General features: G+C 73.2%; 82 protein-coding genes (1 of these 82 only partly in view). 22 read left to right on the top strand and 60 right to left on the bottom strand.

What is annotated here, in order from left to right; genetic code table 11:
- Positions 1-16: 16 nt before the first annotated feature.
- From ftsZ to WMF33_RS10365, 23 genes are all read right to left on the bottom strand, one after another.
- A complete protein-coding gene (ftsZ, locus tag WMF33_RS10475) occupies positions 17-1279 on the bottom strand; it encodes a cell division protein FtsZ (protein WP_437337014.1) in 1263 nt (420 codons plus the stop codon).
- Between the two features lie 245 nt (positions 1280-1524).
- Complete coding sequence (gene ftsA, locus WMF33_RS10470) at positions 1525-2847, bottom strand: cell division protein FtsA (protein WP_437337013.1); 1323 nt, start codon at positions 2845-2847, stop codon at positions 1525-1527.
- A gap of 129 nt (positions 2848-2976) precedes the next feature.
- Positions 2977-3996, bottom strand: a complete 1020-nt coding sequence (locus WMF33_RS10465) for a cell division protein FtsQ/DivIB (RefSeq protein WP_437337012.1) — start codon at positions 3994-3996, stop codon at positions 2977-2979.
- Complete coding sequence (murC, locus tag WMF33_RS10460) at positions 3993-5399, bottom strand: UDP-N-acetylmuramate--L-alanine ligase (RefSeq protein WP_437337011.1); 1407 nt, start codon at positions 5397-5399, stop codon at positions 3993-3995. The genes WMF33_RS10465 and murC overlap by 4 nt, the downstream gene beginning before the upstream one ends.
- The gene (gene murG, locus WMF33_RS10455; RefSeq protein WP_437337010.1) at positions 5399-6610 is read right to left on the bottom strand and encodes an undecaprenyldiphospho-muramoylpentapeptide beta-N-acetylglucosaminyltransferase; all 1212 of its coding nucleotides are present in this window, start codon (positions 6608-6610) and stop codon (positions 5399-5401) included. Before murG ends, murC begins: the two co-directional genes overlap by 1 nt.
- Positions 6604-7920: a putative lipid II flippase FtsW gene (gene ftsW, locus WMF33_RS10450; protein WP_437339464.1), complete on the bottom strand. Its 1317-nt coding sequence runs from the start codon at positions 7918-7920 to the stop codon at positions 6604-6606. Before ftsW ends, murG begins: the two co-directional genes overlap by 7 nt.
- Positions 7920-9278 (bottom strand): UDP-N-acetylmuramoyl-L-alanine--D-glutamate ligase, encoded by a 1359-nt coding sequence (gene murD / locus WMF33_RS10445; RefSeq protein ID WP_437337009.1) that lies wholly within the window; start codon positions 9276-9278, stop codon positions 7920-7922. The genes ftsW and murD overlap by 1 nt, the downstream gene beginning before the upstream one ends.
- 4 nt (positions 9279-9282) lie before the next feature.
- The gene (mraY, locus tag WMF33_RS10440; protein WP_020734079.1) at positions 9283-10413 is read right to left on the bottom strand and encodes a phospho-N-acetylmuramoyl-pentapeptide-transferase; all 1131 of its coding nucleotides are present in this window, start codon (positions 10411-10413) and stop codon (positions 9283-9285) included.
- Positions 10410-12014 carry a UDP-N-acetylmuramoyl-L-alanyl-D-glutamate--2,6-diaminopimelate ligase gene (locus WMF33_RS10435; protein ID WP_437337008.1) on the bottom strand — a complete coding sequence of 535 codons (1605 nt, stop codon included), beginning with the start codon at positions 12012-12014 and terminating at the stop codon, positions 10410-10412. Before WMF33_RS10435 ends, mraY begins: the two co-directional genes overlap by 4 nt.
- On the bottom strand, positions 12011-14098 hold the full coding sequence (locus WMF33_RS10430) for a penicillin-binding protein (RefSeq protein WP_437337007.1): 2088 nt from the start codon (positions 14096-14098) through the stop codon (positions 12011-12013). Before WMF33_RS10430 ends, WMF33_RS10435 begins: the two co-directional genes overlap by 4 nt.
- The gene (locus tag WMF33_RS10425; RefSeq protein ID WP_061622442.1) at positions 14095-14448 is read right to left on the bottom strand and encodes a cell division protein FtsL; all 354 of its coding nucleotides are present in this window, start codon (positions 14446-14448) and stop codon (positions 14095-14097) included. The genes WMF33_RS10430 and WMF33_RS10425 overlap by 4 nt, the downstream gene beginning before the upstream one ends.
- Positions 14445-15368 carry a 16S rRNA (cytosine(1402)-N(4))-methyltransferase RsmH gene (rsmH, locus tag WMF33_RS10420; RefSeq protein ID WP_437339463.1) on the bottom strand — a complete coding sequence of 308 codons (924 nt, stop codon included), beginning with the start codon at positions 15366-15368 and terminating at the stop codon, positions 14445-14447. The genes WMF33_RS10425 and rsmH overlap by 4 nt, the downstream gene beginning before the upstream one ends.
- A gap of 20 nt (positions 15369-15388) precedes the next feature.
- Positions 15389-15847 carry a division/cell wall cluster transcriptional repressor MraZ gene (mraZ, locus tag WMF33_RS10415; protein ID WP_020734074.1) on the bottom strand — a complete coding sequence of 153 codons (459 nt, stop codon included), beginning with the start codon at positions 15845-15847 and terminating at the stop codon, positions 15389-15391.
- A gap of 522 nt (positions 15848-16369) precedes the next feature.
- Entirely contained in the window at positions 16370-16774 is a 405-nt protein-coding gene (locus tag WMF33_RS10410) for a cobalamin B12-binding domain-containing protein (RefSeq protein ID WP_044987939.1), read from the bottom strand.
- A gap of 79 nt (positions 16775-16853) precedes the next feature.
- Positions 16854-19025, bottom strand: coding sequence for a GYF domain-containing protein (locus WMF33_RS10405; RefSeq protein ID WP_437337006.1), 2172 nt, complete (start codon positions 19023-19025; stop codon positions 16854-16856).
- 72 nt (positions 19026-19097) lie between these two features.
- Entirely contained in the window at positions 19098-20789 is a 1692-nt protein-coding gene (locus WMF33_RS10400; protein ID WP_437337005.1) for a response regulator, read from the bottom strand.
- A 369-nt stretch (positions 20790-21158) separates the two neighbouring features.
- Positions 21159-22280: a tRNA guanosine(34) transglycosylase Tgt gene (gene tgt, locus WMF33_RS10395; protein ID WP_437337004.1), complete on the bottom strand. Its 1122-nt coding sequence runs from the start codon at positions 22278-22280 to the stop codon at positions 21159-21161.
- Positions 22277-23401: a tRNA preQ1(34) S-adenosylmethionine ribosyltransferase-isomerase QueA gene (gene queA, locus WMF33_RS10390; RefSeq protein ID WP_437337003.1), complete on the bottom strand. Its 1125-nt coding sequence runs from the start codon at positions 23399-23401 to the stop codon at positions 22277-22279. The genes tgt and queA overlap by 4 nt, the downstream gene beginning before the upstream one ends.
- Positions 23402-23410: 9 nt before the next feature.
- A complete protein-coding gene (locus WMF33_RS10385) occupies positions 23411-23788 on the bottom strand; it encodes a response regulator (protein WP_437337002.1) in 378 nt (125 codons plus the stop codon).
- 433 nt (positions 23789-24221) lie between these two features.
- On the bottom strand, positions 24222-25577 hold the full coding sequence (locus WMF33_RS10380; RefSeq protein ID WP_437337001.1) for a sigma-54-dependent transcriptional regulator: 1356 nt from the start codon (positions 25575-25577) through the stop codon (positions 24222-24224).
- A 210-nt stretch (positions 25578-25787) separates the two neighbouring features.
- The gene (gene bfr, locus WMF33_RS10375) at positions 25788-26258 is read right to left on the bottom strand and encodes a bacterioferritin (protein WP_020734067.1); all 471 of its coding nucleotides are present in this window, start codon (positions 26256-26258) and stop codon (positions 25788-25790) included.
- 180 nt (positions 26259-26438) lie between these two features.
- The gene (locus WMF33_RS10370) at positions 26439-26651 is read right to left on the bottom strand and encodes a (2Fe-2S)-binding protein (RefSeq protein WP_044985703.1); all 213 of its coding nucleotides are present in this window, start codon (positions 26649-26651) and stop codon (positions 26439-26441) included.
- 335 nt (positions 26652-26986) lie between these two features.
- A complete protein-coding gene (locus WMF33_RS10365) occupies positions 26987-27751 on the bottom strand; it encodes an SDR family oxidoreductase (protein WP_437337000.1) in 765 nt (254 codons plus the stop codon).
- A gap of 160 nt (positions 27752-27911) precedes the next feature.
- On the opposite strand from WMF33_RS10365, the gene WMF33_RS10360 reads away from it, so the two are divergent.
- On the top strand, positions 27912-28334 hold the full coding sequence (locus WMF33_RS10360; RefSeq protein ID WP_061627581.1) for a hypothetical protein: 423 nt from the start codon (positions 27912-27914) through the stop codon (positions 28332-28334).
- Between the two features lie 64 nt (positions 28335-28398).
- Here WMF33_RS10360 and WMF33_RS10355 read toward each other — a convergent pair whose 3' ends face one another.
- The 3 genes from WMF33_RS10355 to WMF33_RS10345 form a co-directional block, all read right to left on the bottom strand.
- The gene (locus WMF33_RS10355; RefSeq protein ID WP_437336999.1) at positions 28399-29067 is read right to left on the bottom strand and encodes a sigma-70 family RNA polymerase sigma factor; all 669 of its coding nucleotides are present in this window, start codon (positions 29065-29067) and stop codon (positions 28399-28401) included.
- A 2-nt stretch (positions 29068-29069) separates the two neighbouring features.
- Positions 29070-29312 carry a hypothetical protein gene (locus tag WMF33_RS10350; RefSeq protein WP_020734062.1) on the bottom strand — a complete coding sequence of 81 codons (243 nt, stop codon included), beginning with the start codon at positions 29310-29312 and terminating at the stop codon, positions 29070-29072.
- A gap of 61 nt (positions 29313-29373) precedes the next feature.
- Positions 29374-29880 (bottom strand): hypothetical protein, encoded by a 507-nt coding sequence (locus WMF33_RS10345; RefSeq protein ID WP_437336998.1) that lies wholly within the window; start codon positions 29878-29880, stop codon positions 29374-29376.
- 224 nt (positions 29881-30104) lie between these two features.
- On the opposite strand from WMF33_RS10345, the gene ftsH reads away from it, so the two are divergent.
- A complete protein-coding gene (gene ftsH / locus WMF33_RS10340; RefSeq protein WP_437336997.1) occupies positions 30105-31925 on the top strand; it encodes an ATP-dependent zinc metalloprotease FtsH in 1821 nt (606 codons plus the stop codon).
- 9 nt (positions 31926-31934) lie between these two features.
- On the opposite strand, the gene lepB is transcribed toward ftsH, so the two are convergent.
- A complete protein-coding gene (gene lepB, locus WMF33_RS10335) occupies positions 31935-32669 on the bottom strand; it encodes a signal peptidase I (protein WP_437336996.1) in 735 nt (244 codons plus the stop codon).
- Positions 32670-32716: 47 nt separating this feature from the next.
- Between lepB and WMF33_RS10330 the strand changes: the two genes are divergently transcribed.
- The 3 genes from WMF33_RS10330 (at position 32717) to WMF33_RS10320 (ending at position 36953) form a co-directional block, all read left to right on the top strand.
- Complete coding sequence (locus tag WMF33_RS10330) at positions 32717-33562, top strand: shikimate dehydrogenase (RefSeq protein ID WP_437336995.1); 846 nt, start codon at positions 32717-32719, stop codon at positions 33560-33562.
- 140 nt (positions 33563-33702) lie between these two features.
- The gene (locus WMF33_RS10325) at positions 33703-34746 is read left to right on the top strand and encodes an arginine N-succinyltransferase (RefSeq protein ID WP_061627586.1); all 1044 of its coding nucleotides are present in this window, start codon (positions 33703-33705) and stop codon (positions 34744-34746) included.
- Between the two features lie 119 nt (positions 34747-34865).
- On the top strand, positions 34866-36953 hold the full coding sequence (locus tag WMF33_RS10320) for an FAD-dependent oxidoreductase (protein ID WP_437336994.1): 2088 nt from the start codon (positions 34866-34868) through the stop codon (positions 36951-36953).
- Here the strand turns inward: WMF33_RS10320 and WMF33_RS10315 are convergent.
- The 7 genes from WMF33_RS10315 to WMF33_RS10285 form a co-directional block, all read right to left on the bottom strand.
- The gene (locus WMF33_RS10315) at positions 36942-37676 is read right to left on the bottom strand and encodes an ABC transporter ATP-binding protein (protein WP_129574106.1); all 735 of its coding nucleotides are present in this window, start codon (positions 37674-37676) and stop codon (positions 36942-36944) included. The genes WMF33_RS10320 and WMF33_RS10315 overlap by 12 nt on opposite strands.
- A gap of 8 nt (positions 37677-37684) precedes the next feature.
- The gene (locus WMF33_RS10310) at positions 37685-39841 is read right to left on the bottom strand and encodes an FtsX-like permease family protein (RefSeq protein WP_437336993.1); all 2157 of its coding nucleotides are present in this window, start codon (positions 39839-39841) and stop codon (positions 37685-37687) included.
- On the bottom strand, positions 39838-41559 hold the full coding sequence (lysS, locus tag WMF33_RS10305; RefSeq protein ID WP_437336992.1) for a lysine--tRNA ligase: 1722 nt from the start codon (positions 41557-41559) through the stop codon (positions 39838-39840). Before lysS ends, WMF33_RS10310 begins: the two co-directional genes overlap by 4 nt.
- A protein-coding gene (gene prfB, locus WMF33_RS10300; protein WP_437336991.1) for a peptide chain release factor 2 occupies positions 41556-42699 on the bottom strand; the annotation gives its coding sequence in 2 pieces (ribosomal slippage) (positions 41556-42629 and positions 42631-42699; 1143 coding nt in all). The genes lysS and prfB overlap by 4 nt, the downstream gene beginning before the upstream one ends.
- 99 nt (positions 42700-42798) lie before the next feature.
- Positions 42799-43302: a hypothetical protein gene (locus WMF33_RS10295; protein ID WP_437336990.1), complete on the bottom strand. Its 504-nt coding sequence runs from the start codon at positions 43300-43302 to the stop codon at positions 42799-42801.
- Between the two features lie 249 nt (positions 43303-43551).
- A complete protein-coding gene (locus WMF33_RS10290) occupies positions 43552-44079 on the bottom strand; it encodes a hypothetical protein (protein ID WP_437336989.1) in 528 nt (175 codons plus the stop codon).
- Positions 44080-44145: 66 nt separating this feature from the next.
- On the bottom strand, positions 44146-45870 hold the full coding sequence (locus WMF33_RS10285) for a DUF885 domain-containing protein (RefSeq protein WP_437336988.1): 1725 nt from the start codon (positions 45868-45870) through the stop codon (positions 44146-44148).
- A gap of 114 nt (positions 45871-45984) precedes the next feature.
- On the opposite strand from WMF33_RS10285, the gene WMF33_RS10280 reads away from it, so the two are divergent.
- Positions 45985-47136 (top strand): S1C family serine protease, encoded by a 1152-nt coding sequence (locus WMF33_RS10280; protein WP_061622367.1) that lies wholly within the window; start codon positions 45985-45987, stop codon positions 47134-47136.
- Between the two features lie 107 nt (positions 47137-47243).
- On the opposite strand, the gene WMF33_RS10275 is transcribed toward WMF33_RS10280, so the two are convergent.
- The 13 genes from WMF33_RS10275 to WMF33_RS10215 form a co-directional block, all read right to left on the bottom strand.
- On the bottom strand, positions 47244-50471 hold the full coding sequence (locus WMF33_RS10275) for an efflux RND transporter permease subunit (protein WP_437336987.1): 3228 nt from the start codon (positions 50469-50471) through the stop codon (positions 47244-47246).
- Between the two features lie 44 nt (positions 50472-50515).
- Positions 50516-51607, bottom strand: a complete 1092-nt coding sequence (locus WMF33_RS10270) for an efflux RND transporter periplasmic adaptor subunit (protein WP_437336986.1) — start codon at positions 51605-51607, stop codon at positions 50516-50518.
- A gap of 701 nt (positions 51608-52308) precedes the next feature.
- Positions 52309-53907, bottom strand: coding sequence for a glycoside hydrolase family 57 protein (locus tag WMF33_RS10265; RefSeq protein WP_437336985.1), 1599 nt, complete (start codon positions 53905-53907; stop codon positions 52309-52311).
- Positions 53908-54015: 108 nt separating this feature from the next.
- On the bottom strand, positions 54016-54912 hold the full coding sequence (gene hemC / locus WMF33_RS10260) for a hydroxymethylbilane synthase (protein WP_061621267.1): 897 nt from the start codon (positions 54910-54912) through the stop codon (positions 54016-54018).
- Positions 54913-54916: 4 nt separating this feature from the next.
- Entirely contained in the window at positions 54917-56506 is a 1590-nt protein-coding gene (hemA, locus tag WMF33_RS10255) for a glutamyl-tRNA reductase (RefSeq protein ID WP_437336984.1), read from the bottom strand.
- A gap of 5 nt (positions 56507-56511) precedes the next feature.
- Positions 56512-57423 (bottom strand): cytochrome c biogenesis protein CcsA, encoded by a 912-nt coding sequence (gene ccsA, locus WMF33_RS10250; protein ID WP_437336983.1) that lies wholly within the window; start codon positions 57421-57423, stop codon positions 56512-56514.
- Positions 57424-57689: 266 nt separating this feature from the next.
- The gene (locus WMF33_RS10245; protein WP_020734041.1) at positions 57690-58091 is read right to left on the bottom strand and encodes a hypothetical protein; all 402 of its coding nucleotides are present in this window, start codon (positions 58089-58091) and stop codon (positions 57690-57692) included.
- Between the two features lie 84 nt (positions 58092-58175).
- Positions 58176-58994, bottom strand: a complete 819-nt coding sequence (gene pssA / locus WMF33_RS10240; RefSeq protein WP_044985697.1) for a CDP-diacylglycerol--serine O-phosphatidyltransferase — start codon at positions 58992-58994, stop codon at positions 58176-58178.
- Positions 58995-59170: 176 nt separating this feature from the next.
- On the bottom strand, positions 59171-62725 hold the full coding sequence (locus WMF33_RS10235; protein ID WP_437336982.1) for a hypothetical protein: 3555 nt from the start codon (positions 62723-62725) through the stop codon (positions 59171-59173).
- Positions 62722-63894, bottom strand: a complete 1173-nt coding sequence (locus WMF33_RS10230; protein ID WP_437336981.1) for a hypothetical protein — start codon at positions 63892-63894, stop codon at positions 62722-62724. The genes WMF33_RS10235 and WMF33_RS10230 overlap by 4 nt, the downstream gene beginning before the upstream one ends.
- A 136-nt stretch (positions 63895-64030) precedes the next feature.
- A complete protein-coding gene (locus WMF33_RS10225) occupies positions 64031-64759 on the bottom strand; it encodes a hypothetical protein (protein ID WP_437336980.1) in 729 nt (242 codons plus the stop codon).
- 282 nt (positions 64760-65041) lie between these two features.
- Complete coding sequence (locus WMF33_RS10220; protein WP_437336979.1) at positions 65042-69040, bottom strand: serine/threonine-protein kinase; 3999 nt, start codon at positions 69038-69040, stop codon at positions 65042-65044.
- Between the two features lie 227 nt (positions 69041-69267).
- Positions 69268-71025, bottom strand: coding sequence for an AAA family ATPase (locus WMF33_RS10215; RefSeq protein WP_437336978.1), 1758 nt, complete (start codon positions 71023-71025; stop codon positions 69268-69270).
- Between the two features lie 233 nt (positions 71026-71258).
- On the opposite strand from WMF33_RS10215, the gene WMF33_RS10210 reads away from it, so the two are divergent.
- From WMF33_RS10210 to WMF33_RS10145, 14 genes are all read left to right on the top strand, one after another.
- On the top strand, positions 71259-75542 hold the full coding sequence (locus WMF33_RS10210; protein WP_437336977.1) for a HEAT repeat domain-containing protein: 4284 nt from the start codon (positions 71259-71261) through the stop codon (positions 75540-75542).
- Entirely contained in the window at positions 75539-76129 is a 591-nt protein-coding gene (locus WMF33_RS10205; protein ID WP_437336976.1) for a hypothetical protein, read from the top strand. The genes WMF33_RS10210 and WMF33_RS10205 overlap by 4 nt, the downstream gene beginning before the upstream one ends.
- Complete coding sequence (gene tsaD, locus WMF33_RS10200; RefSeq protein ID WP_437336975.1) at positions 76117-77181, top strand: tRNA (adenosine(37)-N6)-threonylcarbamoyltransferase complex transferase subunit TsaD; 1065 nt, start codon at positions 76117-76119, stop codon at positions 77179-77181. The genes WMF33_RS10205 and tsaD overlap by 13 nt, the downstream gene beginning before the upstream one ends.
- Positions 77182-77446: 265 nt before the next feature.
- Positions 77447-78469: a hypothetical protein gene (locus WMF33_RS10195; protein ID WP_437336974.1), complete on the top strand. Its 1023-nt coding sequence runs from the start codon at positions 77447-77449 to the stop codon at positions 78467-78469.
- Positions 78459-80285 carry a hypothetical protein gene (locus WMF33_RS10190; protein WP_437336973.1) on the top strand — a complete coding sequence of 609 codons (1827 nt, stop codon included), beginning with the start codon at positions 78459-78461 and terminating at the stop codon, positions 80283-80285. Before WMF33_RS10195 ends, WMF33_RS10190 begins: the two co-directional genes overlap by 11 nt.
- Before the next feature lie 2 nt (positions 80286-80287).
- On the top strand, positions 80288-81397 hold the full coding sequence (locus tag WMF33_RS10185; RefSeq protein ID WP_437336972.1) for a PEGA domain-containing protein: 1110 nt from the start codon (positions 80288-80290) through the stop codon (positions 81395-81397).
- 269 nt (positions 81398-81666) lie between these two features.
- A complete protein-coding gene (locus WMF33_RS10180; RefSeq protein ID WP_437336971.1) occupies positions 81667-83016 on the top strand; it encodes a PGRS family protein in 1350 nt (449 codons plus the stop codon).
- Between the two features lie 23 nt (positions 83017-83039).
- Positions 83040-84065 (top strand): tetratricopeptide repeat protein, encoded by a 1026-nt coding sequence (locus tag WMF33_RS10175; RefSeq protein WP_437336970.1) that lies wholly within the window; start codon positions 83040-83042, stop codon positions 84063-84065.
- An 11-nt stretch (positions 84066-84076) separates the two neighbouring features.
- Complete coding sequence (locus tag WMF33_RS10170; protein WP_437336969.1) at positions 84077-85678, top strand: hypothetical protein; 1602 nt, start codon at positions 84077-84079, stop codon at positions 85676-85678.
- A 287-nt stretch (positions 85679-85965) separates the two neighbouring features.
- A complete protein-coding gene (locus WMF33_RS10165; protein WP_437336968.1) occupies positions 85966-87069 on the top strand; it encodes a PEGA domain-containing protein in 1104 nt (367 codons plus the stop codon).
- A 36-nt stretch (positions 87070-87105) separates the two neighbouring features.
- On the top strand, positions 87106-88791 hold the full coding sequence (locus WMF33_RS10160) for a PGRS family protein (protein WP_437336967.1): 1686 nt from the start codon (positions 87106-87108) through the stop codon (positions 88789-88791).
- An 88-nt stretch (positions 88792-88879) separates the two neighbouring features.
- Positions 88880-89869, top strand: coding sequence for a hypothetical protein (locus WMF33_RS10155; RefSeq protein WP_437336966.1), 990 nt, complete (start codon positions 88880-88882; stop codon positions 89867-89869).
- Between the two features lie 12 nt (positions 89870-89881).
- A complete protein-coding gene (locus tag WMF33_RS10150; protein WP_437336965.1) occupies positions 89882-91588 on the top strand; it encodes a hypothetical protein in 1707 nt (568 codons plus the stop codon).
- A gap of 152 nt (positions 91589-91740) precedes the next feature.
- Positions 91741-91977 carry a hypothetical protein gene (locus tag WMF33_RS10145; RefSeq protein ID WP_437336964.1) on the top strand — a complete coding sequence of 79 codons (237 nt, stop codon included), beginning with the start codon at positions 91741-91743 and terminating at the stop codon, positions 91975-91977.
- Here WMF33_RS10145 and WMF33_RS10140 read toward each other — a convergent pair.
- From WMF33_RS10140 to WMF33_RS10120, 5 genes are all read right to left on the bottom strand, one after another.
- Positions 91938-93581, bottom strand: a complete 1644-nt coding sequence (locus WMF33_RS10140) for a protein kinase domain-containing protein (RefSeq protein ID WP_437336963.1) — start codon at positions 93579-93581, stop codon at positions 91938-91940. The genes WMF33_RS10145 and WMF33_RS10140 overlap by 40 nt on opposite strands.
- Positions 93582-93749: 168 nt before the next feature.
- Positions 93750-95645 (bottom strand): serine/threonine-protein kinase, encoded by a 1896-nt coding sequence (locus WMF33_RS10135; RefSeq protein WP_437336962.1) that lies wholly within the window; start codon positions 95643-95645, stop codon positions 93750-93752.
- A gap of 96 nt (positions 95646-95741) precedes the next feature.
- Entirely contained in the window at positions 95742-97853 is a 2112-nt protein-coding gene (locus WMF33_RS10130) for a protein kinase domain-containing protein (protein ID WP_437336961.1), read from the bottom strand.
- A 76-nt stretch (positions 97854-97929) separates the two neighbouring features.
- Positions 97930-99477, bottom strand: a complete 1548-nt coding sequence (locus WMF33_RS10125) for a protein kinase domain-containing protein (RefSeq protein WP_437336960.1) — start codon at positions 99475-99477, stop codon at positions 97930-97932.
- Between the two features lie 155 nt (positions 99478-99632).
- Positions 99633-102086: a protein kinase domain-containing protein gene (locus tag WMF33_RS10120; protein WP_437336959.1), complete on the bottom strand. Its 2454-nt coding sequence runs from the start codon at positions 102084-102086 to the stop codon at positions 99633-99635.
- 372 nt (positions 102087-102458) lie between these two features.
- On the opposite strand from WMF33_RS10120, the gene WMF33_RS10115 reads away from it, so the two are divergent.
- Positions 102459-102800, top strand: a complete 342-nt coding sequence (locus WMF33_RS10115; RefSeq protein WP_437336958.1) for a cupin domain-containing protein — start codon at positions 102459-102461, stop codon at positions 102798-102800.
- Between the two features lie 81 nt (positions 102801-102881).
- On the opposite strand, the gene WMF33_RS10110 is transcribed toward WMF33_RS10115, so the two are convergent.
- The 8 genes from WMF33_RS10110 to WMF33_RS10075 all read right to left on the bottom strand — a co-directional run bounded on the left by WMF33_RS10110 (position 102882) and on the right by WMF33_RS10075 (position 114102).
- Complete coding sequence (locus WMF33_RS10110) at positions 102882-105680, bottom strand: transglycosylase SLT domain-containing protein (protein WP_437336957.1); 2799 nt, start codon at positions 105678-105680, stop codon at positions 102882-102884.
- Between the two features lie 255 nt (positions 105681-105935).
- Positions 105936-107018: a chemotaxis-specific protein-glutamate methyltransferase CheB gene (gene cheB / locus WMF33_RS10105; protein ID WP_020734014.1), complete on the bottom strand. Its 1083-nt coding sequence runs from the start codon at positions 107016-107018 to the stop codon at positions 105936-105938.
- A 121-nt stretch (positions 107019-107139) separates the two neighbouring features.
- A complete protein-coding gene (locus WMF33_RS10100) occupies positions 107140-108129 on the bottom strand; it encodes a CheR family methyltransferase (RefSeq protein WP_437336956.1) in 990 nt (329 codons plus the stop codon).
- Positions 108126-110243, bottom strand: a complete 2118-nt coding sequence (locus WMF33_RS10095; RefSeq protein WP_437336955.1) for a HEAT repeat domain-containing protein — start codon at positions 110241-110243, stop codon at positions 108126-108128. The genes WMF33_RS10100 and WMF33_RS10095 overlap by 4 nt, the downstream gene beginning before the upstream one ends.
- Positions 110240-110731: a chemotaxis protein CheW gene (locus WMF33_RS10090; RefSeq protein WP_061621309.1), complete on the bottom strand. Its 492-nt coding sequence runs from the start codon at positions 110729-110731 to the stop codon at positions 110240-110242. Before WMF33_RS10090 ends, WMF33_RS10095 begins: the two co-directional genes overlap by 4 nt.
- A 56-nt stretch (positions 110732-110787) precedes the next feature.
- Positions 110788-111324: a chemotaxis protein CheW gene (locus tag WMF33_RS10085; RefSeq protein WP_020734010.1), complete on the bottom strand. Its 537-nt coding sequence runs from the start codon at positions 111322-111324 to the stop codon at positions 110788-110790.
- Positions 111317-113575 (bottom strand): chemotaxis protein CheA, encoded by a 2259-nt coding sequence (locus WMF33_RS10080; protein WP_020734009.1) that lies wholly within the window; start codon positions 113573-113575, stop codon positions 111317-111319. Before WMF33_RS10080 ends, WMF33_RS10085 begins: the two co-directional genes overlap by 8 nt.
- Positions 113575-114102 carry a response regulator gene (locus WMF33_RS10075; RefSeq protein WP_437336954.1) on the bottom strand — a complete coding sequence of 176 codons (528 nt, stop codon included), beginning with the start codon at positions 114100-114102 and terminating at the stop codon, positions 113575-113577. The genes WMF33_RS10080 and WMF33_RS10075 overlap by 1 nt, the downstream gene beginning before the upstream one ends.
- A gap of 308 nt (positions 114103-114410) precedes the next feature.
- On the opposite strand from WMF33_RS10075, the gene WMF33_RS10070 reads away from it, so the two are divergent.
- Positions 114411-115343, top strand: partial view of a VWA domain-containing protein gene (locus WMF33_RS10070; RefSeq protein WP_437336953.1) — the 5' portion only. The gene runs 174 nt beyond the window's last position; 933 of the gene's 1107 nt are visible here — the first part of the coding sequence; it begins with the start codon at positions 114411-114413; its stop codon lies beyond the right edge, outside the window.

Raw genomic sequence — 115343 nt, 5'->3', positions numbered from 1 at the left:
GCGGGCCGCGGCGCAGCTACTGGCCGCGGCGCTGGAACGCGGGCGTGTCCCAGTCGGAGTCGAGCGGCGGGACGAAGCTCGCGCGGTCGCGCGGGCCGCCGCCCGCCGACTGCACCTGCGGCGCCGGACGGCGGGTGGCCGGGTACGCGACCTCCTCGTGACGGTGCGGCTGGCGCTGCGTCATGGGAGGAACGCTCGGGGCAGAGCGGGCCGACATCGGCCCGGTCGCGGCGGAGAGCGACGCGCCGATGGAGTGCGCGGAGCCGCGGGGCTGCGCGGCGCTCGCGAGCTGCTGGGGCACCTCGGCGACGAGGTGATCGAAGCCGGTGGCGATGACCGTGACCTTGATCATCTCGCCCATGTTCTCGTCGATCGTCGCGCCGAAGATGATGTTCGCGTCCTCGTGCGCCTGCTCCTGCACGAGCGTCGCGGCCTCCTCGATCTCGCGCATCCGCATGTCGGGGCCGCCGACGATGTTGATGAGCACGCCCGTCGCGCCCTCGACGGAGATGTCGTCGAGCAGCGGCGAGCTGACGGCCATCTCGGCGGCGAGGCGAGCGCGGCCCTGCCCCTTCGCGCAGCCGGTGCCCATGAGCGCGCGACCCATGTTCGACATCACCGTCTTCACGTCCGCGAAGTCGACGTTCACGATCCCGTTCTGCGTGATGAGATCGCTGATGCCCTTGATCGCCTGGTAGAGGACCTCGTCCGCCTTGCGGAACGCCTCGACGAACGAGAGGTCCTCGTCGCCGAGCGTGAGGAGCTTCTGGTTCGGGATCGTGATCAGCGTGTCGACGTGCTCGGCGAGCATGGCGAGGCCGAGCTCGGCGCGGCGCGAGCGCTGCTTGCCCTCGAAGAAGAACGGCTTCGTCACGACGCCGACGGTCAGGCACCCCTCCTCGCGCGCGAGCTGCGCGATGACCGGCGCGGCGCCGGTGCCGGTGCCGCCGCCCATCCCCGCGGTGACGAACACCATGTCCGCGCCCTGGATGCACTCCTTCACCCGGGTCACGTCCTCGAGCGCCGCCTTGCGGCCCTTCTCGGGATCGGCGCCCGCGCCGAGACCGCGCGTGACGCTCGCCCCGATGTGGAGCTTGGTCGGCGCGAGGCTCGCTCCGAGCGCCTGGGCGTCGGTGTTGACGACGATGAACTCCACGCCCTCGAGGCCGAAGTTGATCATCGTGTTGACTGCATTGCCGCCAGAACCGCCACAACCGATGACCTTGATCCGGGCGTCGTACCCGGTGTGCTCGTCGGCAAACTCGATGGAGAAACTCATGAACTCCTCCCGGGGATGTACAGCTAGCCGCTCGGCCCGGCGCCGACCCTCGCGGAGGTCGAGCGGCACGGAACCCTAAGTATGCGAGGACGTCCTCGCTCCGGACGGCGTTCAGAGGGGCGCCTCTTCCCCTTCGAACACCGCTTTTCAGACCCTCTTGACTTTGCGTTCAAGAGGGCTCGCCAGCGCGTTCTCCGGCCCTCTCAAACCCAATTGTCTAACAACTTTCTCTTGCTACGTCATGCCTAGAATGCTGCTCGCAGCCAGTTCCAGAACCTCCCGCTCGACCTCTTTTCAATCTGCATTTCTTCGATGACTTCCCGGCGCGGCTCGCGCTCTCGGAGCCTCTCGCGGCGGCCCTCCGCGCGGCCGGCGTGAGCGGCCTCGTGCGTCACCGGCGTGAGCGCGCGCGCCTGCGCGAGAGCGTTGGCGCCGTACTGAACGAGGCCAACCCCGGTCGCGTACTGCGGGCCAGCCACGAGCTGCGTGATGCCTCGCACGCCGACCGGCACGCCGAGGCGCACCGGCATACCGAGGATCTCCTCGGCGAACTCGGTCATCCCCTCCATCAGGACGCCCCCGCCGGTGACCACCGCGCCGGCCGAGAGCTGCTCCAGCATGCCGGTGTCCTCGATCCGCTTGCGGATGACCGCGAAGATCTCCTCGACGCGCGGCTCGATGATGTCCGACAGGACGCGGCGCGCCGCCTTGCGCGGCAGGTGCCCGCCCACGCCGGGGACCTCGATCTCCTCCTCGTCGCCGACCATGCGGCCGAGGGCGCAGCCGGCGTTGCGCTTCAGGCGCTCGGCCTCGCCCATCGGCGTGCGCAGCCCGGCCGCGATGTCCGCGGTCACGTTGTTTCCGCCCGCCGGGATCACGCTGGCGTGCGCGATGCCGCCGTCCACGTAGAGGAGCAGGTCGGTCGTGCCGCCGCCGATGTCGATGATGGCGACGCCGATCTCCTTCTCGTCCTCGGAGAGCACCGCCTCGGCGCTGGCGAGCGGCTCCAGCACGACGTCGGCCACGGTGAGGCCGCAGCGCTCGGCGCAGCGGACGACGTTCTGGACGCACGAGGTCGCGGCGGTGATGAGGTTCACCTTCACCCCGAGCCGGACGCCGCTCATGCCGACCGGGTCGCGGATGCCGTCCTGGTTGTCGACCGTGAACTCGCGCGGCAGGACGTGCAGGATCTGGCGATCGGCGTCGACCGGGATGGCCCGCGCGCCCTCGAGGACGCGCTCGACGTCGAGCCGGGTGACCTCGCCGCCCGAGACCGCGGCGACGCCGTCGGACTGCTGGCAGCGGATGTGGCTGCCCGCGACGCCGGCGTAGACGGTGCGGATCTCGACGCCCGCCATCGTCTGCGCGGCCTCGATCGCCTCGGCGATCGAGCGCACCGTCCAGTCGATGTTGCTCACCACGCCCTTCCTCAGGCCGCGGCACGGGACGTTGCCCACCCCGAGGATGGTGATCCCATCAGCGTCGATCTCGCCAACGACCGCCGAGACCTTGGTCGTCCCGATGTCGAGGCCGACGACGATCTCAGTAGTCTCCATCCGGCTCTTCATTGCGTGCACCACCTCATGCGGGGACGAGCCCCATGCGCGTGTCAGGCGGGCACGACGCTGCCACGAGCCGAGAGAACCGGCCAAGTTTTGCTCGGCGATCGCCGGCGCGGAGAGCGGGCGCGACGGCGGTCATCTCATCCTCACGACGACGCGCTCGGGGTGCGCGTCGTTGTCCAGGAAGATCACCGACGCGCTCGCCTTCCGCTGGGCGAGCTCGGTGAGCACCCGCGCCGCCTGGCCGACCTTGTCGCGGTAGGGCGGCTGCCCGAGGTGGAGCGCGATCCCCTCCTTGCCGATGGTGATGACGACCGACCCGTCCCGCTCGACGTGGAGCTCCTGGATCGGATAGCGGCGGGCGACGCCGGCGCGCTCCATGTCCTCGACGACGTCGAGCAGGCGCCGGACCGCGATGACGACGCCGGCGCGATCGCGCGCCACCTGCTCGCCCGTGATCCCCGTGACGATCGGGAGATCGAACGGGTCGTCCTCGGCGAGCTCCTTGAAGAGCTCGCCGTCGCGCGTCGCGAGGTAGAGATCGCCGCCGATCGCGACGAGGGCCTGCGCCTCCCGCTCGACGACGCTGACGTGGACCGTCGAGGGGAGCTTTCGGGTGACCGTCGCCTTCTCGATCCAGGGATCGGTGGAGATCGAGGCGCTGGCGAGCTCGAGGTCGAGCGTGAAGATGTTCTTGCCGACCTCGATGCCGCCGGAGCTCGCGACCTGCTCGGCGGAGCGGCGCACCGCGCCGTCGACGAGCACCGTGCGCACGGCGAAGCGGGGGCTCGACACGATGTAGCGGCGCGCGCCCCACGCGACCGCGGTCGACGCGATGAGCACGACGGCGGCGCCCGCGAGCAGCTGGAGCGCGCGGAGGTGGCGCGAGATCGGCCGCGCCGGGCGCGCCCCCGCGGGCGAGCCGCTCGAAGGCGGCGGGCGCGGCGGGCGCACGGAGACGCTCGTCGCGGGCGGGGGCGGCGACTCGTGCGACGACGGGGTCGGCGGCCGGACGCGCTCGTTCTTCGGCGCCGGCGCGGCGGCCACGGGCTCCGGCTTCGAGCCGCGCGCGGGCGCCGCCCGGCCAGGCGGCGCGGGGGGCGCCGTCGACGCGCGACGGCGGTTCGGCGGCGGGGCGCTCGGGCGCTCGGTCATGGGCTGCCCTCCTGCGGCGCCCTCGCCTCGAGGCGCGCCTTGAGCTCCCGCACGCAGGCGTTCACGTCGCCGGCGCCGAGCGCGATGACCACGTCGCCCGGCCGGACGATCTGCTCGAGCGCCTCCGCGAGGTCGGCCTTGTCCGCGACGTAGCGCGCGTCGTGGTGGCCGTGCTCCCGGATCGACTGGACGAGGCGCTCGGCGGTGACGCCGGGGATCGGCGCCTCGCCCGCGGGGTAGATGTCCGTGACGAGCAGCACGTCGGCCTGGTTGAAGGCGCGCGTGAACTCGTCGAAGAGGTCGCGCGTGCGGGTGTGCCGGTGCGGCTGGAAGGCCACGACGACGCGGTGGTCCTCGCCGGGGAACGCGCGCCGTGCCGCGTCGACGGTGGCGCGGATCTCGGCCGGGTGGTGGCCGTAGTCGTCGATCAGCGTGACGCCGCCGATCGACCCGACGACGGTGAAGCGGCGCGCGACGCCGCCGAACGTGGCGAGCGCCTGCTTGGTAACGTCGAGCGGCACCTCGAGCTCGTCCGCGACCGCGATCGTGGCGAGGCAGTTCAGGACGTTGTGCGCGCCGGGCATCTTCACCGTGAACCCGCCGAGCGGCTCGCCCCGGCGGTACGCGTTGAAGCTCGTCTCCAGGCCGCGGAACTGGATGCCGCGCGCCGAGTAGTCCGACTGCGGCGAGACGCCGTACGTGACGTGGCGGCGCGGGATGCGCGGGAGCAGATCCTGGACGTGCGGGTGGTCGAGGCAGAGCACGGCCAGCCCGTAGAACGGCACGCGCGCGGCGAACTCGACGAAGGCGTCCTTGATGCGCTCGTGCGTGCCGTAGTGATCGAGGTGCTCGGGGTCGATGTTGGTGACGACCGCGATCGTCGGGGTGAGCCGCAGGAACGAGCCGTCGCTCTCGTCGGCCTCGGCGACGAGCAGGTCGCCGGCGCCGAGCCGCGCGTTCGTGCCGAGCGCCGCCATCTTGCCGCCGACGACGACAGTGGGATCGAGGCCGGCGGCGCGCAGGACCGTGGCGACGAGGGAGGTCGTGGTGGTCTTGCCGTGCGAGCCCGCGATGGCGACGCCGTACTTCACGCGCATCAGCTCGGCGAGCATCTCCGCGCGGCCGATCGCCGGGATCCCGAGCGCGCGCGCCTCGGTGAGCTCGGGGTTGTCGGGCCGGATGGCGCTCGAGTACACGACGACGTCGACGCCGCGGACGTTCTCGGCGCGGTGGCCGATGTCGATCCGGACGCCGAGCGACGTGAGCCGCCGCGTGGTCGAGCTCTCCTTGAGGTCCGAGCCGGAGACCTCGAACTCGAGCGAGCGCAGGATCTCGGCGAGGCCGCTCATCCCGACGCCCCCGATGCCGACGAAGTGAACGTGGCGAACCCGACCGCGGAACATCAGCCTGCCTCCTCCCGACCGAGGGCAGCACCGAGCGGCGCGGCCTCTTCCATCACGGCGCCGCGCTGCGCCTCCCCGCCGCGCGCCGCGCGGCCGAAGAGGGCCGGGAGGCGCAGCGCGCGGTGGCGCGGAGCTCGCGCGAGCTCGAGCAGATCGGCGGCGACGCGCGCCGCGGCGTCCGGCGTGGCGAAGGCCGCCGCGGCGTCCGCCATGCGGGCGCGGAGCGCGGGCGCGGCCGCGAGCCGGGCGATCTCGCCGGCGAGGCGCGCCTCGGTGGCGTCGGCCTGGGCGATCGCCACCGCGGCGGAGGCCCGCTCGAGGGACTGCGCGTTCTTCAGCTGGTGATCGTCGGCCGCGAACGGGTACGGGATCAGGATCGACGGGCGCCCGACGGCGCAGAGCTCGGCCAGCGTCGAGGCGCCGGCGCGGGCGATCACGACGTCGGCCGCGGCGAGCGCCTCGGCCACGTCGTCGATGAACGGGACGACGCGGGCGCGCTCCGCGAGGCCGAGCTCGGCGTAGAGCGACCGGACCGCGGCCTCGCGGTCCCTGCCCGTCTGGTGCACGACCTCGAGGTCGACGCCGCGCTCGCGGCCCTGCGCGATCGCGCGCGGGACGACGTCGTTCAGGGCGAGCGCGCCCTGGCTGCCGCCGAGCACGAGCAGGCGGAGCTTGCCCTCGCGCGGCGCGTACGGCGCGCGGGCGAAGGCGCGCCGGAGCGGGACGCCGAAGAGGCGCACGGTGCTCGGGCGCAGCGCGCGCGCCGCCTCCGGGAAGGCGACGTACGCGCGATCGACGATGGGCGAGAGGAGCCGGTTCGAGAGCCCGAGGACGCTGTTCGGCTCCAGGATCGCGACCGGCACGCCGAGCGAGCGCGCCGCGAGGGAGACCGGGCCGCCGGCGTACCCGCCGAGCGAGAGGACGACGCGGGCGTCGAGCCGCTCGACGAGGCGCCTCGCCTCCGGGAGGACGCGGCCCGCGCGGGCGGCGCCGCGCACGAAGCCGGAGAGCCCGCCCCCGCGGAGCGGCAGGACGTGGAGCAGCTCGAGGGTGTCGCCGCGCTCGCCCATGACGCGCACCTCGATGCCGCGCGCGGTGCCGACGTAGACGACGCGCGCGTCGCGCGCCGCGGCGCGGACCGCGTCGCCGACGGCGACCATCGGGAAGACGTGGCCGCCGGTGCCGCCTCCGGCGATCAGGACGGTCACCACGCGCCGCCCCCTTCGGCCGAGGTGGCGATCACGGCGGACGCGCTCGGCGCGTTCGGGACGGGCGAAGCGCCCGCCGCGCCGCCCCGAGCGGCGGCCACCGGGGTCCGCGCGCGGCTGATGCTGAGCAGGATGCCCGCGGCCGCGGCGTTCACGAGCAGCGACGAGCCGCCGTAGCTGAGGAACGGCAGCGTGAGCCCCTTCGTCGGGAGGATCGCCATCGCGACGGCGAGGTTCGTCATCGCCTGCACGCCGAAGAGCGTCGCGATGCCGAACGCCATGAAGCTGCCGTAGTCGTCGTCGGCCTCGAGGGCGATCTTCACGCCCCGCGAGACGATGACGAGGTACGCCGCGCAGAGGCCGACGATGCCGACGAAGCCGAGCTCCTCGCCCACGATCGCGGACACGAAATCGGTGTGCGCCTCCGGCAGGTAGAGCACCTGCAGCCCCCGCCCGAGCCCGAGGCCGAAGACCCCGCCGGAGCCGAAGCTCATGACCGACTGGAACGGCTGGTACGCCAGGTCGGCGCGGTTGTTGTCCATGTCGATCCACGCGAGGTAGCGCGCGTAGCGGTAGCCGCTGAAGCGCACGAGCGCGGCGGCGGCGAGCGCCATCAGCATGGAGAACGCGGCGATGTACGGGACGCGCGCGCCCGCGACGAACAGCAGCGTGAAGGTCAGGAAGAGCAGCACGACCGCGCTGCCGAAGTCGGGCTGCTTGAGGCAGAGGAGCATCAGGAGCCCGACCACGATGAGGTGCGGGAGGAAGCCGACGGAGAACGACTTGATGCGGTCGGCCTTCTTGGAGAGCGAGTAGGCGAGCCAGACGACGATCCCGAGCTTCGCCACCTCGGCCGGCTGCACGTTGATCGGGCCGAGCGCGAGCCACCGGTACGCGTTGCCCGCCTTGTGGCCGAGCCCCGCCACGCAGGCGACGAGCATCGCGGTCACGGCGATGAGCACCGGGTACGTGAGGACCTTGATCCGGCGGTAATCGATGCGGCTCGTGATCCACATCGTGGCGATCGCGAGGACCGCGTAGACGGCCTGGCGCTTGAGGAAGAACTGCGCGTCCTTGTAGCGCACGGTCGCCTCGACGGCGCTCGCGCTGTAGACCATCACCACGCCGAACCCGATGAGCGCGGTGACGACGGCCGCGAGCAGGGCGTCGACCGGCCCCGAGGGGCTCGACCCCTTCCAGAAAGCCTCGGCGGCCGCGAGGGCCGCGCCGGGCGCCGCCTTGTCCTGCTCCGAGGGACCGATGTGCCGGTTCTTGGGCGCGCCTTCGCCCGCGCCGAGCTTGCCGCTCCACATCACGACGCCACCTCCCCGGCGGCTCGCTCCAGCGCGCGGACCGCGCGGACGAAGGCGTCGCCGCGGTCCTTGTAGTCGCGGAACATGTCGAAGCTGGAGCACGCGGGGCTGAGCAGCACCGCGTCGCCCGGCCGGGCGAGCGAGCGCGCGGCGCGGACCGCCTCGTCCATCGAGCCCGCCCGCGCGATCGGCAGGGCGCCCTCCGCCGCGGCGGCGATGCGGTCGGCGGCCTCGCCGAGGACGACGAGGGCGCGCCCCCGCTCGCGCAGCGCGGCCACGAGCGGCGCGTAGTCGCCGAGCTTGTCGCGCCCGCCCGCGATCAGCACCGCCTTCGCCTCGCGCAGTCCGGAGAGCGCCGCGACCGAGGCCCCGACGTTCGTCCCCTTCGAGTCGTCGTAGTAGCGGACCCCGTCGACGTCGGCGACGAGCACGGTCCGGTGCGGGAGCCCCTCGAAGCGCGCGAGCGCGTCGGCGATCGCCGCCGGAGGGGCGCCGAGCGCGGCCGCCAGCGCGACGGAGGCGCAGGCGTTCGCGAGGTTGTGCGCGCCCGTGAGGCGGACGCGCTCCAGCGGGTAGCTCGCGCCGGCGACGCGATCGACGATCGCGCCGCCCGAGGCGCTCACGTCGGCGCGGGCGTCGCGCGCGCTGAACGTCACCGCGCGGGCGCGCCCGCGCGCCGCCTGGCGGGCGACGAGGTCGTCGCCGAAGGGCACGACCGCGACGTCCTCTGGCGTCATCCGCTCGAACGGGTTGCCCTTCGCGTCCGCGTACGCCGCGAAGCTCGGGTAGCGATCGAGGTGATCGTCCGTGATGTTCAGCAGGGCGTGCGCGCGGGCGTGCAGGGTCGGGACGCGCTCCGCCTGGAAGCTCGAGATCTCGAGGACGAGGGCGTCCCACGCCTCCCCGACGGCCTCGGCGAGCGGGGTCCCGAAGTTGCCGCCGACGAAGGTGCGGAGGCCGGCGCTCTCGAGCATCGCGCCCGTGAGCGCCGTCGTCGTGCTCTTGCCGTTGGTCCCGCCGACGAGCACGATCGGCGCCGACACGAAGCGCGACGCGAGCTCGAGCTCGCCGATGACCTCGCGCCCGGAGCGCTCGACGGCGTCGAGCGCGGGGAACGACGGCACGCCCGGCGAGACGACCACGAGGTCGGCGCCGTCGAACAGCGCCGGATCGTGCCCGCCCGGCGCGAGGACGGCGCCCTCCGCCTCGAGGGACGCGGCCGCGGCGGAGAGCCGCTCGCGCGGCGCCCCGTCGTTCGCGATCACGCGCGCGCCGCGCGCAAGGAGGAGGCGCGCGGCCGCGACGCCGCTCCGCCCGAGCCCGACGACGATCACTGTTCGCCCGCGGACGTCCATCATGCCCTCACCGCAGCTTCATCGACGCCAGGGAGACCAGCGCCAGGAGGATGGAGATGATCCAGAAGCGCACGATGATCTTGGGCTCCGCCCACCCCTTCTTCTCGTAGTGGTGGTGGATCGGCGCCATCAAGAAGACGCGCTTGCCGGTGAGCTTGAACGAGAGGACCTGCGTGATGACGCTGACCGTCTCGATGAAGAAGATCCCCCCGAGGATGATCGAGAGGAGCTCGTTCTTGGTGAAGACGGCGAGCATCCCGAGCCCGCCCCCGAGGGCGAGCGACCCGACGTCTCCCATGAAGACCTGCGCGGGGTACGTGTTGTACCAGAGGAAGCCGATCCCCGCGCCGATGACCGAGCCGCAGTACACCGACAGCTCGCCGGCCGACGCGATCGCCGGGATGTCGAGGTAGGCCGCGAGCGAGAAGTTCGCGATGGAGGCGCCGACGATGTACGCGAGGATGAGGTACGTCCCCGCGTTGATGATCACCGGGCCGATCGCGAGCCCGTCGAGGCCGTCGGTGAGGTTCACGGCGTTCGACGTCGCGACCACGACGAAGACGGCGAACGGGACGTAGGCGTAGAGCGGCAGCTCGATGTGGTACTTCGAGAACGCGAGGAACGGGATCGCGAGGCGCGTCCTGATCTCCGCCCAGTCCGGCGGGAGCTTGGACGCGAGCAGGAACGTGTAGGCCACGGCCGCGCCGCCGATGAGCACCTGGCCGATGAGCTTGTAGCGGCCCGGCAGGCCGCCGCTGTTCCGCCGCTTGATCTTGAGGAAGTCGTCCAGGTAGCCGATGACGCCGTAGCCCGCGGTCACCGCCGTCGTCGCGAGGACGAACGGGTTCCGGAGGTCGGCCCACAGCACGGTGGGGAGCAGCAGCGACAGCAGGATGAGCGCGCCGCCCATCGTCGGCGTGCCCGCCTTGATCTTGTGCGTCTCCGGCCCCTCGGCGCGGACCACCTGCCCGATCTGCTTGCGCCGCAGCTCGCGGATGAACCACGGCGCGAGCAGGAACGTCAGCACCATGGCGGTGATCGTCGCCATGATCGTGCGGAACGGGATGTAGCGGAGGACGTTGAGCCAGCTCAGCCAGCTGTAGTGGAACTTGAGCGGGTAGAAGAGCTCGTAGATCATCCCGCACCTCCGCGCGGCTGCCGCTCGGCCCCGGCCCGGGCGCGGCGGGCGGCGAGCGCGCGGCGCGCCTCGTCGCGATCGTCGAACGGCAGCGTGACGCCGCCGATGATCTGGTACGGCTCGTGGCCCTTGCCCGCGATGAGGACCAGGTCCCCGGGCTCGGCGTCTCGCACCGCGCGCTCGATGGCGCGCGCGCGATCGAGCTCCACGACGACGCGCGCGCGGCCGGCGGCGAGGCCCGGCAGGATGGCGTCGGCGATCGCGCGCGGATCCTCGCTCCGCGGGTTGTCGTTGGTCACGATGGCGACGTCGGCGCCGAGGCCGACCGCCTCGCCCATCCGCGGCCGCTTCAGCGGATCGCGGTCGCCGCCGCACCCGAACACGCAGTGGATTCGCCCGCCGCCGAGGGCGCGGACGCTCGCGAGCACGCGGGCGAGCGCGTCCGGCGTGTGGGCGTAGTCGACGAGCACGATCACGTCGTCGACGCCCGGCGTATCGCAGCGCTCCAGGCGGCCGGCGACCTGGATCGGCGACGAGAGCGCAGCCGCGGCGTCGCCGACGTCGAACCCGAGCAGGTACGCCACGGCGAGGGCGGCCAGCAGGTTCGACGCGTTGTGCGCGCCGAGCAGGTGGGACCGGATGGTGACCTCGCCGGCGGGCGTGCGGGCGCGGAGGAAGATGCCGCGCGCCTCGTGGACGAGCTCGACGGGCGCGATCTCCGCCGCGTCCGGGCCGGCGCCCACCTCGGTCGAGTAGCGCGCGAGCGTCGACGCGACCGGGCGCGAGAGCCCGCCCGGGGCGATCCGCTGGACGAGCTCTCGCCCGAAGGGATCGTCGACGTTGATCGCCGCGGCGCCGGGGCCGAGATCCACGAACAGGCGCGCCTTCGCCTCCGCGTATGCCTCCATCGTGCCGTGGTAATCGAGGTGATCCTGGGTGAGGTTCGTGAAGACGGCGGTCCGGAAGCGGACCGCGTCGACGCGCTTCGCGGCGAGCGCGATCGACGAGACCTCCATCACGAGGTGCGTCGCGCCGCGGCCGACCATCGCCGCGGCGACGCGCGCGAGCTCGTCCGCCTCCGGGCTCGTGTGCGAGGCGTGGACGTCGAGATCGCCGAAGCGGTAGCCGAGCGTCCCCACGATCCCGGCCCGGCCGCCGCACCGATCGATGCAGGCCTGCACGAGGTGGGCCGTCGTCGTCTTGCCGTTCGTGCCGGTGATGCCGACGACGTCGAGCGTGAAGGTCGGGTGCCGGTAGACCGCCGCGGCGGCCAGGGCGAGCGCGAGCGGCACGTCGGGCACCTCGACGCGGGCGGCCCCGAGCGTGTCGGCGGCGCTCCCGCGCCCGAGGATGACCGCCCGCGCGCCGCGCGCGACGGCCTCGGGGATGAAGCGCTCGCCGTGCGCCCGCGCGCCCGCGCGCGCGACGAAGATGTCCCCCGGCTCCACCTTGCGCGAGTCGAGGTGCACGCCGGTCACGAGCAGCTCCGCGGCGTCCGCGGGGGACAGCGCGGCGCCCGGGATCTCGCGCAGCACGTCGCCGAGGCGGAGCGCGAGCTCGACCTCGGCCACGCCGGTCTCCTTGTGGTCGCGCGCCGTCATGTGGGGGGCTCGAAGATCAGCTTCAGCGGCGATCCCTTGGGCAGCACGGTCCCGGCCGGGGGCTCCTGGCGCGTGAGCTTCCCCGTGCCCTCGACGCTCGGATCGAGCCCGAGCGCCGCGGCGCTCCTCACCGCCTCGCGCTGCGGCAGGCCCGTGAGATCGGGCACGCGCAGCTCCCCCGTCTTGAGCGGCGCGGACGGCGTGACCACCTCCGTCGCGATCGGCGCCGCCGCGGCGCGCGCCTCGTTCAGGACCTGGTAGGTGTTCGCCGCGATGTCCTCGCCCGACTGCTCGGCGACCTCCGACAGCTTCATCGGCACGCTCCCGCGCGGGGTAACGCCGAGGTAGCGCAGCGCCATCTCGCCGATGCGCCGGAAGACGGGCGCCGCGACCGAGCCGCCGCCGTACGTGCCGCCGAGCGGCTCATCGAGCACCACGGCGATGGCGAGCCGCGGCCGCTCGGCCGGGACGAACCCGACGAACGACGCCACGTAGTGGGTGTCGGTGTACCTGCCCGTCGCCGGATCGATCTTCTGCGCCGTGCCCGTCTTCCCCGCGACGCGGAAGCCCGGGATGCTCGCCTCCACGCCGGTCCCGTCGCCCTCCGTCACCGCGACGAGCATCTCCGACATCATCCGCGCGATCGACGCGGGCACCGCGTCGCGGCGCACGCGCGGCGACGTCTCGGACAGCGTGACGCCGGTGCCGTCGGTGATCCGCTTGATCAGGATGGGCTCGAGCAGCCGCCCGCGGTTGGCGACCGACGCCATGGCCATGGCGAGCTGGAGCGTCGTCACGCTGATCCCCTGCCCGAACGAGGCCGACGCCGTCTCGACCTGGACCCAGGGGCGGCCGCGCGGGCGCAGCACGCCCACGGACTCGCCCGGCAGCGGCACGCCGGTGAGGTCGCCGAAGCCGAACCGGCGGAGGCCCTCGTAGAGCCGCTGCTCGCCGAGCCCGAGCGCGATCTTCGCCGTGCCGATGTTCGACGACTGGCCGAGGATCTGCGGCAGCGTCAGCCACTTGTGCACGTGCGTGTCGTGGATCACGACGTTGTCGATCGCCATGTTCCCCTCCTCGCAGTAGATGGTCGCGCTCGGGGAGACGCTCTTCGCCGCGAGCGCGCTCGCGATGGCGAACACCTTCATCGTGGAGCCGGGCTCGAAGCGATCGACCACGCAGCGGTTGCGCCGGGATCCCGGATCGCTCTGCGAGTAATCGTTCGGGTTGAACCCCGGGGCGCTCGCCATCGCGAGGATCTCGCCGTTCTCGGGGTCGACGACCACGATCGCCCCGCCGATCGCCTCGTAGGTCTTCATCGCCGCCTCGAGCTCGCGCTCGGCGGTGAACTGGATGCCCTTGTCGATCGTGAGGTGGACGTTGTGCCCGGCGAGCGCCTGCTCGTCCTCGATCCCCTCCGAGAAGATGAGCCGGCCCGATCGATCGCGGAGCCCGCGCACCTCCGCCGCGTTGCCGCGGAGCTCGTGCTCCATGCTGAGCTCGAGCCCCTCCTTGCCCTCGCCGTCGGTGGCGACGAAGCCGAGCAGCGGGCCGGCGAGCTCGCGGTTCGGGTAGAAGCGGCGCCCCTCGCCCTCGATCACGAGCCCGCGCACCGGGTAGCGCTGCGTCCGGTCGCCGAGCGCGCGGACGTTCTCGACCTCCTGCTCGGAGATGCGGCGCTTGAGCCAGGCGAAGCGGCGCCGCCGGCCGAGCTTCTCCACGACGTCCTCGACCGGCAGCGAGAGCGCCTGCGCGATGCGCTCGGCGTACTGCTGGATCCGCATCGGGATGTACTGCTCGTCGACGCCGCGGAGCATCTCGACCGCGTCCACGGAGACGCTGGGCACCTCCACGCTCTCCGCGAGCGGCGCGCCGTTCCGGTCGTAGATGGTGCCGCGCTTCGGCGTGATGTGGAGCCGCCGCTGGCGCTGCCGCTCGGCGAGGTCGTACCAGGCGTCGCCGTCCTCGACCTCGATCCGGTAGGCGCCGGACACGACGCCGCCCAGGCCGAGCGCCATCAGGCCGCAGAGCAGCCCCATGCGGATGCGGATCCACCGCGCGCGCCGCGGATCGAGGTTCTTCATTCCGGCTGACCCCCGCTCGGCGGCGCGCTGCCGGCCTCGCCGCTCGCCGGATCGCGCTCCGGCGGCGCGGTGTAGCCCCGCACCGGGATGACCCGCTCGGGCGGGGGCGGCGTCATGCCGAGCAGCGAGCGGGCGACCATCTCCACGCGCTGCGGCGTCTCGTAGCTGGCCGCCTCGAGCGACAGCACCCGCTTGACCTCGCGCAGCCGCGCCTGCTCGGCGCGCGCCCGGCCGAGCCGGTAGCCGAGGTCGACCGTGCGCCCGCGCAGGGCGAGGTGCACGACGAACGCGGCCACGGTCGCGGCCACCGCCAGCGTCCAGAGCACGAGGAACGGGCGCTGCTGCGTCACGCGAGCGCCTCCGGGCCGGAGACGCGCCGCGCGGCGCGGAGCTTCGCGCTGCGGGCCCGCGGGTTGCTTTCGATCTCCTCGTCGCCCGCGGTCACCGGCTTTTTAGTGAGCGGCTGCCAGACCTCGGGCTCGCGCAGCGCGCGCTTGGCGATGCGGTCCTCGAGCGAGTGGAACGAGATCACCGCGATCACGCCGCCGGGCGCGACGATCCTGGGCGCCGCCTCGAGCAGCGCCTCGAGCTCGTCGAGCTCTCCGTTCACGGCGATGCGCAGCGCCTGGAACGTGCGCGTCGCCGGGTCGACACCGCCGATGCGCGCCGGCCCGACCGCGCGCACCACGGCGCGCCTGAGGTCGAGCGTCGTCGCGAGCTCGCCGCTCTCGGCCGCCTGCTTGATACAGCGGGCGACCCGCCGGCTGCGGCGCTCCTCGCCGTAGCGGTAGATGAGGTCGGCGAGCTCCTCGTCGCTGAGCCGATCGATGAGCTCGAGCGCCGTCTCGCCGCGGCTCCGGTCCATCCGCATGTCGAGCGGCCCCTCGGCGCGGAAGCTCATGCCGCGGGCCGGGTCGTCGAGCTGCATGGAGCTCACGCCGATGTCGGCCACGAGCCCGTCCACCTGCGGGACGCCGAGGGCGGCGAGGTGCCGCTCGATCTCGGAGAACTCGCCGTGAACGTAGGTCACCCGGTCTCCCATCCGGGCGAGCCGGGCGCGCGCGATGGAGAGGGCGCGCTCGTCGCGATCGATCCCGATGACCCGGGTGCCGGGCGTCTCGAGGATCGCCTCGGTGTGGCCGCCGGCGCCGAGCGTCGCGTCGACGTAGACGCCCTGGCTGAAGGGCGCGAGGGCGGCGAGCACCTCGCGGCCGAGGACGGAGACGTGCTGCTCGCCGCGCGGCCGCGGTGGCGGAGGGGGCAGGTGCATGGGGACTACATTGACGACGTTCATAGGCGGAACTGCTCCGCGATTGCTGTCTTGAAGCTCTGAAGCTCGACCTCGCTCATCTGCTGGGCGGCCTTCCACCGCTCCTTCGCCCAGAGCTCGATCGTCTGTCCCATCCCCGCCCAGAGGACGTCCTTCGTGAGGCTCGCGTGCTCGCGGAGCGACGGCGGGATGAGGATCCGGCCCTGCTTGTCGAGGTCGCACTCGACGGCCGCGGACAGGTAGCGGCGCCGGAACGCGACCACGTTGGAATCGAATTGCGGCAGCGCTGCAATTTTAGCCTCCAGCTCCTCCCAGGCCTTCATCGGGTACGCGTGCAGGCAGGGGTCGAAGAGGGCGGGGGTGATGACCATGCGCAGGTCGTTCGCGGCCGCGAGCACGTCCCGAAAGCGCGAAGGGAGGCTCGTGCGCCCCTTCGCGTCGATCGCGTGCTCGAAGTGACCGCGAAACATCGTGCTCATCGACCCCAGCTCCGGCTCGCCTGTCCTGCCGAGGGCTTGGCGACGCGTTGCCCCAACGAGCGCTCACCGCGTCGTGACATTCTCTGCCACTTCTTCCCACGAAGCTCCGCCACGCTACGGAGGGAGGTGCCGAGTGTCAACAGTTTGGGAGATTTCTGGACCTCAACCGGCACCTATGTAGGACACTCCTCCACAAGGTGTTCTTTCACAAAACAGCGCGTTTTCTCGCGATCGGGCGGCGGATCCAGGACCGTGGGAGGAAGTGGGGGGGCCGCTCGAAGGTGAGCGCGACCGCTTCTGGCGGACGCTGGCAAGGCGGAAAGGAAGCGAGGCGGATCGCCGCCCTGGACGCCCGATCTCGCGGGCCGGCGGGCGGGACCATGGACGGCGACGGACGGGCTCAGCGAGCCGGGTGCCGGTGCCGGTGGGGAGGCGTTCGGTGGGGGAGCGTGGGGGCGCGCGGTGGGGGAGAGTGGGGACCCGCGCGGTGGGGGAGAGTGGGGAGCCGCGCCGCCGGGGCGGTCAGCTGTGGGGGGTCACGTGGGTCTGGACCCACTCCACGATGCTCTTCAGGGTGGTCCCGGGGGTGAAGACGCCCTTCACCCCGGCGTCCTGGAGGCGCGCGATGTCCTCGTCCGGGATGATGCCCCCGCCGAACACCACGATGTCCTCGGCGCCGTGCTTGCGGAGGGCCTCGATGACGGCGGGGAAGAGGGTGTTGTGCGCTCCGGACATGATCGACAGCCCCACGGCGTCGACGTCCTCCTGCACGGCGGCGGACGCGATCATGTCGGGGGTCTGGTGCAGGCCCGTGTAGACCACCTCGAAGCCCGCGTCGCGGAGTGCCCGGGCGACCACCTTCGCGCCGCGGTCGTGGCCGTCCAGGCCGGGCTTGGCCACGAGGATTCGGACTTTGCGCTCTGCCATGATCGCGTCGATTACCGCCTGCCCGGGCATGCGTAAAGCGCTGCGCCCCGGCGGAGCCGCCTCCCCTCCCCGCGTGCGCTCACTGGGCCGCGAAGACGAACGGGATGGTCACGGGCGTGGAGCCCGAGGAGGGCGGAAAGCGCCAGGACTTGATCCGCGAGGCGATGCAGCTCGCCAGGCCGGGGTAGTCCTTCTCCGAGCCGCCGGCCGAGACGGACTGGACGGCGCCCGAGGCGCCGATGACCACGGAGGCCGAGACGCGGGCGGTGGTGGACGCGTTGCGGTCGCGCGCGTCGAGGGCAGGCTGCCAGCAGTGGCGCCGGACGCTCGGCCGGTTCGCCTCGACGACGCCGGAGATCTCCCCCTGGGAGAGCGGGGTCAGGCTGGAGCCGGCGCCCTGGCTGCCCGGCCCCGACGTCGGGCCGGGAACCCCGGCGCCGAACCCGGACCGGTCGAGCTGCGCCCCGGTCGCGGAGGCGACCGGCTTCTCCGGCGCAGGCCGCTGGCTCGCCACGGCGCCCGGCTTGCCGGGCGAGGCGGGCTCCGGCCTGACAGAGGGCACCTCGGCGGGGGGCGGCGCCTCCGGCTCGACGCTGGGCGGCGGCGGCGGGGCGGCCGTGGGGAGATCGACCGGGTTGCTCGGCGGCGCGGTCACGACCTGCACGGTGGTCTGCGGCTTGGGCGACAGCAGGACGTAGGCGGAGACGCCGCCGAACGCCGCCGCCATGGCGATGAAGGCGTAGGCGAGCGGGCTCATGCCCGAGCGCCGCCGCGGCGCGACCGTCTCCACCAGGCTGGCGGGCGTGGCCACGAGGGGCGCGGGCTCCGCGGAGGAGAGCGCGCCGGCCGGCGCCGCCGTCGGGCGCGGCGAGCCGCCCACGGCCACGCCGCCCGCCGCCACCGTCGCGGACGGCGAACCGCCCAGGGCCAGGCCGCCCGCGGCGCGAGCGACGTCGGCGGAGGCGGGCGGCGCCAGGTCGGACCTCGGCGCGGCGGCGGCCGCCGGCCCGGCCGCGAACGGATCGGCCAGCACCTCGACCGGCGCGGGGCCCGCAGTGTGGGCCCGCGCGGCGCCGCCCGAGACGTCGGGCCACGCGGCCGGCGCGCTCGCGGCGGACGTCGCCGGCGCGCTCGCGGCCGGCGTCCCCGCCGCGGTGAAGGCGGCGACCGCGCCGGCGACCGCGGGGGATCTCTCGCTCAGGCCGGGGGCCTCCGGCTCGAGCGCCGCCGAGCGCGCGGGCGCGGCCGCAGCGAGCGGGGGGACCCTCGACGACGAGGGCGCCTTCGCCGAGGGAGGGACCTGCGGCTGAACGGCGGCGAAGCCCGTGCTGCTGGTGCGGCGCGCGGGCGCGGACACGCGGGTCGTCTGGGCCTGCGTGACGATCTCGAGCAGCTCCGGGAAGTTCTTGAGGGGCAGCCACTCGTCGAAGCCCTCGCGCCAGACGAGGGAGTCGCCGTCCACCGCGCCGGCGAGCGCCTTCTCGCGGATGACGGCGAGCCGCACCGGGCCGAGCGGGACCCCGCCGACCCCGACGTACCAGTCCTCGCTCGCCGTGGCGCGCACGGCCGGCGCCTTCCCGAGCGGCCGGTCGTTGGACATCGATCGCGTGAACGCGCTGGCGGCCGCTGCGGCCGGCGCAGGCTCCGCCCGCGCGGCGGGCGCGGCCGGACCGGCAGGCGCGGCGGGCGCGGGCTGGGCGGCCCGCGGCGCGGCGGCCGCAGGCTGGGCGGCCCGCGGCGCGGCGGCCGCGGGCTGGGCGACCCGCGGCGCGGCGGGCGCGGGCTGGGCGGCTCGCGGCGCGGCGGGCGCGGGCGTCCCGGGCGTCGGCGCCCCCGGCGCAGGGCGCGGGCCCGACACCGGCCCGGGCGCGGCGCGCGGCGCTGCCGGAGGTCGAGGCGCGCCACCAGGGCGCGGGAGGGCCTGCGACGCCGGCCGGGGCGGCGCCGGCGCAGCGCCCTGGCCCCGCGACGACGCGGGCGGCGGTCTCGGCGCGCTCGCGGCACCGGCGTCGGCCACCGTCGCGCCGAGCCCGGCGGCCGGAGCCTCGTCGCTCGGGGGGGCGAGCTGCGCGTCGTCGGTCGCGCGCGGCGGCTCGACCGGGAGAGCCCGCGCCACGGAGCTCTCGGTGACGCTCGCGCTCACCTGAATGAGGTGCCCGCATCGCCGGCACTGCATCCGCACCATCTTGCCGGCGACCTTCTCGTCGCCGATCTGGTACTTGGCCTTGCAGTTATCGCAGATGAATTTCATCCAGGGACGCGCCTGCCGGTGGAATCGGCGCAGTCTACGACAGCTTGGCCGTGGGCGACATGGGCTAGACGGTCAGAGCAATCCGAGCAGGTGCTCCTTGATGGATTGCCGCGTCGGGTCATCGGGCGCGACGCCCAGCGCGCGCTCCCACGTCTCGATGGCTTTGTTGCGGAACCCGGCCTTCTGGTAGAGCACCGCGAGGTTCTTCAGGGCCGGGAAGTGCTTGCCGTTGATGTGCAGCGCCGTCTCCAGCTCCTGGATGGCGTCGTAGAGCTGTCCCTGCTTGCCGTAGAGCAGGCCGAGGTGGAAGTGCAGCCGGTACGCGAGCGGATCGATGGCCGTGCCCTCGCGCAGGTGCCGCACGGCCTTGTCGAAATCGCCCGCGCGGTACGCCGCGATCCCCGCGGCGAGGAGGCGCTCTGCCTCGGCCGAAATCCGGTCCTGATCGCCGCGGATCGAGCGCGCCTGGAGCGCGTTCTCCACGGCGGCGACGACGTCGGCCACGCGGAAGGGCTTCTCGATGTACGCCTCCACGCCGTAGCTCGACTTGAGGTCCTCCGCGAACCGCCACCCGCGGTAGACGGCCGAGATCATGATGATCGGGATGTGGCCGTAGCGCTGGGTGCCCTTCATGCGGCGGGCGATGTCGAAGCCGTGCACCTCGGGCAGCATGGCGTCGAGGATCATCACGTCGGGCGGATTCTCCTTGACCATGCGCAGCGCGAGGAGCCCGCGGTCGGCCTCCTCGACGCGGTACCCGCGCTCCTCGAAGATGCGGCGGAGCAGCTTCCGGATCTCCGGCTCGTCGTCGACCACGAGGATCGTGGTCTGATCGCCCTGCGGCGCCTTGCCTGCGCCCGGGAGCGACTCGACCACGGACAGATCGCGGTCGGCGGTGCCGAAATCGGTGTCCGTCAGCTCGTCGGCGGCCGCCGCCCTCCGCATGGCGTCGTCGACGACGAGCGGGGGCCCCGCCGAGGAGATGCGGGCCGGCGACGGGGCAGCGGGCGGGCTCGGTTCGTCGGTCAGATCGGCGAACGAGATCTCGGCGTCGTCGCGCGGGCGCTCCGGCGCGGGCTTCGCCGGCGGGGCGGCGCTGGGCGCGGGCGCGGGCGCAGGAGCGGCAGGGGCCTGGGCGACCGTCGACGGCGGCACGGCGGACGCAGGCCGGCGCGGCGGCGGCGGCGGCTGCGCAGGAGAGGGCGCGGGCGCGGGCGCGGGCGGCGCCTCCGGCGCGGACGACGCCGACGTGGCGCCGAGCCCGGCTCGCTTCAGCACCTCGGGCGGGCACTTGGCGCCGACGAAGAACGGCTCGCCCTGCTCCTTCATGTCGTAAGCGGCCGCGATGGTCCGCACGAGGGGGCCCGCGAGCGCGATGTACGGGAAGACGCGCTTGCCCGTCACGAACTCGAGCTCGTCGATCACCTTCTTGTCGGCGGGCGCGGCCATGGCCACGAGGATGCGATCCTCGCGGACGAGCACGGGCAGGAGCTTGTGCTTGGCGGCGATCTCGCGCGGCAGGATCGAGAGGTCGCTGAGCTTGATGCAGACCTGGTTGAGGTCGATGCCGGGAACGCCGCTCTGCTCGGAGAGGGCCTTCAGCGCAGCGACCTCGGAGACGGTGCCGCTCTCGATCAGGTTCGTGGCGAGGGGGACCCCCTTCGCGCGCGCCTCGAGGAGCGCTTGTTCGAGCTGGGGCTGGGTGACCGCCCTTTGCTGGAGGAGGATGCGTCCGAGCGGCTTCTTGTTGGCGTCTTGCGTCATTCCGCGGGCCGAGTTCGAAGGCTAATGGACGAGGAATGCGCGGGCAAGCACGCGGTCCGCGCGCGACGGCGGCCGTTCGGCGGGTGCGGCCGGCTGGGGCTCGTGCGCCGGCGCCTCGGGCCTACAGGCTGGTCGAGCGCGGCCGAGGCGTGGCCCCGCGCGCGCGGCTGCGGGCGCGCGACGCCACGCCGGAGGCGAGGGCTCACCATCCGCCCATGGTAGCTCGGAACCCTCCCGGGCAGCGCGGACGTTGCGCCCTCCGCGCGATCCCCCGCGGCCGCTCCAGGAGCGCCTCCAGAGACCATGGAGACGATGTAGGCGGCTTTCGATCCCGCGGTCGCTCGGCCACCGGGTTGCTCGGTTGCCCGGTTACTCGGTGGCATCGCGCGCGCCGAGCCACGCGCGGGCGAACGCCGTGTACCGCCCCTCGGCGATGGCCGCACGCGCCTCGCGCATCAGGCGGCCATACAGGTGGAGGTTGTGCTCGGTCAGCAGGCGCAGCACCAGGATCTCGCCCGCCATGTAGAGGTGCCGGAGGTACGCGCGGCTGTACCCCCCGGCGCAGGTCGGGCAGGCGCAGGTCGGGTCGAGCGGCGATCGGTCGTCCTTGTAGCGCGCCTGCTTGATGACGATCTTGCCGTGCTGCGTGAGCGCTTGCCCGTTTCGGGCGTTCCGGGTGGGGAGCACGCAATCGAACATGTCGACCCCGGCGCCGATGGCGTGAACGAGATCGAGCGGCGTCCCCACGCCCATGAGATAGCGGGGGCGCGACGGATCGAGGCGCGGCGCGATCTGCGCGACGGCCTCGTGCATCAGCGCGATCGGCTCGCCCACGGAGAAGCCGCCCAGGGCGAGCCCATCGAACGGCAGGGCCGCGAGCTCGTCCGCGTGCGCCGTGCGCAGGGCGACCGAGGTGCCGCCCTGAACGATGCCGAAGAGCGCCTGGGTGGGGCGCTTGGCGGCGAGGCAGCGCTTCCCCCAGCGCGTCGTCAGGCGGCACGCCTCCTCGACCTCCGCCAGCGGCGCGCCGCCGGGCGGGCATACGTCGAGCTGCATCGCGATGTCGGCCCCGAGCAGCCCCTGCACCTCCATCGCGACCTCGGGCGTGAGCGCCTTGCGGGCGCCGTCGAGGTGCGAGCGGAACACGAAGCCGTCCTCCACGAGGGTGCGCCGCTCGGCGAGCGAGAAGGCCTGGAAACCGCCGGAGTCCGTGAGCATCGCGTGCGGCCAGCGCGTGAACGCGTGCAGCCCGCCGAGCTGCGCGACGAGCTCGGGCCCGGGGCGGAGCCACAGGTGGTACGTGTTGCCGAGGACGATCCTCGCGCCGGTCGCGGCCACCTCGGCGGGGGTCAACGTCTTCACGCTGCCCTGCGTGCCGACCGGCATGAACGTCGGGGTCGGCACGTCGCCGTGCGGCGTGGAGAGCACGCCCGTGCGGGCGTGACCGTCCCGCGCGAGCTCGGAGAAGGCGAAGCCGGGCGTCCGGCTCATGGCGCGCTCGCGCCGCGGATCAGCATGGCGTCTCCATAAGAATAGAAGCGGTAGCGGGCCTCGATCGCCGCGCGGTACGCGAGGAGCGCGCGCTCGCGGCCGGCGAAGGCGAACACCAGCGCGAGCAGCGTCGAGCGCGGCAGGTGGAAGTTCGTCAGCAGGCCGTCGACGACGCGGAACCGGTAGCCGGGCTGGATCAGGAGGCGCGTCTCCCCGGACTGCGCCCGTACGAGGCCCTCGCGCGCCGGGTCGGCCGCGCTCTCCAGCGCGCGCACCACGGTGGTGCCGATCGCGACCACCGGCGCGCCGCGCTCGCGCGCCGCCGCGACCGCGCCGGCGGTCGCCTCGGGGACCGAGTAGATCTCGGCGTGCATCGGGTGCTGGTCGAGGTCGTCGACCGTGACCGGCTGGAACGTACCGAGGCCGACGTGCAGCGTGACGCTCGCGATCTCGACCCCGTTCGCGCGGAGCCGCTCGACGAGCCCGGGCGAGAGGTGGAGGCCCGCGGTGGGCGCGGCGACCGCGCCCGGGACGCGGGCGAAGATGGTCTGGTACCGCTCGCGATCGGACGCGTCGTCGCCGCGGCCGAGGTAGGGCGGGAGCGGGACGTGGCCGTACGCGTCGATCGCGGCCGCGACGGACAGCCCTGCCGGCGACGAGAGCCGCACCGTGAGCACGCCGTCGTCCGCGCGCTCCAGCACCTCCGCGACCAGCGCCCCGTCGCGCTCGAGATCGAGCAACGCGCCCGGCCGGATCGGCTTGGACGCGCGCCCCATCGCTCGCCAGCGCTCGGGGCGCGCCGCGCCGTCGCACGGCTGGCCGGCGGTCCCCTCCCCGCCGTCGGGCGCCTCGTCCAGCCGGTGCAGCAGGAAGAGCTCGACCTGCCCTCCGGTGCCGCGCTTCTTGCCGAACAGCCGGGCGGGTACGACCTTCGTGTCGTTGACGACGACGAGCGCGCCGCGCTCGATGTACCGGTCGAGATCGCGGATTGCGGCATGCTCGACCTCGCCGGCCTCGCGGCCGCGGTCGACCAGGAGGAGCCTGGCGCCGTCGCGCTCCTCGGGGGGCCGCGACGCGATGAGCGCTTCAGGGAGTTCGTAGTCGAGCAGCTCGCAGCGCACGCCGCGCTACTAGCACGACGCGGGCGTGAGCACGTTCGTCTTGGCGCGCAGGAAGCGACAGATCTCGCCCACCTTGTAAGGCTTCGGGACGAACGCCACGGCGCCGCAGTCGGCGCGCTCGACCTGGCGCGCGGAGAGGTGATACGGGCTGGAGAGCACGACCCGCACCCTCGGGAAGGCATGCCGGATGTGACGGGCGAGCTCGAGCCCGTTCAGGTCCGGCATCATCAGGTCGATCATCGCCACGTCGACCGGGGAGGCGCCGAGGATGCGCAGCGCATCCTGGAACGAGGCGGCGAAGACGACCTCGAACCCCTCGACGCTTAGCCCAGCTGAAAGAGCGCGACGCTGGGAATTCTCACCGTCCACGATCAGCATGCGGGCCATTAAGCGTCCTCCTGCGGCGAGCGCCGCCAACCATGACTACGCCTATCGGTTCAGGGGTTAGCAATTGCCGGGCCAAGCTGCCGAATCACCGCGTTGCGGTTGCCGACGCCGAAGTGAAACAGATGCGCACAGTCTACATCGGCTGCCTCATTGCACTAAGGCAAATCCCGACCCTGCGCCATTGCAAAGATGCAAGCCAACGTGAGCTAGCTGCCCTGATTTGCTGGCGAGTCAGGTCTGTTGCTCAGCCTGGTCGTACGTGCCGGTCGAACCGCGGACAGGCACACGCTGGCTGAGCCCGGTGGGCAGAACGTTGCTCAGCCGGGTGAGCACTGGCCTGCTCAGTCGGGTCCACGGAGTTCCGCTGTACCCTGAGGGAACGTGCTGCCGAGCCTGGTCGTCGGGAACGGCAGAACGGCTGCGGAGGGGCAGCTCAGCCCGGCGGGTACGTGATCGTCAGGCGGGTCATCTTGCGCCAGAGGGTGGTCGCGCTGATCCCGAGCACCTCGGCGGCGCGCTCCCGGCTGCCGTCGCACTCCCGCAGCGCGGCCTCGATCGCCTGGCGCTCGGCGCAGTCGACAACGTCGGCGAGCAGCCGGCTGCCGCCCTCGGGCGCCCGCTTCGGCTGCACCGCGGCGGGCAGCACGTCGTCGACGCTGATGACGCCGCCGCCCGAGAGGGCCACCGCCTGCTCCACCATGTTCTCGAGCTCGCGGATGTTGCCGGGGAAGTCGTACTGCGTCAGCGCCTCGATGACGCCGTCAGCGGCGCGCGCCCGACAGGCCATCTTCCGGTTGTACTTCTCCAAGAAGAACTCCCAGAGGATCGGGATGTCCTCGCGCCGCGAGCGCAGCGGCGGGAGCACGAAGCGCGCGACGTTCAGGCGGTAGTAGAGATCCTGGCGGAACCGCTTCTCCGCCACCGCGGTCAGGAGCTCCTGGTTCGTCGCGGCGATGATGCGCACGTCGACGTGGATGGGCTTGTTCTCGCCCACGCGGCGGATCTCGTTCTCCTGGATCGCGCGGAGCAGCTTCGCCTGGAAGGTGAGCGGGGTCTCGGCGATCTCGTCGAAGAAGAACGTGCCCCCGTCGGCCTCCTCGAACAGGCCCTTCCTCGCCGAGATCGCGCCCGTGAACGAGCCGCGCGCGTGGCCGAACAGCTCGCTCTCGAGGAGCGTCTCGCTGATGGCGGCGCAGTTCACCGGCACGAAGGGGCGATCGGCGCGCTTGCTGTTGGCGTGGATGGCCTTGGCGACCAGCTCCTTGCCGGTGCCGCTCTCGCCGGTGATGAGCACCGTCGCGTCGGTCGGCGCGACCTTCACGATCCGGCCCAGCACCTCGCGGACCGCCTGCGAGCGGCCCACGATGTTCTCGAACCGGTAGCGCTCCTTGAACTCGCTGGCGAGCAGCTGCACCTCGCCGGTGAGCTTCCGGTTCTGGATCGCGCGCTCCACCTTCACGAGGAGCTCCTGCTCCGAGAACGGCTTCTGGATGTAGTCGAACGCGCCGAGCCGCATCGCCTCGACCGCGCTCTCGATGGTGCCGTACGCGGTCATCACGATGACCTCGGTGTTCGCGTTCGACTCCTTCACCGCGCGCAGGACGCCGATGCCGTCGAAGCCGCCCATCCGCAGGTCGGTGAGCACGACGTCGTACGCACCCTTGGCGCCCAGGTCGGCGCCCTGGCTGCCGTCGCCCGCTTCATCGACCTCGTACCCGGCGCCACGCAGCATCATCGCGAGCGTGGTCCGCATGTTCCGCTGGTCATCGACGACAAGAATCTTCGACATGGATTTCCCCCGCCGCGCTCATCCTCCTCGAGGGACGAGCGCGGCGCGACGATCACGACCGACGCACCGAGCCGGCGCGTAACCGCGCGAGCGCGGTCGTCCGCGGCGCCTTGGACATGCGTCCAGAGTATCGTACGTCAAGCGCGGCCTCCGCCGCCAGAACGCGCGCGGGGTGCGCCGTCGGTGCGGGGGGCCGAGCCCCACCCTACCCTACTCGCGGATCTGCTGGGACAGGTAGGCGGTCTCGCCAAGCTTCTCGATTAGGCCGATTTGCGTCTCGAGCCAGTCGATGTGCTCCTCCTCGGACTCGAGGATCTTGGCCAGGAGCTCCTCGGAGGTGCGATCCCCCTTGTCGCGGCAGAGGGCGATCGCCGTGTTGAGCCGCTTGACCGCGTTGTACTCGAGCTCGAGGTCGCTCTTGAGCTGCTCCGGCACGGTCTGCCCGATGTGAAGGGTGTCCAGGCGCTGCAGGTTGGGCAGCCCTTCCAGGAAGAGGATGCGATCGATGATCGCGTCGGCGTGCTTCATCTCGTCGATCGACTCGGCGCGGCCGCGCGCGGCGAGCGTGACGAAGCCCCAGTGCGCGCACATCTTCGCGTGCAGGAAGTACTGGTTGATCGCGACGAGCTCCGCCGCGAGCACCTCGTTCAACGCGTCGACGACATCTTTCGCACCCTTCATCGGACCCTCTCGCGCTCGTGCCTGTCGTGCTCGCCCCGCCTGCCACGGCGAGGAGGCGCCGGCGGGAGCGCCAGCGCCCAGGTCAAATGCGCAAGGTCCACGGAAGTGCGCAAGAAATTTCTAAGGAAAGGTCGCCGATCTCCCGCCAGAGAGACCGGAGCGCACCGTCGATCCAGAGAATCAGGCTGCGCTGGAGACCGGCGCCATCGTCAGGCGGCGCGGGGCGGCGACGGGCTCGCCCGCGCCGACGAGCTTGGCGATCGTCGGCTGGCAGGAGCCGCACCGCGTACCGGCCCCCGTGCACTCCATCACCTCGGCCACGGAGCAGGCCCCCTCGTTCACCGCTTCGCGAATCTCTCGATCACAGACGCCCATGCAGAGGCACACGTACATGCAGAACCCCCGGCTACGTTTAACGGGTAGGTTGATATTGAACATAGCTTTCAATATCGACGCGTCAAGCGCGAATGTTTCGTGGGCGGATCGCCGAGCCGGCTCGGGGCTCGGCCTCCCGGGGTTCGGGCGCCCCCGGCGCCGGACGGCGGCGCCGGTGGAGCGAGACGTGGGGCCGCCGGACGGGGCAGGCCGACGACGGACGCCGCCGGGCAGCGCCCTGGGTGTCCAGGAGGCGAGGCGCGAAGCGAGGGAGCGTGGTGAGTGAGGACGCGGTGAGGATGCGACGAGGGCGCGCGGGGACGCGGCGGGATGCCGGAGCCGCCGCTCCGGGGTCACATCGTGAGACCGCCGTCGACGTCGATGCAGCGGCCGTTGAAGTACTCGCACTCGATCACGAAGCGCACGGCCTGCCAGATGTCCTCGGGCACGCCGATGCGGCCGACCGGGATCATGGCGACCAGGGCGTCGCGCGCCTTCTGGTGCATGCCCTGCGTCATCGGCGTCTCGATCATGCCGGGCGCGACCGCGCCCACGCGGATGCCGAACGGCGCGAACTCGAGCGCCCAGGTCTTCGTGTTCGCCGCGAGCGCGCTCTTCGCGGCGGTGTAGTTCGACTGGCCGCGGTTGCCGTGGCGCGCGATGGAGCTGATGTTGACGATGACGCCCTTCTGCTCGGTCTCGACCATCTTCGCGACGACCTCGCGGACCATCAGCGTGGCGCCCGTCAGGTTGACGTCGATGACGGCCTGCCACTGCGCCGCGCTCAGCTTGACGACCGCGCCGGTCTGGCGGTCCTTCTTGACCAGGAGGCCGTCCCGCAGGATGCCGGCGTTGTTCACGAGGCCGTTCAGGCCGCCCATGGCCCCGTGCGCGAACCGGACGAACGCCTCGACCTCCGCCTCCACCGCCACGTTGAAGGGCCGCGCGTGGATCTTCCCGGGGAGACCCTGGCTCGCCTCGACCAGCGACGCGAGCCCCTCCTCGTTCACGTCGCCCGCGGCGACCTGGCCCCCGGACTCCGCGAGCCGCAGCGCATAGTGGCGACCCAGCCCCTGGGCGGCGCCTGTGACGACAAACTTCGTGTCCTCGAGTCGCATGATCGCATTCCTCCGAGGGATCGCTCCCGGCCAGTGTCTCGAAGGCGCGTCTACCACAGCGCCGCCCCCCGGCGGCGGACGACGTCGCGGCGCGCCGCGCTCCCCCGCGCCGAGCGCGGTAGCCGCTTGCGCCGGGTCGCATCGATGTTATTCAGCGCCCATGAGGTCGATCGCGCTCGCCGCCGCCGTGTGCGCCGGCATCCTGACCCTCGCGCCGGCCTGTGACCGCGCGCCCCCCGTGCCCGAAACCTCCGATCCGACCGGCAAGGATCTGGTCGTCGGCGCCGTGGTCGCGGCCACCGAGAAGAGCGGAGGGATCCGCATCTACAAGATCGTCGAGGTCGAAGACCTGCCCGAGCCGTTCGGAAGGGACCTGCACATGATCGCCTACGATCCCAAGGTGCAGACCTTCCAGGAGGCCGCGGAGCTCCGCCGCAAGGGGAAGCTGACCGTCGTGAAGGACCACATGATGGTCCGCCTCGTTCACTTCATGCCCCGCGATCACCGCGTGATCAGCAACGAGCCGGTCACCGACGAGGAGCGCGCCCCGTATCTCCGCTCCGTGCAGAGCCGGCAGCGATAACCGCCATCCGTCGAGGAGGGAACGACGCGCCGGCGCGCCCGTGGGAGAGCGGCGCGCACGCGCGTCAGCGCATCGCGCGGAGCAGCTCGCCCAGCCGCGCGATCGCCTGGCTGTGCAGGCGGCTCGCCCAGCTCTTGCTGATCCCGAGATCCTGCGCGATCTGATCGAAGCGCTCGTCGTCGAAGTAGTGGCGCTCGACCAGGGCGCGCTCGCGCTCGGGGAGCTCGCGCACGGCGTGCCGCACGGCCTGCGCGAGCTCGGCGGCGGAGGCGCGCTCCTCGGGGCTGTCGGCGGCGTCGGCGACCGCAGCGACGTCGCCCTGGTTCGAGAGCAGGCCGAGCGCCATCGCGGCCGCGTGCCCGGCGAGCAGGCCGCCGAGCCGCGCGGCGTAGTCCTCCTGCGTGGCCGGCGCGTCGGCGTCGTCCTCCGCCCCCCGCCCCTCCGCGAACCGCGCCGACGCAGCCAGCGCGCTGGCCCGCGCCGCCGCGGATCGCCAGCGCGTCTCCCGCCGGATGCCGTCGAAGATCGCCCAGCGGATCTTCCGCTTGGCGTACGCCTCGAACGACGATCGACCTGGATCGTACGTCCGCACCACCTCGAGCAGCGCCGGGTGCCCGAGCGCGACGAGGTCCTCGACCGGGATGCGGCGGCCCAGGCGGCGCGCGACGCGCTTCGCGACCAGCTGGAGCAGAGCGAGCCCCTCGGCGAGCAGCCGGTCTTCCGGAGTGCGCACCGCTAGCCCGCCTTGGCGCGCCCCGCTGCGCCGAGCACCCCGAACGCCCGCTCGCCGCTCTCGTCGACCTCGCGCGGGTGCGCGCGCCGGAGGAGGCGGATCGCCTCCTCGTCGTGCAGCAAGACCTCCGCGAGCTGCTCGCGCATCCACGCGACCTCGTGCGCCGGCAGGCGACCCACGTAAGGCGCCACGGCGGCGTCGACCTGAGCGGCGATCCAGGGGTCGTCGAGGAGCGAAGCGTCCATGCGGGGCCGCATTATATCCGCATCGCGCGCGCCGTCATCCGGCGCACGCGACGCGGCGGCGTCACTTGGCCGCCGGCGGCGCGTTGAGGCAGGCCTCGAACGCCCTGACGCTCCGCGCGTCGAACGCGCACTTGAGCGACCTCGGATCCACGTGCTTGCCGACGTTCTGCTCGCACGACTGCGCGTACTGCTCCCCGAGGGTGGCCGCGACGGCGTCGATCCGCTTCTCGGTCTCGCCCCGCTGCTCCGGCGTCAGCTTGGCGCTCAGCGCCGCGACCTGCTCCGAGCGCGTGAGCACCGTGAGCTGCTTGCCGAGCTCGACGCAGTCGCCGTGCATGAGCGCGTAGTCGTCGGGCACCGAGTCGTCGCGCCGCGGCGCCGCCGGCGCGGCGGACGGCGTCGCCGGAGCGGGCTCCGCCTCCTGCGCCTCGGCGCCCAGGGCGGCCTCGGGCGCGGGCTCGGCGGCCTTCGCGGGCTCCTCCAGCCGCGCGGGCTCGGGCTGCTCGGCCGGAGGTGGCGGAGCCCCGCCGCACGCGAGCAAAGACATCGTCAGCGGACCCGTGATCAAGAAAAGAGCTCTCCCCATGCGATCAGGGTTGATCGGTTCGCGCCGTGCGTCCACGTCGCGCCGGGCGTGCTCGGCGCTGTTACGCCTGTAACGCAACTTCATCGGTCGAGCGGTCCGCCTTGCCTCGAGGGTGCACGACCCGCCTTGGCAGACTCCGTGCAGGGCGCACCGTGGCGACTGGCCGGGCTTGCCGGTGACGTCGCCTGTCCGCGCGGAGGCGCGCCATGCGGTCGCTCTGGATTGTTCTCGTCCTGGTGCTCGGCTCGGCGCTGCTCCTTCAGGTGGTGGTGGCGTCCGACAGCCGCATCCCGTACGCGCGGTTCCGCTCGCTCGCGGAGAGCGGAGAGCTCGCCGAGGTCGAGATCCGGGACGGCGTGTACATCGGGCGAGCGGCGCCCGGCCTCAGCGCGACAGCGCCGCGGAGCTACCGCACGGGGCGCATCGAGCAGACCGAGAAGGATCTGCTCGCCGCCCTCGACCGGCGCGGAATCCCGTACACGCGCGCCGCGGACGAGCGAGGGCTGCTGCCGTACCTCTGGCTGGCGCTGCCCCTCACGGCGCTGGTCGCGATGGTCCACCTCGCGTCGCGCCGGTCGGCGGCGGCGGGGAACGTCTCGGGCGCCGCGACCGCCTTCGGCAAGAACAAGGCGCGGCTCTACGAGGAGCGCGGGTCGACGGCGACGTTCCGCGACGTCGCGGGCAGCGCCGAGGCGAAGGCCGAGCTCGGCGAGATCGTCGACTTCCTCAAGGCGCCCGAGCGCTACGAGAAGCTCGGCGGCCGGATGCCCAGGGGGGTGCTCCTCGTGGGGCCGCCCGGCACGGGCAAGACGCTGCTGGCCCGGGCGATCGCGGGAGAGGCGAGCGTCCCCTTCTTCAGCGCGTGCGGGTCGGAGTTCGTGGAGATGTTCGTCGGCGTGGGCGCCGCGCGCGTGCGCGATCTCTTCTCGCAGGCGCGCGAGAAGGGGACCTGCCTCGTGTTCATCGACGAGCTCGACGCGGTCGGCAAGGCGCGCGGCATCGGCGGCTCGGTCGGCGGCCACGACGAGCGCGAGCAGACGCTCAACCAGCTCCTGACCGAGATGGACGGGTTCGACGCGCGCGCGGCCATCGTCGTGATCGCCGCGACGAACCGCCCCGAGATCCTCGATCCGGCGCTCCTCCGGGCGGGGCGGTTCGATCGCCGGGTGCACGTCGATCGGCCGGATCTCGCCGAGCGGCGCGAGATCCTCGCGGTGCACGGGAGGAAGGTGACGCTCGACGCGGACGTGGATCTCGACGCCGTGGCCGCGCAGACCGCGGGGCTCGTCGGGGCCGACCTCGCGAACATCGTCAACGAGGCGGCGCTGCTCGCGGCGCGGCGCAGGGCCACCGCGGTGGGGCAGATCGACCTGGAGGCCGCGATCGAGCGCGGGCTCGCGGGGCTCGAGCGGCGGGGCCGGCGGCTCGGCGCGCGCGAGAGGCTCGTGGTCGCCTACCACGAGGTGGGGCACGCGCTGACGGCGACGCTGCTGCCGACGCAGGACCCGGTGCGCAAGGTGTCCATCGTGCCGCGCGGGCCAGGGGCGCTCGGGTACACGATGCAGCTGCCGCGGGAGGACCGTTACCTGTGGAGCCGGCAGGAGATCCTCGACCGGCTGGTCGTGCTGCTCGGCGGGCGCGCCGCCGAGGCGGAGGCCGTCGGGGACCTGTCGACCGGCGCGCAGGACGACCTGCTCAACGCGACGGAGCTGGCGCGCCGCATGGTGCGCGAGCTCGGCATGGGCCAGGGGGTCGGGCTCTCGGCGCTGGAGCCGCGCCGGCCGCTGTCGTTCCTCGGCGAGCCGCGGGGCGCGCCCCCGTCCGGGGCGGGGCGGGAGTGCAGCGACGCGACCGCGCGCGAAATCGACGCGGAGGTCGCGCGGATCCTCTCGGACGCGGAGGCGCGGGCGCGCGCGCTGATCCACGGGCGCCGCGCGACGCTCGAGCGCATCGCCGCGAGGCTCTACGAGGTCGAGACCCTGAGCGGCGACGAGCTCAGGGCGATGATGGCGCGAGGCGACGCGTGACCCGGGCGCTCAGTCGACGCTCCGCAGGGCGCGGGACAGATCGAAGCCCTCGGCGTCGTGGTGATAGACGACGCGGAGCACGCGGCCGCGGACGAGCTCCCGCGGCACCGCGCCCATCGCCCGGCTGTCGAGCGACGCGGCGCGGTTGTCGCCCATCACGAAGAGGTGGCCCGGCGGCACGACGACCGGCCCGAACGCCTCGAGATCGGGCTCGCCCGCGGCGTGCGTGACCGGGCCGAGGTGCTCGACCCGCGTGCCGTCCCCGAGCTCCTCGATCGCCTGCGCCGCGCCGTCGACGTACAGCACGCCTCGCCGGAGCATCACCGATTGCCCGGGGAGCGCGATCACGCGCTTGACGAGGAGGGTCGAGCCGCCGCGCGGATCCGCGAAGAGCACCACGTCGCCGGCGCTCGGCCCGCTGCGCTCGAACACGTAGCCGTCCGTGAGCGGGACGCGGAGCCCGTAGGCGACCTTGTCGACGAGGATGCGATCGCCGGGGGCGATCGTCGGCCACATCGAGCCGGTGGGCACGTGGTACTGGTCCGCGAGCGTCGAGCGGCCCAGCGTGAGGACCGCGAGGACCGCGAGGACCTTGAGGAGGCTGCGACCGAGCGGCGCGACGGTCCGGTAGGCGCGCCGCGCGAACGCGCGATCGGATCGGGGCATGAACAGGCCGGCCTTGGCGGGCTCGAGGCACGCTGTCGCCGCCTCCGCCGCCGGCCCGGGGGAGCTCTGCTCGCTCATCGCTGGCGGGGCTAGCATCCGCGCTGGAGACAGGCCAGCTTCGCTGCATGCACGGCTGTACTTCGTCGACTGCATCATTCTCCCAAGCTCTGGGCCGCCTCACACTCTGCGGATCAATGTCGCTTCATCCGGTATCGACAGGCGCCGCCATGCACCTCGCCGGCTACCGCGCGCTGGGGCTCGATTTTACCTATATCCCTTTTGCGGTGACCGATGTTGAGGGAGCGACGCGCGGGATGCGGGCGCTCGGGATCCGCGGCCTCGGTGTGTCGATGCCCTACAAGCAGGCGGTAATTCCGTTGCTGGACGAGATCGACCCCATCGCCGCGCGCATCGGCGCGGTGAACACGATCGTCAACGAGGGCGGGCGACTCCGGGGGTACAACACCGACTGGATCGGCGCGGCGCGGGCGCTGGAGGAGGCGACGCAGCTCGGGGGCGCGCGGGTGCTGCTCCTCGGCGCGGGGGGCGCGGCGCGCGCGGTCGCGTTCGGGCTCGCGGAGCGCGGCGCCCGCGTCACGATCGCGAACCGGGATCTCGAGAAGGCGCGGCAGCTCGCGGCGGCGGTCGGCGGGACGGCGGTGCCCCTCGACGGGGGGGCGCTCACGCGCGACCACGACGTCCTCGTCAACGCGACCTCGCGCGGCATGGCCGAGGTCGACCCGCGGAGCCCCGTCCCGGAGGAGGCGTTGCGGGAGGGTCTCCTGGTGATGGATATCGTGTACAAGCCGATGATCACGGAGCTCGTGGAGGCGGCGCGGCGGCGCGGGGCCACCGCCGTTCACGGCGGGAGGATGCTCCTTCACCAGGCGGCGGAGCAGTTCCGGCTGTACACCGGGCGCGAGCCGCCGCTCGACGCCATGGACGAAGCGCTCCGCGCTCAGCTCGGCTGACGCGCGCCGCCGCGCGGGGCCGGCTCGCGCCGTCCGCGCGCCGGCGAGGACGGGCGGCGCGCGGCGAGCTCTGTTGTACGCCCCGCGCGCGGCATCCGTAGCAATGGCCAAGCGCGAGCGCCACGCGTAGGCTTCTCCCGATGATCTCGTTTGAAATACGCGCAGCCGTGACCGGCGACGAGGAGCAGCTCCTCTATGTCGCGCGCCACCTGAACTCGGTCAACCTGCCGAACAACCGTGACGCAATCCACGAGATCGTCGCCGAGAGCCACCGGAGCTTCAGCGGGGCCATCCAGGACCCCCGCCTGCGCCAATACGTCTTCGTGCTCGTCGACCTGACGAAGGGCGACAAGGGCATGATCGTCGGCACCTCGATGATCATCGCGCAGCTCGGCCGGCGCGGCGTCCCGTACATCTATTTCGACGTGCTCGACGAGGAGAAGTACTCGGCCACGATCGACAAGCATTTCCATCATACCGTGCTGCGCATCGGCTACTCGTACAATGGACCGACGGAGATCGGCGGACTCGTGCTCATGCCGGACTACCGGCAGGGGCCCGAGCGGCTCGGCACGATGATCTCGTATGTTCGCTTCCTCTACATGGCCGCGCGGCCCGACCTGTTCCAGGAGGAGATCCTCGCGGAGCTGATGCCCCCGCTCGAGCCGGATGGGACAAGCCACCTCTGGGAGGCGCTGGGGCGCAAGTTCACCGACATGAGCTATGCCGAGGCAGACCTCCTCTCCAAGAAGAACAAGGAATTCATCAAGGGGCTGTTCCCCGAGGGGACCATCTACGCCTCGCTGCTGCCCGAGGACGCCCAGCGCGTGATCGGGAAGGTCGGGTCGCAGACCCGGGGCGTGGAGAAGCTCCTGCGCCGCATCGGCTTCCGCTACGCCCACAGGGTCGATCCGTTCGACGGCGGACCGCACTTCACCGCCCGCATGGACGAGATCTCCCTCGTGAGCGACACCCGCCGGGCCAAGGCAGGCCGCCCGTTCGCGCCGAGCCCGTCGGACCCGAAGGGCATCGTCGCGCTCGAGCGCCCCGACGCCCCCTATTTCCGCGCGGTCGCCGCGCACTTCCGCGACGAGGGAGAGCGCGGCCTGGCGATCGCCGAGGACGCCTGGCACCACCTCGCGCTGGAGCCCCGCGCGCCCATCTGCGTCCTGCCCATGCCGTGAGCGACGCCGCCGCGCGCTCCGACCGGAACGCGCAGACCGAGCGGACCGGGCCGCCTTGCATTTCGATGATTCTGTTGCTACAGAATTAACAGAAGCTTTCACGAGGGGCTCGGAGGACCATGACCCTGGGATTGGACTTCGATTTCAGGCGCTGGCCCGCGCTGGAGCGGCTGGAGCGGAAGGAGCGCTGGCCCGGGGCGGCGCAGCGGGCGGAGGGCGGCGCGGAGAGCGCGCCCGCGACAGGGGGACGGCCTGGCGCGGAGCCGGCGCTCTCGGAGCGGGAGCTGCGCATCGCCGCCGCGCTCGCCGAGGCGGCGATGCCGCCCGGCCGCTTCCTCGAGGGCGCCGGCGCGGCGACCGCCGCCCGCCTCGCGGCCTTTCTGTCGACGATCCCGCCGCACCTGGCGCAGGGGCTGCGCGCGGCGCTGTGGGCGATCGAGCTCGCGCCGGTGGCGACGCGGCTCAGGCCGCTGTCGGCGCTGCCGCTCGAGGAGCGGATGGAGGTGCTCCGCGGCTTCGAGCAGAGCCGGGCGCTGGCGCTGCGCTCGCTGCTCCGCGCCGTGCTCACGCCGCTCCGGTTCCTCCACTACGACCGGCCCGAGATGTTCGAGCACGTGGGCTGCCGCTACGAGCTGCCCACGGTGCGCGACGAGAGCCCCCGCTGGCTGTCGCAGGTGACGAACGGGCGCGAGGTCGAGGAGGACCTGGAGCTCGAGTGCGAGGTGCTCGTGATCGGCACCGGGGCCGGCGGCGCGGCCGCCGCCTACGAGCTCGCGTCGCGGGGGCACGCGGTCCTGATGCTCGAGGAGGGCGACTACCACCGCCGCTCGAGCTTCACCGGCCGGCCGGCGCGCGCGTACCGGGAGATGTACCGCGACCACGGGCTCGACATGGCGATCGGCAACGTGGGGATCCCGGTGTTCGCGGGGCGCGCCGTCGGAGGGAGCACCGTGATCAACTCCGGGACCTGCTACCGGGCGCCGGAGAGCACCTTCGCGTCGTGGCGGGACGGCATGGGGCTGCCCGCGGAGCTCTCGTCCGAAGGGCTCGCGCCCTACTACGAGCGCGTCGAGCGGATGCTCCAGGTCGCCCCGGCCGATCCGCTGCACCTCGGGGCGATCGGGCCGATCATCCGGCGCGGCGCGGAGCGGCTCGGCCTGCAGCACGGGCCGCTCCAGCGCAACGCGCCGGACTGCGACGGACAGGGGATCTGCTGCTTCGGCTGCCCGACCGGGGCCAAGCGCTCGACCGACGTGAGCTACGTGCCCGAGGCGCTGAAGCGGGGCGCGCAGCTCATCACGGCGGCGCGCGTGAGGACGATCGACGTCGTGGCGGGCCGCGCGCGCGGGGCGACGGCCGTGCTCGGCGGCGACACGAGGGCCGGCGGAGGCGGCGGCGCGAGGCGGCGGCGGCCGCGGCTCGTGGTCAAGGCAGAGGCCGTCGTGGTGGCCGGCGGCGCGCTGATGACGCCGCTCTTGCTGCGCCGGAGCGGGGCGTGCCTCTCGAGCGGCATGCTGGGGAAGAACCTGTCGATCCACCCGGCGTCGAAGGTGATGGCGCTCTTCGACGAGCGGGTCGACCAGTGGCGAGGCATCCCGCAGGGCTACCAGATCGACCACTTCGCCGACGAAGGGCTGATGTTCGAGGGCGGCTCGCTCCCGTTCGACGTCGCCGCGCTGGCCGTGCCGTGGACGGGGCGGCGCTACACCGAGCTCATGGAGCGGTACCCGCACCTCGCGACGTTCGGGTTCATGATCAAGGACACGAGCCGCGGCGAGGTGCGGCCCGGGCTCGGCGGCACGCCGCTCGTGCTCTACACGATGAACCCGGAGGACGTCGCGAGGATGCAGCGCGGGATCGAGCTGCTCTGCGAGGTGTTCCTGGCCGCGGGGGCGCGGCGCGTGCTGCCGCTCGTCGCCGGCTGCGACGAGGTGAACGGCCCGGAGGACCTCGCGCGGCTCAAGGGGCGGCAGATCAAGGCCGGCGACATCGACGTGGCCGCGTTCCACCCGCTCGGGACGTGCCGCATCGGCGTCGATCCGCGGTCGTCGTGCCTCGGGCCGGACCACCAGGCGCACGACGTCGCCGGGCTCTACGTGTGCGACGGGAGCGCGATCCCCTCGTCGCTCGGCGTGAACCCGCAGATGACCATCATGGCCATGTCGCTGCGCGCGGCCGAGCTCCTGAGCGAGCGGCTATCCGGCTGAGCCGCCGCGGTACCCGGCGGCTGCGGCGCGCTCGCTGCCGATGCGGTCGCTCTCGATGGCCCCGTCGCGCATCGTCACCACGCGCGGCATCGACTCGGCGAAGCTGAGGTTGTGCGTCACCACGACGACCGTGGTGCCGTGCTTGCGGTTCATCTCGAAGAACAGCTGGTGGATCGAGTCGCTCGTCGCGGTGTCTAGGTTGCCGGTCGGCTCGTCGGCGAGGAGCAGCTTCGGCGACAGGACGAGCGCGCGCGCCAGGGCCACCCGCTGCTGCTCGCCGCCCGACAGCTCGCCCGGCCGGTGCGTCGCGCGCGCGGCGAGCCCGACCTCGGCGAGCAGCGCGCGCGCGAGCGGCTCCATCTCGCGGCGGGTCTTCCCCTGGATGAGGCCCGGCATCATCACGTTCTCGACCGCGTTGAACTCGGGGAGCAGGTGGTGGAACTGAAAGACGAAGCCGATCATCCGGTTCCGGATCGCCGCGAGCCGCGAGCTCGGCATGCCGGTGAGCTCGTCGCTGCCGAGTCGGATGCGGCCGCTCGTCGGGAGGTCCAGGGTGCCGATGCAGTGGAGGAACGTGCTCTTGCCGGCCCCGGAGGGGCCCACGAACGCCACGACCTCGCCCTGGTTGATCACGATATCGATGCCGCAGAGCACGTGGAGCTCGCGCCCCATGTGAACGAACGTCTTGCGGAGATCTTCGACGACGACGAGCGGAGTGGACATGGAGGGGTTTACTCGTAACGGAGCCCGTCGACCGGAGAGAGCTTCGAGGCGGCGCGGGCCGGGTAGAGGGTGGCGATCGTGCAGATGAGCAGCGCCGCCACGGCGACTATCGCATAGTCGGAGCCGTTCACGTTCACGGGCAGCCGGTCGATGTAATAGACGTCCGGATCGAGCCGGACGCCAAACCAGGACAGCCCCGTGCAGACCGCCAGCGCGGTGCCGACACCGTAGACGGTGCCGATGGCGCCGATGATGACGCCCTCGAGCATGAACACGCGCATCACCGCGCTGTCCGAGGCCCCGAGCGCCTTCAGGACGGCGATCTCCTTGCCCTTCTCCGTCACCATGAGGAGCAGCGTGCAGACGATGCAGAAGCTCGCGACCGCGATGGCGATGGACAGGATGATGAACGTCGCGATCTTCTCCAGCTTGAGCGCGCTGAAGAGGCTCTTGTTGCTCTCGACCCAGTCGCGGACGCGGAGCTGCGGGGGCGGCTTGCCGCCCTCCGGCGCCTCGTCGAGCGCGGCGCTCGCGGCGACCGCCGCCTCGACGGCCGGGCGGACGTCCTGCACCCGCTCGGGATCCGGGATCCGGATGTCGATGTGGGTGATCCTGTCCTCCAGGCCGAAGAACTTCTGCGCCTCGTCCAGCAAGACGTACGCGTGCGAGACGTCGTACTCGTACATGCCGCTGTAGAAGATCGCCGCGACGCGGAACCTGCGGGAGCGCGGCATCACGCCGGTGGGGCCGAGCTCGCCCACCGGCGAGAGGAGCGTCACCTCGTCCCCGACGAGCACGTGGAGCGACTTCGCGAGCTCGCGGCCGATGACGACGCCCGGGTACACGCGCGTCTGCCGCTTCAGGTACTCGCGCACCGACGGGTCGACGTCCGACGGCTGGCGGAAATCCGGCCCCTTGAAGTACGGCTCCCCGCCCGGGCCCCGGCCGATGATCTCCTCCGGCGGCAGGCTCGTCAGCTTCTCGGGATCGCGCAGGTAGTCGAAGCTGCCGACCTCGATGTTCTTCTTGAGATCGATGACCTGCCCGATCGTGTCCGGATCGATGCCGCGGACGATGGCGCCGGCGGTGTTCGAGGCGCTGGAGCCCATCGCCTCGCCGGCCGCGACCGGCGTCGCCGCGCCCCCGTAAGGCGCGAGCGCGACGCGCACCTTGGTGAGCTTGTCGTCCCAGTTGCCGAAGCCGCCGGGGCGGGTGGCGTCGACGACCATGTGCGCGTTGTTGCCGAGGATCTTGCGCTTCAGGTCGGCGCCGAAGCCGCCCATGATGCTCGTCACCGAGCACAGCGAGCACGAGCTGACGGCGACCCCGGCCATCGACAGGACCGAGATGACCGTGAGAAAGCCGCTCTTCGAGGCGCGTACGTGGCGCGCGCCCACGTGGGGCACGAAGCTCCGGCGCTCCAGCGCGTCGAGGGCGAGCGGCAGGAGCGCCGACAGCACGAAGAACAGGAAGACCGTGCTGGAGACGAGCGCGGCGAAGCGGATGATCTGATCGGTGGGGTTGTGCGCCGCGAACCGCCCGACGGGCATCCTGGCCGTGAGCGCCGCGGTGACGCCGAACGTCACGCCCACGAGCGCGCCCCACCACCAGCCGAGCGCGCGGTAGAGCCCCTTGCGGACCAGGCGGGTCCCGGCGATCGCGTAGCCCACGCCCGCGGCGATCAGGACCCCGGCGAGGAGCCACTTCAGCGTCGGATGGAACGGCAGGACCGCGAGCCAGACGACGGCCACCGCGAGCGCGGCCACGAGGCAGATCACGCCCAGCGCCCTGACGAACGCGCGGACCTTGGGCCCTCGCGCGCCGAACACCCGCCAGCCGAGGCCCGTCGCGGTCACGAGCAGCAAGCCGACGCCCGCCCCGGCCAGCGCGCCGAGGGCGCCGCCGATCATCTCGGGGTTGCTGGCGACGACCACGCCGACGAGCCCGAGGGCCTTCGCTCCCCCGCCGGCCGTGAGGAGCGCGAGCGCGAGCAGGCCGCCGCCCGCGAGCGCGAGCACGAGCCCGACGCGCGCGACGACGGGGCGCCGCGGCTCCAGCTCGCCCTTCTTGTCGAAGCGGGTGTAACCGCGCCAGGCGAGCAGGAGGACACCCAGCGCGACGGCGCCGAGCAGCGCGGCCTGCAGCGGTCGGGAGAGCTCGATCACGCGTCGGTCTCGGGGCGGAGGAGGGGGAACAGGATGACGTCGCGGATCGATGTCGCGCCGGTGAGGAGCATCGTCAGGCGATCGATCCCCATGCCGAAGCCCGCCGTCGGCGGTAGGCCGTGCTCCAAGGCGCGGACGTAGTCGGCGTCGTAATCCATCGCCTCCTCCTCGCCCCGCGACTTCTTGGCGACCTGCGCGCGGAACCGCGCGTCCTGGTCCTCGGGGTCGTTGAGCTCGCTGAAGGCGTTGCAGAGCTCGCGGCCCTCGATGAAGAGCTCGAAGCGGTCGACCAGCGAGGGATCGCTGTCCTTCTTGCGCGCGAGCGGGGAGACCTCGAAGGGATAGTCGATGATGAAGACGGGGACGCTCTTGTCGCCCGCCTCGGTGCGGTAGTCCTTCGTGAGGAACGGCTCGACCACGTACTCGTAGGCGCAGAAGACGAGCTCGCCGGGCGACTCGCACTTCTTCGCGCCCGCGCGGAAGTTCGTCCAGTCGATCTCGCGCCCGCTCGCCTTGGCGGCCTTCGCCCACTCCTTGATCGGCGCGTCGTCCGCGGCGACGCGCTGCGGGACGTCGGCGGGGAGCCCCGCCTTGGCCAGGGCGCGGGCGAGCCCCTCGGCCATGGGGACGCGCGCGAAGCGCTCGAGCGAGAACGCGCGCTGCGAGGCCCAGGCCGCGTGCTCGGCCGGGAGGCGCTCGGCGAGGCGGGCGTCGACGTGGCGGAGCATCGCCTCGGTCGCGTCCATCAGGGTCTCGTACGTCGCGTACGCCTGGTAGTACTCGAGCATCGTGAACTCGGGGTTGTGCCGCGTCGACAGCCCCTCGTTCCGGTAGCAGCGCGCGATCTCGTAGACGCGCTCGAAGCCGCCGACCACGAGCCGCTTCAGGAAGAGCTCGGGCGCGATGCGCATGAAGAGCTCGAGATCGAGCGCGTTGTGGTGGGTCTTGAACGGCTTCGCGGCCGCGCCGCCGACGAGCGTGTGCATCGTCGGGGTCTCGACCTCGAGGAAGCCCCGCGCGTCGAGGAACTCGCGCAGCGCGGCGACGATCGCGCTGCGGGCGCGGAAGACCCCCGCCACGTGCGGGTTGGCCACGAGGTCGACGTACCGCATGCGGTAGCGCGACTCGACGTCCTTGAAGCTCGTCTTGGTCGGCAGCGGGCGGTAGGCCTTCGTGAGCAGCCGGAGGCGCTCCGCGCGGATCGAGAGCTCCCCCTTCTGCGTGGCCATCGCGACGCCGTGGGCCTCGACGAAATCGCCGAGATCGATGTCCTCCAGCCGCTCGAAATCGGCGAGGCTCCCCTGCTCGCAGTAGAGCTGGAGCTCGCCGGTGCGGTCGCGCAGCCGCACGAAGGTGACGCCGCCGAACGAGCGCACGAAGAGGACCCGGCCCGCGACGCGGAACGGGGTCGGCTCGACGCGCGCCGGGTCGTAGCGATCCACCGTCGGCGCGGCGGGCCGGTCCGGCGCCGCGCCCTCCGGCCGGGGCTCGGCCGCGGCCCGCGCCCCGTCGAAGCGGGCGCGGACGGCGGCGAGCTCGGTGAGCGGCTCGCCCGTCGTGACGTCGTTGGCGAACGGGTTCTCCCCGCGGGCGCGGAGGCGGGCCGCCTTCGCCTTGCGGGTGGCGATCAGCGTCTCCTCGGCGCGCGCGGCCTCGGCGGCCTCCTTCGCTAGCCGCTCGCTCTTCTTGTCGTTCGGTCGGTCTTTTTGCTGGCTCACGGAGCGTCGTCCTCCGCGACCGAGCCGCCCTTCCTGAGCGAGCCGCCGGCCGCGGCGAGCAGATAGGCCTCGATGAAGCCCTCGAGATCGCCGTCGAGGACGGCGTCCACGTCGGTGGCCTCGGTGGAGGTGCGGACGTCCTTGACGAGCCGGTAGGGCGCGAGGACGTAATTCCTGATCTGGCTGCCGAAGTTGATGGCGCTCTTCGCGGCGTTGTAGGCCTGGACCTCGGCCTCCCGCTTCTGGAGCTCCATCTCGTACAGCTTCGCCTTGAGGACCTTCATCGCCATCGCGCGGTTCTGGTGCTGGCTGCGCTCGGCGCGGCAGACGATGTTGAGGCCGGTCGGGAGGTGGCGCAGGCGAACGGCGGTCTCCACCTTGTTCACGTTCTGCCCGCCCTTGCCGCCGGCGCGCATCGTCGTGATCTCGATGTCCTTCTCGTTGACCTGGATGCTGATCTCGTCGTCGCTGTCCGGGGTGATCTCGACGGCGGCGAACGCGGTCTGGCGCGTGTGATCCGCGTTGAACGGGCTCATCCGCACCAGGCGATGGACCCCGGCCTCGGAGCGCAGGTACCCGTAGGCGGCGTCGCCGGTCACCGTGAAGGTCACGGCGTCGATGCCGGCCTCGTCGCCGTCCTGGTAGTCGATGATCTCCGTCTTGTAGCCCCGGCGCTCGCAGAAGCGCAGGTACATGCGGAGGAGCATCGACGCCCAGTCCTTCGCGTCGGTGCCGCCGGCGCCCGGGTGGATGCTGACGATGGCGTTGCCGCGGTCGGCGGGGCCGGACAGCATGCGATCGAGCTCGGCCTTGCGCAGGCGCGCGGCGATGGCGTCGGCCTGCGCGTCGGCGTCGGCGATGACGCCCTCGTCGCCCTCGGCGGCGCCGAGCTCGAGGTACTCCGCGAGATCCTCGATCTCGCGGCCGAGCTTCTGCGCCATCTCGAGCTTCGCCTCGACCTGGGCGCGCTTGCGGAGGACGGCTTGGGCTTTTTCCTGATCGTTCCAGAACCCGGACGACAGCGTCGTCTGGGTCAGGTCCTGGAGCATCCGTTCGAGCTTAGGGACGTCAAAGATGCCCCCTTAGCGCCTCAAAGCGCCGTTTGATGTCCAGGACTTTCTCGCGGGTCTCGGAGAGCATGGCCGGGGATCTATTCGATCTGGGCGGCGATCGCCAGGAGAGACCGCCCCGCGCGCAGACGCAGAGGCCGCGGCGGCCCGCGCCGGGGGCGCTGGCGGCTCAAGCCGGGGTCGGCCTGGGGACAGATCGCTGGTAGGCCCGACGGATCGCGGGCCATGACGGCCGAGATCTCCTCGCTCGGCGCGAGCTCGCCACCACGTCTCGGATCGTCCTCAGGGAGATCGGGGGAGCCGCCGCCGGGCTGCTCAGCGCACCGTCGAGGTAACGGCCCAGGAGCTCGGTCAGCGCGACGGCGGTGATCGCGTTGGAGAAGAGACCGGCGACCGGGACGAGGCCGAGCGTGAAGTTGGCGAAGAGCCGCACAGCGGCTCCGCCCCAGATGATCTTGCTCACCTGAAGCCACGGAGCCCTGAGGAGCGGCACGCCCCGCGCTCGCGTCAGCGACGCGGAAAACCAGTAATGGATGGGAACCACGATCAGCTCGTCTGCGCCAGGAATGGGCTGTGTGACGAAGCTCGTCACCGCGGTGATCGCGGAATACTTGTTGGTCAGTCGGCGGATCTTCGGTTCCATCGACCGTATATACGGCGCGGCGTTGGCCACCGGGAGGCCGGACGAGCTCGCTGGGCCGAGGCCGCGACGCGCGAAGTCGAGGACGAACCGCGCTCGACCAGGGCGCAGCGCGGGAGTCGCCGCGATCCCGATCGCGGGCGTCGGCGCGCTTCGCGAGCGCGCGGCGAGGCGAGATCTCCCCGGAGCGACTCTGCAGATCGGCGGATCGATCCAGCGCGAGCCCCGGGGAGCCCGACCCCGCGCTCCGCTGGAACGGCGGCGTCTCCAGCGCCGGCGGCGCTACGGATCGAGCCCTTCCCTGCAGGCGACCCTGAGCTCGGCGAGCGCGGCGACGAGCGACTCCCGCTCGCCGCGCCACGCCGGCGACGCGTCCTCGGCGTCGCGCCGGCGGAGGTGCTCGCGGGCCTCGTCCCAGAGCGGGCGCGGCGGCTCCAGCGGGGGCACGCGCCGGCGCACGGCGTCCGTCAGGCGGAGCACGCGCTCGACGCGGGAGAGCGCCTCGCCGAGCGGCACCTCGCCCGCCTTACAGCGCCGGAGCAGGCCGCACTCGTAGCTGCTGCACACGGAGAAGCGCGTCTCGTAGACGGTGCACTTCCGGTCGCGGTGGCACGGGCACGGCAGCCTGAAGGCGTCGTGGTACTGGTTGCACGCGAGCGGCAGGCGCAGCTTCTCGGCGAGCGGGAGCTCGTGCTCCTCGAGCGGCGCGACGTCGAAGAGCAGCCCCGTGCAGCACAGGCCGCACGCGGTGCACAGGTCCGAGCCGCTCGGCCGCGCCTCGGGGGTCTCGCTCGCCGGGGGAGAGCTCACCCGCCTCGATTGGCACGCGCGCCGCCGCGCGTCGAGCCAATCGAGGCGAGCCGAGGCGAGCGCGGCTCAGCGCAGCGCCCCGTCCTCCGCGCCCTCGAGGACGATCTCGCGCAGGTGGTCGAGCCCGACCGAGCCAGAGCCGATCACCTTGGCGTGAAACGCCTTCAGATCGAAGGCCTCGCCCTGCCGGCGCCGCAGCTCCTCGCGCAGCTCCAGGACGACCCGCTCGCCGACCTTGTACGAGATCGCCTGCCCCGGCCAGCCGAGGTAGCGCGTCGCCTCGCTGTGCGCGTGATCCGGCGTGAGGAAGGCGCGGCGGTGGAGGTACTCGACCGCGGTCTCGTAGCTCCACGGCTCCCCGGCGTGGAGCGGGGCGTGCTGGGGGATCGGCAGGTCGAGGTGCATGCCGATGTCGAGGACGACGCGGTAGGCGCGCGTGAGCTTGCCCGCGAGCATCCCGAGCACGTAGTCGGGGCGCTCGAAGTAGCCGAGCTCGTACATCAGCTGCTCGGCGTAGAGCGCCCACCCCTCGGCGAAGCCGGAGCACGTCACCAGGAAGCGGTGGAGCCGGCTCAGCCGGTCCTCGAGGTGCACCTGGAGCGCGCACTGCAGGTGATGGCCGGGGAATCCCTCGTGGTACGCCGTGGTGATCTCCTCGTAGAGCGGGAACTGCTGCTTGTCGCCGGCGGCGTACCAGACGGTGCCGGGCCGCTTGAAGCCGTCGCTCGGGGGCATGTAGTACGCGCCGAGCGCGCCGCCCGGCGGCGCCAGCTTCACCTCGATGTGGCGGATGGGATCGGGGATGTCGAAATGCACGCCGTCGAGCTCGGCGAGCGCCTTCCGCTGGCGCTCGGACATGAGGCGGAGGAACTCGTCGGCGCCGCGCGCGCATCGGGCGGGATCGGTCATGAGCACCTCGATCACGTCCGGCAGCGACGCGCCGGGGAGGATCTCGCCGGCGAGGCGCGCCATCCGGGCCTCGATGTCGTGCACCTCGGACCACCCCCAGGCGTAGGTCTCGATCGGATCGATGGTCGCGCCGAGGAAGCGGCGCGCCATGCGCAGGTAACGCTCCTCGCCCACGGCGTCCGCGGCGCGCGCGCTCGGCAGGTACGTCTGCTCCAGGAAATCGGCGAACGCGCCGAACGCGGCGCGCGCCCGCCCGACGCCGGCGGCGAGGCGCGCGCGGCCGGCGTCCGTGGCGCAGCCGGACGCCTCGTAGGCGGCGGGCAGCGTGAGGAAGAACGACGCCTCGCCGACCTGGTAGCGCGCCTGCTCGATGACGGCGCGCACCTGGCGGCGCGCGACGACCTGGCCTGTTCGGCGCCCCTCCTCCAGCGACGCCCGGTAGCTGTCGAAGGCCCGCGGGAGCCCCTCCAGGCGCGACGCGATGGCGTCCCAGCCGGCCGCGCTGCGCACGTCCATGAGGTCGAAGACCACCCGGAGGTGCTGGAACGCCGATTCGATGTTGTTGAGGTCGCGCAGGTGCTCGCCGTGACGGAAATCGTCGAGCCGCTCGTCCAGGTGATCGGCCATCACACGGCGTGCGAGGCGGCCCCACCGCGCCTCCGGCCCGCGCCCAGAGGGCGGCAGCGCCCGGAGCCTCTCCTGGAAGGACGCGACGGTGGAGGCCCAGGACGCGGCGCCGCTCGGGCTCCAGTCGTTCCAGGCGCCGTCGTCGCACGGGATGCCCGCCAGGGTGGCGTGGGCAGGACATTGTGCGGCGAAGGTTTCGACGAACTCGTCGCTGAGGGCGAAGATCGGATCGCGCGCGTCGTGGTGTTGGCTCACCGCGACAGCATAGGCGGCCGCGCCCGGATTTTCTTCGTGCACGCGAGACGGCCCGTCGGGTCTTCGTTACGCTTGTGGAGAGAGGCCGCTCACGGGGCGGCCCCGGGGAGCGACATGAACCATCGCAGCCTGAAAGGCGAGCTCCACGACGACGACCGGCGCCCGAGCGCCGCCCTTCCCTCGCGTTCCCGGCCGCCGCGGCGGCCCCTCCGGCCGCGCCTCTCCGGGCTGCTCGCCGCGGCGGCGCTCGCGGCGCTCGGCTGCGCCGGCTCCGCAGGCCACCCGGCGAGCTCGGCGCCCCCGCCCGCCGCGATGACGCCGGCCCAGATCGCGGCGCGCGCCACGCCGGCGGTCGTCACGATCCGCGGCGACGGCTCGCTGGGGGCGGGCTTCCTCGTCCGCGAGGACGGCTGGATCGCGACGAACTTCCACGTCATCGCCGGGATGCCGGATCTCAAGGTCGTCCTCTGGGACCAGAGCGAGCACCCCGTGCTCGAGGTGCTCGCGTTCGACGAGGACCGGGATCTCGCGATCGTCCGGATCCACGCGCCGCGGAAGCTCCCGCTGCTGCCCCTGGGCGACAGCCGCGCGGTGCGCCCGGGCGATCCCGTGGTCGCGATCGGGCATCCGCTCGGCCTCGCCGACACCGTGTCGAACGGCCTCGTGAGCGCGGTCCGCGTGGTCGATCCCGCGCTGACGCTGCTGCAGATCTCCGCGCCGATCGCGCCGGGCTCCTCGGGCGGGCCGCTGTTCAACGAGCGCGGCGAGGTGATCGGCGTCGCCGCCGCGGTGGCGACGCAGGGGCAGAACCTCAACTTCGGCGTGCCCGCCGACTACCTCAAGCGGCTGCTCGTGCGCCCCGACCCGGTGCCGCTCTCGACCTTCGCGGCCGAGACGGCCGACGAGGAGCAGGCGCTGCCGGCGGTCAAGCGCTCGGTGCCCCACCACGCGCTCGCGATCCTCCGCGGCTGCACCGAGGGGGATCTCCTCGTCTTGGCGCGGACGATGGACGGCGCCATCGAGGTCGGCTCGCCCCTCTACAACCAGGGGGATTTCGCGTCCTGCTATCACATCTACGAGGGCGCCTCGCTCGACATGGAGCGCCGGCTCGGCCCCTCGTGCCGGGGCCCGAGGCAGGCGCTCGCCGAGGGCCGCCGCAAGGCCGCCGGCCTCGACGACAACGCCGCGCAGGCCTGGGCGATGCGCGACGCGTTCGACGGTCTCCTGGATGTGATCCTGCGCAAGGTGCACGGCGACACGCAGTGACCGGCGCGTCGCGGCGAGCGCGGCGCGCTCGACCGGCGCCGCGTCGCGGCGGCGCGGGGGGCCGGGCGCGGCGCGCCGCGGCCCCCGAGCGCCGCCAGGCAGCGCGGCTAGTCGAGGTGCGCCCCCGCCGGCCGGCCGCCCTCGTGCGCGATGGCGGCGCGCGCCGCGGCGCCGTGGTGGCCCGCCGCGACGACCCCGTCGCCCGCCGGAGCGACGCCGCCCTCCCCCGCCCCGCGAGGCGCTCCCGTATCGTCGTCGCCCCGCATGAAGGGCAGGACCCGCTTCAGCCACGACGAGACGTCGTCGAAGAGCGAGTAGGCGACCGGGGTCGCGAGCAGCGTCAGGAGGAGCGCCATCGTCTGCCCGCCGATGATCACGAACCCGGTCGCGCGGTTGGTCCCCGAGCCCGCGCCGCTCGAGGCGACGAGCGGGATCATGCCGGCCACGAACGCGAGCGTGGTCATCAGGATGGGCCGGAGCCGGTCGCGGTTCGCCTCCAGGATCGCCTGCGCGCGCGGCAAGCCGTGCTCGCGCAGCTTGATGGTGTGATCGATCTGGAGGATCGAGTTCTTCTTCACGACGCCGAACAGCACGACGATGCCGAGCAGCGAGAAGATGTTGAGCGACTGCCGGAAGATGATGACCGAGATGAACGCGAACGGCACCGTCAGCGGCAGCGACAGGAGGATCGTGATCGGGTGCAGCCACGACTCGAACTGCGCCGCGAGCACGAGGTACATGAAGACGAACGACAGGAGCAGCGCGACGAGGAAGCTCTTCATCATCTTGGCGAGCTCCTTCGACGCGCCGACGGGTCCTGCGGAGTAGCCGGGCGCCAGGTTCAGCTGCGCCACCGCCTTGTCGAGCTCCTGCACGACCGTCTGCTGCGAGTAGCCCGCCTCGAGGTTGGCCATCAGCATGACCTGCCGCTGGCGGTTGTACCGCTCGATGCGCGACGGGCCCGTCCCCTCGTTGAACGTGACCACGTTGTCGAGCGTGACCGCGCCGAGCTTGGTCGACGGCACCGTGATCTTCGCGAGGCCCTCCTTGTCGGAGCGGAAGCTCGGCAGCGCGCGCGCGCGCACCTCGTACTGCTCCCCGCCCTCGTTGTAGGTCGACACCTTGTACCCGCCGACCAGGAGGCGCAGGGTGCTGGCCACGTCGCCGACCTGGACGCCGAGATCGGCGGCCTTCTTGCGGTCGATCTCCACCCGGATCTCCGGCTTGCCGACGAGCAACGACGTGTCCGGATCCACGACGCCCGGCATCGCCTTGAGCTTCTGGAGCAGCGCGTCGGAGTACAGGCCGATCTTCTGGAGGTCGGGGCCCTGCACCTGGTACGCGATCTGCGCGCTCTGGCCGCCGGAGAACGCGGGCACGACGCCGATGCTCGCCCGGAGCTTCTCCGCGTCGAACCTCGGCTGGAGCTCGCGCCGGGCCCGGTCGATGAGGTCCTGCTGCGACAGCTCGCGCTCGCTCACGGGCTTGAGCTTCACGTAGATGTTGGCGAGGTTCGGCGTCTTCTGCGGATCGTCGCCGATCGTCGTCAGCGTGTAGCTCACGCCCGGGAGCTTCTCGATCTCCGAGGCGATCCGCGTGGCGATGACGCGCGTCCCGTCGAGGCTCACGCCCTCGGGCGCGCGCAGGGTGACCTGGAACTGCGACTCGTCCTCGACCGGGAGGAAGTTGAACTTCGCGAGACCCCCGAGGACCGGGATCGAGAACAGGGCCAGGACCGAGGCGAGCACGATCACCCAGCGGTGCGCCATCGACCAGCGGAGGAGCGACATGTAGCCGCGCTCGATCGGCCCGTAGAAGCGCGACTCCTTGGAGCTGTGGGAGCCGCCCTTGTCCGGCTTCTTCAGCCACCGCGCCGACAGCATCGGCGTCAGCGTGAAGCTCACGATCAGCGAGACCAGGATCGAGAACGCCATGGTGAGGCCGAACGAGTTCAGGAAGCGGCCGACGATGCCGCTCATGAACGCGACCGGGAGGAACACCGCGACCAGCGAGAGCGTCGTCGCGAGCACCGCGGGGCCGATCTCCCGCGTGCCCTGGAGCGCCGCCTCCCACGGGCTCGCGCCCTTCTCCTCGATCCAGCGGTAGCAGTTCTCGAGGACGACGATCGCGTCGTCGATCACGATGCCGACCGCCAGCGTCAGGGCGAGGAGCGTGATGCCGTTGAGCGTGAAGCCCGCCACCCTCATCAGGGCGAACGTGGAGATGATGCTCGTCGGGATCGCGATCGCGGAGATGACCGTGCTGCGCGCGTTCGCGAGGAAGAGCGCGACGATGATCGCGGCGAGCAGCGCGCCGAGCACGAGGTGCTCCTTGACGGCGTTGACCGAGTTCTTGATGAACTCCGACTGATCGCGGGCGATGACGATCTGGTAGCCCGGGGGGAGGCGCTTCTCGACGTCGCTGATCCGCGCCTTCAGGCCGTCGATGACCTCGACGGTGTTCGTCCCGCTCTGCTTGCGGATGCTGAGGAGCACGGCGGGGTCGAGCCCGCGGAAGCCGGCGGACTCCGGCTCCGCCATGCCGTCCTGGACCTCGGCGACGTCGCCGAGCCGGACGGAGTAGCCGTCGCGGTTGGCGAGCACGATGTCCGCCATCTGCTCGACCGACTGCACGCGGCCGCGCGTCCGCAGGGTGAGCGCCCTGCCCCCTTGCTCGATGCGGCCGGCGGGGATCTCGACGTTCTGGCTCGCCAGCGCCTGGGCCACCACGCCGCCCGTCAGCGCGTACTTCTCGAGCTTCTCCGGATCGATCCAGATGTTGATCTGGCGGCTGCGGCCGCCGATGACCAGCACCTGGCCGACGCCGGCGAGCGACTCCAGCTCGCGCCGCAGCGTCTTGTCGGCGAACTCGGTCACCTCGCGGACGCTCGCCTTCGGCGACGAGACGGCGAGCGTGAGGATCGGGGCCGCGTCCGGATCCAGCTTGCCCACGATCGGCGGATCGATGCCCTCGGGGAGCTCCGCGAGGATGCCCTCGACCTTGTCGCGCACCTCCTGCGCGGCCACGTCGACGTCCTTCTCGAGCTGGAAGGAGATCATGACCTGGCTGAGCCCCTCGACCGACGCGGAGCGCAGCTCGTCGATGCCGCTGATCGTGTTGACCGCCGACTCGATCTTGTCGGAGATCTCCGTCTCCACCTCCTCGGGCGCCGCGCCGGGGAGGACCGTCGTCACGACGATGAACGGGAACTCGACCTTGGGGAACCGGTCCACGCCGAGGCCGAAGTACGAGAACGCCCCGAGCACCGTCAGGAGCAGGACGATCACCGACGCGAACACCGGCCTACGGATGCAGATTGCCGCGAGCCATTGCATGGTCGCTACCTTTCTTCAGTAATGAGACGCGCAGCGCGCTCGGCTCACTGCGCCGCCGCGATCTCGATGCCGTCCGCCAGCTCGCTCACCTTGTCGATCGCGACCTCTTCCCCATCGGCGACCGGGCCGATCACCTCGACGAGGCCGTCGACCTTGCGGCCGGTCTTGACCAGCCGCTCCGTCACGCGATCACCGGACCTCACGAACACGCGCGCGCTCGTCCCGGAGGTGCCGATCGCCGCCTCGGGCACGAGGAGCGCCGTTTTTGACTCGCCGGTCAGCGCCAGCTGACCTTGCGCGAAGAGGCCGGGCCGGAGCTTCCCGTCGCTGTTGTCGAACTCGGCCTCGACGGGCAGCGTGCGCGAGGAGGCCTTGAGGCTCGCGCCGATGCGCTTCACGACGCCCGGGAACGTGCGATCGGGGAAGGCGGCGACCGAGATGCGGACCGGCTTGCCGACCTCGATGCTCGCGATGTCCGCCTCGGGCACGTCGATGCGGAGCCGCAGCGGGTTGTCGCGGACCACGACCGCCACCACGCGGCCCGGGCTCGCGAACTCGCCGACGCTGATCCGCTTCTCGGCGACGGCGCCGTCGAACGGCGCCCGCACCGTCGTGTCGGCCACCGACTTCGAGGCGAGCCCCGCCTGCGCCTGCGCCGACGAGAGCGCGGCGACGGTCGCGCGGATGCCGTTGACCGCGGCCTCGTACTGCGCGGTCGCGTTCTGCGCCTGCGTGCGCGCCGCGTCCCACGTCGACTGGGCGACGGCGCCCTGATCGAAGAGCTGCTTCACGCGGTCGGCCTCGGCCTTCGCGAGCTCCATGCTCTGCTTCGCGGCCCGGACCTCCGGCACCTGGTCGGGATCGATGTCCTTCGGCGACGCGCCCTGCTGCAGCGCGAGCTTGGCCCGGGCCTGCGCCACGGCGGCGGAGGCCGCCTGCGACTGGAGCGCCAGGTTGCGCGCGTCGAGCACGACGAGCGCGTCGCCCTTCTTGACCCGGGAGCCCACGTCGACCTCGACGCTCACGACCGAGCCGGCGACCTGCGTCGCCACCTCGCTGGTCTCGTCGGCGACGAGCGTGCCGCTGATGTCGAGCGTCTGCGGGAGCGGGCGCGCGGCCACCTTCCCGAAGCGCACGGCGGGCTTCTCGCGAGGCGCGGCGGTGTCGCGCGCGGGCGCGGGCTTCGCCTCCGCTTCCGGGCGCTTGCAGGCGGTCAGCGTGGTCGCCGCGAGCGCGGCGACGAGCGCCGCGACGACGGCGGCGCGGGAGTGATTCGAGGCGGCGCTACGAGCGCCGAAAACCCGTCGAGCGATACGGCGCTCGGGTCCGCAAGGAGGATGTGTCATGGGGAGTCCGCCCGGTTCTTTGCCAGCGCCTGCCGGTGCGGTCCAGGAGCAAAGCTGGCGGGCACCACAGTAGGGTGCTGACCGGCCGGTCATCAAGGGGGTGTTCCGGCCAATGTCTCCGTCCTCCTCGCACTTTATGCCGCCATGGCCGAGGAAAACGTGCTGCGCGCCGCGCTCGGGGTTGCGCCGGTCGGCGCTCGGCAATGAAACGGAGCGGTGAATCGCCGGTCATCGTCCGGAAAGGGGGCGCCGGAGCGGTGAGCCGCCGCGCCAATGCGCCCTCCTCAGCGCCGCGCGCCGCGGCCGCCGTGGCATCCGCGGCGCAAGGGTGCTGCGCCTCGAGGCAGGCCGCCAGCGGTCGCGGCAAATTCCGCCATAGAGTATTTCAATAAAGGTGCATTCTAGTGTGTGTGTATTCGGGATGTTGAAAGCGGTTCAGCTCCTGATCTCCGGAGATGTCCGGGGACGGGGCAGCGCCGTTGAGACACCGCTCATCGCCACGGGTCGAAGGCGTCCTGGAGCGCAGGGCCCGAGAGCTCGGCGAGGAACGGATCGAGCGCGCAGAGCGCGTCGAGCCAGGCGACGTCGGCGGAAGCGGCCGAGGGCTCCTGGGCGAGTCCCGCGAGCCGGCGGGCGCGCGCCGCGTGGGCCCGGCTGCGCGCCTCCGCGTAGGGGACCATGTCGCCGGCGGACATCATGAACGCCCAGTCGCTCGACTGGAGGAGGAGGAGCTCGCGGATCGCCTGGTCCAGCGCGCGACCGGGCAGGCCGCCCGCGCCGCGGCGGCGCGAGAGCGCGCCCAGCACCGCGCGCTCGGCGTGATGGGCGTGCCGCCACAGGCGCGCCGCGCTCGGGCCCGTCCAGTACGCGCCGAAGCCGCCTTCGCCCCACGTGGAGGCGGCGGGCGCGACGACCTCCGCGGGCGGGTGGCGCTCGAGGTAGGCGCCGAGCGCGATGGGGACGGCGCGATCCGAGGCGGCGAGGCCGCGCAGGGCGTGCTCGAGGAACTCGGGCCCCTCGAGCCAGAAGTGGCCGAAGAGCTCGGCGTCATAGGGGGCCACCAGGATGGGCGGGGCCGGCGCGCCGTGGAGCGACGCGAGCGCGGCCTCGCGGCGCGCCACGAACGCCGCGGCGTCGGCGCGCGCCTGCGCGGACGCGCGGGCCGGGTCGTACGGCGCCTTGTCGGGGCCGGGCCCGGTCACGCGGTGGAGCTTGAGGCCGGTCATGAGCCGGGCGCCGCCGGGGCCGATCTCCCCGTCGAGTTCGCGCTCGGGCAGGTCGAGCCCGACGTCGCGGTAGAACTCGCGGTAGACCGGGTGGCCCGGGTAGCCGGCGTCGCGCGACCAGACCTCGCGCGCGCTGTCGCGATCGCGCCCGAAGCACGCGACGCCGGCCGGCGAGCGCACGGGGACCGACGCGCCGGCGGACGGCGCTGGCGCGGCGAGCGCGAGGGCGTGCGCGTCGAGCACGGTGAAGCGGACGCCGGCCGCGGCGAGATCGGCGTCGATGCCGGGCGCGTAAGCGCACTCGGGCAGCCAGAAGCCGCGCGGCTCGGGCGCGCCCGTGAGGGCCGCGAAGGCGCGGCGGCCGAGCCGGATCTGCGCCCGGATCGACGCCGGCGTGGGGAGCAGGCCGGGCAGGTACGCGTGCGTCGCGGCGGTGGTGAGGAGCTCGACGCGGCCCGCGGCGGCGTGGCGCAGGAGGGCGCCGGGGACGTCGCCGCCCAGCGCCGCCCAGGCGCTCGCCGCGCCGGCGAGCCGCGCGCGGTAGAACGCGGCGGCCGCCGCGAAGCCGCTGCCGGCGAAGCGGGCCTCGACCCGGGCGGCGAGCGCCGTAATCCGGCGGAGGTGATCCTCGAACCGGCGGAGGAGCAGCTCGTCGCGCAGCATCGCGAGGAGCGGCGGTGAGACGGAGAGGGTCAGCGGGGCGACGACGCGATCGGCGGCGAGGCGATCGAGGACCCCGAGCAACGGGAGGTAGCACTCCCAGAGCGCCTCGAAGAGCCAGCGCTCCTCCAGCGAGCGCGCGTGCTCGGGGTGGCGCACGTATGGCAGGTGGGCGTGGAGGACGAGGGCGACGTAGCCCGGCATGAGCGCTGGCCGGCGGGAGATCGCCGGCGGGAGATCGCCGGTGGGCGCGATGTCGCACGGGCGCGCCGGCGCGGGAAGCGTCGGAGCACCGGCGTCGGCCCGTGCGCCTCAGCCTTTCTTGAGCTCCATCCCGAGGTCCTCCCCCAGGCGCGCGGCCTCGCGCTCGTCTCCGGGCCACGGGACGCGCCGCTCGGCCCTCCGCAGCCGGGAGCCGTCGGGCTCGGCGAGGAGCGCCCGCAGCCAGAGCGCGCCGCCGTCCCGCACCGCGTAGGCGGCCACCGGCGTCCGGCAGCTGCCTTCCACGGCCGCCATCACGGCCCGCTCCGCCGTGACGCAGACGGTGGTCTCGCGGTCCGCGAGCGCCGAGAGGACGCCGCGCACGCCGGCGTCCTCGGCGCGGCACTCGATGCCGAGCGCCCCCTGGCCGATCGCCGGAAGCGACACCTCGGGCGACAGGACCTCGGTGGCGCGATCGGCGAGGCCGAGCCGCTTCAGGCCGGCGAGCGCCAGCACCACGGCGTCGAACGACCCGTCGAACACCTTGCGGAGGCGCGTGTCGACGTTGCCGCGGACCGGCTCGATCGCGAGATCCGGGCGCGCCTCGCGCAGCGCGACCGCCCGGCGGAGGCTCGAGGTGCCGACCCGGGCGCCCGCCGGCAGCTCCGCGAGCGGGGCGCCGCTCCGGGTGACGATGACGTCGCGAGGATCCTCCCGCGCGGGGATGCAGGCGAGGCACAGCGCCGGGGCGAGCTCGGCGGGGACGTCCTTGATCGAGTGGACCGCGAAATCGGCGCGCCGGTCGAGCAGCGCCTCCTCGAGCTCCTTGATGAACAGCCCCTTGCCGCCGATGTCCTGGAGCGAGCGATCCTGCGTCTTGTCGCCCGAGGTCACCACCTCGAGCTCGCGGAGGGAAAGATCGGGCACCGCCGCCTCGAGGGAACGGGCGAAGGCGCGGGACTGGGCGAGGGCGAGCGCCGAGCGGCGCGTGGCGAGGGTGAGCTCCATGGGGTCACGCTCCCTTTAACCCAGCTGCGCGCACGGCCGCGGCCGGATTCGCGACGGCCAGGACGCCGGCCTCGGCGGGCTGGGGGCGCGCGCTGGGCTGCCGGGCGTAGCGGCCGTCGTCGTCCGCGACCTGAGGGCGCGGGTCGACCTGCCGCGGCGAGGCGCCGCGCGCGCCGGAGGGCGGCGGCGCTGCCCCGCGGGCGGACCGCGGCGTGGGAGGGCCCTCCGCGGCGACGCGCAGCTCCCCCTCGGCGAGCGGGGCGGCGGCGCTGTCGGCCGGCGCGCCGTCGATGTCGAAGAGCTCGCGGAGCGAGTCGACGTGCTCGGCGACGCGGGGATCGGTGGCCATGGCGCGGAGGCGGGTGGTGGGCACGTGGAGCAGCTTGTTCGTGGCGGCGTCGACCATCAGCGCGAGCGCCTGGCGCTCGGCCGGGCCGAGGTGCCGGAGCTTGCCGGCGAGGCTGCGCTCGACCTCGGCCGCGAGGATGGAGCGCGTGCGGGCCCTGAGCCCCACGATCGTGGGCGTGAGGGCGCGCTCGAGCGTCCACGTCTCGAAGGCGTGCGCCTCGTCCGCGACGATCGCCTCGGCCCGCGCCGCCTCGGCGGCGCGCCCCTCGACCGACTGCGCCACGATCTGCGAGAGATCGTCGACGTCGTAGAGGTAGACGCTGTCGAGCTTGTTGACGGCGGGGTCGATGTCGCGCGGGACCGCGATGTCGATGAGGAACAGGCTCCGGCCCTTCCTGGCCTTGCGGGCCCGGCGGACGAGGTCGAGCGTGACCACGTAGCTCGGGCTCGAGGTCGACGAGATCACGATGTCGGCGTCGATGACGGCGCGCTCGAGCTCGGCCCAGGGGCGGGGCTCGCCGCCGACCTCGCGCGCGAGGGCGGCGGCGCGATCCAGGCTCCGGTTGACCACGACGAGGCGGGCGCCGGCGCGGACGAGGAGCTTCGAGGCGGCCTCGGCCATCTCGCCGGCGCCGATGAGCAGCGCCGTGTGCCCGGCGAGATCCGCGAAGATCTGGCGGGCGAGATCGATGGCGACGCTGGAGACCGAGACCTGGCCCGCGCCGATCGCCGTCTCGGTGCGCACGCGCTTGCCGACCTTGATCGCGCGGTGGGCCGCGCGGCCGAGCCGCGCGCCGAGGGTCTTCGCCCCGCGGGCGATCTCGATCGCCTCCTTCATCTGCCCGAGGATCTGCGGCTCGCCGACGACCATCGAGTCGAGCGACGCGGCGACGCGGAAGAGGTGGAGGACGGCATCGCCGCCGACGCGGCCGGCGAGGTGGCCGCGGACGCCGTCGCCGCCGAGGCCGACGAGGACCCCGACCGCGGCGCGCAGCGCCTCGTTGTCGGCCGCGAGCTCCTCGTCGGACGGCGGCGCGGCGCCGCCGGGGCGGGACAGCCCGGGCGCCTGCTGCCGCGGCGAGGCGTAGACCTCGACCCGGTTGCAGGTGGAGAGCACGAGCGCCTCCCCGATGGCGGGGTGCGCGGTGAGGCGGCCGAGCACCTCGGGGAGCCGATCGCGGCCGATCGCGAGCCGCTCGCGCACCTCGATGGGCGCGGTCTTGTGGGAGAGCCCGACGAAGATCACGGGCGCTAGCCTCCGAGCCCCGCGGCGGGGCGGACGAGGTAGATCACGAGCACGGCCGCGGCGCAGGCGAGCCCCGCGATCGTGCCGTACGCCGCGCGGCGGCCGCGCCAGCCGGCGGCGGCGCGCAGGAGCAGCACGAGCGCGATGAGGAGCCAGGTGGCGTAGCCGAAGATGGCGCGCATCACCTCCTCGGTGCTGCCCATCTCGAGCTGGTGCGCCCAGTACGTCCCCGTGACGATGCCGAGCGTCAGCAAGGGGAAACCGGCGATCAGGAACCGGTGGACGGCGTGATCGAGGGTGTCGAGCGGCGGGAGGCCGCCCATGCGCTCGACGTGCCGCTTCCGCTTGAGGCGCTTCTCCTGGACGAGGTAGAGCGCGGCGGCGGCGCCGGCGAGGAGGAAGAGGGCGATCCCGAGCAGGTTCGCCATGACGTGGGCCGCGATGAACAGCGGGCTGAGCTTCTGCTCGGAGTGCGGCTTGCCGAGGAAGAAGGTGCCGAGCAGGAAGGCGAGCCCGAGCGGGCCGATGAGGAGCCCGAGCGCGTCGATGCGGAAGCGACGGCGGGCGACGAGGTACACGGCGATCGCGAGGAGGGACGCGACCGAGAGCATGAAGTGGACCGAGTGGACCGGGCAGACGCGCGCGACGAAGCTGGCGAGCGTGACGTAGGTCGCGTGCCCGAGGGCGCCCAGGCCGAGCAGCAGGGGCGCGTGCCGCGACGCGCGCGCGGCGGCGGTGGCGCTCGGCCGAGCGGCGGGGTCGTGGGCGTGCGCCCCGCCGCCGAGGAGGCGCGGGAGCTCCCCCGAGGAGGGGAGCCGCGCGCGGCTGCGGGCGACGTCGAGGAAGAAGAGCGCGCTGGCGGCGCCGTAGAACAGGAGCGCGAGCGCAAAGCTGATCCCGGAGATGACCTCGGGCATGGCCCCCGTTATAGCCTGCCTTACCGGGGATGGCCCGCCGCGCTCGGAGGGGGGCGCGTACCGTCGTCGGAGCCGGCCCGACAGCGCGAGGCCCCGATCGGAGGGTGGGGCCCCGGGGCGACCGCTGCGCCCGGGGGCGCCGTCGCGCCCGACGGGTCGCCGGCGGCTGCGGCGCCGTCGCGCCCTGCCGGGGCGCCGCGCCGGGGGCGCTCCGGGCCCCGCCGGGGACCGCCGCGCGCCCGGCCGGTGACCGCCGCGCGGCGGCGCTACATCTTGCTCGTCAGGAACGCGGCGAGGAGCTCCTCGTCGCTGGTCAGGCTGCTGTTCGTGGCGGTCGACGCGGGCGCGGCCTTGCGGTGCTCGGCGAACGTGCCCACCGGCGCGCCGATGAACCCCGGGATCACGTCGTAGGCGTTGTCGCCGATGATCATCGACCCCTCGAGGATCTCCGCCCCGAGCTCTCGCAGGAACGCGCGCGTCTTGACCCGGCCGAGGACCTCGTGGACGTCCGCCGCCCCCGTCACCTCGCGGAGCACGCGGATCGCCTCGATGATCTTGTAGCGGCGGCCCTCGGTCTTGATCAGAAGCTCGTCGTTGTTCAGATCGACGCGGTCGCTCGCGATCCAGTCGTCGAGCGCGGCCTGCGGAAAGAACACGCGGTTCTTCATCGCGCGCAGTCTACTCAAAAACAGGCCCGAGCGGTTGGGCCGCGATGCCGGCGGCCCGGGGTCGGCCAGCGGCCGGGACCCGCGTCAGGCCGGAGGGGGCACCCGGGGCGGCGGCGCCGAGTCCCGCGACAGGCCGCGGAGGCGCGCCGGCAGGTGCCAGAGCGACTCGAAGATCCCGAGCAGCACGTAGAAGCCGAGCAGCCACACGAGCACGAACGCAGGCTGCAGCTGCGTCGAGATCACCGCGCTCGAGCCGACGGCGAACGCGACGAAGAGCACCGTGCGGACGTTGAGCCGGAGATCCTTGAAAGAGCGGAACCGGATCGTCGAGACCATCAGCAGCGACAGGATCGTCGTGGTCACGAGGATCGCCGGCGCGTAGCGCTCGCCGCCGATGTCGCCGGCGGCCGCGTGGTTCGCCACCACGATCGAGACCAGGATCCCCGCGGCGCCCGGGATCGGCAGGCCGACGATGTACTTCGAGGGCTTCGTGGGCTTGCCCGCCTCGCCCATGGAGAGGACGTTGAAGCGCGCCAGCCGGACCGCGCCGCACGCCGTGAAGATGAACGACACGAGCAGCCCCGCGAGATCGAAGCGGTGCAGCGTCCACTGGTACACGAGCATCGACGGCGCCACGCCGAACGAGACGATATCGGCCAGCGAGTCGATCTGCAGGCCGAAGGCGCTCTGGGTCTTCGTCATCCGCGCGACGCGCCCGTCGAGCGTGTCGAAGAACATCGCGAAGACGATGAGCAGCGCGGCGCGGTAGAAATCATCCTCCGACTGCGCGGTCGCCGAGCGCCGGATCGAGTCGAAGCCGCAAAATATCGATGAGAGCGTGATCAGGTTCGGAAGCAGGAACAGCGTCTTCCTGAGCTCCAACCGCCGTCGCTTCCGGATCATGCCGCCTCCCTTTCAGGCAGGCCAGGCTATCGCCGCACAGACCACGAACGCAAGCGCCGAAGCGCAGACGCGAACCGCTAGAAGGTTACCGCGAGCCGGGATCCAGGAGCGTTTCATCGCACCCTCTGCTGCGTTTCAGCCGTTCTTTTTCTCGGCTTTCGGCCGCCGCTCAGCGCTCAGCGCTCGGGGCGCGGCGAGCCGTCGAGCGCCGGCTCGCTCCATACCGCCTCCGGGACCTTCGCGCCCGGCTCGAAGCGGCAGGCCATCCGGCGGAGCTCGATGGCCGTGCCGGTCGCGCCCGACGAGCCCGCCGCCGCCCGGAACAGCCACGACTGCGCGAGATCGCCGGGGAGGATCGCGGAAAGAGGAGCCCGCCCGATCGCCCGGGCGTCCCAGCCGGCGACGCACGGCGCGGACGGCGTGCCGTGCAGCACCGTGGAGGCGGTCAGGAGCACCATCACCTCGGGCGCGCCCGACGGGCCAGCGGCGTCGGTGACGACGACGGGGTGGCGCGTGCCAGGGAACAGGGCCTCGCTGCCCAAAAAGAGCGGCGCTTCATGGCGCGCGGTCGCGGCGCGCTCGGCGGCAGAGCACGGGCGCGGCGCGTCGCCGAGATCGAACGGCGTCGGCAGCGGCCGCGCAGGGCCAAGCGTTCCGTCCTTGCGAAAAGGCTGGAAGAGGGCCCAGGCGATCGCGTGCCCTGGATCGGCGACCAGGGTCGTCACGCCGATCGACGTGCCCGCGTAGGTCCAGTCGGTGTGCACGAGCCGATCGCGGCCCGCGGGAGGCGCGACGGTCACGGCGTCGATCGCCCACGCGGGGCCCGGGCCGGGCGGGGCGGGCGCGCCCGCAGAGGGCGCCGGGGCCGGGCGGTGCGCGAGCAGCATCGCGGTCACCGGGCCGTTCGACGCCTGCCGGACCATCCCCACGCCGACGGGCTGGCCGTCCGCGAGGACGGCGTCGGCCCGCACGTCGAGGCCGCCGTGGAGGCCCGACGCGGGCCAGGACGGGAAATCGAAGCGCTGGAGCTTGCCGGACGGCTCGTAGAAGAACGTGAGCTCCGAGTGCGCGCTGCCGGAGTGCGGGCGAAGAAAGATCCCGCGCAGCGAGACCGACAGGAGCGCGGGGTCGTAGAAATCCTCGGGGGGCGGCGCGGGCGCGCGGCGCTGGCCGGGCTGAGGGCGCGCGCCCGGAGGCGCGTTGCGCGCGGCGTCCGGAGCGGGCTTCACGTCGCCGAGCTCGAACGGGCCGGCGTCGGGGATGACGCCGCGGCCCGAGGTGCCGTCCAGCCAGTTCTCCCATGCGACCTCGACGTTGCGCATCGGCGCGCCCGGCTTCGCCGCGCCGCCGGGGATCCGCACGCGCGCCGCGGCGTAGCCCTCCATCTGCGCGGTGAGGTTGGTCGCCACCCGCGCTCCCACGAGCCCCGCCGGCACCGCCGGCAAGAGCGATCGCGTGACGACGCGCGCCTCGCCGGCGCCGGACTCGGGGAGCGTCGCGGAGACGACGTCGATGGCGCCGCTCGGCGCGCGCGTGAGCAACGACCAGACCGACCGGCCGCGCAGGAGCTCGTCGGCGTCGGGCAGGCCGAGGCCGCTCGCGTCGACGTGGTCGATGCGCGTCCACTTCGAGGACGGCAGCGTCTCGCAGACGATGGGCGTGCGCACGGCGGGCTGGGCGCGCGGCGGAGGCTCCGGCGCGCGCGGCGGCGCGGCCTCGGCCTGGCCGCCCCAGCCGACGCGGGTCGCCACGTCGCCGAAGAGGCAGCCGCTCGCGCCGCACGCGACGGCGACCGGCGCCTGGGCGAGCTCGCGCGAGAGCGCCGGCATCTCCGGGAGCTCGACCCAGGTCACGCCGCCGTCGAGCGACTCCCAGAACGCCGCGACGTCCTCGCCGTCCGCGCGCCCGCGCGACGCCCGCGCCGACAGCGCGACCACGCGCCGCCCGAAGCCGGCGAGCGCCGCGCTCTCCGCCGGCGCGGCCGCCGCCGTGAGCACCCGGCCGTCCTCGTCCGCGGTGAGGTACGTGAGCGCGCCGCGATCCGAGAGCAGCAGGCCCACGGCGCCGTCGTCCGCGGGGCGGAGCGCGCTCTCCTCGACGATCTCGAGCCCCTCGGGCGACGCGCCCTCGGCCGGGCCGCCCTCGGCGTCCTCGTCCTCGTCCTCGGCGCCGTCCCCCCGCGCCGCCGGCGGCGCGCCGCCGGTCGCGTCGAGCGACCGCGGCGCGAAGGTCTCGCCGCCGTCGTGCGAGACGAACAGCGCGAGGCGCTCGTCCTTGCCGCGGTAGCCGAGGAAGTAGGCGGAGCGCCCGTCCGCCGAGAACGCGGGCAGCGCGGCGGGGGCGCTGAGCGTGGGGGCCGCCGCGAGGGTCACCGCGTCGCGCGCGTCGCGGGCGCCGTCGCGGGTGAGGAGCAGCGGCGCGGTCGGCTTGCAGCCGTCCGCGCCGTCGCTCGGCCTGCAGACGCCGGTCACGAGCGCCGCGCCCTCGGGCGCCACCGCGACGCCGACCTGATCGATGTCCGCCGTCTCCAGCGTGGCGGCCGGCGACCACGCGCCGCCGCCGTCCTCGCTGCGGAGCACCCGCGCCACGATGCGGTCGCCGTCCGGCTCGGCGCACACCGCGACCACCCGCCGGCCGTTCGCGCCGAGCTTGATGCTCCCGCACTCGCCCGTGCCCGGCAGGGGCGCTTCCTTGAGCGGCCCGTCGATGGGGCCGCTCGCGAGGCGCCACGGCGCGCCGGCGTCGTCCGGGCGCACCGCCTCGACGTAGCGATCGCCGGCGATCGCCGCCCGCCCGAGCCACACCGCGGCGGCGGACGGCGCGCGCGGGGCCGCGATGGCGAGCTCGACGTCGGCGCGCGGGAGCGTCGCCGCGCCGCGCGAGAACGCGGGCGCGCGCCGCGGATCCCAGGTCGCCGACGCGAGGAGGCCCTCGGCGAGGAGCTCGCCGCCGAGGACGCCGACGCGCGACAGGCCCATGGCCGGGAGCGGCGCGCGCGCCCAGGTGGCGCCGCCGTCCTCGCTCGCGAACAGGGCCTCGGGCAGGGCGAGCGCGAGCGCGCGGCCGCCCTCGGCCATGGCGACGCCGAAGGCGCGCGGCGGGGACCCGGCCTGCGCCGCGGCGCCGTCGAGCAGGGTCGGCTTCCACCCGAGCTCCTCGCGCCAGCGGAGCACGCCCCCGGCCCGGGTCACCCCGAGCAGAGAGCCGCCGGCGCCCGCGAGCTGCACGAGCGGCTCCGGCGGCGACAGCGTCCGCGTGAACGGCCCGAGCGGCGAGGAGGCCTCGTAGATCGACCCGCTCGCGCCGACGAACATCCAGGAGGCCGGCGAGCGCCGCACGATGGCGGTGAGCTCCTCGGGCGCGGGCGCGGCGCTCGCCCTGCCCTGCCCCGCGCACCGGACGGGCTGCGCGGCGGCGCCCGGCGGCGCGGCGGCGTCCGGTCGGGCCGCCGCGGCCGTCCGGGGCTCGGGCGTCACCGTCCAGCGCTGGCCGCCCTGGGCCACGACGACGCAGCCGCCGCCGGTGGACGGCGCCCACGCGACCGCGGCCTCGGGCGGCGCCGGGTGGTAGCTCCAGCGCGCCGGCGAGGCGTACGCGGCGCCCGCGATGTCGGCCGGCGGGGGCACGGCCGCGGCGGGGCGCGACGGCTGCGCCGGGGCGCTGGAGCAGCCCGCGAGGGCGCACGCCGACGCCAGGGCGAGGGGCGCGCGGCGCCGCGGCGGCGCGGTCATTCGACCCAGCGGGCCACGAACAGGTTGGTCTCGCCGGGCTTCGCGCCGTACCGGTTCGAGGCGAAGACGACGTGCTCGCCGGTCGGCGAGAACATCGGGAAGCTGTCGAAGCCCTCGTAGAACGTGACGCGCTCGACGGGCGGCACGCCGTCGGGCCCCGGGGGCCCCTCCGAGTCGACGAGGTAGAGGTCGAAGTTCGGCATGCCCCGGGCGCCCTGCGGGGTGCTGAAATCCGAAGCGAAGACGAGCCGCCGCGAGTCCGGCAGGAAGTAGGGCGCGAAGTTGGCGCGGCCGTTCCTCGTCACCGCGCGCGGGTTCTGCCCGTCGGCGCCCGCGACGAAGATCTCGAGGGCGCTCGGGCGGACGAGCCCCTTGGCGAGCAGCGCGCGGTAGTCGTCGAGCGCCGCGCCGGTCGGGCGGCTCGCGCGCCAGACGAGCTTTGTCGAGTCGGGCGAGAAGAAGGCGCCGCCGTCGTAGCCGGGCGTGCTCGTGATGCGCCGGACGTCGGAGCCGTCGAGCTTCGCGGTGTAGAGCTCGATGTCCCCGTCGCGCGTGCTCGTGAACACGAGGCGCGAGCCGTCGAACGCGACGGTGGCCTCGGCGTCGTAGCCTTTGCCCTGGATGAGGGGGCGGAGATCCGAGCCGTCGGGGTTCGCGGTGTAGATGTCGAACTCGTCGAGCGGCCACACGTAGCCCTGCGAGTGATCCGGCTTCGGCGGGCACGCCTCGCCGGCGGCGTGGGTGGAGGCGAAGAGGACGCGCGGCTGCGCCGGGGCCGGGGGCGCGGGGAAGAGGAAGTAGCCGCAGGTCGTCTTGCCCTGGCCGTTCGAGACCCGGCGGACCTCGCCGCTCTCCAGGTCGATCACGTACTGCTGGTCGCACGCGTTGCCGTCGCGGGTCGACTGGAAGATGAGCTTCCTGCCGTCGGGCGACCAGTAGGCCTCGGCGTTCTCGCCGGCGAAGGTGAGCTGCCGGAGGTCGGCGAGGTGCTTCTCGCGCGGATCGGCGGCGACGCTCTTGCCGGCGCGGATGCGGAAGGGGAGCCACTCGGGCTTCGCCGTGGTCGTCGCCTCGGGGATCTGGCCGAGGGGCTCCTTCGGCCGGGGCTCCGGCGAGGCGCAGGCGGCGAGGAGCAGGCAGGCGAGCAGGGCGGGCGGCCGTCGGTTCATGGCGGCGCGACTCTAGTACGAAAGCGGGGGCCCCGGCGACCGCGTGCGCGCCGAGCCGTTCGAGGCCGTGGAGCTGCCCGTCGGCGTGCGTCCTATTCGAGGGCGACGAGGAGCCCGCGGCAGGGACCTGATCCCGCTACTGCCGGAAGATCGTCACCGTCGTCGGAATCGTATGGCCGCCGCCGGAGCAGTTCCGGAAGCTGCCGTCCGACGCCGGGTTGCCGCAGCGATCGTCGCACTCGCCGAGGACCTCGACGACGCAGCCCTCCGCGTCCGCGCCCGTCCCGCCGCACACGCGGCGGATGAGCGTCGACCCGGGCGACCTGCACGCGAACCGGAGCTGCTCCGGCGCGAAGAGATCGCCGAAATAAGCCCCCTCCCGGTGAGGGAACGACTCCCGCTCCGCGGGCTCCAGCTCGAGGGCCTTGTTCTGGCCGCGCATCGAGATGGGGAGGCTCTCCCCGAGGTGGTTGACCCTGGCCAGCATGCAGGAGGACACCCACCCTTGGCATCGCGCGTTGCAGTGCCCGTGCGCCCTGCCCCACTCGGGTGAAAGACCGACATCCCCCTCGAAGACGTGAGTCTCGCCGTCCAGGGAGACCTCCACCGACTGCCCCGCCGGGAGCGCGCAGCCCACCGCGTACTTCAGGAACTCTCGGGCCAACGGATCCCGGAGCGCGTTCAGGACATCGCCGCTGCCGGCGATCGCGTCGGTGGTCAGCGGATTGCCAGTGAGCTCCCCCGTCGCGACCCTGTCGGTCGTGAGCGCGCTGGCCTTGAGCGCGTTCTTCGTGAATGCGTTCCGCGTGAACACCTCTTGCGCCGCCGTCTCGCTGTCCTCCTCGAAGGGGTCGCCCTCACTCATGCAGGCCGGCAAACAGGCAGTCATCAGGCCCAGGAACGAGATCGCGAGTACGATACGATTTCGCATAGCCCCCTCAATACCCATTCAAACATGCATCAGGAGTTTCCTCAACCCGTTTTCGGGAGGGACCTCAAGATTCCGCACCTGCGTCGATATGGCAAAAACAGCGTGTGAGCAGCCGGTTAGGCGCGCTCGTGGGCGGCGCGAGGACTTCGGGAGAGACGCTGGCAGGGAATCCTACGTTCGCTGGATCGCACCGTTATCCGTCGCGCCCATGTCGCATCATTGCCGAGCGTCGCTGTCGCCGAGCCACCGCGCCGCCAGCGCGAGCGTCTCGACGTTGTCGAGCGACGAGAGGAACCGATCCCGGTAGCGAGGATTCGAGATCTGCCCCGCGCGGGCGAGCACGCTCTGGCGCGCCCGCGCGACCGCGGCGATCCCTTCGTCCTGCCGGCCGCTCGCGAAGAGGGCCTCCGCCCGGACGAGCCGGATCAGCGACTCGCCCTCCTCGACCGCGCCGAGCGACTCGAGGAGGGCGAGCGCCTCGCCGGACAGCGCGAGCGCCTCGTCGGCGCGGCCCTTCCGGAGCAGCACGCGCGCGGAGAGCGCCCACGCCGCGGCGCGCAGCGGCGGCGCGCTCTGCAGGAGCTCGGCGGCCGCGCGGGCCTCGGCCTCCGCGGCGGCGAGGTCGCCGCCGAGCAGCGCCGCCTTCGCCAGGTAGGCGCGCGCGACCCCCTCGGCCCTCGGATCGCCCAGCCGCTGGAACGTCGCGATCGCCTCCGCCTCGACCCGCCGCGCCTCGTCGAGGTCGCCGCGGGCGATCATCACGTTGCCCAGGTTGCTGCGGGCGAACGCGGCCAGGTCCGTGAGCTCCATCTGCTCCGCGGCGCGCAGCGCGGCGCGCAGCGCGGCCTCGGCCCCCTCGTAGTCGCCGAGCTCCATGGTGACGGCGCCCAGGTTCACCCGCAGCGAGCACGCGTTGCGGCGATCGCCGCTCCGCTCGAACACCGCGAGCGCCGCCTCGATGCCCTCGAGGCAAGCGCCGGGATCGCCGAAGGTCATCGCGCGGATGGCGCGCGCCTCGTAAAGCCTGGCGCGCACCTCGACGTCGAGCGCCCGGCCCTCGTCCCCGCTGCGCTCGAGCGCGGCGATGATCCCGTCCGCGGCGGCGTAGCGGCCGCCGAAGACGAGCCAGAGGGCGCCCTCGACGAGGCAGATGTCCCGCCGGGTGAGCGCGCCCTCGCCGGGCGACGCGCCCCGCGCCGTCGCCACCCAGGACTCGACGCGGTCGAGCGCCCCCTGCTTGCCGGCGGCCATGACCACCTCGGTCGCGGCGGAGTACCAGGAGGGCGAGCCCGGCTCGAAGAGCGCGGTCGCCTCGAGCGCGCGCTGCTCGGCCGCGGCGAAATCGCCGCGCCACACGCGGGCCTCCGCCTCGACGAGGAGCAGCCCGCCCGCCTCCACCCCGGCGGCGCCGCACGCGAGGCCGCGCTCGGCGTGCCGGATCGCGGCGAGGAGATCGTTGCCGCGCAGGGACTGCTCCGCCGCGCGCCGGTACCACGCCGCCGCCCGCCCCGGCTCGGCGCCGCGCTCGAAGTGCTCCGCGAGCTCCGCCGCGTCGCCCTTCCCCTCCCCTTCCAGCCACTCGCCCGCGAGCCGGTGCCCGAGCTGCCGGTCGTAGTCCGTCAGCGCGCCGTACGCCGCCTCCCGCACGAGGCCGTGACGGAAGCTGTACTCGGGCTCGGCCTCGCCCGACGCGCCGAGCTCGAGCGCCGCGGCCTCGCACGCCGTGGGCGCGTCGCGCTCGGGCTCGTCGATGGGCCCCGGGCGCGGGGAGGAGGACAGCGCGGAGAGGAGGCCGTCGCCGCGCCGGCCAGGCTGCCGCCGCGCGACGATCACCTCGCGCTCGACGAGCTCGGCGAGCCGGTCCCCCACCTCGGCGTCGGCGCCGCCGAGCAGCGCGGCCACGCCCGCGGGCCGGAAGCTCTGGCCGAAGACGCTCGCCGCCCGGAGGACGCGCCGCGCCTCGGGATCGAGCGCCTCGAGCCGCGCCTGCACCATCGCCAGCACCGACTCCGGCAGCGCGGCGCCCCGCCCGTCGGCGGCGGCGCGGATCTGCTCTTCCAGGAAGAACGCGTTGCCGTCGGCGCGCTCGACCAGCGTGGCGACGACCTGCTCGGCGGCCGCGTTGCCGAGCGCCTGGCGCACGAGCCGCTCGCTGGCGCGGCGCGAGAGCCCCGTGAGCTCGATCTCCTGCACGCCGCGGCCGGCCCACAGCTTCGGGAACATCTCGCGCACCTCGGGCCGGCCGAGCGCCAGCACCATGAACGGCGCGTCGCGCAGGTTGCGGAGGGCGCTGTTGATCATGGCCACCGTCGGCAGGTCGCCCCAGTGCAGGTCCTCGAGCACGAGCAGCACCGGCTGCGCCGCGCACTCGGCGCGCAGGAACTCCTCCCAGGCGAGGTGCAGCTGATCGCCCATGAGCAGAGAGCTCCGGCGCGCCACCCGGAGCGCCTCGCTCTCGTCGTCCGGGAAGGGCGCCCCCACGAGCTCGCCGAGGAACGGCGCGAGGCGGGCGCCGTCCTCGCCGTGGCGGCCGACGCGCTCGCGGATCTTGCGCTGCACCGCCGCGGCCGGCGTGCCGTCGGCGACGCCGAGCGCGCGCCGGAGCACCTGCGAGAGGAGGCCGAAGGAGGCGCCGGCGCTCATCGGATCGCCGCGCGCGATCCAGATCTCCATCGGCTCGCCGCGCGCCCGGAGGCGCCGGAGCAGCTCGGTGCGCAGGCGCGATTTGCCCATGCCCGCGGGGGCGGTGACCAGCACCGCGGACGGGGTCTGCTCCTCGATGCACTGGACGAAGGTCGCCTCGAGGAGGGACAGCTCGCGGTCGCGGCCCACGCACGGCGTCGGCTTGCCGAGCAGGCGCGGCACCACCTCGAGGTCGTCGCGCTCGCCGCGCAGGAGGTGGCCGGCGGGGTCGGCTCCGACGTCGAACCGCGCGCCGAGCAGGCCGGCCGTGACCTCGTCGATGCGGACGACGCCGGGCCGCGCCGCGTCGCCGGCGAGGAGCGCCGCGGCCTGATCGATGAGGTTGCCGATCGGGGAGCGGGCGGTGAGCTCGGTGCGCCCCGAGACCAGCGCGACGGGCGCGCCGCCGAGCAGCACCTGCATCGCGAGCGCGCACCGCGCGCCCCGGGCGGCGAGATCGGTCGGCGCGACGGCGCCGGAGAGCACGACGACCGGCGAGCGCGACTCGATGATCTCGAGGCGGCCCTGGTGGCGCTCGGCCAGGGCGCTGAGCGCGCGCACCCGGAGCGCGTCCTCGCCCTCGGACCGGGTCGCGTCGCTGTCGAGCGCGCCGTCGCGGGCGAGGAGGAGGCAGATCATCCGGCGCTCGCCGGTGGTGAGCTCGGGGGCGGGGCCGCCGATCGGCAACGGGACGCGCCGCGAGCCGGGCGCGAGCTCGCCGAGCGACGCGAGCTCGGCGGCCACGGCCGCGCCGTCGCGGGGGCGGTCGCGCGGGGCCTTGGCGAGCATGCGCATGACGAGATCGTCGAGCGCGGCGGGCACCTCGCCGCGGAGCTCCCGGAGCCGGGGCGGATCCTCGAGGAGGACCTTCACGAGCACGGAGAGGCCGTCGTTGCCGACGAACGGGGGCCGGCCGGTGAGGCAGCGGTAGAGGACGCAGCCGAGGGCGAAGACGTCGGCGCGGGCGTCGATGGTGAGCTCGCCGCGCGCCTGCTCGGGCGCCATGTAGCCGGGGGTGCCGAGCATCACGCCGGGCATGGTGAGCTCCTGGCCGGCCTCCGCGACGCGCGCGACGCCGAAGTCGAGCAGGGTGACCTCGTCGACGGAGCCGCCGACGAGCAGGAGGTTGCTCGGCTTGAGATCGCGGTGGACGACGCCGAGGCGGTGGAGGGCGCCGAGCGTGGCGGCGACGCGCGCGCCGAGCGCGAGGCTCTCGGGCACGGTGAGCGGCTCGCGGAGGAAGCGCTCGGCGAGGGTCTCGCCGGAGAGCCACTGCATGGCGAGGAAGAGGTCGCCGCCCTCGGTCGCGCCGTGCGCTACGTACGCGACGATCCCGGGGTGACGGAGCGTGGCGAGCGCCTGCGCCTCGCGGAGGAAGCGGTGCGTCTCCTGGGGGCCGCGGCGCTGGAGGATCTTCACCGCGACCGGCTCGCCGGTGAGCCGGTCGCGGGCGCGGAAGATCTGCGCCATGCCGCCGGCGGTGGCGTGCCCCTCGATCTCGAAGCGGTTGCCGACGAGGTCCCCTGCGCGCATCAGCGGTACCCCTGCGGCGGCCCCGGGAGCCGCGGCGCTCGCCAGTGCAGTGCGTCGGAAGAGCCCATCGCAGTGGCCGAGGATATCCAGAACCGCGCCGCTTCCAGGCAGCAATTTGTGCTGTGAGGAAGGCAACCGTTACGAGATCCAGGTTACGGTTTGCCGCGGAGCGGTGCGTAAGGTGGGCAGGAGGTTGTGCTCCGCACCACGACACGTGTCCGGAGCGGTCAGTCCCGCGAGGGTCCGTCCTCGGCGCCGGAGAGGACTTCGGCGACGGGCCTGACCCAGGCGCGCTTTCCGTCGAAGACCGCGACCAGCGCGTGCACGGGCGCGGCGCCGGCGGCGATGAGCTCTGCCGCGTAGCGGCGATCGCGGACCTGCCGCGCGGCGGCGAGGAGCGCCTGCTCCGGCGTCTCGCCGCGCTGCGGCACCTTGAGCTCCAGCACGACCCCTGGACGCCCCGGCGTCCGCGGCCGCACGAGGACGTCGGCGCGGCCGAGGCCCGACTCGCGGTTGGAGCGGACGTCGTAATCGCCCTCGAGCTGCACCAGGAGGCCGAGGATGAAGCCGTGATAGAGCTTCTCCGGCTCCCGGCCGGCGGGGTCCTGGTAGGACATCACGGTGACGAGCAGCCGCTCGAGCAGCGCCTCCAGAGACGGCGCGTCGCCTTCGAGCAGCGCGCGGAGCAGCCCCTCGGCGTGCCTCCGCTCGGGCAGCCCGCGCCGGAGCCAGGAGCGGAAGAGATCGCGATAGGCGACGCGGACCTCGATGTTGGGAATCGCGAGCTCGGCGATGACGTCCCCGAGCTCCTCGCGCACCGCCCTGGGCGTGAGGTAGCCGGAGAAGAGGAGGAAGCTCCACAGCGCCTCGGGCTGCTGGTCCAGGTCGCGGAGGACGATGTTCTCGTCGATGTGTGCCTCGACAGGCTCGCCGCGCAGGAGCGCCTCGGTCTCGCTCGAGAGGCCGAGCCCGCGCCGCGCGATGAGCTCCTGGAGGAGGTCGGTCGAGGCGGTGTTGACCCAGTAGGGCCGGAGGGCGCCGCTGGCCACGCAGTTGAGGATCGACCAGGGATTGTAGATGACCTCGCCGCCGAAGAGATATCCGTTGTACCAGGCCCGGACCTCGTCGAGGCGCGGCGGCGCGTGCTCCGGGAGCGGCGCGGTCTGCCCGGCGGGAGCGCTGTCGGGCCGCGCGTGCTCAAGGACGCCGGCGACCTCCGCTTCGGTGAAGCCGAAGGACGTTGCGTAGCGGCGATCGTTCAGGATCGAGGAGACGATGACGTTGTTGAGGCCCGAGAAGAGGTTCTCCCGGGCGACCCGCAGCACCCCGGTGAGCACCCCCTTGAAGAGGGAGGGATTGTCCTTGAGGGCGGCAGAGAAGAAGTTCCGGAAGAACAGCGTCACCTCGTCGAAGAAGCCGTTGAGATATCCGGATTGGATCGGGGTGTCGTATTCATCGATGAGAATCATCACCCGGCGGCCGTGATGGCGCGCGAGGTGATCCGAAAGTTCCCTGAGCGAGCGACGGCAGTCTTCCTCGGTCGCTTCGCCATAAAGGATGCGCTCGAACCGCGGGCGCTCATGCGGCTCGAGCGCCCCTCCGTCGAGGAGATAACGATGCTTCGCATACAGGCCCTGGAGCTCGCTGCGAATCCCTTCCTGGGTGGTCTCGTAAGAGGCGGTCTTGATGTCCTTGAACGTGAGGAGCAGGACAGGGTGCTGCTGGAAATGCGCGCGGGCCGCCGGGTCGCTCCAGGCGGCGAGGTCCTGGAACAGCGGGGAGAGGTCCTCGTCGGATTTCCCGAGGAAATACGCGAGGGTAGATAGGTTCAATGTCTTTCCAAAGCGGCGCGGCCGCGGGAACAGGACGACCTGCGCAGGATCGGCGAGGAGCTGTGTGATGAACGAGGTCTTGTCGACGTAGCCGGCACCTGCGCGGCGGAGCTCGCGGAAATCGGACTGGCCGAGGGCAGGGACGAAGGGCATGGCTTCCTTCCTTCAATGGGGCCGCCGCCTTTCAGCGGCGGAGACGGGGCTCGCGGCGCGCACAGGGACTGTCCTCGGCCCCACCTCGCCCGTCAAGCATTCCCCCGGAGAGAGCAGACGTGCCCGCCGAGCTCACCCGCCCGGCGCGCCCGGCGCCGCGATCGCGCCCCTCCCTGGACGCGCCGCCGCCGCTCCGCGTGGCCCGCCGCGCACCGCCGATCTACCCTACCCCCGTGCGATCCCTCGTTCTGGCCGGCTGCCTCGCGGTCCTGGTCCCCGCAGCCGCGACGCTCGCGATCCCGCACGCCGAGGCCGCGGATTTCGATCCCTCCGGCCGCGGCAAGCGCAAACCGAAGGCCCCGAAGCCCGGCGGCGGCAAGCCGGGCCCCGCCGCGCGGCCGCAGCCCGGACCGCGGCCGCAGCCGGGACCGCGGCCGCAGCCCGAACAAGCGCCGCAAGCCAAGCCCGAGCCGGCCGAGGGCGCCGACGCGAAGCGGAGCGGGCCGTCGAACGACGCGCTCATCGCTCGCTACACGGCCATCGTCATGAGCCAGCCGAGCGCGCCTTTCCCGCTCCAGCGCCTCGCCCAGCTCTACCGCGAGCGCGACGGGAACCTGAAGAAGCTCGTCGAGGAGTTCGAGCGGCGCGCCGCGCAGCCCGGCGCCGATGCCTGGGCCTCCAAGGTCGTGCTCGCCGGCATCTACAAGCAGGACGGGCGCTATGACGACGCCATCAAGACGTACGAGGCCGCCATCGCGGACCGGCCGACGGACCCGGCGGCGATGATGGCGCTCGCCCAGCTCGAGGCGGACCGCGGCGACAAGGCCCGCGCACGGACGCACTACGAGAAGGCGCTGCCGCTGCTCAAGGTCGGCGCGGACGTCGAGCAGACCCGGCGCACGCTGCTCGCGCTCTGCCTCGACCTCTCGGACTTCGACGCGGCCAAGGCGCACCACGACGCGCTCGTGAAGAACGCGCAGGGCTCGCTCTTCGTGAAGGCCGAGCTCGGGCGCGAGCTCTCCGCGCGCGGGCACCACGCGCGCGCCGAGGCCGAGTTCCGCGAGCTCGTGAAGGCCGCCGCCGGCGACAACCGGGCGCTCGCCCCGGCGCTGCGCGACCTCGGGCAGGCGCTCGCGCGGCAGAAGAAGATGGACGAGGCGCTCGCCGTCCTGAAGCGGGCGCTCTCCATCGCCGGCAACGCCGCGGGCGTGCGGGCCGAGATCCTGCTCATCATGACCGACGCCTTCCGCGCCGAGGGCAAGCTCGCCGAGCTCATCGCCATCCTCGAGGCCGAGCGGGGGCAGGACTTCCAGCGGCTCGCGACCCTCGGCGCGCTGTACGAGGAGACCGGCGACGTCGACAAGGCGATCGCGATCTACCGGAGGGCGCTCGCGCTCGACGGCAAGCACATCGACACGCGGCTCCGGCTCGTGCACCTGCTCCAGACCGCCGGCGAGCTCGACACCGCGATCCGCGAGTACGAGCTCTTGATCAAGGCGGCCCCGAACAACGCCGACTTCGTGTTCGAGCTGTGCGAGACGCTCATCCAGCGGGGCGATCGGCCCAAGGCGCTCGCGCTGCTCACCCAGCTCGAGGGGCGCGTCGCGGACGAGCCCGAGACGCTCGCGGCCGTCGCCGACTTCTACGAGCGCGTCGAGGAGAAGGACCGGGCTCTCAAGGTGCTCCAGCGGCTCGCCGGGGCCGCGGGCGGGGATCCGAGCCACCTCGTCGACCTCGGCGACCGGTACTTCCAGGCGGGCGACAAGAAGAAGGCGCTGGAGACCTGGGCGCGCATCAAGCTGGTCGTGCCGAGCCGGGCGCGCGCCGCGGCCACCCTCGGCGAGGTGTACCTCGACCACGACATGGTGACCGAGGCGCTCGCCGCGCTCCGGGAGGCCGCGCAGCTCGAGCCCGCGAACGCCCGCTACAAGAAGGCGCTGGCGATCGCGCTGGAGCGCACCGCGAGCTCCCTCGGCAACGCCGGGCCGCGCTACGCCGAGGCGCGCGAGCTGTGGGAGCAGCTGCTCGCCGGCGCGGGCGGCGACAAGCTGCTCGCGCGCGAGGCGCGCACCCACATCGTCAGCCTCTGGTCGCTCACCCACGAGCTGCAGGGCCGCGTCGGGCCGCTCGGCGCGCGCTTCAACGCGACCCCGCCCGACCTGGAGGCGGGGCGGCTGCTCGCCGAGGTGCAGCGCAAGCTGCACCGGCTGCCCGACGCCGAGGCCACGCTCCGCAAGCTCGTCCAGGCCGCGCCGGGCGACGAGGACTCGCTCCTCGCGCTGGAGCGCGTGCTCGTGCTCCAGCAGAACCTCCTCGGCGCCATCGACGTGCTGGGCAAGCTCGTCGAGGTGAACCCGAAGCGGGCCCGCGAGTTCTACCAGCGCATGGCGCAGTACGCCGCGGAGCTCTACCGCGACGACGACGCGATCCGGTACGCCGCGCGCGCCGTCGAGCTGTCGCCCGAGGACGCGAGCGGCCACCAGAAGCTCGGCGACATGTACCGGAGGCGGCAGGACTTCCCGCGCGCCATCGCCGAGTACCGGCAGGCGCTCGCGAAGAACGACCGGCTGTTCCCCGTCTACTTCGACCTCGCCGAGCTCCTGCTCACCGCGGGGCAGGCCGACGAGGCCGACCGGCTCTTCCGCCGCGTCGTGCGGGCGTCGAACGACGAGGAGCTCGTCGCGCGCGCCGCGCGGATGTCGATGCAGGTGAACCTCGGCCGGGGCTCGCTCGAGGTGCTCGAGCGCGAGCTCCTGCCGGTCGCGGTCGGCAACCCGCAGAAGCCGCTCTACCGGCGGCTGCTCGTCGAGCTGTACGGGGCGATGACCTTCCCGCTGATGCAGAAGGTCCGCGCCGAGGGCGGCGCGGCGAGCGCGGCAGCGCGCGCGGAGCTCGCGAAGATCGGCGCGCGCGCGGTGAAGCCGCTGCTCGACGCGCTCGCCGACGAGAAGGAGTCGCAGCAGAAGGTCGCGATCGAGGTGCTGGCCTACGTCGAGAACAAGAGCGCCGGGCCGGCGCTCTACAACTTCGCGATCGGGCAGGCGGACAAGGGCCTGCGCGCCCGCGCGATGATCGCGTGCGGCGCGCTGCGCGACCCGTCGATGCTGGAGCGCTACGAGCAGATGCTCGCCCCGCGGGACGCGGCGGCGACCGTGCTGCCGAACGACGCGGTCGCGGTCGCGGCGACCTGGGGCGTGGCGCGGCTCGCGGCGGGCGGCGGCCGGCCCGCGGCGAAGGCCGAGGCGCTGCTCGCGCGGCTCCTGTCCTCGCCGGCGCCGGAGGTGCGGGCGATCGCGGCGGTCGGCCTCGGGCTGACGCACGACCGGAGGCACGCGGCGGCGCTGTCCGCGGTCGCGCGGGCGCCCGAGGCCGGCTCCGTGCCGCGCGCGGCCGCGGTCCGCGCGCTGGGCGAGATCGGCGGCGGCGGCGAGGGGCCCGCGCTGTTCATGTCGCTCGCGGACTCGAGCGAGCCGGAGCTCCGCCGCGCGGCGCTGCTCACGCTCGCGCGGCTCGGCGACGGCGCCTCGGCGAAGGGCGCCGGCGAGGCCGAGGCGCCCGCCTCGGGGGGCGCCGCGCAGGCGATCGCGGCCGGCGCGTTCTCGTCGGACGAGGGGCTGCGCGCGGCCGCGGTGTCGGCGGCGGTCGCGCTCACGCGGCGGGCCTACCCGCGCGCACGAGAGCCGCTGCCCGTGCCGGACGGGGCGCTGACGGTGAAGGACGTGCTCGCGGGGCTCGACCCCGATCCGCCGGGCCCGGAGGACCGCGCGGCCGCGCTCGTGGCGCTCGGCCCGGCGCTCCAGAAGGCGGCGGTCGCCGCGGTCGCGACGTCGCCGGAGCGGGCGCTGGTCGTCGCGGACGCGATCCTGTCGCGCGGCGCGGGCGCGGCCGGCGATCGCGGCGCCACGGCCGGCGCGGCGGCGCTCGGGCTCGCGCCGTTCACGGACGGGCGCGCCGAGCTCGCCCCGGAGCTCCGGCGGCAGGTCGAGGCGGCCGTGGAGGGGGTCGCGGCCGCGGTCGTGGGCGGGTTCGTGGCGCTCGTGCGGCACCCGGCGATCGAGGTGCGCACGCGCGCGGTGGAGCTGCTCGCCACGCGGCCCGAGCCCGAGGCGCAGGCCGCGGTGGTCGACGCGCTCGGCGATCCGGAGGAGAGCGTGCGGCGGGCGGCGCTCGCGGCGCTCGGCGCGGTCCGGCACGGGCCGACCATCGCGGCGGTCTCGGAGCTCCTGCGGGCCTCGCCGAGCTGGCCGCTCCGCGTCCGCGCGGCGGAGGCCCTGGGCCGGCTGGGCGCGCCGGGCGGCGGCGGCGCGGCCGGCGGGCGGCCGGGCCAGGTGGCGGAGACGCTCGGCGCGGCGGCCCGCTCCGACGCGTACGCCCTCGTGCGCGAGGCGGCGGCGCGCGCCCTCGCCTCGGCGGACCGCGCGGCGGCGGCGCCGGTGCTGAAGCACCTCGCGGCGCGCGACCCCGAGCCGCGCGTGCGCCAGGCCGCGGCCGATCTGATGCGGAGCGGCGCGCCGTGAGCGCCGCTCTAGCGCCCGGGCCGCGGCGCGCCCCGCTGCGGCTCGCGCCGCTCGTCCTGGCCGGCGCGGCGGCGGCGGGCGGCGCGGCCGGCTGCGACGACGTGAGCCGGTTCTCGACGGCGGACGGCGAGGCGTACTGCGGCGCGATCACGCTGGGCGGCGCGTTCCGCGCGGGCCTGAGCCCGCGGGTGCAGATGCGGCTGTCGCTCGACGCGGACGCGCTCGACGGGCCGGAGCCGCCGGGCGCGCTGTGGACCTACGAGGCGCCCGACGGCGCCGCGCCGGAGCGGCGCCTCCTCGACGGCGCGCCGCTGCGTCCGATCGGCGCGCTCGCCCACGATCCGCTGTCGCGGCTGGAGTTCGGGGAGGGCCGCGAGCGCAACGCGATCTACGCCGTGAGCGCGTCGGAGCCCGCGGCGGAGCCGCTGCTCGCGATCCTGTCGCTGCGCACCGACGCGTCCGTCGAGGTCCGCCTGCTCCGGCCGGGCCGGGAGCCGCTTGCGCCGGGCGCGGCGCAGGCGGAGGGAGAGCGGCAGGTGTTCGGCAATTTCAGGCTGACGCGGCGGACGGGGACATGCGGGTTCTAGGGATCGAGACATCGTGCGACGAGACGGCGGCGGCGGTGGTGACCGAGGGCGGCGACGTCCTCTCGGACGTCGTGCGCAGCCAGGTGGCGCTGCACGCGCCGTACGGCGGGGTCGTGCCCGAGGTCGCGGCGCGCGATCACGCGCGCGCGGTGGTCCCGGTGGTGCGCGAGGCGCTCTCGCGCGCCGGCGTCGCGGCGGCGGACCTCGACGGCGTCGCGGTGACGTCGCGGCCTGGGCTCGCGGGGGCGCTGCTCGTCGGCCTGCAGGCGGCGAAGGGGCTCGCGTGGGCGGCGGGCAAGCCGCTCGTCGGCGTCGATCACCTCGTCGGGCACCTGCTCGCGGTGTTCCTGCGGCGGGGCGGCGCGCCGCCGCCGGAGGAGCGGCCGTCGTTCCCGTACGTCGCGCTGCTCGCCTCGGGCGGGCACACGGCGATCTACCGGGTGGACGGGCCCTCGCTCGACGCGATCCGCGAGCTCGGCGCGACGCGCGACGACGCGGCGGGCGAGGCGTTCGACAAGGTGGCGAAGCTGCTCGGCCTCGGGTATCCGGGCGGCCCGGTGGTCGACCGGCTCGCGGCGACGGGGAATGCGGCGGCCGCGTCGGAGGCGGTGCCGGCGGTGATGGCGCGGAAGGAGTCGCTGGAGTTCAGCTTCTCGGGCATCAAGAGCGCGGTGGCGCGCCACGTGGCGAAGCGGGGGCGGCCCGAGGGGCAGGCGCTCCACGACCTGTGCGCGGCGTTCCAGGGCGCGGTGGTCGACGCGCTCGTGCAGAAGACCGTGCGGGCGGCGCGGGTCGAGGGGGTCGAGCGGGTGGTGCTCGCGGGGGGCGTCGCGGCGAACCGGGGGCTCCGGGCGAGGATGGCGGCGGCGTGCGAGCGGCGGGGGCTCGCGCTGTTCGTCCCGCCGTTCGCGAGCTGCACGGACAACGGCGCGATGATCGCGTATGCGGGCGCGCTGCGGCTCGCGGCCGGGGAGCGGGACGCGCTGGATCTCGCGCCGGAGACGAGGACGGCGCTGCCGCGGGTGACCCGGAAGGGCGGCGGCGCGCGGTGAGCGGGACAGGCCGGTAGCGGGGCGTCGTGGGGAGCGGCACGGGCGCGGGGCGCGAGGTGTGTGGGGCCATGGCGGGCGATGGCGAACGCTGGCGAACGTTGAAGGCACGGCTGGTGCCGGGGACTACCTCGGACTTGTCGGCTGCGGCGAGCCGTGGTCTGATGAGAGCTCAGGACTCAGGCCGGCCCGCGCTGGCCGTTTTTCCGGCCGCACGGGACAGGACAGCTTGGGATAGCCGCCCGTCGGGGCGCGAGGTTTGAGGGCCATGCAGGTTGTTCTACCGATTGTGCTTGGGTTGGTTGCGGTGGCGTGCGGCGCGGGCGTCGTGTTCTTGCTGATGCAGGTGGCGCCGCTGAAGCGGCAGCTGAAGGACGCGAACCAGCACATCGAGGCGCTCCGGCAGGCGAAGAACCAGCTGGAGCAGATGCGGGGGCAGTACGCGCAGCTCCAGCAGGCGCTCGAGATCGCGCGGGGCGAGGACCGGCAGAAGGTCGACTGGCTCGACGCCCAGCAGAAGGAGATCGACTGGTACAAGAGCGAGCTCGATAGCCGGCCGAAGATCACGCAGAAGCGCTACAAGATCCTGACCCTGGGCATCAAGTGGACCGGCAAGACGTCGCTCACGCTCAAGTGGGCGAATCCGCTCGTGGATCTCGGCACGCTGCAGGGGACGAAGATCGAGCGGTACGAGCGGACGGTCAGCCACGTGCTCACGAAAGAGGTCTTGACGGAGCACGTGTTCGAGATCGGCGACTGGGGCGGCGAGCACATCGTGGACGCGCAGCAGGAGCTCATCATGGAGGAGATCCACGGGCTCCTGATGGTGGTGGATCTGGCGGGCAAGGACGGGCAGAAGCTCGAGCCGTCGCGGATCCAGGAGCAGCTCCGGGAGTTTCAGCCGCAGTCGTTGCAGTTCTTCTTCAGCCCGAAGACGCTGGCGTCGTGCAAGGCGGTGGTGCTGTTCATCAACAAGTCCGATGTTCTGTCCGGGACGCCTGCCGAGGTGGAGAAGGAGGCGCGCGGGTATTACAAGCCGCTCATCGACAGCCTCGAGCGGTACAAGAACCACATCGACATTCGGGTGCTGGTCGGGTCGGCGAGCTACGGGCACAGCACGCACCATTTGTTCTCGCACTTCGTGGAGCGGATCCTCCCGAAGAACGCGTATGATCCGCAGCTGCTCCAGCGGATGAAGGCGGACATCGGGCCGAATCCTTCGCTGTCGCGGACGGCGCAGCTCCCGGCCCCGCAGATGCCGCAGCAGCAGGTCAGGCCCAATGTACGGTAGCGAGGGCGCCTCGGGGTATGTGATCCCGCGGTACCGCGCGCCTGCGGAGGCGGCGTGGTATCACGTGCTGCACGGGAACATCCCTGGGCATCAGATCGATTTCATGTACTGCCCGGAGGTGCCGCAGGGGGCGCTGACGACGACGCATTTCAGCCACCTGGCGCGGCTGATGAAGTACATCGAGCCCGCGACGGGGGCGACGCATGCGTTCGCGATCGGCAACCTGTCGCGCGACGACACGCAGCATGAGCCTGGGCACGGGGCGGTGGGGCTCATCTTCGGGTTCCGGATCGGCGGGGCGATAGATCACGCCGGTCGGGGGAATCCGCCGTTCGCGCACGGGCTCGTCGCGGTGGATCGGGACCTCGGGTACACGTCGCTCCTGGAGGCGTCGGCGACGTTTTACCGGCATGTGATGAACGCGACGGAGGTCAACTCGTCGGCGGGCATGTTTTACCGCGAGTACGTGGGCGCGGTGCGCGACGCGCCGGAGCGGGTGGCGCACGTGCTGGAGCGGTATGTCGAGGAGTTCGGGGATCTGCCGTACCTGCGGCGGAGCAGCGCGACGTGGGACTGGGTGGCGGACGAGGGGTCGCTGCCGAAGCGGGTCGTGATCGTGCACAAGCACGATGAGCCGTTCGGGGCCATCGCGCACGCCGCGGCGAGGATCGCGACGGTGCTGTACCGGTCGAACATCAAGTGGACGTCGATCACGAGCGGGCGTGAGGCGGACATCCCGGGTGGGGTGTCGGTGCGGTTCGTGCGGGAGCGCGACGTGACGATGGAGGATCGCCACGGGGCGCTGCTGCGGATCGAGGACGTCGCGGAGGACGAGGGGGAGATCGCGCGCAAGCTGTTCGGGGCGCGGCCGCAGGGCGAGACGGGGGACAAGCCGCAGTTCGGCGGGTGGCGCGAGCGGTACGCGGCGCAGCAGGCGGGGGGCGCGGCGCACCTGGCGCAGACCGCCGGGGGGGCGGCGCCGGTGCCCGCGGGGCCGGTGTCGGAGCGGGGGCGGCTGCCGTCGGCGCCGCCGGCGCAGCGGCGGGTCGAGGCGCACGCGGTGGAGGGGGCGAGCGCGGGGGCGGCGTCATCGGCGATGGGGCCGAAGGGGACGCTGGTCATCGACGCGGAGAAGCTGCTGCGCGAGGCGGGGCTCGTGGAGGCGGCGGCGGCGGGGAATGCGGTGATCGGCGGGGTGCCGCCGATCTCGAGGGGTCCGGCGGACGTGGCTCGGCTCGGGGCGGGGGCGCCGCCGTTGCCGATGGCTGCGGGCAGGGGCGTGCAGCAGGCGCCGGCGATGCCGCCGGTATCGGCGCGCAGCGCCGCGGGGGAGGACGAGGGCGGGGAGATACCGATCGTCGTCGAGCAGCCTCAGAAGTCCCGGAAGGCGCTCTGGGCGGTCGCGGGGCTCGGGTGCGCCGCCGCGGCGGGGGCGGTGGCGTGGGCGGTTGTGTCGAGGGGCCCGGGAGCGCAGCCGGCGCCGCCGCCGGAGCTGCCTTCGGCGGCGCCGACGACGGTGGGCGGGGCGCCGGGGACGAGCGTGAAGGAGGGGGTGGAGGCGGCAGCGCCGCAGGGCACGGCGGGGCCGCAGGCGACGGGGGCGGCGTCGGCGCCGGAGGGGGCGGCGAGCGCCGGGGAGGATCCGCAGGCGAAGCCGCCTGCGTCGGCGTCGACGGCGAGCCAGCAGCGGAAGAGCGGCGGCGGCAGGGCGGGCTCGAAGCCGCCCGCGGCGCAGCAGCAACGCGGGAAAGAGACAGAGCGCGCTCCAGACGACCAGAAGCCGGTGGGCGCGATTCAACCGAAGGTAAAGTTTTGATCATGCGTCTGGCGCAGAGTGTTCCGTGGATGTGCTTCGTCGGCCTGCTGACGGCCGCCTCGCCGAGCGAGGCGCAGCCGAAGGGCGGCGCCTCGCCGAAGGGCGCGGGGCAGCAGGGCGCAGCGGGCCAGACGGCGATCCAGGCGCCGCGCGCGCCCAGCGAGGCGATGAGCGACAAGGCCAGGAAGCTCTACATGGAGGGCGTGACCGCCTCGGAGAAGGGGCGGTGGGCCGACGCCTATGCGTCGTTCGTGGCGGCGTGGGCGCTGCAGAAGCACTACACGATCGCCGGCGGGATAGGCACCTGCGAGCTGATGCTGCAGCGCTATCCGGACGCCGCCAAGCACCTCGCCATCTACGTGCGCGAGATCGAGAAGGACACGACGGCGACGCCGGAAGAGCGCGCCGCCGCGCTCAAGACGTACGCGCAGGCGCGGGCGAAGGTGGGCGCGGTCCGGCTGCGCGTCAACGTGGAGGACGCCGAGGTGCGCGTGGGGCAGGAGGTCGTCGGGACCGTGCCGCTCGAGGACCCGGTGTTCCTGGAGCCGGGGGCGCATACGATCTCGGTGCGGCGACAAGGGTACGAGCCGGCGAGCGTCGAGGTGGAGCTCAAGGCGGGGGAGGAGATCGAGCGGAGCGTCGAGCTGAAGAGCGCGCGATCGAGCGAGCCGGCGGCGGTGGAGACGCCGGGGGCGGCGTGGCAGGGGGGTCTGGGGAAGGGCGGCGATCCCCCGCCGAACAAGACGCTGCTCATCGCGGGAGGTGCGGTGGCGGGGGTGGGGGTGATCGCGGGGACGGTGTTCACGATCCTCTACTTCGGGAAGGCGGACGATGCGGAGAATCTACGCCAACAGATTCGTTCCGGTGCCGCACCGGAACGATACTGCCCCAACCCTGAATCGCCGTCGATCTGCGCAGATTTGAACGATACGGTCGACGTTCAGTATGTATTCGCCAATGTTGCCCTTGGCAGCTTCATTCTCGGGGCAGCCGGGGTGGCGACGGTGGTCTACGCGCTCGTGGATAGGCCCTCCGCACCGGACCGACGCGTTCAGGTCGCGCCGCTCGTGGGCTCGGGCGTGACGGGGCTTTCCTTGAGCGGTCGATTTTGAGCGGAGAACTCGTGAACCGGGGAATCAGCAAGATGGGTCATCGTCTTGGTTGCCGCTTCGCAGCGACGCTTGTCCTGGCGGCGATGTCCGTAGGGATTCAGGCGAGCGGGTGCATAGCGGATGACGAGGAGCGGGCGCGCAATAGGCCATCAGGCACGGGCGGAAACGGCGGCACTGGTGGGGATGGCGGCGGAGGTGGGATCATCGTTCCTCCGCCTGCAGGGTGCGACCCGGAGACCGAGCAGGGCGGCGTCGACGAGGGGTGTGGGGTGTTCGTGTCGACGAAGGGCGCCGACGGTGCCGAAGGCACGAAGGAGGACCCGCTCAAGTCGATCAACGAGGCCATCGAGCTCGCGAGGAGCAAGGGCACGAAGCGCGTCTACCTGTGCGCCAGCGACGAGGAAGAGCCCTTCGAGGAGTCCGTCACGGTGCCCGCAGGCGTGACGGTTTACGGCGGGCTGAACTGCGCTGCGAAGTGGGCCTGGGAAAGCGGAAGCAAAACGTTCCTGACCGCGCCGCAAGGAGAGGTTCCGCTCCGATTGAATGCAGCTGAAGGGACCGTACGGATCCTGGATTTGCATGTCAAAGCGCGGCCGATCGTCATTGATCTCAACAACCCGGACGATGCCGAGAAGTACGGGCAATCGTCGATCGCCGCCATCGCTGATGGTGGCAGCGGTGGGTCAGACAACAGCAGCGTGGAGCTCGTCCGGTGTACGCTGGAGGCGGACGAAGCTGCGTCGGGGGCCCCCGGGGAGGCCCCCGACTCGCAGCGCGCCACGAAGGGGTCGGACGGCAACGACGGCAATGAGGCGTGCACCGCGGATCTCGTACCTGCGGCGCTGGCTCCCGAGAACGACTGCGGAATACCAGACGAATCGAGTGACAACTCGGTTGGTGGAGCAGGCGGCAACGGCTTTCCGAATCAAGCAGGCACCGGCAGCGCCGGTTCTCCCGGCGAAGACGCAAATCCCAATGGCGGCACCCGCACCGGGACTGGCGCCTGCGGCGCTGGCTTGGTGGGTAGGAACGGCGCGGACGGCGGCGCCGGCGAGCACGCGAGCGACAAGGGCACACTTTCGAGCGACGGATACACCGGTTCTCCTGGTAAAGACGGCAAACCCGGGTCCCCCGGCCAGGGCGGCGGAGGCGGTGCGGGCGCGCGGGGCGGCAGCAGCGTCTGCCCCCGCGACTCTGCGGGCGATGGCGGCGCCAGCGGCGGCTCCGGTGGCGCCGGCGGCTGCGGCGGCAAGGGTGGCAAGGGCGGCGGGCCAGGCGGCTCCAGCATCGCCCTCGTCAGCATCCATGCGGAGCTCCTCTTTAAGGATGTTCACCTCATCGCCAGCGCCGGCGGCGCCGGTGGCGAGGGCGCCGCGGGTCAGCGTGGCGGCCTCGGCGGTGAACCGGGGGCTGGTGGAGACGGTCCAACCACGCTGAGCACCGGCTGCAGCGGCGGCGCCGGAGGCATCGGCGGCAACGGCGGTCCCGGCGGCAAGGGCAGCGACGGCCATTCCCTCGGCATCGCTTACCTCGGCAACCCGCCACCGGAGCAGAGCGAGGGCGTCTTCACCATCGACGCCCAGGGCGGCGATCCCACCAAGGACTTCGGCGCCCCCTGATCCCTCCGTTCTACGAGCCTGCCGTGAGCTCCTGCCGACATCTCAGCCCGGCCCTTCTCCTCGGGCTCACGCTTCTGGCCACCTCGTCCACCGCCCTCGCTCAGTCATCCCCACCAACCGCCGAGGCGAAGCTCGCGGCCAAGGCCCTTGCCGATAAGGGTTGGCAGCTCTTCAACGCCAGCCGTTACGAGGATGCGCTCGCGGCCTTTCGCGACGCCGAGGCCCAGGTGCACGCCCCTCCGTTCCTGGTCATGGCGGCGCGCTCCTGTGAGCGACTCGGTCGATTGGTCGAGGCGCGATCGCTCTACCAGCGCGTCCTGGACGAGCCGCTGGCGGCCAACGCTCCCCGCGCCTTCCAGCAAGCCTACGCCGATGCGAAGGCCGAGCTCGCCGCGCTCGCTCCGCGCATCCCGACCGTGGAGGTCGCCCTCGCTGGCGCAGCGCGAGGTGCGGTGGGGCTTACGCTCGACGGAGAGCGCATCGCTCCGGCGACCCCGGTGGAGGTTGATCCCGGCGAGCATACGCTGTCCGGCGCCGTGCCAGGGCGCCCTCCGGTGACAAGGAAGATCCGCCTGGACGAGAGGGCGAAGGGGTACATCGTCCTCGATTTGGCGCCGCCCCCCGCCGAGGCACCTCCGGCACGCAACACACAGGCCGCGCCAGGAGGCGACTTGCGGAAGGCCGTGCTCATCGGCGGCGGAGTTGCGGCCGGGGTGGGTCTGATCGCGGGCACAGCGTTCACGGGCATCGCGCTCGGGAAAAGCAGCGACGCAGAGGAGCTGCGCGGCCAGATCCGCGCAGACAGCGTGCTCAACGGGCGCTGCCCTAGCACGGAGTCGCCGGCAGTCTGCGCAGAGCTGAGCGATACGGTCGACGCTCAGTACTCGTTTACCAACGTAGCCATCGGCAGCTTCATCGTTGGTGCAGTCGGGGTGGGGGCAGTCGTCTACGCGCTCGTGGATCGGCCTTCCGCGCCGGACCGCCGCGTGCAGGTCGCACCGCTGGTGGGGGCCGGCGTAACGGGGCTGTCCTTGAGCGGTCGATTCTGAGCGGAGGCACGGTGAATCGGGAAGTCAGCAGGACGCGCCGTCATCTTGGTTGTCGCTTCGCCGCCACGCTTCTCCTGGGGTCGATGGCCATTGGAATTCAGGTCAGCGGGTGCTCCTATGATGATCCCTGCGCGGCCAAGCTCATCGGCTGCCCCCTGGGCGCTGGTGGAAACGGCGGCACGGGCGGGGACGGCGGAGGTGAGATCATCGTTCCTCCGCCGGCAGGGTGCGACCCGGAGACCGCCGAGGGCAGCGTCGACGAGCGCTGCGGTGTGTTCGTTTCGACCAAGGGTACGAGCGGTGCCGACGGCACGAAGCAGGACCCGCTCAAGTCGATCAACGAGGCCATTGAACTCGCGAGGAGCAACGGCACGAAGCGCGTCTATCTGTGCGCCAGCGACGACGAAGAGCCCTTCGAAGAGTCCGTTACGGTGCCCGCAGGCGTGACGGTTTACGGAGGGCTGAACTGCGCGGCGAACTGGGCCCGGGAAAGCGGAAGCAAAACGTTCCTGACCGCGCCGCAAGGGGAGGTTCCGCTCCGATTGAATGCAGCTGAAGGGAGCGTACGGGTCCTGGATTTGCATGTCAAGGCGCGGCCAATCATCATCGACCTCAACAACCCGGACGATGCCGAGAAGTGCGGACAATCGTCGATCGCCGCCATCGCCGATGGCGGAAACGGTGCGTCAGGCAACAGCGGCGTGGAGCTCGTGCGGTGCACGCTGGAGGCCGACGAAGCTGCGCGGGGGGCCCCTGGGGAGGCCCCCGACTCGCAGCGCGCCGCGAAGGGGTCGGACGGCAACGACGGCAATGAGGCGTGCACCGCGGATCTCGTACCTGCGGCGCCGGCTCCCGAGAACGACTGCGGAATACCAGACGAGTCGAGTGACAACTCGGTTGGTGGAGCAGGCGGCAACGGCTTTCCGAATCAAGCAGGCACCGGCAGCGCCGGTTCTCCCGGCGAAGACGCAAATCCCAATGGCGGCACCCGCACCGGGACTGGCGCCTGCGGCGCTGGCTTGGTGGGTGGGAACGGCGCGGACGGCGGCGCCGGCGAGCACGCGAGCGACAAGGGCACACTTTCGAGCGACGGATACACCGGTTCTCCTGGTAAAGACGGCAAACCCGGGTCCCCCGGCCAGGGCGGCGGAGGCGGTGCGGGCGCACGGGGCGGCAGCAGCATCTGCCCCACCGGCTCTCCGGGCGATGGCGGCGCCAGCGGTGGCTCCGGCGGCGCCGGCGGCTGCGGCGGCAAGGGCGGCAAAGGCGGCGGGCCAGGCGGCTCCAGCATCGCCCTCGTCAGCATCCATGCCGAGCTCCTCTTTCAGGACGTTCACCTCATCGCCAGGGCCGGCGGCGCCGGTGGCGACGGCGCCGCGGGCCAGCGTGGCGGCCTCGGCGGTGAACCGGGGGCTGGTGGAGACGGTCCAACCACGCTGAGCACCGGCTGCAGCGGCGGCGCCGGAGGCATCGGCGGCAACGGCGGTCCCGGTGGCACGGGCAGCGACGGCCATTCCCTCGGCATCGCTTACCTCGGCACCCCGCCGCCGGACGAGGGCGTCACCATCGACGCCCAGGGCAGCGACGACATCATGGCCTTCGACGCTCCCTGACGTCCCACAACGGCAGTCACTCGCCAGATCACCGCCCCTTCGCACCTCGCCCCCAGCCCACGCAGAACCGCAGCGAAACACATCGAGCGTTCCGGCCGACGACCCATCAGCTATCCCGCCAGCGCGCGCCCCGCGACAGCGCCACAGCCGGTTCAGGCAAGGACATCCAACGATCCCCCCGGCACTCCCCCGGCGCGTCCCCCCCGGCAGCGTCCCGACGCCCCGCAACCTCGTCGAGCCCGCCAAAATCCGCTGCGAGCGCTCCGACCGCAGGTAAGATGGTCCCCATGCGCTTCTCCCAGGTCGTCCCGCTGCTCTGCCTGCCAGGCCTGCTCGCGTCCACGTCGCCGGCCGACGCGCAGCCGAAGAGCAGCGCTCCGCCGACGAGCGCCGCCGCGCCGAAGGCCGCCCGCCGCCCGAGGATCCAGCGCGCCCCGAGCGACGCCATGAGCGACAAGGCGCGCAAGCTCTACATCGAGGGCGTCGCCGCGTCCGAGCAGAACCGGTGGGCCGACGCCTACGCCTCGTTCGTCGCGGCCTGGGCGCTGCAAAAGCACTACACCATCGTCGGAGGCATCGGCACGTGCGAGCTGATGCTGCAGCGTTACCGGGACGCCGCCGAGCACCTCGCGATCTACGTGCGCGAGCTCGCGAAGGACGCGACCGCGACCCCGGAGGAGCGCGAGGCCGCGGCGGCGGCCTACGCGCAGGCGCGCGCGGAGGTGGGCGCGGTGGTCGTGAGCGCCAACGTGCCGGGCTCGAAGGTGCTGGTGGACGGCTCCCCCGTCGGGACGACGCCGCTCGTCGACCCGGTGTTCGTGGAGCCGGGACCGCACACGATCACCGTGCAGCACGACGGCCATGCGCCGAAGAGCAGCGCGGTGGACGTCGCTCGGGGGGGCGAGATCCAGCGCGCCTTCGAGCTCGAGAAGATCGAGGTCAGCGCGCCGCCGGAGCCGGCGCCAGCGCCGCCCCCGCCCGACGTGGCGGAGCGGAGCTCGGCGCCGATCGTGGCCGGCGCCTCGGCGGCCGCGGCGGGGGTGATCGCGGGGGTCGTGTTCACGCTCGTCGCGAACGCCAAGGCGAGCAGCGTGAGAGAGCAGCACGCGACGGTCAAAGGGATGAATGTGAATGACGGAGGCGTGAACTGTACGACTCCCATCAGCACCGCGCAGAAGCAGCAGTGTGACAGGCTGAGCACGTTGGTCGACGATAGAGATCTCTTCAGCAACCTGGCGCTGTGGAGCTTCGTCGGCGGCGGCGCGGTCGCCGTCGGGACGCTCGGTTACTGGCTTGCCAGCCCATCGACTCCCCCGGAGAAGCGGCACGTCCGCGTCGTTCCGCTCGTGGCGCCTGGCGGCGGGGGAATCGTCGCTGGCGGTGTTTTCTGAAGCGAGGAACGCATGAACCGACACGCAAAGAGGGCGGTGCGGCTCACCGCTCACAGCGCTTCGGCGCTGATCATGGCATCGCTGGTAACGGCGGTGCACGCGGCGAGCTGTGTCTATGACACTCCATCCCCCAACTGCGAGGACCGGCATGAAAACTGTCTGCAGGCTGGCACCGGCGGGCAGAAACCGGATCCGCCTGACCCTCCGGATCCACCGGACCCGCCCGAGCCGGAGGAGGAGAAATGCGTGCCCCAAGAGAAACCCGATGGCGTAGCCGACACCTGCGGCGTCTTCGTGTCGGCGCGCGGTGGCGCATCCAATGCGGCGGGAACCAAGGCGAAACCGCTCGCCTCGCTCCAGGAGGCCGTCGATCTAGCAAAAAAGAATGGAACTCGGCGCGTGTACGTGTGCGCCGGCGACGGCGAGGACTTCAACGAAGCGGTCGAGGTGCCCGGCGGCGTGGCGCTCTACGGCGGGCTCGACTGCAACGACGGCTGGAAGTGGGTCGGCGATACGACGAAGACGAAGCTGATGGCGGCTAAAGGGGTGATCTCGCTGAGGATGCGCGGGCTGCCGGGAACCGTGCACATCGAGGATCTGCACGTCGTGGCGCAGTCGACCGGGCAGCAAGACGCCAAGGGAGCAGGGCTATCGTCGATCGCGGCCATCGCGCACAGCACGAGCGTGGAGCTCGTGCGATGCGTGCTCGAGGCCGGCCACGCGGGCGCGGGGGCGCAAGGGGCTGTTCATACGGGCACGGCCGCGCAGGGTACGCCGGGGGAAGCGGGCGGCAACGCGTGCTCCGCCGCCGAGGGCGCCGACGTGCCCGGCGGCGAGATGGTGACGAATCAATGCGGCACGCCCGCCGATGCGGGCGATGACTCGTGGGGGGGCAAGGGCGGGAATGGCTCCATCTACCTCGGAGACCGCGGAGACGATGGTAGGCCCTTTCCCACGTCCATGGGCGCCGAGAACGGCGGCTTCGGCCACAACGGCCTACACGACTGCGCGCCTGGCCGCCCCGGTAACGTCCTCGACGACGGCGCGCCTGGAACAGCGGCCTCCGGCGGCTCCGGCGCGGGCGCGATCGGGATCGGAGCGATTTCCCTGGACGGTTACGCCGGGGTTCCCGGCGGTGATGGCGGCCCTGGGGCGCCTGGACAAGGCGGCGGCGGCGGCGGCGGTGAGCGGGGCGTGTATACGGCAACTGAAAACCGATATTGCCCGAGGGGTAATCCGGGCCAGGAGCAAAAGCGCGCCGGCGCAGCCGGCGGCTCCGGCGGCGCCGGCGGCTGCGGCGGCGCCGCCGGCCGAGGCGGCCTGCCGGGCGGCTCCAGCATCGCGCTCATCAGCCTGGATGCCGCGCTGTCCTTCAAGGACGTGACCCTCAAGGCCGGCAACGCAGGCAACGGCGGCAACGGCGGTCCCGGGCAGCCGGGCGGAGAGGGTGGCGAAGGCGGCGAAGGCGGAAGGCCGCCGGACGGGTCCGCGGGATTCCGAGCCGCCTGCGATGGTGGCAAAGGCGGCACCGGCGGCACCGGCGGCAGAGGCGGCGGCGGGCAGGGCGGCCACTCCCTTGGCATCGCGTTCCGCGGCGTCGCGCCGTCCACCGACGGCATCAACGCGATCGAGCTCGGCGACGCAGGCACGGGCGGCCAAGGGAGCGCCGCCAACGGCAGCGGCGCCCCCGGGATGGCGAGCAACACGCTGGAATTCAAGTAGACCCCCTACCGCCTAGAGGCGTTCTACAACCATGATCATCCGCCGACCTCTCCGCCTGGGTCTGCTCCTCGCGCTCACGCTCTCCGCGGTGCCGGCCACCGCGGTATCCCAGCCTGCCCGGCCGGACGACCAGGCCAAGGCCGCGGCCCGAGCCCTCGCCGACAAGGGCTGGGAACTCTTCAATGCGGGTCGCTACGAAGAGGCGCTCGCAGCCTTCCGCGACGCCGAGGCGCAGGTCCACGCCCCTCCATTCCTGCTCCTCGCGGCGCGCTCCTGCGAGCGGCTCGGTCGCCTGACCGAGGCCCGCGCGCTCTATCGACGCGTCGCCGACGAGCCGCTCGACACCAGCGCGCCGCGGGCGTTCCATCAGGCCCAGGCCGACGCGAAGGCCGGGCTGGCCGCCCTGGCGCCGCGCATCCCGGCCCTGGAGGTCGCCGTCGCTGGCGCGGCCCCGGGCGCGGTGGAGCTGACGCTGAACGGAGAGCGCATCGCCCTGGCGACGCCCCTGGAACGCGATCCCGGTGAATACGAGCTGGTCGCGACCGCGCCGGGCTACACCCCGGTGACGAGAATGTTCCGGTTGACGGAGGGAAAGAGAGAGCGCGTCACCATCGAGCTCTCGCCTGCCTCCACCGCGGCAGCAACGGCGCCGCTCCCGGACCGCGCGCCTCCAGCGGCGGAGAGCGATGCGAGGACGATCGCGCTGATCGGCGGCGGGGCTGCTGGAGCTCTGGTGCTCGCGGGCGTCGCGTTCACGCTGGTCGCCAATGGCCGTGCCAGCGACGCGACACAGCAGTGGATGAAGGTCAAGGCCATGGATGGCGGTTCGGTGAACTGCTCCAGCCCCGCCGGTACAGATCAGGCGAATCAATGCCAGAAATTGCGCTCAATGGTCGATGACAAGTACCTTTTCAGCAACCTCGCAGCGTGGAGCTTCATCATCGGGGGAGCGAGCGCGCTCGGAGCGCTCGGCTACACCTGGCTCGCTGCAGCGCCGAGCGAGCCAGAGAAGCAGGTGCACCTCTCGCCGCTCGTGACGCCAGGCGGCGCGGGGCTCGTCGCTGGCGGCGTATTCTGAGTCGAGGAAGCCATGAACCGACGAACCAAGAGGGCGATCCGGCTGGCCGCACGCGGAGCTCCGACGCTGGTCGTGATGGCGATCGCAGCATCGATCCATTCGTCGAGCTGCCTCGGACCAGACTGCGTCGAGCTGCATCAATGCGGAGGCGCTGCGACAGGCCCGGAGTCGCCGGAGTCGCCGGATCCGCCCGACCTGCCTGATCCGCCCGACCCTCCCGACCCGGAGGAGGCCAAATGCGTGCCCCGCGAAACCCCCGATGGCGTGGACGATGCATGCGGGGTCTTCGTGTCGGTAGGCAGTAACGTATCCAATGAAGCGGGAACCAAGTCGGAACCGCTCGGCTCGCTCCAGCAGGCCATCGATCTGGCAAAGCAGAATGGAACCCAGCGCGTGTACGCGTGCGCTGGCGACGGGGAGGACTTCAACGCAGCGGTCGAGGTGCCGGGCGGCGTGGCGATCTACGGCGGGCTCGACTGTAACGACGGCTGGAAGTGGGTCGGCGATACGACGAAGACGAAGCTCACGGCGGGCAAAGGGGCGATCCCGCTGACGATGCGCGGGCTGCCGGGAACCGTGCACATCGAGGATTTGCACGTCGTGGCACAGTCGACCGGACAGCAAGACGCTAAGGGAGCAGGGCTATCGTCCATCGCTGCCCTCGCACACAGCACGAACGTGGAGCTCGTGCGAAGCGTGCTCGAGACCGGCCACGCGGGCGCGGGGGCGGAAGGGGCTGCTCATACGGGCACGGCCGCACAGGGTACGGCGGGGAAAGCGGGAGGTAACGCGTGCTCCGCCGCCGAGGGCGTCGACGTGCTCGGCGGCGAGATGGTGACGAATCAATGCGGCACGCCCGCCGATGCGGGCGATGACTCGTGGGGGGGCAAGGGCGGGAATGGCTCCATATATACCGGAGACCGCGGAGAGGACGGGAAACCCATTCTCACAGCAACTGACGATGCCGAGAGCGGCGGCTTCGGCCACAACGGCCTACACGACTGCTCACCTGGCCGCCCAGGCAACGTCCTCGACAACGGCCTACCGGGAACAGCGGCCTCTGGCCGCCCCGGCGCGGACGCCACGGGCATCGGAGAGATTTCCCTGAACGGCTACGCTGGCGTCTCCGGCGGTGATGGCGGCCGTGGGGCGCCTGGGCAAGGCGGCGGCGGCGGTGGCGGTGAGCGGGGCGTGTACACGGCAACGGAAACCCGTCATTGCCCGAGGGGTACTCCGGGCGACGAGCAAAGGCGCGCCGGCGCAGGTGGCGGCGCCGGCGGCGCCGGCGGCTGCGCCGGCGTCGGCGGCCGAGGCGGCCTGCCGGGCGGCTCCAGCATCGCGCTCATCAGCCTGGATGCCGCGCTGTCCTTCAAGGACGTGACCCTCAAGGCCGGCAGCGCAGGCAACGGCGGCAACGGCGGTCCCGGGCAGCCGGGCGGAGAGGGTGGCGAAGGCGGCAAAGGCGGAAGGGCTCCGGACGGATCCATAGGACTACGAGCCGCCTGCGACGGAGGCAAAGGCGGCACCGGCGGCACCGGCGGCAAAGGCGGCGGCGGGCAGGGCGGCCACTCCCTCGGCATCGCGTTCCGCGGCGCACCGCCGTCCACCGACGGCATCACCGCGATCGAGCTCGGCGACCCGGGCACCGGCGGCCAAGGGAGCGCCGCCGGCGGCAGCGGCGCCCCTGGGATGGCGAGCAACACCCTGGAGTTCAACTAGCGCACGAGGTTGCGTGCGGCGCACCGTCGGTGGCGCCGCCGGCGGTTCACGCTGCCGCATGCACCGCGAGCCCCACACCGCCTCGCTGCGACGGCCGCTTCCGCCGCTCCGACCTCCGCTGCCATCGGCGGAAGCCGCACCTCGCCCCGTCGGTGTCCGCCTTCGCTCAGGCGAAGCGCAACGTCGGTCGCTCGATGTCCGCCTTCGCCCGCGCGAAGCACGGCATCGATTTTTCGATGCACGGCATCGGTTCAACGACGTCTCACATCGATTTTTCGATGTTGCACGTCGATTTGCAGCAATTACCCCTTGACAAGCGCTGCACCGAACACGCGCACCGCGCGTTGTCTCAGAATCCCCAGTCCGGCTGTCCCGGTACCGCCTTCTGAGGCGCCGCTGCTCCTGCCGCCTTCGACCCGCCCGGGCCGGAGGGTGGCGTTCCCCCCGAACGCTTCTCCTTGGGTGCTCCCGCCTGCAACGAGGACGACGGTGCGGCGCTCGTCCCCGGCGAGCCTGCCGGAGCAGGCTTTACTTCCTCGGGCGGTGCGCTCGCTCCAGCGTCGCTCTCCGGCGCAGGCGCGCTCAACGCCGGCCCCGGCAGCAGCGCCAGCTCCTCGCCATGCGCTTCCCCTGTCGCCACCGCAGACGCCTCCTGCATCACCGCAGGCGCCGCAGTTCCAGGCGCGCTCGCCGCGAGCTCCGGCGACGCCCCAGCCGCCGCCGCCACCGGAGTTGCCGGCTCCTCCAGGGCACGCCGCAGCGCAACCCCCAGCCCCAATCCCACCACCGCGAGCCCAACGCTGCCCGCCAGCACCCAGGCCACCCGCGCGCCTCGCGATCGCGACCGCTGCGACGCCGCCACACGGATCGCATCGGTCAGCGTCCCCGGCTGCCCCTGCGCCTCATGCCCTGCGGCCGTGCCATGGCCCCCCGCCTCACCGCTCGCCCCCACCCCCGGCGCCCCGACCGCAGCGCCATACCCCGCTCCCCTCCCCCCGCCGGCGGCGGCCCCCGGCCCCCCGCCCGCGCCGCCCCCGCCCGCTCCCGCCCACGGCGCCCCCGCCGCTCCCGTCACCCCCGGCCCCACCGCCGTCCACCCGAACGGGCTCGATCCCCCGACCCCCGACGACGAGAACACCGGCATCCCCGTCGCCCGCCCGAACTCCTCCACCATCTCGCGCACGCTCTGGAACCGCTGGTTCCGGTCGCGCGCCAGCGCCCGCGTGAAGAACGCGTCGATCGCCGGCGGCAGATCCGGCGCGAGCTGCCGCGGCGTCGGGATCGGCTCCACGAGGATCCGCGTCATCACCTGCGCCAGCACCTCGCCCGGGAACGGCAGGTACCCCGTCACCATCCGGAACAGGATCACCCCCAGCGCCCAGAGATCGCTCCGCGCGTCGATGTCGCGCTCCGCACGGAGCTGCTCCGGGCTCATGTAGTGCGGCGACCCCATCACCTCGCCGGTCGTCGACGCCTCCGACACGAGCTTCGTCGCCGTCTCCTTCGCGATCCCGAAGTCGATCAGCTTGAGCATGTCCTCGTCCTCGCCGTCGACGCGCGCGAGGAACAGGTTCGCCGGCTTCAGATCGCGGTGCACCAGCCCGGCGTCGTGGACGCTCCGCAACGCCTTCCCGGCGTGCACCAGGAGGCGCTGCGTCTCCGGCAGCGAGAGCCGGCGCACCCGCGTGAGGCGCGCGCTGAGGTCCTCGCCGCGCAGGAGCTCCATCACGAGGTACGGCACCCCCTGCTCGAACCCGAAGTCGTGCACCTGCACGACGTGGGGGCTCCGGAGGTGCGCCGCCGCGCGCGCCTCACGCTCGAAGCGCGCGCGGAACGCCGGCGACCCGGCGTAGGCCGTGCCCATGAACTTGACGGCGACGTGCGTGCCGAGCTGGACGTGCTGCGCCACCCACACCGAGCCCATGCCGCCCGCCGAGAGGGCGCGCTCCAGGCGGTATTTGCCGGCGATGATCGAGCCTGATTCGAGCTGCATGCGCCGGGGCGCCTCCTGCGGTGGGAGCAGCGTAACCGATCGCACGCCGGACGCGCAGGCCGAGCGCGACGGACGCAGCGAGAGGGCGCGGCGCGCGGGTCGCGCGTCGAGGCGAGCTCGTGCGCGGCGCCGTGGCGCGACGGACGCCGAGTCGACGGGCCAGGCTGCTCAGAACGGCCGGGGCGGCGGCTTCTTCTCCGCGGTGGCCGCGGCGCCAGCCGGCGATGCAGCGCGGGCAGCAGGCGGCGGATACGGCGACGGCTCGCCGTCGTACACGGAGTCCGGGGCCGTCACCGGCTTTCCAGGGATGGACGCTCGCCCAGGCCTTGGCTTCGACGTTCCCGTCGCAGCGGCAGCCGTCCCTGTCGGCGCCGACGGCCTCACCTGGTCCGCTGTCCCTCCGGAGCCAGACGAAGCGGGCGGAGCCGCCCCCTCCGCGGGTCTCTCCATCGCGGCTGGCTGTCCCGGCCGTGCGGCAGCAGGCGTCGCTGCTGCCGCAGCCGGAGCCCTCTCGCGCGGCATCGCCTCCGCCGCGCCCACGGCTGGCTCGCTCCCTCTGTCGGCTCCTGCCGGCGGGGTCGGCTCTCCCCAGCCGAGGAGCCACGTGGTGGCGATCGCGCCCGCGATCACGCCAACCACCAGCGTCACGGCCACGATCGCCGTGGCCGTCCCTCCCCTTCGCCTCGCCTTGCCGGCGGCTCCCACCTGCGCGGCGGGTTGCGCGCCCGCCGCGCGCGCGCTGGCCTGCTGCGCCTGCGCCGCGCGCATCCTGGCCATCGCCGCCTGGTACTGCGCCTCGGCGGCCTCCCCTTGCATCACGAGCGTCCCGCCAAGCGTGACCATGGGTCCGGCTCCGGCGGCCGGGGCGGCGGCGCTCGTGCCCGGCGCGGTTGCTCCTTGCAACACCTGCCCGGCCGCCGACGCGCCCTGCGGCGCGTGCGCGCGCTGCTGCCCCGGCGCGCCCTGCACCACCGCGTTGTTCCCGCCGCCGCTCTCCCTCGCCGGCGCCCCCGGCCCCGCCAGCGGCGCCGTCGTCGCGAGCTCCTCCGCGGAGGCCACGCTCCCCTGCCCTCGCGCCGGCGCCACCACCGTCTCCTGCTCCACCGCGCTCCCCAGCGGCGGCACGGTGCGCTCCCCCGTGATGCGCAGCCCCCCGCGCCCCGCCTCCCCCGCGCCCTCCCGGAGCTCCCACGCCCCCCCGGCGGCCGGCAGGACGAACGCCGCCAGCTCCCACGCCACCTCCTCCGCCGTCCCGAACCGCTCCTGCCGCTCCCTGCGCAGGCACCGGTCGACGATCCTCACGAGCCCCTCGTCCACGCGCCGCAGGTAGCGAGACACCTTCGGGATCTCCCCCGACAGGATCTGCGACAGGAGCTGCGGCCCCTCGCCCTGGAACGGCCGCACGCCGGTGAGCATCTCGAACAGCATCACCCCGAGCGACCAGAGATCCGACCGCGCATCGAGGTCCTCGTCCGCGCGCAGCTGCTCCGGGCTCATGTAGAGCGGCGAGCCCACCACGTCGAGCGTCGACGTCGCGCCGCTCGCGGCCGCGAGGCTCTTCGCCACCCCGAAGTCGAGCACCTTGACCACGATATCCCCCGCCTCGCTCGGCCGGTGCAGGAACACGTTCGCCGGCTTGAGATCGCGGTGCACGATCGGCACGGCGTGCGCCGCCCCGAGCGCGCCCGCCACGTCGCGCGCGATCCGCGCGGCCAGCGGCGCCTCCAGGCGGCGCCGCGCCTCGAGCAGCGCGGCCACGCTGTCGCCCACGAGCAGCTCCATGATGAGGCACGGCTCGCCGCTCTCGGTGCGGGCCACGTCGATCACATTGACGATGTTCGGGTGCTGCAGCGCGCCGCAGGACTGCGCCTCGCGGAGCAGTCGCTTGCGCAGCGACGGATCGGGGCGCGCGATCACCTTCAGCGCCACCTCGCGCCCGGTGGCCTCGTTCCTCGCGGCCCACACGACGCCCATCGCGCCCTGCCCGATCTTGCGACCGAGGCGGTACTTCCGCGCGAGCAGCATGCCCGGAAGAAGCCTGTACGCCTCGATCGGTTCCGACATATGCCCCCCCGGGTCGCGCCCCAAGCCCAGCGCGGGCTTACCATCGCTCCCGCGCGACCGGAATCGCGGAACCCGCGCCCCGGTCGTCGACGCCGCTCAGGGGGCGTACGGATCCCGCTTCCGCTCGTTCTCCCGCAGGCAGTTGGTCCGCATGAACCCGGTCTTCCCCGCGCACGGATCGACCTTGGGCCGCTTGGCGGCGGGCTGCTGCTGCGCCGTAGCCGCCGGCGCGGGCGTTTTCACGGGAGCCTTGCCCCCGGGTTGCGCGGCAGCGGCGAGCCGCAACGCAGGCGACGCCGCCGCTGGCGCCGCCTTGGCCGGCGCTGCCACCGCAGGCGCCGCCTTGACCGGCGCTGCCGCCGCAGGCGCCGCTGCCGCGCCGGCCGCCGCCGCCGTCGCCGCTGCGGCCGGCGCGCTCGGCGCCGGTGGCGGCGATGCGTCCGCTTCCGCGCCCTCCGCGTTGCTCGCCGCGCCAGCATCCGTGTCGACCTCGCTCGGCTCCGCCGCCGCCGGAGCCTGGGGCGCGGACGCCGCCGGCGCAGCCAGCGTCTCGGCCGGTCGGGCGACGCTGCTCTCGACGCTCTCGCGCTCGCCGCCAGCCTCCATCGACGCGTCCGGCCCTGCGGACACCTCGCTGTCACCCGCGGGCCCGCGCAGGGCGAAGAAGAGCACCGCGCCCACGAGGCCAGCGCCAAAGGCAGCCACCAGCGCCAGGATCGCGCCGGGGACCTGGATCCTCCCTGGGCGCCGCTTCGGCTCCGTCGGCGGCATCGGCGGCGGCGTCGCGCGCGCTGCCCACGGCGACGGCTGCGCTGCCGCCCGCCCCGCCTCCGGACCCGGCGCGGGCGTCGATCTCCCCGCTCTCCCCGGCTCGTCCTGACCCCACGTCGGCGAGGCGCCCGCTCCCGCGTCCGCGCCCACCATGACCTCCGGATCGAGCTTCTGGGTCAGCTCGGCGTTCCACACCGGTTCGGCCGCACCGCTCGCGCCTGGCAGCGGCGGCAACCGCGCCGGCGCCGCGCTCGCCCCCAGCGCCGCGGGCAACCCCGCCGGCACCACGCTCGACCCCAGCCCCGCCGGCACCACGCTCGCCCCCAGCCCCGCCGGCACCACGCTCGCCCCCAGCGCTGCGGGCAACCCCGCCGGCACCACGCTCGACCCCAGCGCCGCGGGCACTCCCGCCGGCGCCGCGCTCGCCCCCAGCCCCGCCGGTACCCCCGCGGGCGCCACGCTCGCCCCGAGCACCGGCGGCGATACCGGCGCCACGCTCGCCCGCTGCGCCGGCATCTCCAGCGCCGCAACGCCGCCTCCGCCCCCCACGGCGGCGCCCGCCCTCCCGCCCGACCTCGCGCCCGCGGCCGTGTACCCGTCGAGGAGCTCCGCCAGCTCCGCCGCCGACCCGATCCGCTCGTCCCGGTGGCGCGCCATGCACCGCGCGACGAGCTCCACGAGCCCCGGATCCACTCGCCGCAAGTACCTGGAAATCTTGGGGATTTCCCCGGTCAAGATCCCGGTGAAGACCGCCCTCGCGTCCCCCTGGAACGGCCGCGTGCCGGTCAGCATCTCGAACAGCACCACGCCGAGCGCCCAGATGTCGGCGCGGTGATCGACGCTCGGATCCGCCCGCACCTGCTCCGGGCTCATGTAGAGCGGCGACCCCACCGCGCCGCCGGTCGCCGTGCGGATGCCGTCGTTCGTGGCGAGGTTCTTCGCGACGCCGAAATCGAGCACCTTCACCACCGGCTCGTCCATGTCCGGCTCGCGGTGCAGGAAGATGTTCGCCGGCTTCAGGTCGCGGTGGACGATGTGCGCCGCGTGCACCGCGGCGAGGCCCCGCGCCACGTCGCGCCCGATCGCCGCGGCCACGTCCGCGTCGAGCCGGCGCCTGCGCTGGAGCAGCTCCGCGAGCGTCTCTCCCGTGAGCAGCTGCATCACGAGGAACGGCTCGCCGAACTCGGTCTCGCCCATGTCGTACATGTCGATGACGTTGCCGTGCCGCAGCGCCCCGCCGTTCCGCCCCTCGCGCTGGAGCCGCCGCCGGAGCTCGGGATCCGGCCGGTGGATCAGCTTCAGCGCCACCTCGCGCGACGTGGACAGGTTGAGCGCAGCCCACACCACCCCCATGGAGCCCTCGCCGAGCCTCCTCACCAGCTTGTACTTCTCGGCGATCACCAGGCCGGCAGCGATGTGCGTGAAGGACTTGGACATCGAGCTCAACAGGGTTGTTCGGGGCGCAGCACCGGAGCGCGCAAGGTATCGCGACGTACCACGGAACGAAAGGGCGTCACCACGAGGTAACGCGCGCGCCACCGCGACCTTCGGGGATCCCCGCCCCGGCGCGCAACAGCAGGTACCCCGCGGCCATGCCGATCCCCACGAGGACCACCGCGGCGAGCACCGCCAGCGCGATCCACACCGCCGCCGGGCGAGCAGCCACGGGCGGCGATCGCTCCGGCATGCGGAGCGTCTCCAGCGGCACGGTGCCGCCCCCCGGCGTCGGCGCCGGCGCCGGCTGCGGCGCGATGGCACCGGCAGGACGCGCCTGCGCGGCGACGAGCGCCTGCCGATGAACGTCCGCCGCCGCCGGTGAGAGCTTGATGGTCCCGTGCTCCCCCAGCAGGGAATGGCTCGACATCGGCGGCCGAGGCGCCGGCGCCGCCGGGCTCCCGTTCGCCGGAGGCGCCGGCGAGGCGCCCGCCCCTCGCGGCAGCGGCGTCGGCGAGGCGCCCGCCCCTCGCGGCAGCGGCATCGGAGACGCGCCCGCCCCTCGCGCCGACGTCGCCGGCGGCGGCGCGCCGCCGTGCCCGTGCGGGACCTGCAGAGACGCCACCGACGCCGGAAGCGGCGTCGCGGTCGCCGGCATCGGCCCGGGCGCCGCCCCGCCCCACGGCCCTCGCCCAGGCTGCTGCAGCACGTCGTACCGCAGATCCGGCGACGAGCCCGGCGACGAGGCGCTGCGCGGCCGCGGAGGCGGCGTAACGAACGGCTCGAGCGCCGCCGCCACCTCCGCCGCCGAGCGCGGCCGCCGCTCGCGCTCGCGCTGGAGACACTGCGCCACGAGGGCGTCGAGCCCGGGGTCGATCTGCCAGACGATCTGGGAGACCGTGGGGATCTCGCCCTGGAGCACGTTCCTCAGGAGCTCGTGCGCCCTGCCCTGGATCGGCCGCCGGCTGGTGAGCATCTCGAACATCACCACCCCGAGCGCCCAGAGGTCCGCGCGCGTATCGAGCTCGCCCTGCGCGCGCACCTGCTCCGGGCTCATGTAGGCGGGCGAGCCGATGAGGATGCCTGTCGCGGTGCGGATCTGATCAGCCCCCGTGGGGAACTTGCTCACGCCGAAGTCGAGTATCTTGACGACGTAGTTGCTCTCGCCAGGGTCGGTGTGAAGGAAGATGTTGGACGGCTTCAGGTCCCTGTGGATGATGCCGCGCTCGTGCGCCGCGGCGAGGCCGCGCGCGATGTCGCGCGCGATGCGCGCGGCCTCGGGGACCTCCAGCTTTCGCTTGCGCTTGAGCAAGGACGAGAGCGTCTCGCCCGAGAGCAGGGGCATGACGAGGAACGGATCGCCGTCCTCGGTCTCGTCCGCATCGTAGATATCGACGATGTTCCGGTGGCTCACCGCGCCGCAGGCCCGCGCCTCCCGGAGGAGCCGGACGCGGAGCTCCGGGTCGGGCCGCACGAGCAGCTTGAGCGCCACCTCGCGCGAGGTGGCCTCGTTGTGCGCGGCCCAGACGACCCCCATGGCCCCCTCGCCGATCTGACGGAGCAGCCGGTACTTGCCGCGAACGAGCGTACCTGGCGGCGGGCCGCCAGGAGGCGAGGGAGATGGCATGGATGGGCTCGCGTTAGGGACGACGCGGGGGCAGGTCGCAGGCGCTCTTCGGGGAATTGTCGCAGGTGAGATAGCGCACGGTCAAGAACGGGGCGCGCCGGCGCGGCCGCGGCGTCAGCGCGGGAGACGCGGCGCGGGACCGGGGAACAGAACGCCTATTTCTTGAACCTCGCCTCGCACTTTTGCTTCTCCATGAACTTGAGACCAGCGCACGGATTCGAGGGCGGTTTGGCGGTCTGCGCCGTCCCGGTCGGAGGCGAGCTCCCCCCGGTGCGCGGCTTCGCGCTGCTCGGCGTCGCCGGCGCGGTGGCCCCCGCCGCGGCGCCCGCGCCGGTGCCCGTCGCTCCGGCGCCGACCCTCGTCGTGCTGCCAGCGCTGCCCGCGCCCGCCGTCCCGGTGCCCGCCGCCGTCCCGGCGTTGTCGCTCGCCGCCGGCCCAGCGCTGCTCGCCGGACCGGCGCTGCTCGCCGGACCGGCGCTCTGCGCCGCCGTCGGCTCGGGCGGCGGTGCCGTCGCGGAGCCTGGCGGCAGCCCCGCGGGCTGCTCCGGGAGCCGGTCGTCCCGCGTACGAACGCCGCCGCCCTCGGGCGGCGTCCCCTCATCCCGTCCCGAGGTGATCTCGGGCAGCACCGCGCTCTCGGACGGCGCCGGCGCGGCGGGCGCCGGCTCCTGCGATCGCAGCGCGATCAGCATCCCCACGAGGATCAGCGACAGCGCGGCAGCCGCGATCGCCAGCGTCGCGGCCGTCCGCTTGCGCTTTTGCTCGTCGCCCTGCAGCGCTGGCTCCTGGGCGCCCTGGGCCGGGTGCGCCCCGGTCTGATGGACCGACGGGTGGTTCGAGACGAGCGGGGTCGTCGACGAGCTCGCCCCCTGCTGCGGCACGCCCGTGCCGGTGGTCGCGCCCGGCCTGGAGTCGGAGGCGCTCGCGCCCGGCTCCGACGCGAGCTTCACCGTCGACTCCGGGATCCGGCTCGACGACGCGCTGGCGCTGCCGAAGGCCTGCGCGCCGGCAGCGCCGAAGCCCCCCGGCCCCGCCGGCCCCTCCGGCGTCGGCGGCGAGGCCATGCGCACGGTCATTCCCCAGGGACCGCGCTCCGGGATCGCCCCCGGCACGGGGTGCGCCGGCGCGGACTGCGCAGCGCTCGCGTGAGACGGCCCTGACGCCGCCGACGACACCGCCGTGGGGAGCGGCGTCAGCAGCGCAGCCGCGGGATGTCCCGCCGCCGGGTGCTGCCCCGAGCCCACGCGCTGCCTGTCGGCGCCGGCCGCCTCCGCGCTCCCTCGCCCGAGCGGCAGGGTCGCCACGTCCTCTTCCCACAGCGCGCGCCCCGCCGACGCCGCGGCGATGTGCTGGCCCGAGCTCCCGGCGCGCCGAGGCGACGCGACCCCCGCCTGTCCCGCATCCGGGCTCGAGCCTGCCGCCTGCCCCGCGGCCGCCCGCCGGCCCTGCGACGGTGGCGCGCCCGCCCCCGGCGGCTCCTGCACCGGGATCGGAGCCCGCGGCCCGCCGCCGAGCAGCGCCAGCGGCAGCGCTCCCGCGCCCGCGTCCCCCAGCCCGGGCTGCGTCGCCAGCCGAGGTTGCGCCACCGACCCGGGTTGCGCCACCGACCCGGGTTGCGCCACCGACCGAGGTTGCGCCGCGCCGGCCTGCGCCCCCTGCCAGCCGCCGTCCGTGGCCTCGCCCGGAAGCAGCCCCTGCTCCTCCGGCGACGTCTGCCGCAGCGCCGCGTCCATGCCGGCGCCGGCGCCCCGCGCCGCGTACCGATCGAGCTGCGCCGCGACCTCCGCCGCGGAGGCGATCCGGTCCGCGCGGTCCCGCCGCATGCAGCGCGCGATCAGATCGACGAGCCCCTGGTCCACCCGCCGCAGGTACTTGGACACGGTGGGGATCTCGCCGGTCAGGATCCCCATGAACACCGCCTGCGCGTCCCCCTGGAACGGCCGCATGCCGGTCAGCATCTCGAACAGCACCACGCCGAGCGCCCAGATGTCGGCGCGGTGATCGACGTTCGGCTCGGCCCGCACCTGCTCCGGGCTCATGTAGAGCGGCGACCCCACCGCGCCGCCCTGCACCGTGTGCAGGCCGTCGTTGACCGAGAGGTTCTTCGCGACGCCGAAATCGAGCACCTTCACCACCGGCTCGTCCATGTCCGGCTCGCGGTGCAGGAAGATGTTCGCCGGCTTCAGGTCGCGGTGGATGATGTGCATCGCGTGCGCCGCCGCGAGGCCGCGCGCCACGTCGCGCCCGATCGACGCCGCCACCGGCGGATCGAGCCGGCGGCGCCGCGCGAGCAGCTCGGCCACGGTCTCCCCCGTGAGCAGCTGCATCACGAGGAACGGCTCCCCGGCCTCGGTCTCGCCCATGTCGTAGATGTCGATGACGTTCCGGTGCCGCAGCGCCCCGCTGTTGCGCGCCTCGCGCTGCAGCCGCAGCCGGAACTCGGCCTCGGGGCGGTGGATCAGCTTCAGCGCCACCTCGCGGGAGGTCGCCACGTTGACCGCCGACCAGACGACGCCCATGGCCCCCTCGCCGATCTGGCGCACGAGCCGGTACTTCTTGTCGATCAGCACGCCGGAGGCGAGCAGCGTCGAGCTCTTCGGCGATGACATCAGCGACTTTCCAGCAGCGCGGCGCGCCCCGCCGTCACGGAGCACGCCCGGACGGACGCGGCCAGCGGGGCGAGGCGAGCCGCGGCACCCGTCCGGCGCCCCCGCCCAGCGCTCGCGCCGTCCGTTCCCTCACGCGCCTGCTCCCGCGCGACGTAACATCCGATTCCCAGGTCCACGGGACGCGCCTCCTGAGCGGGGCATCTTACAGCAGTTCTCCCCGCCGCGATACGTTCTCTGCAGCGCGGGACGGACGACGAACGACCGACCAGGAAAGCGGGAGAAGCCCGATTCGCGCGTGTCGGGCTCAGACCCACGATCGCGCCCACGCTCGCTGCAAAACCCGGCGAACGACGCGAGGAAAGCGAGGCGCACATGGGCGATACAACCATCATGAAGGTCTCCTCCGGCCGCTCCCCGAGAGGCCAGATGGGCCAAAAATACCTGGCCTCCGGAATCCAGGTCTCGATGCGACTCTGGGAGCGCGAGCCGCCGGGCGACGCCAAACCGCCGACCGTGCGCGATTACGAGACCGTGGGGTTCGTCATCGAGGGGCGAGCCGAGCTGCACCTCGAGGGGCAGATGGTGCGCCTGGAGCCGGGCGACTCCTGGACGGTCCCTAAAGGCGCATCGCATTCTTACAAGATCATCGAACCGTTCACGGCGGTGGAAGCGACGAGCCCGCCGGCCAGCGTCCACGGACGCGACGAGAGCTGAGGAGGCCCACCGGCGGGGCCTGACCGCGGCGCTGGCCGTCGTGCCCGGGACGAGCTCACCCGGGCCGCCGGGCGGCGCGCCTCAGAGCGCGGTGCCGGCGCCGGCCGCGGGCTTCTCCCGGTCCTGCGCGCCCTTGGCGCGCCCTGCCGGCGTCTTCTCGTCCGCGCCGCCCGGCGCCGGCTTCTTTTCGCCCTCGGCGGTCTTCTTCTCCTCCGGCGCCGCTCCGGCCTGATCGCCCGCGCCCGCCGCCGCCCCCTCGCGCTTCGCCGGCTTCGTCTCGCCCGCCTCGGCCTTCTCGGCCCGCGCCGGCTTCGTCTCGCCCGCGCCCGCCGCCCCCTCGCCCTTCGCCGGCTTCGTCTCGCCCGCGCCCGCCGCCCCCTCGCTCTTCGCCGGCTTCGTCTCGCCCGCCTCGGCCTTCTCGGCCCGCGCCGGCTTCGTCTCGCCCGCGCCCGCCGCCGCCCCCTCGCCCTTCGCCGGCTTCGTCTCGCCCGCCTCGGCCTTCTCGGCCCGCGCCAGGTTCGTCTCGCCCGCGCCCGCCGCAGCGCCTGCCGGCGCGCTGCTCCCGTCCTTGGCGCTGCTCCCGTCCTTGGCGCTGCTCCCGTCCTTGGCGACGGTCGCCTTGCGGCCCTCCTCCCCGGCGGCCGTGGCCGCGGCGGGCGCCGCCGGCTTCAGCGGCTCGGCGGCCGCGGCCTTGTCGCCGTCGTCCACCGCGCCGGCCGCCTGGGCCGACGCCACGCGGACCTCGTCCTCGCGCGGCTCGCGCGGCTCGACCGGCGGCGGATCGTCCGGCAGCGAGGTCGGCACGTACACCACGAGCCGATCCCCGGGCATCAGCGGGCTCCGCCTCGAGCGCTGGTTGATCCGCTCCAGGCTGCCGACGCTGAGGCCGTAGCGGGTCGCGAGCTTGCTGAACGTGTCGCCCTCCCGCACCGCGATCTCGATGCGCTTGCGCCCCTTCAGCCCCTCGAAGTGCGCGAAGAACTCCTCCGAGCCGACCGGGAGGATGCGCGCGTCCGCCTCGTCGAGCAGGAACACCCCGTCATAGCGCTGCGACCTCGGGACGAACAGCTGGAGCGTCATCCCCTCGTGCAGCGACGCCCCGGGCGAGAGCGTGTTCCAGCGGCAGATCTCGTCGGGCGTCACCGACAGCACCGCCGCGAGATCCCGGATCGCGTCGCCCGCGACCACGCGGTAGAAGACGCGCCGGCGCCCCTCGTACGAGAAGCGCTGCGCCGGGACCACCACGACCGGCTTCGCGTCCGACGACAGCGGCGCGCCGTTCGCGAGCAGGTGCTCCGCCGCCGCCACGCCCACGCCCTCCGCCGCCGGGACGAACAGGAGCGTCCCCGGGCGCACCGGCTCGCCGGCCCGCAGGCCGTTCAGCGTCTGCAGCGTCCACCGCGTCGTCCCGCGGAACGTCGCGATGTCGTCGAGCGACTCGCCCCAGCGGACCAGGTAGCGCTCGAGCTTCGGCTCGCGCTCCAGCAGCTTCGGCATCGCCTTGGCCGCGCGCGCCCCCGCCCCCGCGGGCACCCGGACCTCCCAGCGCGCCTGCTCCTTCGCGTCCACCGGCAACGGCGGCGTGCGCTTCGCCACGAGCTGCGGGTTCAGCGCCTCGATCTCCGGCGCCCCCGCCCCGACCGCGGACGCCACCGACTGCAGCGACACCCCGGACCCGAGCGCGATCTTGTCGAACGTCACCGCCGGATCGAGCTCGACCTCGTCGCAGCCGAACACCTTCAGGTTCCGCGCCACGATCGCGATCGCGAGGATCTTCGGCACGTAGAGCGCCGTCTCGAGCGGCATCCCCGCCTCGAGCCGCGACAGCTCCCAGAAGTCGTTCGTGTTGTACTTCCGGATCGACGCGAGCAGCCCGCCGTACCCCATGTTGTAGGCCGCGAACGCGAGCTCCCAGCCGCCGAAGCGCCGCCGCAGATCCGAGAGGTACCGCGCCGCCGCGAGGGTGGAGCGCTCCGGATCCAGGCGCTCGTCGACCCATCGATCGACGGTGAGGCCGTAGATGCGCGCGCCCTCGGGCATGAACTGCCAGAGGCCGGCCGCGCCGGCCGGGGAGTGGATGGTCGGGTCGAAGCCGCTCTCGACGAGCGAGAGCCAGAGCAGGTCCTCCGGGAGCCCCTGCTCGCGGAGGACGCGGCGGATGGCCGCGCCGTAGCGGCCGCTCTTCTTGATCCAGGAGACCACGGCGGAGCGGCCGCGCGGGTCGTCCTTGTAGTACTCGAGGTAGCGCACGACCCGGCCGTCCCAGCGGACCGGGATCTCGGGCAGCTCGAGCTGCCGCAGCCAGGAGATGTCGCGGGTCTCCTCGGCCTGCGGCGGCGCCACGGACAGCCCCGAGGGCGGCAGGCCGGACGCCTCGAGGCGCGGCTCGCCCGCGCCGAGCAGGAGCGTGCCGTCGACCGGCCACGCGGGCCCGGCGCTCGGGGTCGCGCCGGGGAACAGCGCCTGGTCGATCTCGCGCATCGTGCGGAGCTCGGGCGACTCGGCGACGCTCGCCCCCGCCGGCGCCGCGGTGCCCGCGATGACCCGGCGCGCCGCCTCGTCCGGCGCGCCGGGCTCCCCCGGCTTGCGCGTGATCTTGGCCGCGCCCTTCTTCGGCGCCTTCGATCGCGCCGCCGGCTTGGCCGGCGCCTTGGCGGCCACGCGCTTCGCGCCGCCCTTGCCGCTCGACGCGGCGGCGGGCCTGGCCGGCGCGGGCTTCTCCGGCGTGGCCTCCGCCGCGCCGGCCTTCTTCGCCTCCGGCCGATCCGCCTTGCCGCCGGCCGCCGCATCCCGCTTCGCCTCGACCTTGGCCGGCTCGGCCGCCGCGGCCTCCGGGGGCGCGGCGAGGCCGTCGAGAGCGACGCCCGAGAGGGCGGCCATCCAGCCAAGACAGACAAGCCTGCGTGCGGCGCGTCGGATCCGCATGTCAGCGCCCGACCTGTCTCACGATGCGCCCGAGGGGTCAACTTTGGCAGTCAGGCGGAACGGCCACGAACCGTCCACGACACAGGGGGCTGGCGCACATCGCACCGGCGGAGGTGTGATGAAGAGAGAGATTTTAAACTACAGAGGCACAGAGGATGCGAACCGCGATGGCGGTTCTTCTGTTGATCGGGGTGACTTCCCGCAGCAGCGCTAGGAGAGCAGCGCGATGAAGTCGCCGATCGCCGTGAAGGGCAGGCTCTCGTTCACGACGCCCGCGCGCACCGCGGCCCCGGGCATGCCGTAGACCACCGCCGAGTCCTCGCTCTCGGCCACCACCGTGCCCCCGGCCGCGCGGATCGCCCGCGCGCCGTTCACCCCGTCGTCCCCCATCCCCGTCAGGATGATGCCCACCGCGCGGCTGCCGCCCACCTGCGCCACGCTCCGGAACAGCCGGTCCGCGCTCGGCACGTACCGATCGCCAGGCGCCGGCGCCCCCACCCGGATCCGGATGTCGCCGCTCAACCCGACCCCGCTGCCCGGCGTCACCGCAATCTCCATGCACATCCGTCCTGGACACACGTAAGCCTTGCGGGCCACCACCTGATCGCCGTTCTGCGCCTCGACCACCCGGAGCCCGCCCTTCCGATCGAGCCGCTCCGCGAACGTGCGGGTGAACTTGTCCGGCATGTGCTGCGCGATGAAGATCGCGCCGGGGAAGCGATCCGGGATGCGGTTGAAGATCTCCAGGAGCGCCGTGGGCCCGCCGGTCGACGAGCCGACCGCGACGAGGTGGCGCAGCGAGACCCCGAGCCGCGACGACTCCTGCACCGGGCGCTGCAGCGCAGGCTGCGACGCCCGCGCCGGAGGCGAGGCCGCCGGCATCGGCGACCGGGGGCGGAGGTAGCGCACGAGCAGGACCTTCTGGATGATCTCCTTGCGGATCTGCGCGTCCGCCGTGAACTGCCGGTCCGGCTTCGCCACGAAGTCCACGGCGCCGAGCTCGAGCGCCTTGAAGACGTTCTCCTTGTGGCTGTAGCTCGAGACGATGATGACCGGCGTGGGCTGCCTCGCCATCAGGATGCGGAGGAAGGTGAAGCCATCCATGCGCGGCATCTCGAGGTCCAGCGTGATCGCGTCCGGCCTCAGCTGGGCCGCCTGACGGAGCGCGTCGTCGCCGTCTCCGGCCTTGCCCACGACCTCGATCTCGTCGCTTCCGCTCAAGATCTCGGCGATGTTGCGCCGGTTGTACGCGGAGTCGTCGACGACGAGCACGCGCAGGGGAGCGAATGTCATGAGCGCAAAACCTTCCGCCGGAGGTTCATTCTACCCCACCAGGAGCGCCATGGGACCACCCGTCGCCCGTGCAGCCTCGACTTCGTCGGCGTCTCATCCGCCACGCTCACCGTTCTCCCACTCACCGCCCCCCCGGCTCACCGCCCCCCCACTCGCCGCCCCCACGCTCACCGCCCCCCCACTCGCCGCCCCCCCACTCGCCGCCCCCACGCTCGCCGCCCCCCCGCTCCGGAAAGAGCTCCGCGAGCCCGAGGCGCATCGTCGCCGCCGGCTTGCGGTACACGAGATCCTCCCGCAGGTGCACGATCTCGAACGCGGTCGTGACGTTCAGGAGCGACTCGGAGTGGCCGAGCAAGAGGAACCCGCCCGGCGAGAGGCGCTCGTAAAAGATGTCGATCACCCGGCGCCGCGACTCCTCGTCCAGGTAGATGAGCACGTTGCGGCAGAAGATGACGTCCACCCGCCCGACCACCGCCGCGCGCGACGAGTCGAGCAGGTTGAGGTGGCCGAACTGGCACAGCGCGCGCAGCTCGTCCACCACGTGGAAGCCGTCCGGCCGCTCCGTGAAGTAGCGCCGCTTCAGCTCGGGCGGCGTCACGCGGAACGACGAGGCGCCGTAGACCCCCTTGCGCGCGGCGACCACGCACCGGCGCGAGATGTCGCTGCCGAAGACGCGCACCTCGCGGCGATCCGCGGCGCCCGACTCCCGCGCCGCGATCGCGATCGAGTAGACCTCCTCGCCCGTCGAGCAGCCCGCGCTCCAGATGGACAGCCGGCCCTTGGCGCCCCCGGCCTTGACGATCATCGGCACGATCTCGGTCATGAGCGCGCGCAGCTGGTAGTCCTCGCGGAAGAAATACGTCTCGTTGACCGTGATGAGCTCGAGCGCCTCGTCGAGCTCGGCGCGCCCGCGGCTGTGGGAGCGCAGGTACTCGTGGTACTGCGCGAACGACGAGAGCCCGAGCACCACCACCCGCTCGCGGAGCCGCCGCTCCATGGACGTCCGCGCCTCGGGCCCGAACTGGAGCCCGCAGTGCTTGTTGAACAGGTCCCGCAGCCTCTGGAACTCGTCAGGCAAGAGGCGGATCTCGTCGTCCCGCCGCCGGTTCACAGCACCTTCCCCGACGGCGGCCCGCCGGACATCCCCGAGGTGGACATCGGGCCCTCGCCGCCATCGATCGAGACGGGCGCGCTCAGCCGGTCCCCGGCCTCGCCCCACGGGGGATCCGAGCGGAACGGCGCGCCCCCCTGCGCCGCCGCCGCGACGAGCTCCGGCTCCCCCGACGCGCGCACCAGCGAGAGCAGCTCGCGGGCGCGCGCCCGCTCGTCGCCCGCGCGATCCGAGAGCGACGCGTACAGCCGGCCGAGCGCGCGCGCCGCCGCGAGCCGGACCTCCCGCTCCTCGTCCGCCAGCGAGAGGCTCAGCACCTCGAGCGCCGAGACGCCCGCCGCCGCCGCGACCGCGGTCACGGCCGCGCGCCGCGCGCGCACGTCCCCGACCGACGCGACGCCCGTGAGGAACGCGATCTCCTCCTGATCCGCCGTGCCGAGCGCCTCGATCACGATCGCCGCCGCGAGGTGGGTCTCCCCCGCCTGCATCAGCCGGCGCGCGAGCGCGCGCGCCGACTCGGGGTACCGCTCCGAGAGCCCCGCGAGCGCGCTCTCCGCCGCGCGCGCGACCGGCAGCGAGATCGCGCGCGTCTGCGAGACGACGAGCGGGAAATCGTCCGCGGTCCCGATCTTCGCGAGGCCGTAGAGCGCGCTGGTCGCCACGAGCGTCGACGGGCTCTTGACCGACCGCCGCACCGCGCCGAGCAGCTCGTCGAGCGTCGGGTCGGCGGCCGGCTGCGGCGGCTGCGGCGCATGCGCCGGCGCGCCCTCGCGCCCGCGCTGCTCCGCGATCGCCACGGCGCCGTCGATGAGCGCGGCCGTCGCGTCGTCGAGGCCCTCCCAGAGATCCGGATCGGGATCGATGTGCCGCTCGAGGTAGGCGAGCACCGCGGGCAGCGCCTCCCCGCCGAGCAGCCCGAGCGCGCGCTGCGCCGTCTCGACGAGCGCCGGCTCGATCATCGCCTGCACCGCGGCGTCGGCCGCGCCCGGCGCGCGCGCCATCGCCGCGAGCACGAGCGCCTGCGCGCGCCCGCTCACCGGATCCGCGCCGAGGCCGCGCCACGACGGGGGCTCCGCGGCGCCCGCGCCCGGCGAGGCGGCGGCGGCCTGCACGAGGCGGGCGCCCACCTCCTGCGGGGCGGCCCGCAGCGCGTCGACCGCGTGCGACGCGAGCGGCCCCTCGACGAGCCGCGCGAGCGCCCGGACGAGCTGCGCGAACGCGCCGCCGCGCGCCGTCGCGAGCGCCGCGACGAGCGCCCGCGGCGCCTCCGGGCTCTCCGCGAGCGCCGCGGCGACCAGCGCCGCCGGGCGGAGGATCGGGTCGTCGATGAGCTGCGACAGCACCCGCCACGGCACCGGCGCCTCGAGGCCGTTCAGCCCGTTCAGCGCGGTGAGCCGCACGAAGCGATCCCGATCGCCGAGCCGCTCGTACAGGATGTCCGTCACCCGCTCGCGCGCGATGAGCCCCATCCCGGCGATCGCCTCGATCGCGCTCTGGCGCAGGTTGTCGTCCTTCTCGGCGAGCGCCGCGTAGAGCGCGTCGAGCGCCGCCGGGTCGCGCGTGCGGCCGAGCGCGTCGACCACGAGCTTGCGCTCGTCGCCCTTGAGCTCGGCGAGCGCGCCGACGAGCGCCGGCGTGGCGTCGCGGCCGCAGTAGCCGAGCACCTCGATGGCCGCGTTCCTGAGGCCCACGTCGTCGCTGGTCCGCAGCGCGTCGAGGAGCGCGCCGACGAGGACCTGCGCGGCGGACGGCCGCTCGCCCTCGGCGCCGGCCGGCGGCGCAGCGGGCCGCTCGCCCTCGGCGGCCGGCGGCGACGAGGCCTGGATCAGCCGGTGGCAGGCGTAGGTCGCCTCCTTGCGGACGCGCCAGTCGGGATCCCCGAGCGCGCGCATGAGGAGCGGCAGCGCCTCCGCGACGTCGGCCCGGCCGAGCCGCGCGGCCGCCTGGCGGCGCTCCTCGGCGTCGTCCGCGGCGAGCGCCGTGGCGATCGCCGCGATCGGCATCGGCGTGCTGCGCACGCTGGGCGAGATGGACTCGGGCTCGGTCGGCCAGGGGCCCGCGTCGCTCACGCGCGGGCCCCCGTACGGGCCGAGATCGTCGAACGCGCGGCTCACGGCGCCTCCAGGAGCGCGCCCGACGCGGCGAGCGCGAGCGCGAGCTCGACGAAGCGCCCGACGTCGAGCACGAAGATCATCCGCTCGTCGTGGGTCGTCACCCCGACGATGCCGCGCAGGTCGCTGCTGCCGCCCACCGGCGGCGTCGGCCGGTAGTCGCCGCTCGTCCCGAAGACCTCGGTCACGGCGTCGACGACGAGCCCCACCGTGTGCGTCCCCACGTCGACCAGGATCCACTTGGTGCTGCGGCTCGGCTCGACCGGAGGCAGCCCGAACCGCACGCGGAGCTCGATCACCGGAACCACCTCGCCGCGGTGGTTCGCGACGCCGGCGACCTCCGGGGGCGTGTGCGGCAGCGTGGTCACCTCGAGCGGATTCACGATCTCGCGCACCCGCGTGATGTCGATCGCGTACTGCACGTCGCCGACCACAAAGCCGACGAGGCTCTTGTGCGGGTCGGGACGGCTGCGCTCTCCAGTCAACGGCATCTGAGCCTCCGAGCGCCCGGGCTCTACGAGCCGCCCGGGCGCGGACGATTCGTCCGTTAGGACGCGAGTATGGCCTGCAGGTCGAGCAGGATGATGACGCGCGGCTGCGCCTCGCCCTGGGTGCCGTCCGACGCGCTCGCCCCGTGCATGGGCCGGGCGATGCCGGCGATGTAGCCCGCGACGTCGCCCCCGAGCGCCGTCGCGGCGTGCTCGATCTCGGCGTCGGCGAGCCGGTAGACCTGCTGGACCTCGTCGACGAAGAGGCCGAGCGTCTCGCCGTTCGCCGCGTCGACGAGCAGGATGCGCGCCCGCCGCTGCGGTGCGCCCTCGTGCAGCCGCATCCGCCGCCGCAGATCGATGACGGTCACGAGCTGCCCGCGCACGCTGACGATGCCCATCGTCGAGTCCGGCGCGCGCGGCACCGGCGTGAGCGGGGGCGGCTTCAGGATCTCGCGCACGAGCGAGACGGGCGCGGCGTAGGTGTCGCCCGCGAGCGTGAACGCGAGGTACTCGGTCCGCGGGCCGCTCGCCTGCGCGCGCGGGTTCCTCTTCGAGACGGGTATCCGGGCGGGCCTTCGGGAGAGGTTAGCCATGGGTGCTCCGCGGATCGTTGCGCTGCCTGTCGCCGCCGTGGAGGATCTCCTCGATGAGCGCCGGGGCGTCGAGGACGAGCGCGATGCGCTGGTCGCCGAGCTCGGTGGCGCCGGAGAAGCCGCGCACCGACGAGAGCGACGGGCCGAGCGCCTTGATGACGACGTCCTGCTGGCCGATGAGCGTGCTCACGACGAGCCCGAGCCGGCGCGCGCCGACCGACGCGACCACGATGTACTTGCGCTTGCTGCCCCCCTGCAGCCCGAGCGTCGCGCGGCCGTCGCCGCGGCGCCCGCCGGACACGGCGGCCCGCGCCGCCGAGCCGCCGCGCGCCCCGCCGAGCAGGCCGGCGATGCGCGCGCTGAGCTCCTCCTCCTCGTTCAGGCCGAAGAGCCGCGCGAGGTAGCAGAGCTGGAGCGTGCTGTTGCGCAGCGTGATCATCTCGCGGCCGTCGATCTGGCGCACCGTGCTCTCGTCGAGCGCGACCGCCTCCTGCACGTTCGTGAGCGGGATCGCGAAGAGCCGGTCGGCGACCCGGACGATGAGCGCGCTGATGATCGCCAGCGTGATCGGCAGCGTCACCGTCATCTTGGTGCCGATGCCGGGCTCGCTGTGCACGTCGATGACGCCGCCGAGCTTGCTGATGTTCGTCTTCACGACGTCCATCCCGACGCCGCGCCCCGAGATCTCGCTCACGTCGGTCTTGGTCGAGATGCCCGGCTGGAAGATGAGGTTCAGGACCTCGCGGTAGCTCGTGGTGCGCGCGTCCTCCGGGGTCATCACCCCGCGGCGCAGGGCGGCGTCGAGCAGCTTGTCGACGTCGATGCCCTTGCCGTCGTCCTCGATCTCGATGACGACGTGGTTGCCCTTCTGGAAGGCGTTCAGCGCGATCGTGCCGACCGCCGGCTTGCCCACCGCCTCGCGCATGCTCTTCGACTCGATGCCGTGGTCGATGGCGTTGCGCATCATGTGCATGAGCGGGTCGCTGAGCTCCTCGACGATGAGCTTGTCGACCTCGGTCTCGGCGCCCGTGATGACGAGGTTCACGAGCTTGTCGGCGTCGCGGCTGATCTGGCGCACGACGCGGGCGAGCTTGTCGAACACCTGCCCGAGCGGGACCATCCGGACCTCGAGGATGCCCGCCTGCATGGCGGCGAGGTGCCGGTCGAACGTGCGCTGGAGCCGGTGGAGGTCGAGGGAGAGCTCGCGCTCGGTCGGCGCCGCGCGGAGCCGCTCGACGAGGCGGCCGAGCGCCGATCGGACGAGGGCGAGCTCGCCGACGATGTTCATCAGCCGGTCGAGCTTGTGGATGTCGACCCGCACCGTCTGGGCGACCGAGCGGATGGAGCTGAGCTCCCCCTTGCGTCCGCCGCGCGCGCTCGACGGCGGGCTCGCCTGCATCGAGCCGGTCAGGTCGACGGCCCGCGACACGCCCGTCGGCGCGCCGCCGCGCAGCGCCGCGGACATCGACGGCATGCCCGGCGGGGCGACGCGGCCGTGCCCGTTGTTGTTGCGCCGCGGGATCTCCTCGACCGCGGCGCCGGCCTGGTGCAGCGCGCGCTGGAGCTCCTCGAGCGGCGCGCGCGACGCCATCAGGATGTCGAGCTCGATCGAGTCCTGGTCCGCGCCCGCGCCGGTCGGCAGGTAGGTGATGATCTCGCCGTACGGCTTCGCGGTGATCTTCAGGTCGTCGAGGGCCTGGTCGATCGTGGCGAGGTGGAACTGCACGCGGAGCCGGAACAGGGTCATCCCGCTCGCGATGTTCGTGCGCAGCCGGTGCTCCTCGTACTCGGTGAGCACGGAGAGCAGCCCCGGATCGAGGTCGTAGTTGTCGTCCGGGAGGCCGGCCGCGCTCGGGCCGGCGTCCTGGTGGAGCTGGCGCAGGAGGTCGTCGACCTCGGGCATGGGCGCGTCGCGCCCGTCCTTCTCGTTCTGGAGGATGCGCCCGTAGAGCTCGACGCTGCGGAACAGGAGATCGAGGACGGACGCGCTGATCTCGATGCGGCCGAGGCGCAGGTTGTCGAGCAGCTCCTCGAGCTCGTGCGACAGCGTGGCCATCCGGGTCGCGCCGAAGAGCCCGGCGAGCCCCTTCAGGGTGTGCACGGCGCGGAAGACGTCGTTGATGACGTCGGGGTCGACCTTGTTGGTCCGCACCGCCTCGTCGAGCGCGAGGAGGTCGCGCCCGAGCCCCTCGACGATCTCCTGCGCTTCCGAGAAGAACTCTTCTCGCGCTCGATCGCCGCTGTCGACCATCAGCCGCCGCCTTCCTCGCCGGAGCCGGGCTGCTTCGTGCGGGTCACCGGCTCCGGGGCGCGGGCGGCGGGCGGGGCTCCGCCGTCGTCGGCGCCGCCCTCGCGATCGGCCGGCGGCGGGGCGTCGGGCTCGGCGAGCTGGGGCCGCCCGTCGAGGCAGGCGACCACCGCGTCGCGCAGGGCCTCGGGCGTGAACGGCTTCGGGAGGAAGCGATCGGCGCCGAGGCGGAGCCCGCGCTGGATGTCGCGCTCGGCCGCCTGCGTCGAGATGATGAGGATGCCGACGCGGCGGTAGCGGTCGCTCTGCCGGACGAACCGGATGAGCTCGAGCCCGTTGATGTCGGGCATGTTGATGTCGGTGATGACGAGGTCGAACGCGCCGCGCGGCAGGAGCCGGAGCGCGTCGAAGCCGTTCATCGCCTCGACGATGTCGACGTCGCCCGCGAGCCCGAGCACGCAGTCCTCGAGCGTCGAGCGTACGTACGCTCGCATTGCCGGCGAGTCCTCGACGATCAGGATGCGTGCCATGTCGGCGACAGGGTAACGGAAATCCGCCGGGGAGGAGCAACTCGCTGACGCTGACGGTCCGGCGGCGGCGCGCGCTTCGACGGCGCGCCGGCTATGTACGGCGGACTCCTTCCCGGTGTAAACCGGCGCGAGCGCTTCCGGGAAGCCTCCCGGCGGCCCCGCGCGGCGGCCGCCGGGCTGGGTCTCCGAGGAGGGAGGGCGCCGCCCTGCCCTCGGCGCGGCCGCGCCCGGCCGTCGCGCCGGCCGCCCGTCGGTCGGCTACGGCAGCGAATTGACAGCGCGGCGTCCGATGCGCGCTAATCGCGCGCGTGAAAATCCTCCTTTGTTCTCCAGCGTTCCGGATCCTGCTCGCCGCCCTGTTCGCGCTCTCGAGCGTGGCCTGCGGCGGCGGGCTGCGGGTAACCCGGATCAACTCCGCCCAGAAGAAGCCGAACAACGTCTGGGTGTTCTTCAGCGTCGACGCCGGCGAGGACGAGCCGGTGGGCGGCCTCACGGCCAGCGACTTCGAGATCTACGAGGACGGCGACCTCGTCTCGACGTTCGAGAGCAAGCAGACCATCCAGAACCCCGAGGTCGCGGCGGTCATGTACACGATGCTACTCGTCGACATGAGCGGCAGCATCACCGAGTCCGGCCAGGCCGACGCCCTCGTCGACGCCGCGCAGTCGTTCAGCGATCGGGTCGGCAAGAGCCAGAAGGTCGGCGTCTACGCGTTCGACGGCGAGGCGAAGATCCACTCCGTCGTCCCGTTCACCGAGGCGCAGGGCTCGGTCCAGGGCGGCCTCGAGGGGCTCCGGAGCTACAAGCCCAAGGACACGTCGACCAACCTCCACGGCGGCGTGGTCGAGGGCATCCGGGAGCTCAAGAAGCAGCTCGACCGGGACCGGCGGCCGCTCAAGTTCGGCACGCTCGTCGTCTTCTCGGACGGCACGGATCGCGCGAACCGCGTGAGCCGCGAGGACATGCTCAAGGAGCTCGACAAGGAAGACTACGAGAACTACCAGATCTTCGTCGTCGGCGTCGGCGCCGAGATCGAGAAGGCGCGGCTCGACGAGATCGGGCGCGACGGGACCGAGCTCGCGGCGGACCAGGCCAAGGTCAAGGAGTCGTTCGACAAGATCGCGGCGAAGATCGAGGCGCACATGAAGCGCTTCTACCTGCTCTCGTACTGCACGCCGGCGCGCGCGGGGGAGCACGAGGTGGAGATCAAGGCGATCCGGAAGGATCCGTCGGCCTCGGGG

The organism is Sorangium sp. So ce394 (assembly GCF_051474665.1).
GTDB classification, from domain to species: Bacteria; Myxococcota_A; Polyangia; order Polyangiales; family Polyangiaceae; genus Sorangium; species Sorangium cellulosum_D.
The sequence above is the reverse complement of the archived record's forward strand: the minus strand, read 5'-3'. Positions and strand labels throughout refer to the sequence as shown.

Coding starts and splice junctions, on each gene's coding strand:
- WMF33_RS10120 (WP_437336959.1), bottom strand. CDS start 102,086: ATGTCATCGCCGAAGAGCTCGACGCTGCTCGCCTCCGGCGTGCTGATC.
- WMF33_RS10435 (WP_437337008.1), bottom strand. CDS start 12,014: ATGACGGCGCGCGACCACAAGGAGACCGGCGTGGCCGAGGTCGAGCTC.
- murD (WP_437337009.1), bottom strand. CDS start 9,278: ATGATGGACGTCCGCGGGCGAACAGTGATCGTCGTCGGGCTCGGGCGG.
- WMF33_RS10190 (WP_437336973.1), top strand. CDS start 78,459: ATGTACGGTAGCGAGGGCGCCTCGGGGTATGTGATCCCGCGGTACCGC.
- tgt (WP_437337004.1), bottom strand. CDS start 22,280: ATGAGCCGGACGCCCGGCTTCGCCTTCTCCGAGCTCGCGCGGGACGGT.
- murC (WP_437337011.1), bottom strand. CDS start 5,399: ATGTTCCGCGGTCGGGTTCGCCACGTTCACTTCGTCGGCATCGGGGGC.
- bfr (WP_020734067.1), bottom strand. CDS start 26,258: ATGAAGGGTGCGAAAGATGTCGTCGACGCGTTGAACGAGGTGCTCGCG.
- WMF33_RS10230 (WP_437336981.1), bottom strand. CDS start 63,894: ATGAACCGACGGCCGCCCGCCCTGCTCGCCTGCCTGCTCCTCGCCGCC.
- WMF33_RS10220 (WP_437336979.1), bottom strand. CDS start 69,040: ATGCGCGCAGGGGACCTCGTCGGCAACCGCTTCGAGATCGAGGGGCAC.
- ftsA (WP_437337013.1), bottom strand. CDS start 2,847: ATGAAGAGCCGGATGGAGACTACTGAGATCGTCGTCGGCCTCGACATC.
- WMF33_RS10150 (WP_437336965.1), top strand. CDS start 89,882: ATGAACCGACGAACCAAGAGGGCGATCCGGCTGGCCGCACGCGGAGCT.
- mraY (WP_020734079.1), bottom strand. CDS start 10,413: ATGATCTACGAGCTCTTCTACCCGCTCAAGTTCCACTACAGCTGGCTG.
- WMF33_RS10080 (WP_020734009.1), bottom strand. CDS start 113,575: ATGGTCGACAGCGGCGATCGAGCGCGAGAAGAGTTCTTCTCGGAAGCG.
- ftsW (WP_437339464.1), bottom strand. CDS start 7,920: ATGTGGAGCGGCAAGCTCGGCGCGGGCGAAGGCGCGCCCAAGAACCGG.
- pssA (WP_044985697.1), bottom strand. CDS start 58,994: ATGATCCGGAAGCGACGGCGGTTGGAGCTCAGGAAGACGCTGTTCCTG.
- tsaD (WP_437336975.1), top strand. CDS start 76,117: ATGCGGGTTCTAGGGATCGAGACATCGTGCGACGAGACGGCGGCGGCG.
- WMF33_RS10125 (WP_437336960.1), bottom strand. CDS start 99,477: ATGCCATCTCCCTCGCCTCCTGGCGGCCCGCCGCCAGGTACGCTCGTT.
- WMF33_RS10075 (WP_437336954.1), bottom strand. CDS start 114,102: ATGGCACGCATCCTGATCGTCGAGGACTCGCCGGCAATGCGAGCGTAC.
- WMF33_RS10370 (WP_044985703.1), bottom strand. CDS start 26,651: ATGTACGTGTGCCTCTGCATGGGCGTCTGTGATCGAGAGATTCGCGAA.
- WMF33_RS10085 (WP_020734010.1), bottom strand. CDS start 111,324: ATGGCTAACCTCTCCCGAAGGCCCGCCCGGATACCCGTCTCGAAGAGG.
- rsmH (WP_437339463.1), bottom strand. CDS start 15,368: ATGCACCTGCCCCCTCCGCCACCGCGGCCGCGCGGCGAGCAGCACGTC.
- WMF33_RS10385 (WP_437337002.1), bottom strand. CDS start 23,788: ATGGCCCGCATGCTGATCGTGGACGGTGAGAATTCCCAGCGTCGCGCT.
- WMF33_RS10330 (WP_437336995.1), top strand. CDS start 32,717: ATGCACGGCTGTACTTCGTCGACTGCATCATTCTCCCAAGCTCTGGGC.
- WMF33_RS10225 (WP_437336980.1), bottom strand. CDS start 64,759: ATGAGTGAGGGCGACCCCTTCGAGGAGGACAGCGAGACGGCGGCGCAA.
- WMF33_RS10215 (WP_437336978.1), bottom strand. CDS start 71,025: ATGCCCTTCGTCCCTGCCCTCGGCCAGTCCGATTTCCGCGAGCTCCGC.
- WMF33_RS10130 (WP_437336961.1), bottom strand. CDS start 97,853: ATGTCCAAGTCCTTCACGCACATCGCTGCCGGCCTGGTGATCGCCGAG.
- cheB (WP_020734014.1), bottom strand. CDS start 107,018: ATGACATTCGCTCCCCTGCGCGTGCTCGTCGTCGACGACTCCGCGTAC.
- WMF33_RS10320 (WP_437336994.1), top strand. CDS start 34,866: ATGACCCTGGGATTGGACTTCGATTTCAGGCGCTGGCCCGCGCTGGAG.
- WMF33_RS10235 (WP_437336982.1), bottom strand. CDS start 62,725: ATGACCGCGCCGCCGCGGCGCCGCGCGCCCCTCGCCCTGGCGTCGGCG.
- hemC (WP_061621267.1), bottom strand. CDS start 54,912: ATGGAGCTCACCCTCGCCACGCGCCGCTCGGCGCTCGCCCTCGCCCAG.
- WMF33_RS10325 (WP_061627586.1), top strand. CDS start 33,703: ATGATCTCGTTTGAAATACGCGCAGCCGTGACCGGCGACGAGGAGCAG.
- WMF33_RS10380 (WP_437337001.1), bottom strand. CDS start 25,577: ATGTCGAAGATTCTTGTCGTCGATGACCAGCGGAACATGCGGACCACG.
- WMF33_RS10400 (WP_437337005.1), bottom strand. CDS start 20,789: ATGACGCAAGACGCCAACAAGAAGCCGCTCGGACGCATCCTCCTCCAG.
- WMF33_RS10245 (WP_020734041.1), bottom strand. CDS start 58,091: ATGAAGAACCGCGTGTTCTTTCCGCAGGCCGCGCTCGACGACTGGATC.
- mraZ (WP_020734074.1), bottom strand. CDS start 15,847: ATGAGCACGATGTTTCGCGGTCACTTCGAGCACGCGATCGACGCGAAG.
- WMF33_RS10465 (WP_437337012.1), bottom strand. CDS start 3,996: ATGACCGAGCGCCCGAGCGCCCCGCCGCCGAACCGCCGTCGCGCGTCG.
- WMF33_RS10140 (WP_437336963.1), bottom strand. CDS start 93,581: ATGCAGCTCGAATCAGGCTCGATCATCGCCGGCAAATACCGCCTGGAG.
- WMF33_RS10410 (WP_044987939.1), bottom strand. CDS start 16,774: ATGGCAGAGCGCAAAGTCCGAATCCTCGTGGCCAAGCCCGGCCTGGAC.
- WMF33_RS10365 (WP_437337000.1), bottom strand. CDS start 27,751: ATGCGACTCGAGGACACGAAGTTTGTCGTCACAGGCGCCGCCCAGGGG.
- WMF33_RS10265 (WP_437336985.1), bottom strand. CDS start 53,907: ATGCCGGGCTACGTCGCCCTCGTCCTCCACGCCCACCTGCCATACGTG.
- WMF33_RS10405 (WP_437337006.1), bottom strand. CDS start 19,025: ATGAAATTCATCTGCGATAACTGCAAGGCCAAGTACCAGATCGGCGAC.
- ccsA (WP_437336983.1), bottom strand. CDS start 57,423: ATGCCCGAGGTCATCTCCGGGATCAGCTTTGCGCTCGCGCTCCTGTTC.
- WMF33_RS10115 (WP_437336958.1), top strand. CDS start 102,459: ATGGGCGATACAACCATCATGAAGGTCTCCTCCGGCCGCTCCCCGAGA.
- WMF33_RS10315 (WP_129574106.1), bottom strand. CDS start 37,676: ATGTCCACTCCGCTCGTCGTCGTCGAAGATCTCCGCAAGACGTTCGTT.
- ftsZ (WP_437337014.1), bottom strand. CDS start 1,279: ATGAGTTTCTCCATCGAGTTTGCCGACGAGCACACCGGGTACGACGCC.
- WMF33_RS10275 (WP_437336987.1), bottom strand. CDS start 50,471: ATGCAATGGCTCGCGGCAATCTGCATCCGTAGGCCGGTGTTCGCGTCG.
- WMF33_RS10165 (WP_437336968.1), top strand. CDS start 85,966: ATGCGCTTCTCCCAGGTCGTCCCGCTGCTCTGCCTGCCAGGCCTGCTC.
- WMF33_RS10090 (WP_061621309.1), bottom strand. CDS start 110,731: ATGCCGTTGACTGGAGAGCGCAGCCGTCCCGACCCGCACAAGAGCCTC.
- ftsH (WP_437336997.1), top strand. CDS start 30,105: ATGCGGTCGCTCTGGATTGTTCTCGTCCTGGTGCTCGGCTCGGCGCTG.
- WMF33_RS10195 (WP_437336974.1), top strand. CDS start 77,447: ATGCAGGTTGTTCTACCGATTGTGCTTGGGTTGGTTGCGGTGGCGTGC.
- WMF33_RS10350 (WP_020734062.1), bottom strand. CDS start 29,312: ATGGACGCTTCGCTCCTCGACGACCCCTGGATCGCCGCTCAGGTCGAC.
- WMF33_RS10430 (WP_437337007.1), bottom strand. CDS start 14,098: ATGAAGAACCTCGATCCGCGGCGCGCGCGGTGGATCCGCATCCGCATG.
- WMF33_RS10185 (WP_437336972.1), top strand. CDS start 80,288: ATGCGTCTGGCGCAGAGTGTTCCGTGGATGTGCTTCGTCGGCCTGCTG.
- WMF33_RS10280 (WP_061622367.1), top strand. CDS start 45,985: ATGAACCATCGCAGCCTGAAAGGCGAGCTCCACGACGACGACCGGCGC.
- WMF33_RS10360 (WP_061627581.1), top strand. CDS start 27,912: ATGAGGTCGATCGCGCTCGCCGCCGCCGTGTGCGCCGGCATCCTGACC.
- lepB (WP_437336996.1), bottom strand. CDS start 32,669: ATGAGCGAGCAGAGCTCCCCCGGGCCGGCGGCGGAGGCGGCGACAGCG.
- WMF33_RS10110 (WP_437336957.1), bottom strand. CDS start 105,680: ATGGCCGCCCTCTCGGGCGTCGCTCTCGACGGCCTCGCCGCGCCCCCG.
- WMF33_RS10135 (WP_437336962.1), bottom strand. CDS start 95,645: ATGTCGGAACCGATCGAGGCGTACAGGCTTCTTCCGGGCATGCTGCTC.